Source organism: Streptomyces sp. KL109B, from assembly GCF_030766935.1.
GTDB lineage: Bacteria > Actinomycetota > Actinomycetes > Streptomycetales > Streptomycetaceae > Streptomyces.
Genome location: NZ_JASERL010000002.1, coordinates 517,599 through 631,977 on the forward strand (window position 1 = coordinate 517,599; position 114,379 = coordinate 631,977).

Here is a 114,379-nt window from a genome sequence, read left to right on the forward strand (position 1 = left end):
AGGACGGCGACAGTTACCGTCTGAACGGCCAAAAGATGTGGCTGACGAACGGCGGTTCGTCAACGCTTGTGGCGGTTCTCACGCGTAGTGATGAAGGTCACCCCGAGGGTTCCGCGCCACACAAATCGATGACGACGTTCCTCGTGGAGAAGGAACCGGGCTTCGGTGAAGTCCGTCCGGGCCTGACCATCCCCGGAAAGATCGACAAGATGGGGTACAAGGGCGTCGATACGACCGAACTCATCATGGATGACCTGCGGATTCCGGCCAATCGCGTACTGGGTGGAGAGACCGGCCGGGGCTTTTACCAAATGATGGACGGCGTAGAAGTCGGGCGGGTGAATGTCGCCGCGCGTGGCTGCGGCGTCGCACAGCGTGCATTTGAGCTGGGTGTCGATTACGCGCAGCAACGGCACACATTCGGAAAGCCCATCGCGCAGCACCAGGCGATCCAGTTCAAGTTGGCCGAGATGGCCACCAAGGTCGAGGCCGCCCATGCGATGATGGTCAATGCAGCACGCAAAAAGGACTCCGGGGAACGAAACGACCTCGAAGCAGGGATGGCCAAGTACCTGGCCTCCGAATACTGCAAGGAAGTCGTCGAGGACGCGTTCCGGATCCACGGCGGCTACGGCTTCTCCAAGGAGTACGAGATCGAGCGCCTCTACCGCGAGGCGCCGATGCTGCTGATCGGCGAAGGTACCGCCGAGATCCAGAAAATGATCATTGGTCGTCGGCTCCTCGAGGAGTACCGATCCCAAGGCTGAACCTGGGCAAGATGTCCGTTTACGGGGTGTTTCTTCGCGAAGAAGATCACACCCCGTAGGCGCGCTCCGGGGCCGGCCTACCGTCCGATGTGGCTTCCTGGCTTGCCCAGTTGTGGCTCGCAACCGATAGCATCCCCGGAAAAGCCGCCGTCCCCCGTAAACTGCGCGGCCTCATCCGCTACGAAGGTCATCCATGCCCCACAGCCAAATCTCTGCACCACGCGACGGCGTCCTCAAGGGACGTCTTGCGCGCGGAGCCTCGCCGTGGCTTCTCCCGACCGTCGCCACGGCTGCCCTCAGCCTGGCGCGCTCGCGCCGCTCCAAGAAGGCAGCAGCACTCGCCGTCCCGACCACCGCTCTGGCGGCCGGCATGCTGTGGTTCTTCCGCGACCCCGAGCGCGAGATCGCCCAGGGCCGGGTCATCTCCCCGGCCGACGGTGTGGTGCAGAGCATCATGCCGTGGAAGGACGGTCGCACCCGTGTCGCGATCTTCATGAGCCCGCTGAACGTCCACGTGAACCGCGCGCCCCTCGCGGGCACGGTCACGTCGGTCGAGCACATCCCCGGTGGCTTCGTTCCCGCCTTCAACAAGGAGAGCGAGAACAACGAGCGGGTGGTGTGGCACTTCGACACCGAGCTCGGTGACATCGAGATGGTCCAGATCGCCGGCGCCGTCGCCCGCCGCATCGTGCCGTACCTCCCCCAGGGCACGAAGGTCGAGCAGGGCGAGCGCATCGGCCTGATCCGGTTCGGCTCGCGTGTCGACATCTACCTGCCCGAGGGCGTCGAGGTCGACGTCGAGGTCGGGCAGCAGACGGTGGCTGGGGTGACTCGAATTGACCGTGACTGACCATCCCGAAACGTCCGCCTGGGCGGACGACTCCGACATGGCGGACGACGCGGAGGAGATGCCTCTTTCGCTGCGGCTGTCGATAGCGGACACCCTGACGCTCGGCAACGCCACGTGCGGCTTCATGGCCGTCTACTTCACGACGACCGGGATTCTGATCCCGCACATCCAGGGCAGCGCCGACTCCGGCATGGCGCGGCACTCCGCCGCGACCGCCGTGATCCTGATGCTGGCCGCGGCGATCTTCGACCTGTTCGACGGGCTCGTGGCGCGCAAGCTGCGCTCTTCGCCGATGGGGGCGGAGCTCGACAACCTGTCGGACCTGATCAGCTTCGGGCTCGCGCCGGCGTACTTCGTGCTCGTGTACGGCATGGTCGCCGACGACGCGCATCAGAGAGTCGCGGCGGTCGGTGCCATTGTCGTGCTGTTGGCGGTGGTGCTGCGGCTTGCGCGGTTCTCGTGCGTGACCGTGAAGGACGGCACGTTCCAGGGGATGCCGTCGCCGTTCGGGGCGCTGACCGTGGTGTCGATCGTGCTGCTCGAGCTGCCGTTCGTGGCGACGCTGCTGGCGATCATCGGGACGGCGTGGCTCATGGTGAGCCGGGTCGAGTACCCGAAGCCGCGGGGGCGACTGGCCGTCGCGATGCTGGCGTGGATCGTGGCGAGCATGGGGCTGCTGGCGGCGTGGGCGTTCGATGCGCCGGGTGGGCAGTTGCTGCTGGCGACCGGGTGCACGTTGCAGGTCGTGCTCGGTGCGGTCATTCCGTTGTTCGCGACGGCGCGGCGGGTGAACAACTTCCGGGACAATCGGCGTGAGGCGCGTGCGCAATTGCCGTAGCCCGGCTGAGCGTGTGGGCGGTGGGCCCGAGCCACTTCTGGCTCGGGCCCACCGCTTTTTCGTGTGTCACCGGTGGCGTGGTTGCGGTCGCGGGGCGCTGCCCCGGACCCCGCGCCTCAATCGCCGGCGGGGCTTGATTGGGCGGCACCGGGGCTCTATCTGGTCGGCTCAGGCGGCTTCTTGGAGGAAGCCGCCCGATTGGTGTTGCCAGAGTTTGGCGTAGGGGCCTTGGGCGGCCAGGAGTTCGGTGTGGGTGCCTTGTTCGACGATGTGGCCGTGGTCGAGGACGACGAGGTGGTCCATGCCTGCGACCGTGCTCAGGCGGTGGGCCACCACCAGGGCCGTGCGGCCCTCCATGAGGCGCCACAGCGCCTCCTGGACCAGGATCTCGCTCTCGGAGTCGAGCGCGCTCGTCGCCTCGTCGAGGAGGAGGATCGGGGCGTCGCGGAGGATCGCGCGGGCCAGGGCCACACGCTGGCGTTGGCCGCCGGAGAGCTTGATGCCTCGTTCGCCGACCATCGTGTCGAAGCCGTCGGGGAGCGCGTCGGCGAACTCCGTCACGTGTGCCGCCTCCGCCGCCCGCCGGATCTCCGCCTCGCTCGCGCCCGGCCGGGCGAACGCGATGTTCTCGCGCAGGCTGCGGTGGAACATGGCCGGGTCCTGGGGGACGTACGCGATCAGGGAGCGGAGGTCGGTCTGGCGCAGCTTCGAGATGTCCTGGCCGTCGATGAGGATGCGGCCGGCGTCGATGTCCATCATCCGCAGGAGGAGGCGGGTGAGGGTCGTCTTGCCGCCGCCGGAGCGGCCGACCAGGCCGAGGCGGGTGCCGCCGGGCACCGTCAGGTCGAGGTCGGTGAACAGGGGCTCAGCGCCCGCGTGCGTGTACGCGACCCGTTCGAAGCGGACGGCCGCCGATGACGTCTCCAGCGGTTCGGGGCGCGGCGGGTCCAGGACCTTGGGCTTGTCGCCCAGCAGCTCGGTGAACTGCGCCGCCTCCGTCATCGCCCGCTCCAGACGGCGGTAGATCTGGTTGAACTCGAACATGATGCGCGTCGCGTTGCTGAAGTAGGTGAAGGCGACCACGATCGCCTCCACCCCGTGTCCGCTTCCCACGAAAGCCACCGCGAGCAGCAGTCCGAGCGCGTTGGTCAGCACGGAGAGCGGGGCGACGAGGGTGTCCACGCGGAGGTTGCCGTAGTCCCAGGCGCGCAGGATGTGGCCGCGGGCCTCGGCGACGCGCTCCCGGTGTTCGGCGGCCTCGCGCTCCTCGGCGGCGAAGGCGCGGACCGTCTCCATGTTCATCAGGCTGTCGGCGACATGGCCCGACATGTGCGTGAACGCCGCCTCGCGCGCGTTGACCAGTTTCTGGCGGCGGCGGATCAGGGGGCGGACGCACAGGCCGGTGATGGCGATCATCGCGAGGAGCACGACGACGAGCCACGGCTCGTAGCGCCACAGCACCACCGATCCGAAGATGATCGGTACGAAGCTCGCCATCACGTTGAAGATGAGGACGTCGGCGAACTCCTCGAAGCGGGAGGCGAAGCTGAGGACGCGCTTGGTGAGCGCCCCCGCGAAGTTGTTGTGGAAGAACGTGGCGTCCTTCGCGTACAGCTCGTCCATGCCGATCACGTAGAGGCGCGAGATGGCACGCGCCTCAAGGCGGTTGATGCAGTGGAACCCGATGCGCCACAGGGCCTCGGCGGCGAGGAGCACACCGGCGAAGCCGAGGACGTACGGCAGCAGCGCGCGGACGCCGCGCTCGCCGCCGTCGGCGAGGTGGCCGACGAGCTTGGCGACGACGAGCGGAGCGAGGTAGAAGATGCCGATGTTGCCGAGCGCGGGCAGCAGCATCGCGGGGATCGCGAACCGGCGCGCCCTGGCCAGTTCCCGTCCGTAGTAGCGGAGTGCGAGCAGCACCGAACCGCGGCTCGGCGGCACTTCGCGCAATGAGGTCAATCCGATCCCGTCCCTTGGGTGTTGGAGGGTATGGACTTCCGGCCGTGTGGTGGGGCCGGGCATCGGAGTGTCCCGTAACGGAGGGTGGTCGGTCCACGTGTTTTCGTGATGACCGCGTCAGGCGGTGTGCAGGCCCGTGCCGGGGAGGTACGGGCGGACCAGGACCTTTACGTGGTCGTCGGGGGCGGAGAGGGTGGCGAGGGCGGTGGGGACGCCGGCCAGGCCGACCTCGCCGGTGATGAGCGCGGCGGCGTCCACCGAGCCGTCGGCGATCCGGTCCAGGGTGCGGGCGAACTCCTTCGGCGGGTACACCATGCACATCGTGACCGTGATGTCCTTGTAGATGCCGACCACCGGCCGGAAGGCGTCCTCCGTCATGCACGCGCCGATCAGGAGGACGTGTGTCTCGCGGGGTGCCCGGTGGAGGATCCCGTTGAGCATTCCGGGGCGGCCCGAGCACTCAAGGACCCTGAGGGGCTGCCCCTTCTCCGATGCCTCGCGCCATGCGTCGAAGGGGTCCGTGACCGTCGGGTCGACCACCACGTGTGCTCCGAAGCGGTGGGCCAACTCCCGTCTGCGAGGGGAGGGTTCGGAGACGACGACCGGAGACACTCCGCGTTCCACGAGGGCCGCGAGTGCGCCGAGGCCGATGGGGCCCGCGCCGATCACGACGGCGCCCGTGCCCGGCCGGGGGTCGGCGCGCGCGACGTTGCCGTAGCCGACGGCGAGGGGTTCGGTGAGCGCGGCGACGTGTGGTGGCACATGCTCCGGTACGGGGATCAGCGCGGCCTGCGACAGGACGACGCGTTCGCCGAAGCCGCCGGGGAAGTCGGTGGCGTAGCCGACCGTGCGCATCGTGCCGCCCGTGTCGACGGCCCACGGCAGGCCGACCACGGTCCGGCCCTGCCACTCCCCCGGGCTCAGTACCCGCGCGCACAGTTCGTGGCCGAGGACGAGGTCGGCGTCCGGGTCGAAGAGGAAGCTCTCCATGCCGGAGTCGCGGGAGGCCGTCAGGAAGTCGTCCGTGTGCCGGGCCGCCGACAGGTCGGAGCCGCAGATGCCGGTGGCGATCGGCTCGGCGAGGACCTGGCCGGGGCCCGGTACGGGTTCGGGTACGTCGTCCGCGACATGGAAGCTCCCGGCGCGCAGCACGGCGGCCCGCATCACGGTGTCCCCGGCGCCCCGCGTCACGACGCGCCCCTCTCCACCGCCGCCTGCACCGCCGCCCGCATCGCCCCCACGAACCGCTCGCTGTTGGCGTGCGCCCACTCCATCGACGCCGCGCGCCGCGCGTTCGCCCCGGTGCAGTGCGGCACCACGTGGTCCGCGAAGAGTTCGTACGAGCGGCGCTTGGCCTCGGGGGTGGCGAGCGGCAGGTCGAGGACGAGGAGTGTGCCGAAGCCGCCGGAGGCCTCCGCGAGCGCCTCGACGCGGGCGATCGCGTCGTCCGGTGTGCCGATCGTGGCGACGCCGAAGACCGGGAAGCCTTCGGTGGTGAACTGCTCGACGGCGTCGGCGGGTTGGCGCCCCCACGGCAGCGTCGCGCCGGACAGGCCCTCGATGTAACGGACGAGGTGCCGGACCCCGTGGGCGGCCTCCTCGCGGGCCTGCTCCCGGGACTCGGCCAGGTGCATCGGGACGACGAGGCGCCAGGCGGCCCGGTCCGCCGCGTGGCCGTGCCGCGCGCAGGACTTCTCGTACGCCTCCCAGTTGCCGCGCAGCGCCGCGAAGCCCGCGGGGTCGCCTGCCGCGAGGGAGAGCAGGCCGATGCCGTGCCGCCCGGCCTGGACCGAGCCGGAGGGCGAGACCGTCGACGCGACCGCCATCTCCAGGCCGGTGGACGGCCGGTACGGGCCCAACTGGCAGCGAGCCTCGGCCAGTTCGTACCAGTCGGTCTTCTCCGTCACCGTCTCGCCGCGCACCAGGCGGACGATCGCGTCGAGCGCCTCGGCCATCATGGCGCGCTGCTTCATCGGGTCGATACCCATCATGAACGCGTCGGAGGCGAGCTGGCCGGGGCCCGCGCCGAGCATCACGCGGCCCCGCGTCTGGTGGTCGAGCTGGAGCAGGCGGTCCGCGAGCATGAGCGGGTGGTGGTACGGGAGGGAGTTGACGCCCGTACCGAGGCGGATGTGGTGCGTGCGTTCCGCCGCCGCCGCGATGAAGACCTCCGGCGAGGCGATCGTCTCGTAGCCGGCGGAGTGGTGCTCGCCGATCCACGCCTCGTCGTAGCCGAACGTGTCGAGGGCGCCGACCAGGTCGAGGTCCCGGCGGATCCGGAGGGAGGGGCTGCCGTCGAGCCCGTGGTACGGCGCGAGGAACGCGCCGAACCTGGAGGGGAGTTGGGGTTCCCGCGACTGCTGCACTCGTACGCCTTTCGCCGTGCCGGACGTAGGACATAAAGTCGAGGCTTACACTTCTTACGTCCTATATCGGTGCGGCCGAGAGGTCAACACACGGGGAGGCGCGAGGGAGTTGGAGAGTCCGAGGACGCGGCGGCACGGTGACGGTTCGCCGAGCGCGCGCACCCTCGCGCTGACCGTGCTCGGCGAGTACGTGCGGTACGCGGGCGACGAGCGGGTGGCGGCGGGGGCCGTCGTGGGGGCGCTCGGCGCGTGCGGGATCGGGGACGCGGCGGCGCGGCGCGCGCTCGGGCGGCTCGGGCAGGAGGGGTGGCTGCGCTCGGAGCCGGTCGGGCGGCGTACGCGGCTCGTGCTCGAACCCCGGCTCGTACGGCTGCTCACCGCGTGGACGCACCGCCTGGAGCGGGCCGTGGACACGACGCCGTGGAGCGGCGAGTGGCAGCAGCTTGTGCTGCGGCCGCCGGGCGGGGTGTGGCGCGAACGGGCGCTACTGGAGCAGCAGTTGGCGTTCGAGGGGTTCGGCGCGCTGAGCCCCGGGCTGTGGTGTGCGGCCGACCCCGGCGGCGTACCCGCCCTGAAGGGGTTGTTCCGGGAGCAGGGGCTCGCGTCGCACGCGCTGTGGCTGACGTGCCGGGCCGAGGACGATGCCGAACTCGTCTCCCGGACGTGGGAGTTGGATGACGTACGGCGCGCGCATGAGGAGTTTCTGGCGCGGTTCGGCGGGCGGGGCGTCAGGGAGGCGCGGGATCCGGAGGGCGCCTTTGTCGCGCGGACGCGGCTCGTGCACGCCTGGCGGGGCACCTTCGAGCGGGATCCGCGGCTGCCCGACGCGCTGCTGCCACGCGACTGGCCGGGCCGCGAGGCGACCCGGCTGTTCGTCGACGCGTGGCGGGCGCTGCGGGCGCCCGCCGACACGTACTGGCGTCAACTCACTGTGGGGATGAAGCCCTTGGCCTCCTCGGACTCGGACGGCTGACGCACGACCGACATGCCGCCGACGGCCGACTTGTCGGGCCGCAGGATCGTCGAGGCGTGCGAGGACGGGGCCTTGGGGTCGGAGAAGTCCTGGGTCACGCCGAAGCCGTTCTCGAAGTCGCTGAGGGAGAGCAGCGCCTTGTCGACGCCCTCGCGCGTCAGGTCCTTGTCCTCCTTGCACGCCTTCTTCATGGCCTCGCCGAACACGGACGCGGCGGTCCAACCGGCGACGACGCCGTTGTCGAGGGCGTCCTTCGGGTACGCCTTCTTGTAGTCGGCGACGAGCTTCTTCGCGTCCGGGGAGTCGGCGCCGATGGGCAGCGAGGGCGAGGCGATCCAGTAGTTCTTGAGGAGGGCCGGGGCCGCCTGGGTGCCGAGCAGCTGGGGCGAGTACGCCGAGTTGTTGCCGATGATCGGGGCGTTCAGCTTGGCCGCGGCGGCGACGCCGACGAGGGAGGCCGCCTGACGCGGGCCCGCGCTGATGACGACGCCCTTGACGCCGGCCTTCTTCAGGGCGGAGACCTGCGCGGTCATGTCGTTGTCGGTCGGCTTGATCTTCTGCTCGACGATGGTCAACCCGGCTTCCTTCGCCATGTACTTGGAGCCCTGGAGGGCGTTCTCGCCGTAGTCGCCCTCGAAGTAGACGTGGCCGAGCTTGTCGCCCTTCTTGAGGCCCTTCTCCTTCATCAGGAAGTCGATCGCGTTGATCGTCTCGATGTCGTACGTGGAGCCGATGACGCGCACGTACTTGCTGCCGAGCAGATGCGCCGACCACGCCTGCGGAAGGACGAGCGCCTTGTCCTGGCCCTCGATGCGCTGCTTGACGGCGGCCACGAACGGCGAGCCGAGGAACTGCGGGAAGCCGAGCACCTCCGGCGCGAGTTCCGTGTAGGCGGCGACGGCCTTCTGCGGGTCGTAGCCGTGGTCGCGGACGGTCAGCTTGGCCTTGTAGCCGCAGGCGCCGCCCGCGTCGTTGAACTGCTTGACGTACAGCTGCTGGGACTGCGTGATGCTCTTGCCGAGCGTCGCGTACACGCCGGTCATGTCGGTGAGGGCGCCGAGGGTGATCGTCTTGCCGGTGACACCCTTGTCGGTCTTGATGCCGCCGGCGCTCTGCTTGTCGCCGTCACCGTCGTCCTTGGCCTTGGAGCTGCACGCGGCGGTGAGCGCGAGCAGGGTCGCCATGGCGGTCACCGTGAGCGCCCGGGTGCGGCGGCGGGTTATTGGGTTCATCGGGAGTCCTCCTGAGGGTTTTGCCGGGCGCGCGGGGCGGTCAGCCGCACCAGTCCGCCGGGGAGAAAGAGCACGACCGCCACGACCGCGGCGCCGTACAGATAGCGGGACGCCTCGCCGGGAGCGACGCCGCCGGTGCCGGGGGCGGAGACGAGGGGCAGGGCGTCGCTGTACCGGGTGAGCAGTTGCGGCAGCAGCGAGACGAAGGCCGCGCCGACGACGGCGCCCGACACGGAGCCGAGGCCGCCGATGACGATCATGGCGAGGTATTCGAGGGAGAGCGTGATGCCGAAGTAGTCGGGCACGGTGCGCTGGAAGACGAGCGCGAGCAGCACACCGGCGAGGCCCGCGTACATCGACGACAGGACGAAGACGAAGCCCCGGTAGCGGGCGACCGGCACGCCGAGGACCCCGGCCGCGATCCGGTGGTCGCGGATGGCGTTCAGGGCGCGCCCCGGCCGCCCGCGCAGCACGCCGCGCGCGAAGAGCCCGCAGCCGAGCGCGAGCAGCAGCCCCAGGTACCAGAGCTTCTCCGCCGCCCCGAACGGCACGCCCGCGATGGTGAGTTCGCTCTCGTCGAAGGTGAGGCCGAACAGGCTCATGGCGGGTACGTCGCGGCCGTTGGCGCCGCCGGTGAGGTCCTCGGCGTTGAACAGCACATGCTGCCCGATGAAGATCAACGCGATGGTGGCGATGCCGAGGTACGCGCCCTTGAGGCGGCCCGCGATGGGGCTGAACAGGCCGCCCGCGACACCCGCGAGCAGCACCGCGAGCACGGCGGCGAGCCAGGAGGGCAACCCGAGCCCGTTGAGCGTCTGCCCCCGCTCTCCCGCGAACACGCAGTACCCGTAGGCGCCGATGGCGAGGAAGAAGGCGTGGCCCATGGAGAGTTGGCCGGTGGCTCCGGTGAGGAGGTTGAGGCCGATGGCGCCGATGGCGGCGGCCATCGCGAAGAGGCCCGCCTGCAGCCAGAAGCGGTCCAGGTAGAAGGGGAGGGCGAGGAGGAGGGCGGCGCAGGCCGCGACGAGGTACGTACGGCGCCGGGTGAGGAGCCCTCGCCGACGCGAACTGCTGCTCTCTGTACGGGTCTTGGTGGCGTCGGCCTTGGACGCGAGGACGTCAGACACGGGCGAGCTCCTTCGTCCCGAAGAGGCCGGAGGGCCGCAGCAGCAGGATCAGGGTCATCACGAGATACGGCGCGAGGTCACCGAGTCCCCGTCCCATGAAGGCGAGTTCGCTCTGGTACCCGGCGGCGAGGGACTCGGTGACGCCGACGACGAGGCCGCCGACGAGCGCGCCGGTCGTGGAGTCGAGGCCGCCGAGGATGGCGGCGGGGAACGCCTTCAACGCGGCGAGCGACGTGGCCCGTTCGAGCCCAGGCGTCGGGAACACGCACAGGAACAGCGCGGCGACGGCGGCGAGCCCGCCCGCCACGGCCCACGCCCCGAGCGACACACGCCCAAGCCGTACGCCCATCAGCGCGGCGGTCTCCCCGCTCTCGGCGGCGGCGCGCATCGCGACGCCCCACGAGGTGTACCGGAACGTGAGCAGGAACGTGCCGATGAGCAGCGCGGCGGCGACGAACGCGGCGATCCGGGTGTGCGCGATCGACACACCCCCGATGGTGAGGACGGCGTCGCCCCACGGGTCGCCCATGGCGAGCACGTCCGTGCCGAGGCGGCGGGTGAGTTCGGTGGTGAGGAGGATGTCGACGCCGATGGTGACGATGGCGAGCACGCTGTGGTCGCGCCCCCGGTAGCGCCGCATCACGAAGAACTCGACGGCCGCGCCGACCACGGCCGCCGCCGCGATGCCGACGCCGAGCGCGGGCCAGAAGCCGATGTCGTCGTGGAGCGACGCGGTGACGTAGCCCCCGGCGAGCAGCAGCGACGCGTGGGCGAAGTTGACGACCTCGGTGGCCCGGAAGATGACGACGAAGCCGAGGGCGATGAGGGCGTACACGGAGCCCAACGAGACGCCGTTGAGGAGGAGTTCGAGGAAGGTGGTCATGACTATACGGAGGCCTCTCCGGCGTGTTCCTGGGGTTCGTCGGGGGCGCCCAAGTACGCCTGGATCACCGCCGGGTCGTTCTGTACGCGGTCCGGGGCGCCGCCCGCGATGCGGCGGCCGAAGTCGAGGACCGTGACCTCGTCCGCGAGCCGCATGACGACACCCATGTCGTGTTCGACGAGGACGATGGAGATGCCGAGGCTGTCGCGGACACCCGCGATGACGGCGGCGGTGCGGCGGCGCTCGTCGGCGGTCATCCCGGCGACGGGCTCGTCGAGGAGCAGGACGTCCGGCTCCATGCACAGGGCGCGGGCCAGCTCGGCGAGCTTCTGCGCGCCGTACGGCAACGATCCTGTGGGCGTGCCCAGTTGCTCGGCGATCCCAACGAACTCGGCGATCTCACGCACCCGTTCGCGGTGGGCGCGCTCCTCGCGTATCGCCGACGGCAGTCGCAGGCCCGCCGCGACGAAGCCCGCGCGGGTCAGCCGGTGCCGGCCGAGGAGGAGGCTGTCGGCGACGGTGGCGCGCGGTGGCAGGGCGAGGTTCTGGAAGGTGCGGGCGACGCCGAGTTCGGCGATGCGGTGCGGGGGCAGGCCGGTGAGTTCACGCTCGCCGAGGTGGACGGTGCCGGAAGTGGCCCGGTAGACGCCGGAGAGGACGTTGAAGGTGGTGGACTTGCCCGCGCCGTTGGGGCCGATGACGGCGTGCACGGTGCCGGGTTCGACGGTGAGGCCGATGCCGTCGAGGGCGGTGAGCCCGGCGAAGCGGACCGTCAAGTCCCGTACGTACAGCGGTGGTACGCCTTCGTTCCTGTGCGGTACGCCTTCGTTCCTGTGCGGTACGTCTTCGTTCCTGTGCGGTACGCCGGTCATCGCGCGCCTCCCCAACGGCTCAGCGTCGGCGCGTGCGCCGCCCCGCCGGAGGCGTCCGCCGCGGCCGTCTCGTCGACGACGCCCAGGTAGCGGCGGCGCACCTCGTCGGAGCCCGCGAGTTCGTCGGCGGGCCCGTGCAGGGTGATCTCGCCGACCTCCAGGACGTACGCGTACGAGGCGAGCCGCAGCGCGAGCGCCGCGTTCTGCTCGACGAGGAGCACGGAGACCGAGCGGTCGCCCCGCTCGTTGATCTCGCGGATGGTGTCGGCGATGCGGGCCGCCATCAACGGGGCGAGCCCGAGGGACGGTTCGTCGAGGAGGAGGAGCTTCGGCTCGGCCATCAGGGCGCGCCCCACGGCGAGCATCTGCTGCTCGCCGCCGGACAGCAGCCCGGCCCGCTGCTGCGCCCGGTCGGCGAGCACGGGGAACAGCTCGTGCACGCGCCGCAGCGCCGCGCCCTTCTGGGCGCGCGAACCGTGCGAGCCGAGGGCCCCGGCCCGCAGATTGTCCGCGACGGTCATCCGCGCGAACACCCGTCGCCCCTCCGGGACTTGGCACACCCCGGCGGCCACCACCCGGTCGGCGGAGAGCCCGTCGATCCGCCGCCCGCCGAAGCGCACCGTGCCGGACGTCACCGCCCCGCCGTGGAAGCCGAGGGTGCGCGACACGGCGCGCAGCAGCGTCGACTTGCCGGCGCCGTTGCCGCCGAGCACGGCGACGACGGAGCGCGGCGGCACCTCCAGGGTCACGCCGCGCAGCGCGCGTACGGGCCCGTACCCGACGGACACCTCATCGACGACGAGCCCGTCCCCGCCCGCGTCGTTCACTGGTTCTGTTCCTGCGATTGCTTTGCTCACTGCGTACGTCCCTCCCCTGGCCCGGTGGCCCTGGACCGGTGGCGCTCACCACAGCACCGCGCGGACGGCCCGTCCACGGGCGGCCCGCGAATCGCTGCGCGGGACCAGCGCCCGCCCGCCCCCGTTGTGCCCGCGCACAAGACCGCGTGTCAGGGGCCTGCCGGGAAGGCGTGGCGGGTGGCATCCTCCGCACAGCGGGTGAGTTCTTTGCCGTTGCTTTACGGCTGGCCCCGCCGCCGCTTGGGGACTCGTACGGCTCGTTCGGGAGGGGCGATGGGCGCACGCAAGCAGCGCACGGGGCAGGACTGGAAACTCCTGAAGGAGGCGTGCGCCGCGCTGTTGGAGCGGGTACCGGAACTCGTCGACGAGCACCTGCGGCGACTCTTCGCGCACTCGGACGTCTACGCGCGCGTGCTGCCGTACGACGCTCAGTGGCGGGACGCGGAGGAAGCGATACGGATCGGCATCGAGACGATCTCGGCGCCGCCCGAATCGCCGCGCAGGGACCTGGAGTACGCGGAGGACGCGGGCCGGCGCCAGGCGGCCCAGGGCCTGCCGCTGGAACTCCTCGTGCACGCCTACCGCAACGCGGGCTATCTCGTCTGGGACGCCCTGATGGAGCGCGCGGGCGGCGAACCGGCCCGCCTGAAGGCGCTGATGCGTTCGGCGACGATGGTGTGGGCTGCGGTGGACGCGCAGGCCGAGGCGGCCTCCGAGGCGTACCGGGCAACGGAGTTGGAGCTGCGGCGCCGCACCGACGAGCAGACCCAGGCACTGCTCGACGCGCTCCTCGACGGCCGCCCGACACCGGGCCTGGCCGCCCGCGCGGCGGCGGGCCTCGACCTCCCCGAGCACGGCCCGTACGCGGTGGTCGTCCTCCGCGTGGAACGGCGGGACGGCCGCGAGGCGTTCCACCGGCGTGTGCAGGATCCGACGTTCCGGTTCGTGTGGCGGATGCGGGCGGACTGCGAGGTGGGAGTCGCGGCGCTGGGCCCCGACCGCACGCTGGACGACCTCACGACGTTGCTGAACGGCCGCTGTCCGGGCCCGGGTGGCGTGAGCCCCATCGTCACGGGCCTCGCCGAACTGGGCCACGCCCGCCGCCTCGCCGAACTCGCCCTGCGCACCTGTCCTCCGGACACGACGGGCGTGGTCCGCCTCGACGAGCGCATGCCGACGGCCCTCGTCGTCAGCCAGCCCGACCTGGCGCGGCGCCTGGTGTCGGGCGTCTTCGGCGAACTCCTCGACCTCGAACCGGCCGACCGCGCGGTCCTGTTGGAGACCCTGGACGCGTGGCTCGCGTGCGAGGGCTCGGCGGGCCGTGCGGCGGGCCGCCTGTACTGCCACCGCAACACGGTGTTCAACCGGTTGAGACGGCTTGAGCAGTTGACGTCGCGGTCGTTGTCGCGGCCGCGGGATCTGATGGAGATGACGTTGGCGTTGGACGCGTATCGGTTGTCAGCGGGGTGAATCGGGGTGCGGGGTGGGCCTGGGGCGGCGGAAGAGGGCGGCGAGAAGGAAGGGGAGGCCGTAGGTGGCGGCGCCCTTCCCGTGGTCGGCCATGAGCCGAATCTCGACCTCCTCCAACTCGGCGAAGAGATGGCGGAGTTCGTCGGGCGCGAAGGCCAGCCCGCCGCCGAGGTCGCCGCTTCGGTACAGCTCATCGTCGGACACCTCCGACCCCATCGCACCGGCCGCGAAACAGGTGAGCCCGAAGCACCCACCGGGCGCGAGCACGCGGTCGAGGAGGGCGAGATAGCCGACGCGGCGGTGCGGTGGGAGGTGATGCAGGCAGCCCGAGTCGTACACCAGGTCGTAGGTGGCGTGCGGGAGTTGCACACCGAAGATGCTCCCCTCATGGAACCGGACGGCCACGCCCGCGGCTGCGGCCCGCTCCCTCCCCCACGCCACGGCCGTTCCCGACAGGTCGACCGCGTCGACGTCGAAGCCGCGGGCGGCGAGGTGGACGGCGTTGCGGCCGGGCCCGCAGCCGAGGTCGAGCGCGCGGCCCCTCGGGCGGATCAGACCGGTGTCGAGGTGGGCGGCCAGATTCTCGTCGGCCGCGTCGACGAAGAACGGCACGTCACGCCCCCGGTCGGCGTAGAACCGGTCCCACCAGTCGGCTCCGCCGGTACAGGAGAAGACACGGTCGAGCATCTCCATGACGTCGTCCGTGGTGCGCATGTACCGCTTCAACGCGTCGCCTCCGCCGTCGAGTTGGCCTGTGGGCAGGCTAGCGCCGCATCCGGCGAGGTTCCCGCTGGGCGGTCTGCCGCCATTGGTCGGTCTGCTGCCGTTGGCCAGCCTGCCACCATGGTTCCATGGACGAGGAAGTCATCCCCATTCTTCGCGTCGAGGACGCCGCGGCAGCAGTCGCTTGGTACGAGCGGCTGGGCTTCGCCAAGCAGTGGGAACACCGTTTCGAGCCGGGACTTCCCGCGTTCGTCGAGGTCGTCCGGGGCGCGGTGCGATTGTTCTTGTCGGAGCACACGGGCGATGCCCGCCCCGACACCTTGGTCTACCTCCGCGTCCGTGATGTCGAGGCCATCGCCTCCGAGTTCGGTGTGCGGGCGGAGGACGCTCCGTGGGCGCGTGAGATTGAGCTGCGCGACCCTGACGGCAACCGGCTGCGGATCGGCACGCCGACGGATTGACCATCGCGGGCGGCGCGCGGTGCAGGTGGCGGTGCCGGGCGGGTTCGCACGCAGGGACAGGCCGCACAAGGGGGCGAGGCTGGGGCGGGTCGGCGTTGACGGGTGCGCGCGGAGACGGTTCCCGCGCGGTACCGCGCTGAGCACGGTTTCCCCGCCGTCGTGACGCGGCGCGGCGGTCACGACGGGCGCCGCCCCAGCCCGCCCACGCGGGGCCGAAGCCCCCGGAGGGGGCGGGTGGGTGGGAGATGAGCGAGGGGCGGCGCAGCCGGAGGCGTCGGCCTCGGCGCCGGGGCACAAGGCCGGCGCGGACGGGGGCGTCGGCCCCCGGGCCGGGGCACAGGGCCGAAGGGGCCCAGCCACGTGCGGGGCCGGGCACGGCGCCGCGCAACGGGGCCCCGAAACCGCCGGAGGCGCACGCTCAGCGCAGGAAGTCCGACCCGATGCGTGCCGCGACGTCCTCCAGGATGGGCCCCGCCTCGGCGATGCAGCGGGACACGTCCGGCTCCACGTCCGTGAGGGCGTACGCGCGGCGGATACCGGCGCGGCCCAGGGACTCCGCCGGCAGCGCGAGCCGCCCGCACACGGCGACGACCTCGATGCCCGCCGCCCGCGCCGCCGCCGCGACGCCCGCCGGTGCCTTGCCGTGCAGCGTCTGCTCGTCCAGCGAACCCTCACCCGTGATCACGAGCTCGGCCCGCTCAAGCGCCGGCGCGAAGCCGAGGACGTCGAGCATGACCTCGATGCCGGGCCGGAAGCTCGCACCCAGGCCGACCAGCGCCCCGTACCCGATCCCACCCGCCGCACCGGCCCCCGGCGACTCCGCGTACTCCAGCGCCTTCGGCCCCACCGCCTGCGACAGCACCTTCGCGAAGTGGCCGAGCGCTGCGTCCAGTTCGGCGACGTCCTCCGGGGACGCGCCCTTCTGCGGACCGTAGATCGCGGGCGCGCCCTTCGGCCCGGTCAGCGGATTGTCGACGTCGCTGGCGAGCACGAACTCGATGTCGGCGAGGCGTGGATCGAGCCCGGAGAGGTCGGCCGAGGCAAGACCCGCGAGCGCGCCCCCACCGGGCCCGACGGGCGCGCCCTCCGCGTCGAGCAGCCGCGCGCCCAACGCGGCCAGCATGCCCGCGCCACCGTCCGTCGTGGCGCTGCCACCGACGCCGAACACGATCGTGCGCGCCCCGGCGTCCAGCGCCGCCGTGATCACCTCACCGGATCCGTACGTCGTCGACGTGAGCGGCGCGAACTCGCCCTCGGGCAGCAGCTGGAGGCCGGACGCCTCCGCCATCTCCACGACCGCCGTGCCGTCCCGCAGCGCGTACGCCGCCGTCACCGGCTCCCCGATCGGCCCCGTCACCCGGACCTCACGGCGCTCGAACCCGGCCGCGACCGCCGCCGCCACCGTGCCGTCCCCGCCGTCCGCGACCGGCACGGACTCCACCGTGACCTCCGGCGCGATCCGGTGCAGGCCCGCCGTCACACGCTGTGCGACCTGCACCGCGGTGAGCGAGCCCTTGAACTTGTCCGCCGCGATCAACACGTGCCGCGCGGCCTGTGCAGCGTCCGCCACCTTGCTCTCCCCTTGCTGTTCACGCCTTGATCGCGTCTCGATCGCGTCGATCGTCGATGCCGATCGCGTCGATCGCTGATCACCTCAAGGCAGTCGCGCCGCTGCGACCTTAACCGCAGGAGGGGGCCGCTGCCCATGGCCGTCCGGCCTGCGGACCGGCCACCGCCGCCGAAATATCCGCACAACGATGTGCAAACCAGGGCGACCGCCGATACACCGTTGATCTTCAAAAGCGGGTACACCGGTGTCATGACGCCATCGAGCCCCGGGCTCAGCGACCTCCCCGAACGCAACCTCCCCGAACGCGACCTCTCCGACCGCGTACTCGGCGGCTGGCTCGGCCGCGTCGCGGGCAACATGCTCGGCAAACCGGTCGAACAGGGCGAGGTGTGGACGCGCGAGCGCATCGACCGCTATCTGCGGCAGGCCGAGGCGCTGCCCCTGACCGACTACCTCCCCGAACCCCCTTCGCAGGACATCGCCCTCGCCCTGCGCCCCGAGTGGCGCCACTGCGTACGCGGCCGCATCCACGGCAGTTGCCGCGACGACGACGTGGACTACACGGTGCTCGGCCTGCACCTCCTGGAGACGCACGGCTTCGCGTTCACCACGGAGCAGGTCGGCGAGCTGTGGCTGCTCCGCCTCCCGTACCTCCAGACGTACACCGCGGAGCGCGCCGCGTACCGGAATCTCGCGAACGGCCTGAAGCCGCCGCTCACGGCGACGTACGACAACCCCCACCAGGAGTGGATCGGCGCCCTGATCCGCGCGGACATCTTCGCCCTGACCAACCCCGGCGCCCCGCGTCGCGCCGCCGCCCTGGCCCGCCGCGACGCCGTCCTCTCGCACACCGGCAACGGCGTCTACGGCGCGATGTGGGCCGCCGCCCTGATCTCCGCCGCCTTCACCGCGCCGACCCCGCGCGCCGCCCTCGACGCCGCGCTCGCCGTGATCCCCGCGAGCAGCCGCCTCGCCCGCGTCGTACGCCGCACCGCGTCCCTCCACGACTCGCGCCTCACCTGGGAGGAGACCCTCGCGACGGTCACCGCGGAGACGGCCGGCCTGGGCTGGATCCACACCGTCCCGAACGCCGCCGTACTCACCGCCGGCCTGCTCTACGGCGACGGGGACTTCACCCGCACCGTCGCCCTCACCGTCCGCGGCGGCCTCGACACCGACTCCAACGGCGCGACGGCCGGTTGCTTCGCGGGCGTCCTGTGCGGCGCCGCGGCCATCCCGCCGCAGTGGACCGACCCCCTGGAGGACCGGATCCGCAGCGCCGTCTTCGGCTTCGACGGTGTACGCCTCAGTGAACTGGCCGAGCGGACGGCGGCGTTGGCGCAACTCTGAGCCGCCCCGCGCCGCCGTCCGGGCCCCCGCACATCTACGCGCGTTGACATCTCCTGTGGCGACGCGGCATGTTTCCGTGGACAGTTTTTCTGTAAACGAGAGCAAAGGGGCTCGAACCGGTGGCCAGGAAGATCATCCTCGACTGCGACCCGGGTCATGACGACGCGGTCGCGATGTTGCTCGCGCACGGCAATCCCGACATCGAGCTGGTCGCCGTGACCACCGTCGTCGGCAACCAGACCCTTGAGAAGGTGACCCGCAACGCCCTCTCCGTGGCGGCGATCGCCGGGATCACCGGGGTGCCGTTCGCGGCGGGCTGCCCGCGGCCACTGATCCGTACGATCGAGACCGCGCCCGAGATCCACGGCGACACGGGCCTCGACGGCCCCGACCTCCCCGCCCCCGCCTTCGCGCTCGACGAGCGGCACGCGGTGGACCTGATCATCGACACGGTCATGGCGCACGAGCCCGGCGAGATCACCATCGTGCCGACCGCCGGTCTCACGAACATCGCGCTCGCCGCGCGCAAGGAGCCGCGCATCGTCGAGCGGGTGCGCGAGGTCGTCCTGATGGGCGGCGGCTACCACGAGGGCAACTGGAGCCCGGTCGCCGAGTTCAACATCGTGATCGACCCCGAGGCCGCGCACATCGTCTTCAACGAGGAGTGGCCGGTGACGATGGTCGGCCTCGACCTCACCCACCAGGCGCTCGCCACCCCCGAGGTCGAGAAGAAGATCGCCGCCGTCGGCACGAAGCCGGCCCGCTTCGTCCTCGAACTGCTCGACTTCTTCCGCGAGGCCTACCGCGAGAACCAGGGCTTCGAGCACCCGCCGGTGCACGACCCGTGCGCCGTCGCGTACGTCATCGACCCGAGTGTCATGACCGTCCGCAAGGCCCCCGTCGACATCGAGCTGCGCGGCTCGCTGACCCTCGGCATGACGGTCACCGACCTGCGCGCGCCCGCTCCCGACGACTGCCACACCCAGGTCGCCGTCGACCTCGACCACGAGCGGTTCTGGAACCTCGTCGTCGACGCCCTGGCCCGCATCGGCGAGCCCGGCGACGGGAACGGCGGCGAGAACGGGGCGCCCTCCGCATGAACGTCGCCGCCTCCTCCCCCCACTCCGCGCCCGGCGGCCCCGACGCACGCCGCCCGGTCCGGATCGGCGCGCTCATGGTCGCGCTGCTCGCGGCCAGCTTCGCCTTCCAGCTCAACGCCTCGATGCTCAGCCCCGCGCTCGCCACGATGGCCGACGAACTGGACACGACCGCGTCCGCGATCGGCGTCACGCAGACCGCGTTCTTCACGGCCGCGGCCCTCTTCTCGCTGTTCCTGCCGCGCCTCGGCGACCTGATCGGCCGCCGCAAGGTGCTGACCGGGATGATGGTCCTGATGGCCGTCGGGTGCGTGATCTCCGCGCTCGCGACCTCCGTCGGGATGCTCGCCGTCGGCCGCGTCATCCAGGGCGCGTCGGGCCCCACCATCCCCCTCGCGCTCATCATGCTGCGCGTCGAGGTCCCCGACCCCAAGCGGTACGGCACCCTCATGGGCGTCGTCACCGCCGTCAACGGCGGCATCGCGGGCGTCGACTCCTTCGCGGGCGGCTCGCTCGCCGAGCACTACGGCTACGCCTCGATCTTCTGGGTCATGACCGCCTTCGCGGTCCTCTCGGCCGTGCTCGTACGGCTCTTCGCCCCGGAGTCCCGCGCGGACGAGCGGCCCGCCATGGACTGGCCGGGCGTGCTGCTCCTGGTGATCTCCGTCGGCGCGCTGCTCATCGCCTTCAACGAGGCGGGCAAGCTGGCCGCCGCGAACTGGCCGCTGGCGATCGGCCTGCTGATCGTGGCCGCCGTCGCGTTCTGGGCGTTCTGGCGGATGGAGAACCGCTCCTCGCACCCGCTGGTCACCACACACCTCCTGAAGCGCCGCGCGACGTGGTCGCTTCTCCTCTCCACGATGCTCACCATGACCGGCGTCTTCGCCATCATGAATGGCCTGCTGCCCGGCTTCGCCCAGGACACCTCGGTAGGCCTCGGCCTCGGCGCCGAGGGCGCCACCTGGTGGACGCTCACCCCGTACGCGCTCGCGGGCCTCGCCATGGGCCCGATCTCGGGCCGCCTCGCGGCGACGTACGGCTACGGTCGCATCCTGCGCACGGGCCTGATCGCCACGGCGGTCTCCACGATCCTCGCGCTGCTGACCCTCCAGACGGACTCCTCGGGCCTGCTGCTCGCGGTCTCGATCCTCCTCGGCGTCACCTACGCGGGCATGGCCAACATCATGCTGAACGGCCTCGGCATCGTGCTCTCCCCGCGCGAGAACCCCGGCTTCCTGCCGGGCCTCAACGCGGGCTGCTTCAACCTCGGCGCGGGCCTCAGCTTCGTGGTCCTGTACGCGGCGATGGACGCGGTCGCCCCCGCCGACGGCACCTCGGTGGGCGGCTACAGCGCGGGGGTCGTGGCGGGCCTCGTCCTCATCGTGGCGGCCCTGTTCACTTCGCTGCTGATCCCGAAGCCGGTGCACGCGGAGGAGACGGACTGACCGAAGGTCAGGTGCTGTCCTACGCTCGGTGTCATGACCTTGGTTGCGATCCTCACCGGCGCCGGTATCAGCACGGACTCCGGGATCCCGGACTACCGCGGCCCGGACGGCGTCTGGACCAAGGACCCCGACGCCGAGAAGCTCGTCACGTACGAGTACTACATGAACGACCCGGAGATCCGGCGCCGCGCCTGGCAGGTGCGGCGCCGGGCGGTCACGCTCACCGCCGAACCGAACCCCGCGCACCGCGCCATCGCGGACCTCTCCGAACACTCCGGCGTCGCCACCCGCGTCATCACGCAGAACGTCGACGGCCTGCACCAGCTCGCGGGCACGCCGCCCGGCAAGGTCCTCGAACTGCACGGATCAGCCCGACAGTTCATGTGCACACAGTGCGACACCCGCGGCCCCATGGCGGAGGCGCTCGCCCGCCTGGACGCCGGTGAGGACGATCCGCTGTGCCTGCTGTGCGGCGGCATCCTGAAGTCGACGACGATCATGTTCGGCGAACAGCTCGACCCCCTCGTCCTCGGCAAGGCCGTCGAGATCACCAAGGCCTGCGAGCTCTTCTTCGCCATCGGCTCCTCCCTCCAGGTCCACCCGGCCGCCGGCCTCGCGTCCCTCGCCGCCGACCACGGCGCCCGTCTGACCATCGTCAACGCCGAACCGACCCCGTACGACGACATCGCCGACGAGGTCGTACGGGAGCCGATCGGGACGGCGGTGCCGAGGCTGTTGGCGGAGGTGGCTCCCTAGCCGGGGTGCCCCTAGAACAGCGCCGTGCCGCGCTCGAAGTCCAGGAGGCGGCGTTTGCGGTCGAGGCCGCCGCCGTAGCCGGTCAGGTCGCCGTTGGCGCCGATGACGCGGTGGCAGGGGACGATGACGCCGATGGGGTTCTTGCCGTTGGCGAGGCCGACGGCGCGGGAGGCGTTCGGGTTGCCGAGGGTTTCGGCGAGTTCTCCGTAGGTGCGCGTCTCGCCGTACGGGATCCGTTGGAGCTGCGCCCAGACGCGGCGTTGGAACTCGGTGCCGTGCAGGTGCAGGGGGAGGTCGAAGTTCGTCAACTCGCCCTGGAAGTAGGCGTTCAGCTGGTCGATGGCCGGGCCGAAGGGGCGGTCGTCGCGGGGGCCGAAGGTGTCCTCTGGTGGGCGGTGGCGCTGGTCGGTCATGTAGAGGCCGGAGAGGGTGCCGTCGGTGGAGACCAGGGTCAGGGGGCCGTAGGGGCTGTCGATCACTGTGTGGCGGGTGTGGCGGGAGTGGTGCGTGTCGTGCGTGTCGTGCGTGTCGTGCGGCATGGCTGGTGTTCCTTACGTAGGAAGGAAGTTGATCGGGTGGCTGTCGGTCGCCCACAGGTACTGGGTCGCGTACGCGCGCCAGGGGCGCCAGGCCGCCGCCCGTGCGGTGAGGGCCGCCGGAGTGTGGGGCAGGCCCAACTCCTGTGCGGCGCGGCGCATTCCGAGGTCGGTGGGGAGGAAGGCGTCCGGGTCGCCGAGGGCGCGCATGGCGATGGCCTCGATGGTCCAGGGGCCGAAGCCGGGCAGTTCGGCGAGCCGGGCGCGGGCCTCGTCCCAGTCGGACTCCGGGCCCAACGTCAGTTCTCCGTCGGCCAGTTGGCGTACGAGAGTGGTGAGGGTGGTGCGGCGGCTGCGGGGCAGCGCGAGGGATTCCGGGTCGAGAGAGGCGAGGGCCGTCGGGGACGGGAAGAGGTGGGTGAGGCCGCCCTCGGGGTCCTCGACCGGTTCGCCGTGGGCGAGGACGAGGCGGGCGGCGTGGGTGCGGGCGGCGGCCGTCGACACCTGCTGGCCGAGCACCGCGCGCACCGCGAACTCGGCCTCGTCGACGGTGCGCGGGACACGGCGTCCTGGGGCCTTGTCGACGAGCGGGGCGAGGAGGGGGTCGGTGCGGAGCTGGTCGTCCACCGCCACCGGGTCCGCGTCCAGGTCGAGCATGTGGCGGCAGCGGCTGATCGCGACGGTCAGGTCGCGGTGGTCGGAGAGGATCAGGCGGCAGCCGATGTACTCGGCGCCGGGTGTGAGGCTCACGATGCCGTGGCCGTACGGGAGGCGGAGGGTGCGCCGGTACGCGCCGTCGCGCCACTCCTCCACGCCGGGCACGGCGGTCGCGGCGAGGTGGCCGAAGAGGTTGTCGGGGTTGAGGGGTGTGCGGAACGGGAGGCGGAGCGTGAGGACTCCGGCAGTGCCCGTACGGCCTTGGGGCGCGCGGGTGCGCAGGTCCGTCGGCGACAGTGCGTAGACCTCGCGGACCGTCTCGTTGAAGGTGCGGACCGAGGCGAAGCCGGACGCGAACGCGACGTCCACGAGCGGGAGTTCGGTGGTCTCGATGAGGAGGCGGGCCGTCTGGGCGCGCTGTGCGCGGGCCAGGGCGAGGGGTCCCGCGCCGAGTTCCGCGAGGAGTTGCCGTTCGATCTGGCGGGCGCTGTAGCCGAGGCGGCGGGCGAGGCCCGGCACGCCTTCGCGGTCCACGACGCCGTCGCCGATGAGGCGCATCGCGCGGGCCGTGAGGTCGGCGCGCTGGTTCCACTCCGGGGAGCCGGGGCTCGCGTCGGGGCGGCACCGCTTGCACGCGCGGAATCCGGCCTGCTGGCAGGCGGCGGCGCTGGGGTAGAAGCGCATGTTGCGGGGCTTGGGCGGCACGACCGGGCAGCCGGGGCGGCAGTAGATCCTGGTGGTCACCACGGCGGTGTAGAAGACTCCGTCGAAACGGGTGTCCTTGGCCTGTACGGCGCGTACGCAGCGGTCTCGGTCGGTGTGCATGCGTTAAGCGTCCCGCATGGTGAGGGGCTTGGCTGGCGGAAATTCGACATGTACGTCGGCGCCGTCGTCGCGGACTCGGGGCGCTGCCCCGGACCCGGCTGCTCAATCGCCGCAGAGGCTTGATTTCGCCCGCTCGAACGCGGTCTTCGCGTGGTCGTCGAAGACCACGAAGCGGACCTCCTCCACGGAGGTCGCCGTGTCGCGGACCGTTTCCACCGCGATGCGGGCCCCGTCCTCCAAGGGCCACCCGTAGATTCCCGTGGAGATCGCCGGGAAGGCGACCACGCGCGCGTGGAGCTCGTCCGCCACCCGGAGGGACTCGCGGTAGCAGGAGGCGAGGAGGGCCGAGCGGTCCTCGGTCGTGGACCAGCGGGGGCCCACCGTGTGGATGACGTAACGGGCCGGGAGGCGGCCCGCCGTCGTCGCGACCGCCTGGCCGGTGGGCAGGCCCTTGCCGTAGTGCCCGGCCCGCAGTGCGCGGCAGGCGGCCAGGATCTCGGGGCCGCCGCGGCGGTGGATCGCGCCGTCCACTCCCCCGCCGCCCAGGAGCGAGGAGTTCGCCGCGTTCACCACGGCGTCCACCTCCTGCTCGGTGATGTCGCCCTGGACGACGACCGTGCGCACGCTCATGACGTCTACGCCTCCGTTCGCAGTCTGCGCCACACCGCTTTCGCGGCGTTGTGCCCGGACATGCCGTGGACGCCGGGGCCCGGCGGGGACGCCGATGAGCAGATGTACACGGCGGGGTGCGGGGTGGTGTACGGGGAGAGGGAGAGCTTGGGGCGCAGGAGGAGTTGGAGGCCGCTCGCGGCTCCCGAGGCGATGTCTCCGCCTACGTAGTTGGCGTTGCGGGCCGCCATCTGCGGCGGGCCCGCCGTCGCGCGCGCGAGGACCCGGTCCCTGAACCCCGGGGCGAAGCGCTCCAGTTGGCGTTCGATGGCGTCGGTGAGGTCGCCGTCCCAGCCGTTCGGGACGTGGCCGTACGCCCAGAAGGTGTGCTTGCCCTCGGGGGCGCGCGTGGGGTCGGCGACGGTCGGCTGCACGGTGATGAGGAACGGGGCGTCGGGGCCGCGGCCCTCGTGCGAGACGGCGTTGAGCGCCTTGCCGATGTCCTTGCGGTACGGGCCGACCTGCACCGTGCCCGCCGTCCTCGCCTCCTTCGCGGTCCACGGCACCGGCCCGTCCAGCGCGTAGTCGACCTTGAAGACGCCGGCCCCGTACCGGAACCGGTCGTAATAGCGGCCGAGGCCGGCGATCCTGGCGACGGCCTTGGGCGACGTGTCGAAGATGTAGGCGCGGGCGGGCGGCAGGTCGTCGAGCCGCTTCACCTCGTAGTCGGTGTGCACGGCGCCGCCGAGGTCCTTCAGGTACGCCGTGAGCGCGTCGCAGATCGCCTGGGAGCCGCCGCGCGCCACGGGCCACCCGCGCGCGTGCGCGGCCAGCGCGAAGACCAGGCCGATCGCCGACGTCGCGAAACCGCCGAGCGGCGCGATGACGTGGGCGACGAGGCCCGCGAACAGGGCGGGCGCCTTCTCGTCGCGGAAGCGGCGCATCAGCCACGTCGACGGCGGCAGGCCGACGAGGCCGAAGCGGGCGAGCGTCACCGGGTCGCGCGGCAGCGCGGTGAGCGGCAGCGACATGAAGTCCCGTACGAGGGTGTCCCAGTGCGGGAGCAGTGGCTCGACCAGGCGGCGGTACGTTCCCGCGTCGCGCGGGCCGAACGACGCGGCGGTCTCGGCGACGGAGCGGGACAGGATCGCCGCCGAGCCGTCGGGGAACGGGTGCGCCATCGGCAGCTCGTGCTGCACCCAGTCGAGGCCGTAGCGGTGCAGCGGGAGGTCCCTGAACGCCGGGGAGTTGATGCCGAGGGGGTGGGCCGCCGAGCACGGGTCGTGGCGGAAGCCGGGGAGGGTGAGCTCCTCGGTGCGGGCGCCGCCGCCCACGGTGTCCTTGGCCTCGAACACGGCGACGTTGAAGCCGCGCCTGGCCAGTTCAACGGCCGCGGTCAGGCCGTTCGGCCCCGCACCCACGACGACGGCATCGAGCATCGACGGCACCTTCGGACTCCTTCGTCAGCCGATGGCCACTGCGAGCCCAGGATATGCCGGGCCACCGACAACACCGGTTCCCGGGTGCGGGCCCCCGTCATCCCACGCCACGGGGCTCTGCCCCGGACCCCGCGCCTCAATCGCCGGCGGGGCTTGAATGGCCGAACCGGCGTTGCGGACTCGGGGCTCCGCCCCGGACCCCGCTGCTCAAGCGCCGCAGAGGCGGCGCTACGAGGCCGCCAGCAATCCCGCCACCCGCCGCGCGGTGGACACGTCCCGCGCCGCCGTGAACGGCAACGCGTTGCCGCCGCGGATCGAGAACGGGACACCCTCGCGCGTGAGGTGCGCGCCGCCCGCCTCTTCGACCAGGAGAACCCCGGCCGCGTGGTCCCAGGCCAGCTCCCAGCTGAAGGCGATCGCGTCGACGGCGCCGCGCGCGATGCCCAGATATTCAAGCCCCGCCGAACCGCACGGCCGCGGCGCCACACCATCCGTACGCAGCCCCAGCAGGGCCCGCTTCTGCTCGTCGGTCGTGAAGTCGGGGTGGGAGGTGGCGACCCGCAGGTCGGTGCCGGGCGCCGGGGGTCCGGCGTGCAGCACCTCGCCGTTGAGGCGGGCGCCGCGGCCGCGGACCGCCACGGCCATCTCGTCGAGCGCGGGCGCGTACGTCCAGGAGGCGAGCACGACGCCGTCGAGCGCGAGGGCGACGAGGGTGCAGAAGCCGGGGTCGCCGTGGACGAACTGGCGGGTGCCGTCGACCGGGTCGACGATCCAGACCGGAGCCGTGCCGGCTATCGCCTCGTACGTGGTGGGGTCGGCCGCGACGGCTTCCTCGCCGACCACGACGGAGCCGGGAAGGAGGGCGGGCAGCTCGCGCGTGAGGTACTCCTCGGCGCGCTTGTCGGCGACCGTCACGAGGTCGTGCGGCGCGCTCTTCTCCTCGATCTCGTGGGCGTCGAGCTGCCGGAAGCGGGGGCTGATCTCGGCCGCCGCGGCGGCGCGGACGACGCGCTCCACGTCGCGGACGAGGTCGCTGGTCACCTTGCTGGTCAGAAAGTCTTCGATGCTTTCCGTCTTCGTTTCGATCATGCCTCTATGAGAACACGGCCCACTGACAACGCCCGCACGGCAGGTGAACGGCAGGTGGCCCCCGGATGATTTCCAGGGGCCACACGCAGCGTGATCCGGGCCGGGCGGAGCGTGATCCGGGCCAGGCGGAGCGTGATCCGTCAGCGGCCGACCGCGTATCCCTGCATGCCGCGCGGGTTCGCCGCCGCCGACAGGACGCCGGTGCGCGGGTCGCGGGCGACGGCGCACAGGCGGCCCTCGGACCAGGGCTCGCCGACGGTCACGTCGTGGCCGCGGCGGCGCAGCTCGGCGACGACCTCCGCGTCCATGCGCGCCTCGACGGTGACCGAGCCAGGTCGCATACCGCGCGGGAAGAAGGAGCCAGGGAACGAGTCGTTGTGCCAGTTCGGGGCGTCGATCGCGCCCTGGAGGTCGAGGCCGCCGCGCACCGAGCCGCGCAGCGCCACCGCCAGGAGGAAGTGCACCTGCCACTGGTCCTGCTGGTCGCCGCCGGGGGTGCCGAAGGCCATGACCGGGACGCCGTCCTTCAGGGCGAGCGACGGCGTCAGCGTCGTACGGGGGCGCTTGCCGGGCGTGAGGGAGTTCGGCAGGTCCTCGTCGAGCCACGCCATCTGGAGGCGGGTGCCGAGCGGGAAGCCGAGTTCGGGCACGACCGGGTTGGACTGGAGCCAGCCGCCGGAGGGCGTCGCGGCGACCATGTTGCCCCAGCGGTCGACGATGTCGATGTGGCAGGTGTCGCCGCGGGTGGCGCCGTTCTCGGCGACCTCCTCGTCCGACGCGGCCGACGCGGCCGACGCGTCCGAGGTCGACTTCTGCACCGTCGGCTCGCCCGCGCCCGCGACGCCCATCGCGTCGAAGCCCTCCTCCCCGGAGGCGACCGCGTGCGCGTGCGCGCTCAGGCGCGGCTCGGCGCCCAGCGGGCTGCCGGGGCGCAGCTCCACCGAGGCCTTCTCCGGGTCGATGAGGGCCCGCCGCGCGGTGTTGTACTCGTCCGAGAGCAGCGCCTCGACCGGCACCTCCGATGCGTCGCCGTACCAGGCCTCGCGGTCCGCCATCGCGAGCTTGCAGCCCTCGATCAGCAGGTGCACGTAGTCGGCGGACCCGTAGGCGGGCAGTTCGGGCGGGAGCAGCGCGAGCTGCTGGAGGAAGGCGGGGCCCTGGCTCCAGCCGCCGGCCTTGCACAGCGTCCAGCCGTTCCAGTCGTACGTCGCCGGGGCCTCGTACGTCGCCGACCAGCCCTTGAGGTCGTCGAGGGTCAGCGTGCCGGTGTGCCGCTCGCCGCTGGTGTCCTTGGTGGGCCGCTGGGACTGGCGTACCAGGGCCTCGGCGATGAAGCCCTCGCGCCACACCTTCCGCGCGGCCTCGATCTGCGCGGCGCGGTCGGTGCCGCCCGCCTCCTCGGACTCGGCTATGAGGCGCTTCCAGGTGGCGGCGAGCTGCTTGTTGCGCAGCAGTTCGCCCGGCTTCGGGGACGCGCCGTCGGTCAGGTAGACCTCGGCGGAGGACGGCCACTCGGTCTCGAAGAGCTCGCGTACGGTCTCGACGGTCTCGCCGACGCGCTCCACGGGCGCGTGCCCGTCCTCGGCGTACCCGATGGCGTACTTGAGGACCTCGGCGAGGGTCTTGGTGCCGTGGTCCTTGAGCAGGAGCATCCAGGCGTCGAACGCGCCGGGCACGGCGGACGCGAGCGGCCCCGTACCGGGGACGAGGTCGAGGCCGAGGGACTTGTAGTGCGCGACGGTCGCGCCCGCCGGGGCCACGCCCTGCCCGCACAGCACCCGCACCTCTCCCCCGGTCGGCGCCAGGATGATCGGCACCTCGCCGGCCGGGCCGTTGAGGTGCGGCTCCACGACGTGCAGCACGAAGCCGGCGGCGACGGCGGCGTCGTAGGCGTTGCCGCCGTCCTCCAGGACCGCCATGGCGGACTGGGAGGCGAGGTAGTGCGTCGAGGACACCATGCCGAAGGTGCCCTGGAGGGTCGGGCGGGTGGTGAACAAGGAGGCTCCTAGCTGGTGGCGGTGCGGCTGTTCGGGATCGTACGAGACGCTGCTGACAGCGCCTCCGGGGGTGCGGCGGCGTCCGGCGCGGTGCCGTCGTCGGCGACGAGGTGGCAGGAGACCTCACGGCCGCCCTCCAGCACCCGCAGCTCCGGGACTTCGGTGCGGCAGCGGTCGACGGCGAGCGGGCAGCGGGTGTGGAAGCGGCAGCCGGGCGGCGGATCGAGCGGGCTGGGCAACTCGCCGCTGAGGACGATGCGTTCGCGGCCGCGCTGCGTCGCCGGGTCGGGGACGGGCGCGGCCGAGAGCAGCGCCTGCGTGTAGGGGTGCTTCGGGTCGGCGAACAGCTCGCGCGTGGGGGCCTGTTCGACGATCTGGCCGAGGTACATGACGGCGATCCGGTCGGCGAGGTACTCGACGGCCGCCAGGTCGTGCGTGATGAACAGGCAGCCGAAGCCCCGGTCGCGTTGCAGGTCGGCGAGGAGGTTGAGGACGGAGGCCTGTACGGAGACGTCGAGCGCGGAGGTCGGCTCGTCGGCGATCAGGAGGTCCGGGTCGACGCACAACGCGCGCGCGATGGAGATGCGTTGGCGCTGGCCGCCGGAGAGTTCGTGCGGGTGCCGGTCGGCGTGCTCGGGGCGCAGCCCTACGTGGCCGAGGAGTTCGGCCACACGCGCGCGCGCCTCCTCCTTGCCGCGCACGATGCGGTGCAGCCGCAGCGGCTCCGCGATGATCTCGCCGACCGTCATGCGCGGGTCGAGGGAGGACGAGGGGTCCTGGAAGACGAGGTGGAAGTCCTTGCGCAGCGGCCGCAGGGCGCGCCGCGACATGGACGTCACGTCGGTGCCGTTGATGCGGACGGTGCCGCCGGTGGGCTCGTCGAGGCGGACGGCGCAGCGCCCCACGGTCGACTTGCCGCTGCCGGACTCGCCGACGAGGCCGACGACCTCGCCGCGCCCGACGGTCAGGGTGACGCCGTCGGCGGCGCGCACGGTGCCGCCGGAGCCCGCGAAGTGGCGTTCCAGGTCGACGAGTTCAAGGACGTTGTCGGCTTCAAGTTCAAGGACGTTGTCGCCTTCAAGGACGTTATCGGCACTCATGACGCGGTCTCCTGGAGGGTGTGCGGGTGCCAGCAGGCGGCGCGGTGCGGGGCGTCGGCCCCGGCGTCCGCCGAGACGGCCTTGAGGCCGGGGCGGCTCGACGTACAGGTGTCGTCGGCGCGGGCGCAGCGCGGCGCGAAGGTGCAGGCGTCGGGCTGCGCGTCGAGGCTCGGCACGAGGCCGGGGATCTCGGGGAGCCGCCGCTTGCCCTCGCCGCCGGGGCGCAGCACGGCGGAGAGCAGTCCGCGCGTGTACGGGTGCTTGGGGTCGGCGAACAGCTCGTGCACCGGCGCCTGTTCGACGGGGCGGCCCGCGTACATGACGAGCACCCGGTCGGCGGTGTCGGCGACGACGCCGAGGTCGTGCGTGATGAGGACGATGGCGGTGCCGAGCCGTTCGCGCAGCGACTGGAGCACCTCAAGGATGCCCGCCTGCACGGTGACGTCGAGCGCCGTCGTCGGCTCGTCGGCGATGAGGACGGCGGGGTCGCAGGCGACCGCGATGGCGATCATGACGCGTTGCCGCATGCCGCCGGAGAGCTGGTGCGGGTATTCGTCGATGCGCTGGGCGGGCGCGGGGATGCCGACGAGGTCGAGGAGTTCGACGGCACGCGCGCGTGCCGCCTTCTTGCTCAACCCCTGGTGGCGGCGGAGCACTTCACCGATCTGCCGGCCGATGGTGAGCACCGGGTTCAGGGAGGTCATCGGCTCCTGGAAGATCATGGCGATGTCGTTGCCGCGGATCTTCCCGTACGCCTTGTCGTCGGCGCCCGCGAGTTCCCGCTCGCCGATCCGCACGGAGCCGGTGATGTGCGCGGTGGGCGGCAGCAGCCCCATGACGGCCATGGAGGTGACGGACTTGCCGCAGCCCGACTCCCCGACCACGGCGAGCACTTCACCGGCGCGCAGGTCGAAGGAGACCTGGTCGACGGCGTGCACGGTGCGGGTGTCGGAGCGGAACGAGACGGAGAGGTCGCGCACGCTGAGTACGGGTTCAGTGGCGGCCTCTGTAGAAAACTGGTCGCTCATCGGGTCGCTCCACGGGGGTCGAGGACGTCGCGCAGGCCGTCGCCGAGCAGGTTGAACGCCAGGGTCGCGGCGACCACGGCGAGGCCAGGGAAGACCGCCATCCAGGGCGCGGGCGCGAGGAAGGACTGGGCGGAGGAGAGCATCACGCCGAGGGACGGCTCGGGCGGCTGCACCCCGAGGCCGAGGAAGCTGAGCAGGGCCTCGCCGATGATGGCGGCGGGGATGCCGACGGTGGCCTGCACGGTCAGGGCGGAGGTGGCGTTGGGCAGGATGTGCCGGAACAGGATGGTGCCGTCCCCGCCTCCGTTGGCGACGGCGGCGGCCACGTAGTCGACGTGCTTGAGGCGGAGCGTCTCGGCTCGGGTTATACGTATGACGGCGGGGATCTGGGAGATGCCGATGGCGATCGTCGCGTTGCCGAGCGAGGGGCCGAGGACGGCGGCGAGGCCGACGGCAAGGACCAGGAACGGGAACGCGAGCATCGTGTCGGTGACGCGGGAGACGACGCTGTCGGCGACCTTGCCGTAGTACCCGGCGAGCAGCCCGAGCGGTACGCCGATCACGAAGGCGAGCACGACGGCCAGCACCCCGACCTGCATCGAGGCCCGCGCCCCGAACACGACCCGGGACAACTGGTCGCGCCCCAGGTCGTCGGTGCCCAGCCAGTGCGCCCAGCTCGGGGCGGCGAGCACGTGTCCGAAGTCCGCGCGCGCGGGGTCGTACGGGGCGACGAGCGGCGCGAACAGCGCGGCGAGCACGAAGATCGCGGCGATGACGGCGCCGGTCATGGCGAGCTTGTTCCTGCGCAGGGCGCGCAGTTTGCCGTTGCCCGCGACCCGGGCGCGGACCGTTGTGAGGGTGAGCGTGGTCACCGGGCACCTCCGAGCCGGATGCGCGGGTCGATGACCGAGTACGCCACGTCGACCAGCAGGTTGATGAAGATGTACGCGAACGACGTGCACAGCACCACGCCTTGCAGCGTCGCGTAGTCGCGGGTGAAGACGGCGTCGATGGTGAGCTTGCCGAAGCCGGGGAGCACGAAGATCTGCTCGGTGACGACGGCGCCGGAGATCAGGTGGCCGAGTTGCAGGCCGAGCACGGTGACGACGGTGACGAGCGAGTTGCGCAGCGCGTGCCCGCCGACCACCTCGCGGCGCGAGAGCCCCTTGGCGCGGGCCGTGCGCACGTAGTCCGCGGAGAGCGAGTCGAGCATCGCGGCGCGGGTCTGCCGCATGACGACGGCGGCGAGCCCGGAGCCGAGGACGATCGCGGGCAGCACCATGCGGCGCAGGTTGTCGATCGGGTCGGTGCCGAAGGGCACGAATCCGGAAGCCGCGAAGACCGGCACGGCGATCGCGAAGGCGAGCACGAGCACGATGCCGAGCCAGAAGGTCGGCACCGAAAGTCCGAGCAGGGCAAGGGCGTTGGCGATCCACTCGGCGGGCTTGCCGCGCCGCACGGCCGCGACCACACCGGCGCCGACACCGAGCACGATCGCCAACAGCAGGGAGAGCGCGGCGAGTTCGAGGGTGACGGGCAGCGCCTGCGCGATGGCGTCCGCGACCGGGAGGCCGGTGCGCGAGGAGTTGCCGAGGTCGCCCTGGAGGGCGTGCCCGATGAACCGCCCGTACTGGACCACGATGTTGTCGTCGAGCCCGTACGCGGCGCGGATCGCGGCCAGCGCCTTCGGGCTGCGCTCCTCGCCGGCGAGGGCGAGCGCCGGGTCGCCGGGCAGCGCGCGAATGCCGGCGAACACGACGACCGACACGAGGAACATCGTCACGATGGACTGCCGGATACGGGTCAGGACGTACGCGGCCATGGGGTGCCCGGCGAGCGGTCCGGCCCCGGGCTTCTTCTCGGCGCCCGGCTTCTTCGAGGAAGCCTTCTCCGCCGGTATCTGAGCGGTCGTCACTTCACGTACCCCGCATCCTTGACCCGGACGAGGCCGTCGCCGTAGACGCGCAGGCCCGAGACGTCCTTCCCGGCGACGACGTAGTTCTTCTGGCGGTAGAGGTAGATCAGGGTGTGCTCGGCGTTCACCTCGCGGATCAACTCCGCGTAGATCTTGTTGCGTTCGGCGGTGTCGGACTCGGCGCGGCCGCGCTTGATCAGCTCGTCGATCTTCGGGTTCGACAGGCCGTAGGCGTTCATGGCGCCCTTGGTCTGGAGGAAGCTGGCGATGTTGCCGTCTGGGTCGAGCCGTCCCGACCAGCCGCTCTGGAAGGCCTCGTAGTGGCCGTCGTCGGTCTCTTCGAGCATGGTGGCGTACTCGGTGGGTCGCAGGGACAGGGCGAAGCCCGCGTCCTTGACCATGGCCTGGATGACCTGGCCGATGCGGCTCCACTCGGGTGTCGTGGGGATCTTCAGCTCGACGCGCACGGGCGTCTTGACCCCGGCCTCCTTGAGCAGCCTCTTCGCCTTGGGGACGTCGCGTCCGGGGCACTCGGACGCCTTGACGCCGGGCGCGACCGCGGACTTCGGGGACATGGGGCCGCAGGCGGGCTCGTACATGCCCTGGAAGGCGACCTTGTTGATGAGCTTGCGATCAATGGCCAGCTCGAAGGCCTCGCGGACCCGGACGTCCTTCGCCATCGGGGTGTCGATCTTCCCGGGGGCCTGGCCGAGTCCCTTGACGTTGCCGACGTTGATGCCGATGCCCTGGTAGCCCTGCGAGGGCGAGTTGAGCAGTTGCAGCTTGTCGTCGGTGAGCGCGCTCTTCACATCGACGGGCACCATCTGGTCACCGACCTGGACATCGCCGGAGCGCACGTTGGCGAGGCGGACGCTGCCGTCGGGGATCGGCTTGTAGATCACCTTGTCGAGGTGGACGTCCTTGGCGTCGTAGTAGTTGGGGTCCTTGGCGACCACGATGCGGTCACCGCCGACCCGCTCCACGAACCGATACGGCCCCACGCAGGAAGGGTGGTTGGTGAAGTTCTTGCCGTACTTCTTGAGTGCCTTCGGCGACATCACCATGCCGGCCCGGTCGGCGAGCACGGCGGGCAGCGGCACGTACGGCTGCTTGAGGGTGAGCTTCACGCTGTACGGGCCGGTGGCCTTCGCCGACTTGAGCGGGGCGAGTTCGGTGGCGCGGGCGGAGCCGGAGAGGTCGCGGTGGCGCAGCAGGGAGGTGACGACGGCGTCGGCGGTCAGCTTGGTGCCGTCGCTGAACTTGGCGTCCTTGCGTACGTCGAAGGTGACGGTGCGGCCGTCCTTCGAGACGTCGGGCTCGTGGGTGGCGAGTTGGGGTATCACCTTGCCCTGCTGGTCGACGTCGTAGAGCTTCTCGCACATGCCCGCGAAGACGGTGCGGCCCACGAGGGTCTGGGCGAGGGTCGGGTCGAGCTTGTCGGGATCGGCGTTGAGGGCCACGGTCAGCGTTCCGCCGTCCCGGACCGGGCGGTCGTCGGTCATCCGCTCCCCGCCCACCTCCGTGGCCGTGGACTGCAGGGAGCCGCAGCCCGCCAGAGTGGACATCGCCAGGACAACTGCCGTCAGGGCAACCGCTGTTCGGCGCACGAGGGCTTACCTCCGCCAGGAATGAGGGGTGGGCGATCGGTGAGCGATCAAGGAATACGGAAGAACGTATTTCGCATACAGTCCGCACACAAGAGGGTTGTCCGGATCCCGGACAACCCTCGGTGAAGATTGGATAAACACGAGCGGCAAAACGGGGCGCCCACCCCAGATCGGTCAGCGCGCGAAGTCCCTCGCCTCCACCTCCCGCAGCTTCCCGAACCGCTCCCTGACCTCGGCCCGCCGCGCCCGGTCCATGGCGAGATTCACCAACTCGCCGGGATCCTCCTGGAGGTCGTACAGCTCGTGGTCGTTGTCGTCGAAGTCGGCGTCCGGCCCGTACAGCATCCGGGAGGGCTCCGGCTTCGCTCCCTGGTCGGCGGGGAGTCCGCCGCCGACGCCGAAGTAGCGGGCGTACTTGAACCGGCCGTCGAACATGCCGCGCACCGCGTACCGGGTCTGCTGGATACGGCGGGTGTGCGTGGCCTCGTGCGCGAACAGCACGTAGTCGCGCACCGACGCCCGCGGGTCCCGGAACACGGGCGTGAGGTCCACCCCTCGGAACGAGTCCGGCGCCGGCACCCCGGCGAGCGCGCAGATCGTCGAGGCGAGGTCGACGTGCGAGGCGAGGGAGTCGGTGACCGTGCCGGGGCGGGTCGTGCCGGGCACCTTCACGTAGCAGGGCACGCGCATGATCTCGTCGTAGACGAACGGCCCCTTGGAGCGCAGGCCGTGGCCGCCGCACATGTCGCCGTGGTCGGACGTGAAGATGACGACGGTGTCGTCCCAGCCGCCGGACTCCTCAAGCGCGCCGAGCACCTTGCCGAGCGATTCGTCGGCGAGCCGGTGCAGTTGGGCGTAGTAGTCGAGCTGGCGCAGCCACGCGCCCTTGTCGGCCGGGTCGATGCGGCCGTACAGGCTGTGCTGCTGGTCGTGCCGCCACTGCCGGTGGGTGTCGGGCTTGGTGTGCAGGTCGTCGTCGAAGTTGTCGGGCAGTTCGCTGAACACCTCGTCGTACGGCTGCTCGTAGGGCGGGATGGCCTGGCCGCCGCCCCAGTCGCCGTCGAGGAACTGGCGGATGAACTCCATCGCCTTGGGGTGCGAGCGCTGGTACTCGGGCTGGTCGATCGGGTACCACATCACGTCGTGCGGGTTGACGAGCGCGACGGTGAGGAACCAGGGGTCCCGCGCGTCGGCGTTGCGGCGCAGCCAGTGCGCGGCGTTGTTCGCGATGACCGGGTCGAAGTGCACTCCGGTGCCGGCGAGCCCCATGAAGTGGTGGTCGTTGCCGTCCCAGTCGCCGTAGCCGTACGCCTCCATGTCGGGCTGGGCCGAGCGGGACAGGTGCCACTTTCCGATGTACGAGGACCGGTACCCGGCCTGCCGCAGGGCGCCGCCGATGGTGGTGGTGGCCGGGTCGAGCTCGGGCTGCCACGGGAAGATGACGTTCTCGGCGACCTGGTGCTGGGTGACGTACTGGCCGGTCATCATCGTGGCGCGGGAGGGCGAGCAGGGCGAGGAGTGCGTCCAGTAGTTGGTGAACTCCAGGCCCTCGGCCAACAGCCGCTCACGCCACGGGAGTTCGACCGTGGGCGGCAGCCAGCCGCGCTGGCGTTCCTGGTCGGAGACGACGAGGAGGATATTGGGACGGTGCGGCTCTGCCATGTCAACCAGCCTTCTTTCCCAGGGAGTTCATGTCATGACGTGGCTTCTGCGCGGCCGTTCTCGCGCGGGACCGCCCCCACGCCGCCGGTCGCCGGGGTTCGCCCGTGCCGCATGAACGCGGCGACGAGCAGGGCCATGGCGGCGAAGCCCGCCGCCACCAGGAACGCGGACACATAGCCCGCCTCGCCGTACAGCACCTCGTCACCGGGGGTGTCGAGGACGTGCTGGGCGAGCACGGCGCCGAGGACGGTGACCCCCGTGGCGTTGCCGAGGTTGTTGGCGACGCCCATCATTCCGGCGCCGACGCCCGTATGGGTCGCGGGCACCGCCTCGACGACGAGGTTCGACACGGACACGAAGAAGAAGCCGAATCCGATGCCCATGAACAGGGCCGCGAGGAGGATGTGCCACACCCGCGTGTGCAGCACGGACAGCAGCGTCGCGGCGGTGGCGAGGCAGCCGAGGGCGATGAGCAGCCCCGTGCGCGGGGCGCGGCGCCGCGCGAGCAGCCCGCCGAGCGGACCGCCCGCCGCGCTCAACAGCCCTTGCGGCACCAGGAATACGGCCACGCCGATCGGCGCCATGCCGAGCCCGAACCCGGTGTTCTCCGGCGTCTGCACGAGCTGCGGCAGCGTCAGCGCGACCCCGCCGATCGCCACGGACCCGCCGAGCGCGGCGAGCAGCGTCCAGCGCAGCGCGGGCCCGGTGAGCAGCCGCAGGTCGATCAGCGGATCCGCGGCGCGCAGCTCGCACACCACGAACAGGGCGAGCAGTACGCACGCCCCGACGGCCACCGCGAGCAGCCGCCCCGAGCCCCACCCCCACTTGCTCCCCTGCCCCACGGCGAGCAGCACACCGGCCGCCCCGCACCCGAAGAGCAGTCCCCCGGCCACGTCCACGGGCCGCCGAAGGCGCACCCCCGACTCCGGGAACGTGGCGCTCACCAGCGGCGCGAGCACCACCGCGTACAGCAGGCAGAACCAGAAGATCGCCCGGAACCCGAAGGACTGCACGAGCGCCCCGCCGACGACCGGGCCCAGGATGACGCTGAAGCCGATGCCGGTCGTGATCGCGCCCATCGCCACCGGCACCACCCGCACCGGGAACACATCACGGATCAGCCCGTACGCGGCCGGGGCGATGACCATGGCGACACCCTGGGCCGCCCGGCCGACGAGGAACACGGGGAAGTTCGGCGCGAGGGCGCACACCAGCGAGCCGACCGCGAAGACACCGGCCGCGTACACGATCACCCGCTTCTTGCCGTGCCCGTCGGCGACCTTGCCGAGCAGCGGCTGCGCCACCACCCCGACGAGGCTGACGACGGTGAGCGTCCAGCCGATCGACTCGGTGCGGAACTCGGCCGCCATGTGCTGCAACGCCGGGTAGACGAGGGAGAGTTCGAGGGCGACGACCTCGGTGAGCAGGATCAGCGGGACGAGGCGCAGGACGTACGCGGCGGTGGAGCGCTCGGCGAGCCGGGGCGGGTTCCGGGGCGTGGTCTGGGTCATGGCGACCTCCCGCCGCCCTTGTTAACGCACTTGCGTTAAACAAACAAGGCATCGCACACTCCACGCCATGGGCACTTCGACCGACACCCGGCGCCGCCTCATCGACGTGGCCGAGCGGCTCTTCGCCGAACAGGGCATCCACGCCACGTCACTTCGGGAGATCGCCGCGGCGGCCGACCAGCGCAACACGTCCGCGGTGGCCTATCACTTCGGTACGAAGCGGGGCCTGGTCGACGCGATCTACGAGGAGCGGCTCACCGTCACCACGGCACGCCAGCTGGAACTCCTCGAAGAGCTGGACGCGCGGGGGCGCGGGACCGAACTGCGCGCGCTGACGCAGGTGTTGGTGCGCCCGATGGTGGAGCGCCTCGAACACCCGGAGCGGCCGAGCTGGTTCCTGCGGTTCGTCGTCAACGCGATGTACGTCGAGGGCATCGCCCCGACGGATCTGCGCGCGCACCCGTGGACGCGCGGCCTGCTGACGCTGCACACGCGGATCTCGCGGTGCATGCCAAAGCTCCCGGCGCGGGTCCGGGAGAACAGGTGGGACTTCTTCATCGGCCTGCTGCTGCACACGCTGGCGCAGCGCGAGCGGACGCTCCAGGCGTCGGGCGCGCCCGACGTCGCGGATCAGCGGCTGCTCGCCGCCGACCTCATCGACGCCGGGGTCGCGGTGCTCACCGCGCAGGTCACGCCCGTACGGTGGTGAACTCCGGCCGAAGTCCGTGGACCCCGGCCGGCGTCATGAACCTCAGCTGTCCACCCAGCCGTGCTTGCGGCCGCTCTGCACCAGCTCCCGGCGGATCGCCAGGATCTGCTCGCCGGTGAGCGAGGGCGCCGAGCGCAGCAGCATCTCGGTGACCTCGTTCGTGAACTCGTCGACGCGCAGCACGTCGCACAGCACGTCGTCCCCTTCGGCCGCCGCGTGCCGGCCGGGCGAGGGCGCGGAGGCGCCCTCGGCGAGCTGCACGGACGAGGCCTTCGGGCCGCGGTCGCCCTCCTCGATGTCGAACTCGACCTTGAGCCCGGTGCGCAGATACGACTCCGGGATCAGGAGGTCGTTCACATGCAGAAAGACGTCCTCCCCGCCGTCGTCCGGCGCGATGAATCCATAACCACGCGCCCCGTCGAAGCGCACCACACGACCAGCAGCCACGCCGACCCCCAACCACCTCAGCGAGCCCATTGCTCGCGGCCTCCAACAACTTTTCCGGATCCTACCGGTCCGCACCGAGGAACTCGCGGACCCTCCCCGGACGACGCCCCAGCGTGATGTCACGGTGACGGAAGTGGCGGTATCCGCGCACAGCAACTCATGTGACACTGGCGTACCCGACCGACCCACCCTGACGTAAGGGACGTACGCGGTGCGTTCTCTCCCGCTCCCGGTCACCCTGACCGCCCGCCTCCTGCCCGTCGCCGTGCTCGCCTGCGCGGGCTGGGCCTACTCGTCCGGGCCCATGGCGCCGTCCGCGGACGAGGACCGCCCCGAGGCGGCGCCGCGGTCGTCCTCGGCGCCGGACAGCTCCGAGGAGCCCGGCGAGGCCGTGGCCGCGAAGACGTACGCGAAGCCGCCGGCCCCCTGCACCTCGCTGCCGTCCTCGACGATCAAGGCCCTGGTGCCGGACGCCAAGACGGCCGGCAAGGAGCTGTCCGCCACGGACGAATCGGTCCGCCGCGGCTGCTCGTGGAGCGCCCTGAAGGGGTACGACTACCGCTGGCTCGATGTCTCCTTCGAGGTGAAGGACTCCGACGAGCTGGCGAAGAAGGCGTTCGCGTCCGGGGACGCCGCGAAGGGCGCCAAGCAGGACCTCGGCGACGAGGCCGCCCTGTCGAGCGACGTCACCACCAAGGACAAGCAGCAGACCCGCGAGGCCGTTCTGACGGTCCGCAAGGGCAACGCGCTCGTGACCGTCACCTACAACGGCAGCGACTTCGAGTCCAAGGGCGCGCCCTCGGCTGCCACCGTGAGCGAGGGCGCAGTGCGCGCCGCCAAGAGCGCGGTCGGCGCGCTCGACTCCACGGCCGGCGAGTAGGCGTACAAGGAATCAGGGGCGCCTCTAAGGCGAATGGATCTTGCATGCCCGGACACCTACCCGGGGCACGCCGCGCTCGCTCCGCGCCCTCACCTACTACACCCGTGCGGCCCAACCCGGCGTAACGCGCTCCCCTCGTTCAACTCGTTCAACATCCCTTGATCCACAACGCGTTGATCGGCTCCCCGCTCCTGACGTCTCATGGGAGGGAACCCTAAACAGGCCGTAAAGACCTGTTTTCGAGGCTTAAGGAGTGACATATGACCATGTCCCGGGTGCCCCTCGATCCGACGGGCCGCATCTGTGTCACCTCGCCCTACTACGCGCTCGACGACCTCACCGAGACGGCTCCGGGCAGCGTCACCGCCGGAGTCACCGTGCAGACCGACCCCGGGCTGCAGGCCGCGGTGATCGGCCTCGGGGAGATGGGCCGGCACCTGGCGATCCTCGGCCTGTGCGCGGCGGCCACCCTCAACCCCCGGACCGGACAGCACTATTACCTGGCCCGCAAGGCCAGTGCCCGGGTGGCCGCGGCCGGTGACCGCGACGGCGACCCGAAGCTGATCGGCACCGCGCACGCCAGGCTGCCGAGCCCGCGCCGGGCCGAGGCCGACACGGAGCTGCGCGACCGCGACGGCGGCCTGGTCTCGCGCCTCGCCGTCGAGTACGACGTCGTGTCGGCGCCGGTCTTCCGGCGCATGTTCGCCCAGCGGGCCGTGTCCACCCCGCCCACCCCGCACAACCCGTACGTCACACCGCCCCGGCTGTCCGGACCAACGATGCGCGGCGCCGAGGCCGAAGGCCGGATCACCGTCACCCCCGAGATGTGCCCTGGTCACTTCGACGGGTTCCCCGCGTTTCCCGTCGCGGTCGTCGCCACCGTGATGGCCTCGGTCGTCGACCACCTGGTCGCCGACGCGTACCCGGCGGGCACCCGCTGGCGGCCGGTCGGCACCGAACTGGAGGCACACGAACTCGTCTGGCCCGGCGAGACGTTGACGGTGTCGGGGCACCTGGCGGACTCCCCTTCGGCCGGGCGCAGGGCGCGCTGCGCAGCCCGCGTCGGCGACCGTGTCATAGCCACCACCGAGACCGATTTCGACCCGGTCCGATGACCCGGTCGACCAACCCCGACGCCCGGCACCGCTCCCCCGTCACCCAGGCCGTGCGCCCCGCGCTGTGGGCGTGGTGGCTCGGCCTGTGCCCCTCAGACAGTGACCCGCTTCCCGAGAAGGACGTCGCCGTGCCCGATACAGCCCACGACCTGGGTGCCCACCTGTCCACCGCGATAGCCCGCCGCTTCGACCTGGACCCGGCCCGTGTCACCCCCGCCACCCGGCTCGGCGACCTGGACTTCGACTCGCTGTCCTACATAGAGCTGTCGTTGGTGTGCGAGGAGGAGTTCCACGCGGAGGTCCACGACGACCTGCTGCACGCGCAATTGACCGTCACGGAGGTCGCCTCACTCATCAGGCAGGCCCTGACCGCATGAATTCGGCCGTATCACCGTCAACAGTGTGTATCGGTACGCACGGTGGAACGTATTCGGCATGTTTTCCAGAGGGGGAATCGTGGCGGCGCAGCGCATCCCGAACGAACGACTTCGCTCGCTCCTGCGGGAGTCCGGCTGGACCCAGGAGGCCTTCGCACGCGCCGTGAACGTGGCGGGCGCCGAGATAGGCGTACGGCTCGGGTACGACCGCACCACCGTGTCCCACTGGCTGGCGGGGTCGGAACCGCGGGATCCGGTGCCGCGCCTGATCGCGGAGGTGTTCTCGCGGCGCGTCGGCCGGCGGCTCACCCCCGCGGCGGCGGGATTCAGCCACGCGTCCCACGCGGCGCGCACCGAGGAACCGGTGGACGAACTCACGGAGTTGCCCCGCCAGGACGCCGACCCGCTGTGCCACGCACGGCTGGCCCGCACGCCCTACCAGGTGCTCGGCCGGGTGCCGGGCTGGTCGGAGCAGCCCCGCGTGGCCTCGGAGAAGCCCGGCCTCATGCGCGTCGGCGCGAGCGAGGTGGCCCTGCTGCACGGCGCGGTACGGCACTTCGCGGCGGCGATGGACGCGCACGGCGGCGCCCACGCGCGCAGCGCGCTCGCCGTCTACGTCGCCGACACCGCCGCGACCTGGCTGCGCGCGCCGGGCTCCGAGGAGGTGCACCGCCACTTATGCATGGCGGCCTCCCGGTTGACGTTCCTGCTGGCGCGGATGCACGCGGACATGGACGCGCACGGCCTCGCCCAGCGCTATCTCACCCTGTCGCTGTCGCTCGCCAACGAGGCGCGGCACAAGGGGATGTGGGCCACCACGCTGCGCGCCGTCTCCGCGCAGGCCCTCCAGCTCGGCCACACGCTTCCGGCCCTGCAGTGCGCGGAGGCGGCCGTATCGGTCGGCGGCGAGGGCGCCCCGGGTGCCGTACGCGCTTATTTGTACGCCCAGTTGGCGGTGGCGCGGGCCGCGGTGCGGGACGCGCGGGCCGCGGACGAGGCGCTGGCCCACGCCGAACTGGCCCTGGCCGAAGCGGCCTTGGGCGAGAGCGAGGGGCCGTTCGACGCGTACCCGGTGGGCGCGCTGGCGTTCCAGTCCGCCGAGGCGCACAGCCGCCTCGGCAGGCAGGTCGCGGCGGTGCGCGAGCTGCACCGCTCGGCGGACGCCCGCGATCCCCTGGACCGCCGGGGCCTTGCCCTGACCCTGTCGCGCCGCGCCGAACTCCTCATGACCTGCGGCCACTTGGAGGAGGCCTGCGCCACATGGGACCGGTTCCTGGGGGCCAGCGACGGACTGCACTCGCATTCGGTCACGGCGGCGCACACGCGGATGCGGTCGGCGCTGCGGCCTTACGGCAGGCATCCCGCGGCCCGGCAACTGTTGCGCGGGGCGGCGTGAGGCGGCGCGGCGTCAGCCGTCCAGGCGCGGCGGCCAGTTCTTGAACCGCTTCGGGCGCGGCGGCGCGTAGGTGCGCGTCTTCGACGTGGTCAGCCCCATGCGGACCAGCGACTCGGCGACGGTGACCGCCGCCGCCACCCCGTCCACGACGGGCACCCCCGTACGCGCCTTTACCTCGTCCGTGAGGCCCGCCATGCCGCCGCAGCCCAGGCAGATCACCTCGGCGCGGTCGTCCTCGACGGCCCGCGCCGACTGCTCGACGATGGCCTTCACGGCGGCGTCCGGGTCCCGTTCGAGGTCGAGGACGGCGAGGCCACTGGCGCGTACGGAGGCGAGCCGGTCGGTGAGCCCGGCGAGCTTGAGGCGGTCCTCGATGAGGGGCACGGCCCGGTCGAGCGTGGTGACCACGGAGTACTTGTGGCCGAGGTACATCGCCGTGCTGGCCGCGGCCTCCGTGATGTCGACGACGGGTACGTCGAGGAGTTCCTGGAGGCCCTCGCGGCCGTGCTCGCCGTAGCCGGCCTGGATCACGGCGTCGTACGGCTCCTCGTAGGCGCGCACGGTCTCCATGACGGCGATCGCGGCGAGGTAGCTCTCGTAGTTGCCCTCGCAGGAGTCGGGGCCGAATGCCGGGGTGAGCGGCACGATCTCGGTGCCGGGCGAGGCCACCGCCCGCGCCTGCGCGCCGATGCTCTCGGTCATGTCCTCGGTGGTGTTGACGTTGCAGACGAGAATGCGCATGGCGGGCGACAGCTTTCTTCTTGTTACGAGGTGGTGCGGGGTGAGCGGTACGGCTCAGGCGGCGGGGACGGCGATCTCCTCGCCGTCCACGTCGCGCGCGGTGCGGCTGCGGTCCGCGACGACAACGTAGAGCAGCGCGGCGAGCCCCGCACCGATGAACCAGGAGAACCCTGAGATCGACTTGAAGGCGGGCACGAGGGCGATCACGACGGCGACGGCGGCGGCCGGGGCGAAGGCGCCGACGGCGCGCAGGTGGAACCCGGAGCGGTAGTGGTAGTCGCCGTCGGCGGCGTCGGTGTAGAGGTCGGGGACGTTGACGCGGGTCTTGCGGACGAGCCAGTAGTCGGCCATGACGACGCCGAAGGCCGGGCCGAGGAGGGCGCCGAGTCCGCCGAGGAAGTAGTTGACGACGGTCGGGCTGTTGTAGAGGTTCCAGGGCAGGATGACGAGCCCGATGACGGCGCTGACGATGCCGGCCTTGCGGAAGTTCAGCTTGCGCGGGAACAGGTTGACCAGCGTGTAGACCGGGGCGACGAAGTTCGCGAGCAGGTTGACGGCGATGGTCAGGACGATGAAGGCAAGCGAGGCGAGGACCATCAGCGGGGTGCTCGGGATGGTCGCGACGATGTCCTCCGGGCCCGCGATGACCTTCCCGTTGATGGCGAACTGCCCGCCGGACAGGACGACGACGATGCCGGCGAAGAACAGCATGTTGATCGGGATGCCGACCAGGTTGCCCGCGACGATGGCGCGGCGGCTCTTCGCGGAGCGGGTGAAGTCGCAGAAGTTCAGGACGAACGTGCCGTAGATGACGACCCACAGCGCCGCCGACTCGAAGATCTGCCGCCACGCGTCGAACCCGGTGGGCGCCGAGCCGGTGGAGACCGCGATCGACAGGTCCGCCTTGACGAAGATCCAGACGGCGAGCGCGCACATCGTGATGAGGATGGTGGGCGCGGCGAACGCCATGTACTTGCGGATCAGCTCCATGCCGTAGCTGACGATCACGACCTGGACGACCCAGAGCGCCAGGAAGGTGATCCAGCCGAGCGTGGACAGGCCCAGGATCGAGTTGTGGTCGAGCGTGGCGGCGCCGGGCGCCAGCTTCTTGATCACGGCGCCGAGCACGACGGCGGCGAGATACGTCTGGATGCCGAACCAGGCGATGGCGACGGCGCCGCGCACCGCCGCCGGGATCTGCGCACCCCGGATGCCGAAGGCGATCCGGCTCATCACGGGGAACGGCACGCCCGTCTTCTGCCCCATGTAGCCGGAGAGCGTGAGGAGTCCGAAGAGCAGAGCGGAGGCGACGGCGAAGGCGATGAGGATCTGCCAGACGCTGAGTCCGAGCGCGAACAGGCCTACGGCGAAGGCGTAGTTGCCCAGGCTGTGCACGTCGTTGCCCCACAACGTGAAGACGTTGTACGCGCCCCAGCGGCGCCCTTCCTTCTTGGTGGGGGCCAGATCCGGACTGTAGAGACCGGGACTGGTGCGGGCGGGCCCGTCGACACCGGCGGCGGGGGTGTTCTCGTGCACGGCAGTCATGACGCGCTCCTGGTTGTCCGCAATTTTGGTATACCAAACACGACCAGGGGTGGGCCCGTCAATGGTTCGGGGGAGAGAAATCCGTGTACGTTCGCGCGCGATTCATTGACGCGCAAAGACTTCGACTCTACGTTGCCGTGCGACCACACGACCACTGTCCGGTATTTCGGACGAGGTTGAGGCATTCCCCTCTTGCGAAGGAGCACCCCCATGCCCCGCACCGCACGAAGAACCGCGTTACTCGCCCTCCCCGCCGCCACCCTCCTGGCGCTGATTCCCTCGACCGCGTCGGCGTACCCGAATCCGGGCACCGTCAGCGGCGCCACCGTCGTCCACGACCCCACCATGATCCGCACCTCGGCGGGCAAGTACCTGCTGTACGCGACCGGCGGCGGCCTCGCCGAACGCTCGTCGACCGACCGGATCGCCTTCGCCGCGGGCCGCGACGCCTTCACCACCAAGCCCTCCTGGTGGTCCTCGTACGCGTCGGAGGCCTGGGCCCCCGACATCTCGTACCACGGCGGCAAGTACCTGATGTACTACGCCGTTTCGACCTTCGGCTCCAACAAGTCCGCGATCGGCCTTGCCGGTTCGACGACCGGCGAGCCGGGTTCCTGGACGGACTACGGCACGGTCTACACGTCGACGACTTCGAGCGACTACAACGCGATCGACCCGAATCTGTTCGTCGACAGCGACGGCAAGTGGTGGTTGTCGTTCGGGAGTTGGTGGACCGGCATCAAGATGATCCGGATCGACCCGTCGTCGGGGAAGCAGTACGCGGGCGACACGAAGCGCTACTCGCTCGCCGCGCGCCCGAGCGGCACCAAGGCCGTCGAGGCCCCGTACATCGTCAAGCGGAACGGCTACTACTACCTGTTCGCCTCGTACGACACGTGCTGCGCCGGCACCAGCTCCACGTACAAGGTGAAGGTCGGCCGCGCCACCAGCGTCACCGGGCCGTACTACGACAAGAACGGCGTCGCCATGACGAACAACGGCGGCACCCCGGTCCTGGAGTCGCACGGCCGCTACATCGGGCCCGGCGGCCAGTCCATCATGAGCGACACCGACGGCGACCTGATCGTCTACCACTACTACGACGGCCAGGACAACGGCACCCCGAAGCTCGGCATCAACCTCCTGAACTGGAGCACCGGATGGCCCGTCGCCTACTGACCCTGCTGGCGGCGCTCGTCCTCGCGTTCTCGCTCGGCCAGTCCTCGGCGAGCGCCGCCTCCTTCGCGAACCCGGTCAAGGCGCAGAAGGGCGCCGACCCCTGGATCTCGTACCACAACGGCAACTACTACATGGTGACGACGAGTTGGACGGACCTCATCACGATGCGCAGGTCGCCCACGCTCGGCGGCCTTGCGACCGCGCCCAGCGTGCAGGTCTTCAAGGGCGACGCGGCCTCGCGCTGCTGCAACATCTGGGCGCCGGAGATCCACTACGACGACGCCTCCGGCCGCTGGTACCTGTACTACGTGGCCGGTCAGAACGTCGCCGACTACAACCCGACGCAGCGCACGCACGTCGCGGTGAGCGCGGGCGGCGACCCGATGGGCCCGTACACGTACAAGTCGACGCTCAACGGGTCCTGGATGCTGGACCCGACCGTGGGCACGATCAACGGGAAGCTGTATCTGTTCGGCAGCGCGAGCGGCGGTGGCACGCAGAACATCGTGGCGGCGCCGATGTCGAACCCGTACACGGTGAGCGGTTCGTTCTCGACGGTGTCCACGCCCACGTACAGCTGGGAGAAGTCGGGCGCGGCGGTGAACGAGGGGCCCGAGCTCCTCCAGCACGGCGGCGCCACGTACCTCGTGTACTCGGCGAGCGGCTGCTGGACGCCGGACTACTCCCTCGGCCAGCTCAAGCTCACCGGCTCGAACCCGCTCGCCGCCTCCTCCTGGACGAAGAAGTCGACGGCGATCTTCAAGACGAGCACGACGAACGGGGTGTACGGACCCGGCCACAACGGATTCTTCAACTCGCCCGACGGACAACAGAGTTGGATCGTCTACCACGCCAACGACGCGTCCACCGACGGCTGCGACAACGGCCGCACGACGCGCGCGCAGGGCTTCGGCTGGAACAGTGACGGCAGCCCGAACCTGGGCACCCCGAACAAGCTGGGCGCCTCCATCACGGGCCCGTCCGGCGAACCGTCCTCGACCACCACGACGTACACGCTCACCAACCGCAACAGCGGCAAGTGCCTTGAGGTGGCGGGTAGTTCGACGGCGGAGGGCGCGAACGTCCAGCAGTACACCTGCAACGGAAGCGCCGGCCAGAAGTGGCGGATCGAGGACCAGGGCGACGACACCAGCCGCCTGGTCAACGCCGCATCCGGCAAGGTCCTCGACACGGCCGACTGCTCCGCGGCCGACGGCGCCGACCTGCGCCAGTGGTCGTGGCTGAACAACACGTGCCAGCGCTACCGGTTCGTGGTGACCGACAGCGCGTACGTCCGCGTCGTGAACCAGGCGACGGGGAAGGTCGCCGACGTCGCGGACTGCTCCACCGCGAACGGCGCCGACGTACGGCAGTGGTCGTGGCTCGGCAACAACTGCCAGCAATGGCGGCTCGATCCGGCCTGATTCGGCACGACGGTGGCGATCCGCACCAACTGCCCGGAACCGGCCAGTCACGGTCGCTATGTGGCCAGTTGGAGGGGGAATTCTGTCTTCCTCCGCACTATGAAGCAAATGTGAGGGCGCCACGCGGGCCTCGTGCGCCGCCGTGGTCACTGCTCTCGCCGTGATGCTCAGGCGATTGAGGGCGGTGCCCTGAACGGCTTCCATGGAGGAACATCAGTGAAGCGTCGTATAGCCGCAGTCCTGCCCGCCATCGCCATGGTGGCGGTGTCCTTCCCGATCGCGATGTCCGGTTCGGCCGCCGCGGCCGCCGCATGCGGCAAGACCGCATCGGACAAGGACTCGAGCTCATGGGGGAAGACAGCGAACGGGGCGAACGAGCGCACCGGGTCGAGCACCAGCTGCACCAGCAAGGGGATCGCCTACTCCAGCCACACCCTGGACTACCACTGCTACACCCGGGCCGGGGACTACACCTGGACGTACCTCAGAAACGACACGACCGGAGTCACCGGCTGGGTCCGTGACGACCTTCTGAGTGACGGCGGAAGCCTGGACTACTGCGGCTTCTGATCCGTGCCGCCAGGTGATGTGATGTGACTGCCGCCCATGAGGGAGGCAGTGAGGAGGCGGTCCCTGCCAAGGGGCCGCCTCCTTTGGAGGAGAGGGGGCGTCGTGGGGGCGCGGATTCTGGTGGCCGAGGACGATGTGAAACAGGCCCGGCTCATCAAGCTGTATCTGGAGCGGGAGGGGAACGAGGTCCAGGTCGTCGGCGACGGGCGGGCGGCGATCGAACGGGCCGGCAGCGGACGGCCGGACCTCGTCGTGCTCGACGTGATGATGCCGGAGGTCGACGGGCTCGACGTCTGCCGGATTCTGCGGGCCACGTCCCAGGTGCCGATCCTGATGCTCACCGCGCGCAGCACCGAGGAGAACATGCTGCTCGGGCTCGACCTGGGCGCCGACGACTACCTGACGAAGCCGTACAGCCCGAGGGAGTTGACCGCCCGGGTGCGAGCGCTGCTGCGGCGGTCCGGAGCGGCCGGACGGGACGCGGTGACCGCGCTGCTCACCGTGGGGGACCTGGAGGTCGACACCGCGCGGTTCGAGGTGCGGGTGGCCGGGGAGCCGGTGGCGCTCACCGGCAAGGAGTTCGCCATCCTGGAGCTGCTCGCGGCGGAGCCGGGGCGGGTGTTCACCCGGGCGCAGATCATCGACCGGGTCTTCGGCTTCGACCGGGGCGTGCTGGAGCGGACCGTCGACGCGCATGTGATGAACCTGCGGCGGAAGCTGGAGCAGGGGCGCGGGCCCTGCGGTCCTTCCGGTCCTTCCCATCCTTCCGGTCCTTCCCATCCTTCCGGTCCTTCCGGGGCGCGGTACGTGGAGACCGTGTACGGCCGGGGGTACCGGCTCGCCGACCGGGGCGCCGACCGGGGCGCGCGACGGCACGGCGCGGCGGAATGACGTTCCGGCTGCGTGCGCTCGGCCTGTTGCTGCTCGTCGCCGTCGTGGCGACCGCCGCGACCGCGTGGCTGACGCTCAGCCTCGCGGCAGGACAGGTGCGGGAGTCCGTCACCGCCGGGCGGGCCGAAGTGTCGCGGATCACCGGGGAGTTGTACGCGTACGGGTTCGCGCACGGGACGTGGGACGAGGTTCCGGACACCGTGCGGTCGCTGGCCGAGGACACCGGTCAGCGGATCCGGGTCGTCACGGAGGACGACGTGCTGCTCGCGGACTCCGACGCGCTGGCGGGCCGGGAGCCGCGGCCGGTGAGCAGCCAGCCTCCCGTCCTCGTCGACCCCCGCCCCGAACTGCGGTTGCCCGCGGGGCAGTTGGACGAGCGTGCCGCGGTGAAGCGGACCGTCACCGCGATGGGCCGGTACCGGGTCGAGGCGACCCGCGCGGCCTGTCTGACGGGCGCGGGTGCGGTGGTGACCGCGCGCAAGGACGACTTGGGGCTGCCCCGGGTGAGCGCGGACCGCGCGGCGCCGCAGTGCGAGGAGACCGCGCGCACCGCGGACACCTCGGCCGTACGCGATCAGCGGGACGCGGCGGCCTGCCAGGAGCGGGAGGGCGGGGCGGGCCTGCGGTCCTGCCTGCGGAAGGTGTTCGCGGACCGTACGGCGGACGTCACGCCGCCGCGGCTTCAGGTCAGGCTCGGCACCCTGGACGAGGCGCCGCCCGCGCTGCGGGCCATGCCGGTGGCCGCGGTCGCGGGCGGTGTGGCGCTCGTGGTGACGCTCGGGGCGCTCCTCCTCAGCAGGACCGTGCTGCGTCCGATCCGGGCCCTGACCTCGGCCGCCCGTGGGCTCGGCGAAGGCGACATGGCGCGCCGGGTGCCGCTGTCCGGCCGGGACGAGATCGGTGAACTGGGCCGCGCCTTCAACCGGATGGCCGACTCGCTCCAGGCCGCCGAGGAACGCCAGCGGCGGCTGACCGGGGACATCGCCCACGAACTGCGCACCCCGCTCGCCAACCTGCGCGGCTACCTGGAAGCCCTCCAGGACGGCGTGGTCGAGCCGACCCCCGACCTCCTCGGCTCGCTGCACGAGGAGGCCCTGCTCCAGCAGCGCATCGTGGACGACCTCCAGGACCTGGCCCTCGCGGAGGCGGGCGCCCTCACCTACCACCGCTCGACCACCGGTCTCGGCGAACTGCTGCGCGGCTGCCGCACCACGCTGCGCGCGCAGGCGGAGACCGCGGGAGTCGCGCTGGTCGCGGTCACCGACACCGACACCGACACCGACACCGAGGTGTACGTGGACGCCGACCCGCACCGGCTCCGGCAAGTGGTGGGCAACCTGGTGTCCAACGCGCTGCGGGCCACGGCGGCCGGCGGCTCGGTCAACCTGGTGGCGCGGCGCCTCGGCCCGGACGCGGCCATCGAGGTCAGGGACACCGGGACCGGCATGCCCCCCGAAGACCTCGACCACGTCTTCGACCGCTTCTGGCGGGCGGACGCGGCGCGCGGCCGCGACACGGGCGGGAGCGGTCTCGGCCTGGCCATCGTCCACCAGATCGTGACCGATCACGGCGGCTCGGTGGAGGTGGCGAGCACGGTGGGGGCGGGCACGGTGTTCACCGTGCGGCTTCCGGCGGTCGGGGCTCCGCCCGGGGATGTCGGGCCGAGTCCGGGGTAACCCAACCCGCCCCTCCGGCCCCGCCGTTCACGTCCCCGCCAACGCCTCCGTCGGAGCCAGTCGACCCGCCCGGACCGCCGGGTAGAGGCCGGCCAGTGCGCCGATCAGGAGGGTGGTGGCGATGCCGGCGGCTGTGGCCCAGAACGGGACCGATGTCGGCCAGTCGCGGGCGTAGGCGTAGCCGCCGGTGATCAACGTGCCGAGGACCGTGCCGGCGAGGCCGCCGAGGGCCGAGAGGAGGAGTGACTCGGCGACGAACTGGCCGCGGATCTGGCCGCTGGTGGCGCCGAGCGCCCGTCGCAGGCCGATCTCCGGGCGGCGTTCGAGCACCGAGATCACCATGGTGTTGCCGACGCCGACGCCGCCCACCAGGAGCGCCACTCCGCCGAGGCCGAGGAGGAGCCCGGTCAGCGCGGACTCCGTGGCCTCGCGGGCGGCGAGGGCGTCGGAGGGGCGGGACACCAGGACGGCGCTCGGGCGCTGCGGGTTGGCGGTGGCCGCGAGGACGTCGCGTACGGCGGTGACCCGGTCCTCGCGGGCCCGGACGTAGACGGTGGTGGGGTGGCCGTCGTAGCCGAGGTAGGTGCGGGCGGTCGCGCGGCCGACCAGCGCCGAGCTGTCGATCTCCGGTGCCAGCGGCACCGGGTCGAGCACGCCGACCAGGGAGAACCAGGAGCCGCCGAGCCACAGCCGGGTGCCGGGCGCGCGCACGTCCAGGCGCTGGGCGGCCTTCGCGCCGAGGACCACCGCCGGGTACTCCTCGGTGGCGGCGGAGAGCCAGCGGCCGGACCGGATCCGGCCGCCGACCGCGGGCAGCAGGCCACTGTCGGCGGCGGCGACCTCGATGCTGCTGGTGCGGCCGACCGGGATGTGCTCGTTGCGGTAGACCGCGGCGTCCGGCAGCGTTCCGGTGGCGGCGGCCTCCGCCACCGGCCCGATCCGGCCGACCATCGGCACGACCTGTTCCGGCAGTCGTACGTTCTCCCCGGCGGCGTCCTTGCCGGGCGCGACCCGCAACAGGTTGGTGCCCAGGCTGTCGAGCCGGCGGTCGACCTCGGCCCGGCTGGAGCTGGAGATCCCGACGACGGCCACCATCGCGGCGACCCCGATGGCGATCCCCAGCGCCGACAGGAACACCCGCAGCGGACGGGTCCGCAGACCGGTGCCGCCGAGACGTACGAGGTCGGCCGGGCCCAGCCGGGCCGGACGCAGCGCCCCGGGGCCCGAGTGCCGTGCGCGCCCGGTCATCTCAGCGCCTCCGTCCGGACGGTGTCCGCGACGATCCGGCCGTCCCGCATCTCCACCTTGCGGTCGAAGACCTCGGCCATCTCCCGGTCATGGGTGATCACCACCACCGTCGTGCCCGCGTCGTGGAGTTCCCGAAGGAGCGCGAGGACGGCGGCGCCGGACGCCGAGTCGAGGTTGCCGGTCGGCTCGTCGGCGAGCAGCAGCGCCGGTTCGCCGATCACGGCGCGGGCCACGGCGGCGCGTTGGCGTTCGCCGCCGGAGAGCTGGTGCGGGAGGTGGCCGGTGCGGTGGCCGAGCCCGACCCGGTCGAGCGCGGCCGCGGCCCGGCGGCGGCGCTCCCGCAACGGGACCCCCGCGTAGAGCAGTCCGTCGGCGACGGTGTCGAGGACCGGTACGCCCACGGCGAGGTGGAACTGCTGGAAGACAAACCCGATGCGCTGGGCCCGCAGCGCGGACAGTTCGCGGTCGGACAGGGCGTCGACGGCGTATCCGTCCACGGATATCCGGCCGGTCGTCGGGCGGTCGAGGGTGCCCATGAGATGGAGCATGGTCGACTTGCCGGAGCCCGACTGGCCCACGACACAGGTGAGTTCGCGGTAGTCGATGGCCAGGTCGACCCCGCCGACGGCGGTGACGCCCCCCGGATACGTCTTGGTCACACCTTCGAACAGGACGACCGGGGCAAGGGAGCTCGCGGTCACTCGGGGCACTCGGGCCACTCGGGTCACTCGGGTCACTCGGGTCACTCGGGTCACTCGGGGATCCTCACCTTCATGCCCGCACGGACCCCGGATCCGCTCACCTCGACGAGGCCGTCCGCGAAGAGTCCGGTGCGGACGGGGACGAAGTCCGCCGCCCCGCCGCCGCTTTCGCCGCTGCGGCCCGCGGGTTCCAGCGCGTAGCCGCCTTCGGCCAGTGCCACGAGCGCCGCCACCGGCACGTTCAGCACCTCCTTGCGCTGCTTCACCACGTGGCGCACGGTGACCGGACCGCTCTCCAGCCGCCCCACCGCCTGCTGGTCGTCGAAGGCGACGACCACGGTCACGGTCGCCCCGCCGGTCGCGGCCCCGCCGCCGTCCTTGCCCTCCGTCGCCCCGTCCTCCCCCTCGCCGTCCGGCGCGGCGGCGTCCTTGCCGACCTGGGCGACCTGGGCCTCGACCGCCTTGCCGTCCGGGAGTTCCACGGTGACCCGCGTGCCGCGCCGGGCCCATTCCAGGTCGTCGGCGGGCGCCTGCACGGTCACCATGCGGGAGGTGCTGGTGTACGTCACCGGGTTCCCGGTGGCCTCGGCGCCGACCTGGACCCCGGTGGTCGCGATCCGTACGGCGCCGGGGGCGTAGACGACGTCCCCGACGGCGACCTTGCCGGTCTGCGGGAGCCCGAGGTCCCGCTGCCAGTGCTTGACTGCGGCGGCGGTCAGCTCCGTGAACTCCTCGTCCACGGTGAAGCCGGTGTAGCCGAGCGCGCTGAGATTGCTCTCGAACTGCTTGACGTCCATGCCGCGCAGGGGCGTGACGGTTCGCGCCGGCCCGGTCGCGGATTCCGCATCCGACCGGGAATCCGGCTCCGACTCCGACTCCGGCTCCCGCACCGCCAGTTGGCGGTACATCGGCAGACTCCCGTACAGCAGGGTGACCGGCCGGTCATCGACGCGCAGCACCGCGCCGCCGCGCCGGACCTGCGCGCCCGTCTTCGGCAGCCAGGTGACGGTGCCCTCGGCGCGGACCCGGAACGGCACCTCGGTGCCGTGGCCGAGGGCGCCGTCGATCTCCTTCTGCTCGGTCAGGGTGCCCCGTTCGACCCGGACGGTCTGGCCCTTTCGGGGCACGCCCTGCCCCGCCCCGTCCGCGTCGTCGCCCCCGAGTCCGAGCGCGCCGACCGTGCCGACCCCGGCGACCAGGACGATTCCGGCGCCTACGAGGAGGGGGACGGGCACCCGTCGACGCGAACGCCTCGGCGGCTCACCGGTGTTCGGTGCGTGTGCGTCGTCGTTCATCGCGTGCATCAGCCCTTGGCCGTGGACGTGTCGTCCGGGATGCCGACGATCTCACCGCAGGCGCGCTGGGCCTTCTTGGCGCCGGCGGAGGTGGAGTCCCAGGTGACTTCCTCGGAGAAGCCCTTGTCGTCGGTGTCGGGGAAGTCCGGCGCCCCGTTCTCCTGCATGCACTTCGCGTACCGCTTCTTCTTCGCGATCTCCTTCGCGGAGAGTTCGGGCTGCATCTCGCGCTCCAGGCCCTCCGGTACGGCGACCGAGAGGTCCTTGCACTTCTCCTGGGCGTCGAGGAACTTCGGGTCGCTCTTCGCCTTCCGGGCATCGCCCAGGTCGACGTTGCCCTTGGCGTCGGGGTCGGGGGCGTCGAGGCCGTTCTCCCGCAGGCAGCCGACCCACTTCCGCCTGGCCTCGACGTACTCGGTCAGCTCGCTCGACGCCCCCGCCGTGGCGGTGGCGCCGCCGTCCGGTCCGCCCTTGCCCACCGAGGCGACCTCGCCGCCGTCGTCCCCGCCGTCACCGCCGCAGCCGGTGAGGGCCAGGGCCAGCACCAGTGATGCCGTCGCGAACCCCGCGCGCGCTCTCGTCTTCATGGGACGGGAGTGTGTCCTTCACCTGTGAAGAACCGTTGAAGAAGACATCAAGAACTGTTCCGGCCGCTCCCGCTCCGGCTCCCGCCCCCCCCCACTCCGGCTCCCACTCCGGCTCCCGCTCCGGCGGCGTCAGGCGTTGACCGCGGGGATCACGTCCCTGCCGTACGCGTCGATGACCGCTTCCTTCGCGTCGTGCATGTCGTACACGGCGAACTGGTCGACGCCCAAGTCCCTCAGCGCACGCAGCTTTTCGAGGTGGGCGGCGGTCGGCCCGATCAGACAGAACCGGTCCACGATCTCGTCCGGCACGAAGGCCGTGTCCGGATTCCCCGAACGGCCGTGGTGCGCGTAGTCGTACCCCTCGCGCGCCTTGATGTACTCGGTCAGCTCGTCCGGGACCATGCCGGAGTGCGCGCCGTACTTGGCGACCAGGTCGGCGACGTGGTTGCCGACCATGCCGCCGAACCAGCGGCACTGCTCGCGGGCGTGGGCGAGTGCCTGCGGCGAATCGTCGGCGGTGACGTACGCGGGCGCGGCGACGCAGATCTTCACCTCGTCCGCCGAGCGGCCCGCGGCGACCGCCGCGTCCCGCACCGCCTTCACCATCCACTCCGTGAGGAACGGGTCGGCGAGCTGGAGGATAAACCCGTCGGCCTCCTCCCCCGCCATCTTCAGCGCCTTGGGCCCGTACGCCGCCATCCAGACGGGGAGTTGGGCGCCCTCGCGCACCCACGGGAACCGGACGACCGAGCCGCCGCCGAGGTCCGCCTCGTCGCCGCGCCCGAGCGCCCGGATCACCTTCATCGCGTCGCTGATCCGGGCGAGCGTGTTCGGCTTGCGCCCCGCCACCCGCATCGCGGAGTCGCCGCGCCCAATGCCGCACACGGTGCGGTTGCCGTACATGTCGTTGAGCGTCGCGAAGGTGGAGGCGGTGACCTCCCAGGTGCGGGTGCCGGGGTTGGTGACCATTGGGCCGACGGTGAGCGTGCTCGTCTCCGCGAGGATCCGGCTGTAGATGACGAACGGCTCCTGCCACAGCACGCACGAGTCGAAGGTCCAGCCGTACGTGAACCCGGCGTCCTCCGCGCGTTTCATGAGGTCCACGACCGTGGCGGCGGGCGGGTCGGTCTGGAGGACGAGTCCGAAATCCATGGGGAGCCCCTCACGTCGCTCGAAGAGGCACAATCGTGGACCGTCGGCGGGGCCTTGGCAAGAGGGCTCTACGCGCGTCCGGAGCGCGTGTCGGACGTCGGCCGGCGCTCGGGGAACGTACCGAGATCGGCGACCCGGTACCCGTTCGGATAGCCGCGGATGTTGCGGCTGTCCCGGCCGTACTGCGGGGTGCGCCGCGCCGGGAGCAGCCGGACGAACCGGCCGCGCATCCGCAGCCCGCCCCGCACCACGCGCTCAAGCGCCGGATTCGGGTCCCGGTACCCGAACGCGGCGCGCAACGGCTGGTCCATCAGGCACACCGACGCCCGCCGCGTGGCGGGCCCGAGCGGCCCCGGATACCAGGACGCCATGAGGTCGAGCGTCGCCTCCGACACCGCGTACCCGCCCGGGTCGTAGGCGAAGTGCCGCGCCTCGTAGTCGTCCATGAGGCGCTCGAACTCCTCGTACGTCTCGGGGATGTCCTTGATGTTCATGCGCCGGCCGAGCGCCCGGTAGTAGTTCGTCGAGGCGCGCACCTCGTGCGGCGAGTACGGCCGCCACGCGTACGCGTCCATCCAGCGCTTGGGCACGACGACGAACGTCGACAGGACGTACCGGAAGTCGTCGTTGGAGATGTCGTACGCGCCGTGCATCCGGTTCATCCGGCGGATCGCCTCGCGCCCTTCCCCCTCGTCCATGCCGTGCTCGCCGACGGCGTCGAGGATGAGCGCCGTGTCGTCGTACCGCTTCTGCGTCCGCTCGGTGAACTCGCCGGTGCGACCGAGGAGTTCACCGATGCTGGGGACGGCGTACGTCCGGTACAGGGCGAACCCGAGGGCCTGCATGGTGTCCCAGGGGAACTCGTACGACGAGCTGATGCTGTAGATCTCGTGGTAGTCCGTATCGGGGTCGAGCCGGCGGATCCGCCGGGTCCAGTGGTCGCGCCGCACGCTGGTCCTCCCTGGGAGCCGTGTCCCCGGATACACCCGGGCCCAGCCCCACCTTCGTACGACGGCCGTCAAGGATCAAGACGGACAACGGCCTTCGGCCACGTACAGCTTCACGTGGTCGGGGTCCCCGAAGGCGGCCCCGGCGCGCGGGGACTGCGTACAGACCTCGCCTCGTACGCGGTCGAGGTCGGCGTCGTCCAGCACGCCGCCGCTTCCGTAGAAGACCTGGATCCGGTACGCGGGGTACCCCATCCGCAGCACCTTCTGGTACGCGTCCGAGAAGTCGGCCCCCACCAGCCGCGGCGCCTTGGGGACGCGTACGTGCCCGCCCTCCTCGGCCGGACAGGACTCGCCCTTCAGTACGACGGCGAAGTCGACGGCGTCCAACTCCGCGTTCTTCTCCTGGAAACAGACCTTCCAATAACGGGGTTCGCTGTGGCCGGCGTCGCGGTTCAGGTCGGTGGCGTCCCTGATGCTGTACCCCTTGTCCGCCCGGATGGCCTTGCCGATGGCGTCGGCCAGGCCGTCGTGCGACGGGTCCTTCGCCTCCGACGCCGAGGACGACTTCGTGTGGGGCTGCGTCCCGTCTCCGCTGCTGCAACCCGCCGCGAGCAGCGCCCCGGCGGCCACGGCGAGGGACACGGACACGACCCGCACGACTGCCCGCACGGCTCCCCTCGTGGCTGCCCTCGTGGCTGCCCTCATGGCTCTCCTCCCGCCCCTTCCGACTCCCCTGTCTCCCCCAACTCCCGGAAAGGGTACGCCTGCCCGTCCGGCCGCAGCCGATTCCCCAACAGCCCAAGGACAGGGCCGCGGGCTACTTCGCCGGCTTCGACGACGCCCGACCCGTACGCCCCGTGGGCGCGGCCGTGCCCGCCTCGACGTCCCGGGCGCCCCGCCGTACCCGGGACGGGGACAACAGCAGCGCGGCGCACCCGCACAGCGTCAGGAACGCGAAGGCGAAGCACCCCCACAGGCTGTAGGACCCGCCCCACAGATCGCCCGTGACGCTGCTGTCGATCGCGGTCACCGCGGCGACGCCCAGCGCACCGCCCGCCTGCTGCCAGGTGACCAGCGTCCCCGACGCGGTGCCCTGTTCGCTCATGTCGGCGGCGGCACTGGCCAGCAGGGTGGCGGCCGGATAGGCGACGGCGATGCCGGCGCCCACCAGGATCGCCGCGGGCAGCAGATGAGTGACGTAGGCGTGCTGTTCGACGGTGGTGTAGAGGAGTTGCCCCACGGTGATGACGGCGAGCCCGGCGAGCAGCAGCCGCGTCACCGGCGCGCGGTTGGCCAGCCGGGACGCCGGGGTGGACAGCAGCCCGACGGCGAGCCCCTGGGGCAGGAACGCGAGCCCGGTCAGCAGCGCCGAGTACCCCTGTTTTTCCTGTAGTTCGGTCGCGACGAGGAACATCGCCCCCGTGATCCCGGCGAACGCCCCGCCCAGCGCGAGGCACGCGGCCAGCATCCGGCGGTCGGCCAGCAGCGCGGGCGGCAGCAGCGGCACGCGCGCCCTGGCCTGTGTCACCAGGAAGACCACGATCGCCGCGAGACCGACGGCCGCCACCACGGTCACCTCCGCGCCGGACCCGGTGCCGACCCGGCCGACCGCGTACACCACGGCGACGAGCCCTCCGGTGATCAGCAGCGGCGGCAGCCACGGCATCAGTCCCCCGCGGCCCGCCCCGCCCGCCGCCTCCGGCGTCCCGGCCGCCAGCACACGGGGGCCGAGGGCGAGGACCAGGGTGGCCAGGGGTACGTAGAGGAAGAACGCCCCGCGCCAGCCGAAGCCCTGGGTGAGCAGACCACCGATGACGACACCGAGGGAGAAGCCCGCCGCGCCCATGGCGCTGAAGACGCCGAGCGCCTTGTTGCGGGCCGCGCCCTCGGGGAACCCCGCGACGATCAGGGCGACGGCGGCGGGCGCCGTGACGGCCGCGCCGACGCCCTGGACGGCGCGCGCGCCGATGAGCAGCACCGGCTCCTGCGCCAGGGTCGCGGCGAGCGAGCCGATACCGAACACCGCGACGCCGCTCAGGAACATCCGCCGCCGCCCCCAGCGGTCCGCGCACGTGCCGCCGACCAGGAGGAGGCCCGCGTATGTGGTCAGGAACGCGCCGGCCACCAACTGCAGCTGGTCCGGGCGGAGTTCGAGGCCCTCCTGGATGCCGGCGAGTTGTACGTTGATGCTGGAGAGGCTCATGCCCTCGAAGAGCACGGCGGTGCACAGCACAAGGAGTCTGGTCCAGGCCCGACGGTCGAACCGGAAGACGTCGCCGTCCCTCGCTGAACTCATGGAGACCTCTGTTCCTACCGGAGCGGGGGTTGCGGCCCGTCGCCCACGAGGCGGTGGGCCTCGCGCAGATCGTCGCCGTCGTAGCGGCAGCGGGCGAGTGCGCGTACGGCGGGGCTCGCGTTGACCGCCACGGTGTGGCGCAGTTCCCGGAACAGCGGGATGTCCGAGCCCGAATCCCCGTACGCGACACAGGAGTCGCGGTCGAGTCCGAAGCGGGCGCGGACGCGGTCCACGACGGTGACCTTGTCCTGCGGGGTGAGGATCCCGGCGGGGCCGGGGGCGGCGGTCAGGGGCAGCGGCGGGAAGCGGGAGGCGACGACCTCGTCGACGCCGAACTCCGTGAGCCGGGCGGCGAAGAAGTCGGGCGACATCGTGATGACCATCGAGCGTTCACCGCGGGCACGGATGTCGGCGGCGACGTCCGCGAGCCCACCGATCCAGGGGGCCCCGGCAAACGCACGGGCGACCACGTCCTCTCGCAACCCCCGCCACAGTCGGCCGAGTTCGGCGGCGAAGGCGCGGGTGTCCGTGCGGCCCGCCGCGACGTCGGCCTCCAGGGCCATCAGTTCGGGTAAGCAGCGGGCCCGGCTCGCGATCTCCAGGCTCGCCGTCGTGTTCCGCAGCAGCGTGCCGTCCATGTCGAAGACGTGCAGCCGGGTCACCGCCGGACCTCCGCCACCGGGGCGGCGGCCGGGTACAACTCCCATCCGGGCGGGGCCGGTTGTCCGTGGTGGGCGGCGACCAGCGCGGAGCTCGCCGGGAACAGCGGGGTGGGCAGATCGCTCGGCGCCGCCCAGATCCACCGCTCGAAGACGTCCGGTTCCGTGACGGTGGCCACGGGGTCGTCCGCGACGGTACGAACCAGAACACCGGCGGTCAGATGGGTCCGCTCCCGGCCGCCCGTCTCCAACCCGAACGCGAACACGCGCGCGTTCGCCGCCGCCTCCCGGATCCCGCTCTCCTCGGCGATCTCCCGCACGGCGGCGGCCTCGAAGCTCTCCCCCGGTTCGACGTGCCCGCCCGGCAGACACCACGAGGCGTCCTCACCCCGCTTGACGCGCAGACCGATCAGAACGCACCCGTCCGGCCGCAACAACAACGCCCCGACACCCACCACAGGCGCCCCCGACGTCATCCCCGACGTCATCGCAGTGCCTCCATCCCCCGCAGCGCCGAGTCGGCGGCGTAGTGTCCGCTGATCATCGCGGCCACGATGCCACGGAACAGTCCGCACGCGTCACCCGCGACCCAGGCGGGAACATCGATCAGGCGCAGGTCGCCGTCCACGTCGGGGTACCAGCCGACCCCTTCGAGGGTGGGCCCCACCAGCCGGGTCTCACTGTCGTCGACCTCGGGGTAGGCGGCGGCGAGGCGGCCGAGACCGCGCAGCATGATCTCACGCAACTCACGCCCGTAGACCCGCTCGAAGATCCCGACGGCCGCCGCGTCCCCCGACATGAGCTCCCGCAGGGACACCGTGAAGCCGGACTCCTCGTACGTCATCGCGGCGAGCGCGGGCGCCATCGCCTCGCGGGCCACCGACTCGTCCAGGATCCGCGTGTTGAAACCGACGTTGGAGCGCCCCGTCGGCGGGCAGTCGGAGCGGCCGGAGACCGTCCACAGCCCTTGTGTCTCGGTGAGCGCCGCCTCCCCTTGCCGACAGGCGCAGAACGTCCTCCACTCCACGCCGCCGTCCCCCTCGCGGAACCGGAGCTTGGGGTCGAGCTGCTTCATGTCCCTGAAGAACGCCCTGTCGGCGGGCTGTTCGATCCGGAACCCGACCTCCAGGCGCCGGAAGGAGCGCCGCTCCGTGAGCGCCTGAAGCCCGAGCGGTCCGAACCGTCCGCTCGCCACGATCAGCCGCCTGGCCGCGAGTTCGGAGGTCTGCCCCTTCGCATCACACAGCGCCAGCCGGAAGGCGTCGCCTTCGCCGCACTGGCGGAGGGAAAGAACGAGAACTTGCCGTCCGAGAACAGTCCCGCCCCGCCGTGCCCACGCGTCATGTCGGCGGCCGCGTACCGGTCGCGCCGGTCGACCGGCTTGCCACCGTCGATGAGCGCGACCCTGTGCCGCACCCCCGCCAGCCGCTGCGCGGCGGCGAGCCCTGCGGGGCCGGCCCCGATGACGACGAGGTCGAAATGGTCCACGGTTCTCCCTACGGACATGTCAAGACCTGAAGGCGGTGCCTGCGGCGAGCGAATCTCAGACGGAGCCCGACAGACTCACCTCGTGGATCTCCTGCAGATTCCGGTGCCGCTCCCCGTAAGTGAAGCGGGCGACTGCTACGTGGACACGGCCGTCCAGTCCATGACCATCGGCAACTCGATGGCGCGGGACAGATCATGACCCGCGCAAGCTCGCCCTGCGTCCCCATCAGTCCCCCCCCAGCCGGACGATCGATCGCCCCGGGGCGGCAAGCTACACGACGCACCGAAACCCCAGGGCACATGACCGCTCAACTAAGGCCGTGTTCAGGCCAGTTGCCGCCGAACACTCGGCGGACACCTCGAAATGGGCCGAGCACAGCACGGGCCCGGGCCCCACTTCCAGCCAAAATGAGCACGGTGCCCCACGGGTCAGTGGGAGTCGGCGACTTCGACGGCCAGGGGTTGCAGCAGGGCCGAGGCGAGTTCCCTGCGGGCGCTGGGCTCGTCGCCTGTCGCCAGGTCGTCGAGCAGGGCGGGAACATCCAGCGGGTACGCGGTGATCCGTGCCGATCGGGTACCGGCGGCGGTGCGCACGACCACGCTCCGGGGGTCGGCCGGGGCCTCCGTCGGGTAGAGGAGGGTGCACGAGGCGGTCGGTGACGCGTCGGCGTGCGTACCCGCGAGCGTATGGGCGTAGACGAATGCCTGATACACGTCGTCCGAGGAGAGTTTTCGCCGGTCGTAGAGCTTGTACTTGACGTCGACGGGGTGGCGGCGGGCCGTCGGCCCGTGCCCCCGGGTGAGGAGCAGGTCGGGGCGGAGTTCGGTGTGCGTGGCGCCGGTGGCCTCGTGGACCACGATGCCCGGGTGCACGGACTGGGCGCGGACCGTGACCTGGTGCGGGGCCAGGGTGCGGGAGACCAGGCGGGTGACGAAGTCCTCGAAGAGGGTGTTCATGTCGAGGAGGAAGACCCGGGAGTCGGCGGGGCCGGTGGTGAAGAGGCCGTGGATGCCCGCACCGGCCAGGAGGAGCCGGGCCCACTGGTGGGCCGGCCGGTAGTGCTCGTTGTGGCGGCCGTAGCCGTGATCGTGGCCGTGCGGGTAGCGGGACGGCGTGCACAGCGCCGCGAAGTCCGTCGCCAAGCGCCGGGACCGGGCCCGGATCGACGCGTCGGCCGCGGTGCGGGCGGCGAGGGAGAGGGCCTCTGCGCACAGTTGGTTGTCCGGGATGTCGGTGGAGCGTTCGTCGTAGCGGCACTCCAAGCGGTCGAGACGTCCGTGCCGGCGCAGGAGCTGTCGGGTGGGGAGCAGACGGCCGCGGAGCACGGGCAGGGACTCCGTGCGGGTCAGGTAGTCCTGGCGGGGGCCGTGGTGGAGCAGGGCCGCGGTGGTGCGGTTGAGGAGGTCGCAGATCAGGTCCCGCAGGTGAGGATCGCCGGTGTCGAAGGTGCGGCGGACGTCGAGGTGGTGCACCGCGGTCGTGGCTGTCGTGTATTCCAGCATGCGGAGGACATTCAGGTTCCCGCCCACGAGTTTCGGCACGACACGGATGTCCATGGCGTCGAGTTCCAGAACTCCCACGTACCAGCCGGCTCGGATCTCCAGCCGGTCCCGGTCGAGGGAGCGGAGCGTGATCAGACGGTTGAGCGCGGGGTCTTCCGTCAGCTCCCGGTCCCGCGCGGTGAGCCGTGCGTCCTCGACGATGCGGGATTCGTACTCGCTGAGCACGATGACACGACGACGTCCCGTGGTCATACGGGCTCGCCCGTTCCCACCTGGAGTTCCGCGTAGAGCGCGGCGACCAGTTCGTCGTCGTCGAGGTCGTGCAGGGTGTGGTGGTCCACGTCGACGACGGCCGTTCCCAGGAATCCGGCCAGGACGCTGTAGTCGTCGTAGGCGAACTCCTGGAGCAGCGGCATGAGGTCGTTGCGCATCACGGTGGCCAGGTGTGACTCGGTGGCCAGTGGCGCTCCGCGATCGAGGAAGAAGGCGTGGCCTATCTGCTGTTCGCGTCCGACCTGGCCGCGGATACGGGAGTTGAGCTCGGTCAGCAGGTCGGCGAGGTGGAGTTCACCTACGTGGTAGCCCTCCAGGACCGTCGGGTCCGGCATGAGTTCGAGGAAGGCGAAGCGGCGGCGCAAGGCGGAGTCCAGGAGCCGGATGCTGCGGTCGGCGGTGTTCATGGTGCCGAGGACGGCCACGTTCGGAGGGACCGTGAAGGGTTCGCCGCTCTGCGGGAGCACCACCTCAAGGCCCCGCTTGTCCCGTTCGAGCAAGGTGATCAACTCGCCGAGGATCTTGGGGAGATCGCCGCGGTTGATCTCGTCGATGAGCAGCAGGTACGGGTTGTCGGGGTCGTCCGCTGCCGCGAGGCAGACCTTCTTGAACGCGCCGGCCGTCATGACCAGGTCGAGCCCGGAGCCGCCGTGCCGTGGCCTGAACCCCTCGATGAAGTCCTCGTAACCGTAGGACGGGTGGAAGGTGAGCTGCGTGAGGTGAGCGGCCGCGCGGTCTCCCGGGTCCGAGAGTGCGTTGATCGCGGCGCGGAATTCGTCACTGCCGTACTCGGCGTGCGGTGCCGGATGGGCCGGATGGGCCGGATGGAGGTGACCGAGTCGCTCGGTCAGCCACCAGTGCGCGAAGCGCAGGGCGGTGTAGGTCTTGCCGGTACCGGGCGGCCCGAAGAGGACGGCTTGCCCCTTGCGGGCCAGGGCATCGGCGACGTCGAGAAGGACCGGGTCGGTGGGGGTGTCGGTGGGAGTGGAGTCGATCTCGGCGGATGCGGCGGCTCCGGACCCCTGATGCCGCTCCTGCCCTGTGGCCCCGGCCCTGCCCTGGCGGATGGCCTTCCACAAGCGCTGGGGGACATCGGCGACGGTGACCACGGCCCAGCGCTTCTCCGGCTCCGCGAGTTCCTGGGCGTAGGACTGGTCCCAGTCCACGGAGACGGTGTGCCGGAACTCCGCGCGCTCCGGCCGCCACTGGTAACCGGCGCTGGTGACGGTCCCGACGCCGAGGATCTCCCGGGTTCCGCGGTTCGCCACCACCCGGTCGCCCGGCTGCAGGCGACTGAACTTCCAGACTTCGCCCGCCTTCCTGGTGACGGTGGTCTGGTGGCCGCGGTATTCGTCGGCATAGGCGGCCTGGAAGGCGCCGCGCAGTTCCTTCTCGTCGGCGAAACGCGTGGCGTCCCCAATGTCGTCCCAGCCGAGGCAGATGTAGCCGCCGTCCAGGCAGTCCGGCCAATGGCGCCCGGCCTCTCCCGTGGCGACCTTGACGATGGCCTGGGACGGACGCGGGTCGGCCCACCAGTACAGGAACGAGGCGATCTCCAGCGGCTGCCAGTTGTTGAAGAGCGGTTCGTCGTCCACCAGGTCCTTCAGCCGGGCATGGGCCGCGAACGGCTCAAGTCGGGGCGGCGCTTCGCCACTGAGCAGACGGATGAAGTGCCGTACGTGGTCGCGGCTGTAGATGGGCAGAGTGAGGTCCGGGTAGTAGACGTGGACGGCCTTCGCCACGAGCGCGGGACCGGAGCGCAGCGCTTCGATCTCGTCGATGTCGGCGACTCTTCCTTCACTCGCCGCCCTGAAAGCCTCCTGGAATCCGGCGCGGACGGCGGCCCATGCCTCGTCCACGTCGGCGTAGCGCGGGTCGAAGTGCCACTCGCCGGTGTTGCGCATATAGATGATGTGCTTGCCCGCGTTGCCTCCGGCGATACTGCCGAGGTCCGGGGTCTGGAACTCCGCGAGATGGCAGAACGAACCACGGGACTGCGCATGACCGAGGGCATAGCGCTCCAGCGGCAACTCGGGCCAGCCCGCCAGCGGAAACGCCTCCCGTACGGCAACCGCCTGCTCATGGGCAGCGGCGACGCTCGCTGCCCATAGCGCACCGTCCGCGGCGGCCACCGCTTCGTGGAGCGGCAGGGAACGACGAACCCGCGTATCGCCTACTGCCACGGGCGCCAGGGCGCAGGTGCCGCACGGCACGGTGACCGGTCGGCCGGCCGCGTTCAGCAGGCCGTTCGCCCGGGAGAACTCTTCCCGTGCCGGATCCCGCTCGTCCGTCCCCGCCTCCAACAGCCGCTGCCACAGGTCGCCTTCAGGATCTGAGCGTTTGGTCCAGCGCGGCTCGTCGGACGGGGTGAGGTGGGGGCAGTCCTTCCGGTGGTGCAGGGTGGAACCCGAGACCGGGCAGATCACCTCGCCCTCCGACGGAAAGAGCCGGTACCACTCCTCCCCGAACCGAACCAGCCGGGTACTTCCGGAATCGCCGAAACCCTGACTGTTCCACTCATCAGGCCATGCCGCTTCCATCACCGGACTCCCAACTCCTCCCGCACGAGCACGCGTTGCCGGACGCCGACCGCTCGACACCACGGGGTCGCGGCCACGCAAGAGAGGCGCCTCGGGCGTTCGAAGTCTAGTGAGAGTGGGACCTCGCCCGGATGCGGGAGCGGAGGGAGCGTGTCCGTGGCATGGATCCGGCCACTTCTCCCGTATCGCGTTGCGCCACCGCACTCCAACGGTCCGAACGAGTGGCATGACGGGGGTTGTGCATGAAGTTCGACATGGGCTCGACGACGCTGTCGACGCTGACGAAGAGCACGAGCGGGTCCAGTGACGATCTGGGCGCGCTGATCCAGCAACTGACCGCCGCCGCGCAGCCGTTGGAGGGGAGGCTGGTGCGTTGGTGGGGCGGGCCGGGCGCAAGGGGCTTGCCGCCGCGTTGATCGTTGCGGGTGCCGGGGTGGGGGTGCTGGGCGTGAGGTCGTGCGCCGGCGCCCAAGGCTGGTCGGGGGCCGCGCAGTTGGCGGCGGTGGCCGGTGTCGTGGTGGTGGCGTTGTTGCTGCTGGGCTGGTTCTCTCCGTTGGGCCGGGGAGCCGTGGTCGGCGCGGGAGCGCTGGCCGTGCTCGGTGTGTGCTGGGAGGTCGCGCTCGCTTTCCAGTCCTGGGGGACGGATGCCGTCGGCTCGGCGCGGGCCGCGGCCCTGCTCGTCGCGGTGTCTGTCGTCGCGCTGGGGGTGCTGCCGCGGCTCGCGCTCATGGGGTCGGGGCTCTCCGGTCTTGACGACCGGCGCTCGACGGGGACGTCGGTGAGCCGTTTCGAGGTGGCGACGGCGCTGGCCGCCACGCATCGGGGGCTGGTCCTCGCCGCGCTCGTCACGGCGGCGCCGGCCGCGGTCGCCGGTGTGCTCGCGATGCGTACGGTCACGATCTGGACGGTGTCGCTGGCCGTGGTGGCCTCCCTGGTGCTGGCGTTGCGGGCGCGCGCCTACCCGCTGGTGGCCCAGGTGATGGCGCTCCTCATGGCGGCTGGTGTGGTCGCGGTGCGGCTTGCCTGGTTGTGGCTGGAGCGGTCCGGGACGGCGGCGGGTCCGCTCGCGGCGCCGGTGGTGCTGGCCCTGGTGCCGTTGGGAGTGCTCGCCGTGGAGCCCGCCGAACATGTGCGGGTGCGGCTGCGGAAGTTCGGGGACGTGGTGGAGTCGGTCGGGGTGATGGCTCTGTTCCCCGTTGGTGCTCGGGGTGTTCGGGGTGTACGGGCGGCTGCTCGGCACCTTCGCGTGAGGTGGAGGTGACGGTGATGGCGGGTTCTGGGCGGTGACAGGACGACGTACTGCGGGAGTTGAACGGTGACGGGTCCACGCCCGAGCCCGAGGCCACCCCAACACCGGCACCGGCACCGGCACCGGCACCGGCACCGGCACCGGCGACCCAGGCTCCCGACTCTGACGTCTTCGCCCAGATCACCAGGCTGTCGGAGCTCCACACCGCCGGGATCCTTGACGGCACCGAGTTCCAGACCAAGAAGGACGAACTCCTTGGCCGGGTCTGATAGTTGAGGGTCACCCGTACAGTCACCCGTACACACGGCTTGTGCCACTTGCGAGCGTTCCGTGTCGACTGGTCGAGTTTCGCCGCCTGACGTCCGAAGAGCTCCAGGCGCGACTACGTTGATCGCCCATGATGACAAAGGATCGCCTCGGCGCCGTTTGCTCAGCTTCTCGATCGAACGTGAAAGTCGCCCTGGACCTGATATCCATCCACGCCGAGCGTGAAGTACGCGGACGCGTACCGCGGGCGAGCCTCAACCCGTTCATAGCCATCGCAGCGGTCGCGGCATGGGAGCGCTTCTTGGCGGACCTGGTCGGGGCCGCTACGTTCACGGACGCAGAGTGGCACGACAAGGGCTACCCCGACGGAGACGACGCGGGACAGGACGACGAGCCGGCCGAGACCAAAAGGGGACCGGGACACTTCTCCCTCCCTCGCGGCGCCGCATACGAACCGGAGCAACTGAACGGGTACCTCCGCAACCAGGGCATCCTCAAGGGCAACCTCACCGACGGCTGGGCAGCGCAGCTGGCCGGTTCGTGGACCGGCGCGACACCGAAGGCGTGGCGCTTCGCCGAGTACGTCCAGGACCCCGACGCCTTTCGCGCGGCCCTCAAGAGCGCACAGAACGTACGCAACGGGGCGGCGCACATGGCACTCCCCGCAACCGTGGTCGTGCCGGAGGCGCACCGCCCGGCAGGGGTGCCCGACGGGTCCGCCACGGCCGTGGAAACGGCGCAGGCACAGTACTACTGGACGAACGACGCGATCGCGCCGACGATTCAGAATGGGCACGCCCGGGGAGTCACCGCCCTGTGCGTGCAGTTGATCGACTCCAGCATTGTCAGGGTCGCCAAGGAAGTGGACTGCGACCCCACGGGGATCCGCCTGCCCGCGGGATGGCTCGATTCGACGGTTTCCGGTCCCCGGAGAGACCGGTACTTCGGGCTCACGTTCTGGGGTGGGAAGGCTCTGCACCGAGTCGAGTGACGCTGCCGGGCGCATGTAGCCGCCGGGCGCGACATCCCCCGCAGCCCGTACGGCAACGCTCTCCTCGACAGGCTTCACCGCTGCCCATTGATCGATCTTGACCGTTGCCGAACCCCAAGAGCACAATGATCGGCTCAAGTTGGATCATCATCCGCCCGGTACGCCTCAACTGGCGCCCGAAAAGGCGGACATGAAGAGCGATGCGGGTACTCGGGGGCGAGATGTCAGATCTGGCGAAGGATTCGGAGAGCATCCGAAGCGCGGCGAGCGCGTTGCGCCGGGTTGGACAGCACACCGAACGACCGCTGCAGGCGTTCGTGGAGCAGTCCCACGACCTGTCCGCGCTCGGCGCCCTGGGCTCGCTGATGAGTGCCACCGACGACATCGCCGACGCCATGGACACCCTGGGCAAGATGGCCCGACAGCTGAACGAGGAGTGGGACGAGCAGGCGACGGCGATGACGGAGGTCTCCGACGCCTTCGACCACTTGGACGCACTGCTGAGCGGCGACGACAAGCGCTGAACCCGCGCGGACCGGCCGAGTACGAGCACCACAAGACGGGGGAGCGTCAACAGCGCTGTGACGGACCTGAATCCGATCCACCTGATCAACAACGTCAATCACGCCATGGGCGAATCCATGGCGGACGTCCTGGAGTTCGTCGGCGTCACCGACCCGGCCGTCGACCCGGACGGCGTACGGGAGATCGCCAAGAAGTGGCGGGCGCTGGCTGACGCACTGGACCGGGCCCATCAGGACGCCGGCACCGCGCTGAAGGACGTGGACTGGGAAGGACAGGCCGCCAAGTCCTTCCACAAGCGGGCGACCAAGGCGCGCGGTCAGGCCGAGGACATGGCCGAGGCGCTGCGCGACGGCGCCCGGGCGCTGGATCAGTTCGCGGACCAGGCCCACGAGATGATCACCGAGATCGGGGTGATCTGCGTGGAGATCGTCGAGATGGAAGCGGCCGGCCTGGCGCTGTCCGTGCTCACCGCCGGAGTGTCGGCCGCGGCCACGACCATCGCCTCCGGGGCGCGGGTGGCCCGGATCGTCGAACTGGTCGCGAAGATCGAGGAATCCGGCAGCGCGCTGGCCCGGGTGATCCGCGGCGTGGCGGAGATCATCAAGACCCTGCAGCGGACCCTGCGAACGCTGAAGGAGGTCAAGGGAGTTGCCTCGGCCTCCCGGGTGGCAGGCGTCGGCATGCGGGATGCCGCCTTCGACACCCTCCTGCACGATCCGGGGGCGTTCAAGGATCCGGAGAAGCTGGCGGGGGTGCTGGGGGCCGGCGCCGTACTCGGGGTGGGCTTCGGTGCCCTGGGCAAGGGCCTGGGCAAGGGGCTGAAGGCGATGAGGCCGAGCGAGCTGAGTCGGCTCGGCAAGGCGATGAAGCTGGGCGGCGGCCCGGCACGGCCGGCGCTCCGCCCCTCCGCGGCGGAGCGGCAGGCGACCTCGGTCACCAGCCTGGAGAAGAAGTGCGAGTTCGACCCGATCGATGTCGCCACCGGCGACATGCTGCTGCACGAGGTCGATGTCTCGCTGCCGGGCACCCTGTCGCTCATCGTGGAGCGCACCCACCTGTCCTCGTGCCGGTGGGGCGGCTGGTTCGGCACCACGTGGGCCTCGACCCTCGACCAGCGCCTCCAGGTCGACGACGAGGCCATCACCTTCGCCGCCGCCGACGGCGCCCGCCTGGTCTACCCCGCCCCGGAAGCGCAGACCGCCGAAGCCCTGTACCCGCTCACCGGCCGTGGCCCCGCCCTGACGTGGGACGACGAGGTCGACGGCGGCCTGCGCCTGACCGAGCCGGACGGAGGCCTGGCCTACGTCTTCCACTCCCCGTGCCCGCTCGACGACGACAGCGGCGTCGACCTGCCCCTCCAGACGGTCATCGACCCCAACGGCAACCGCATCACCATCGACTACACCGTCGACGGCAGCCCGTCCGGGATATCCCACTCCGGCGGCTACCGCCTGGCCCTGGACCACCATCCCACCCAGCCACGCATCACCGCCGTCCGCCTCCTCGACCCGCGCGACCCGGACGCCGCCGCGTCCACCACGATCGCGTCCTACGACTACGACTCCTCCGGCCACCTCACCGCAGTGACCAACTCCTCCGGCCTGCCGCTGCGTTTCACCTACGACGAGGCAGGCCGCGTCACCTCCTGGACCGACCGCAACGACTCCTCGTACTCCTACACCTACGACGAGCGCGGCCGCGTCACCCGTACCGAGGGCAGCGCCGGATACCTGACCGGCACCCTCACCTACGACGACGCCACCCGCACCACCGAGGCCACCAACTCCCTCGGCCACGTACGCCGGTACGAGCACAACGACGCCTACCGCCTGATCCGCGAAACGGACCCCCTGGGCAACGTCACCGTCCAGGAGTGGGACGACGCAAACCGCCTGGTCTCGGTCACCGACCCCATCGGACACACCACCCGGTACAGCTACGACGATCAAGGTCGGCCGACGGAAGTCACCCGCCCCGACGGTCTCTCCCTCACCGTCGCCCACAATCACCTTGGGCTCCCCGTCGAGACGGTCGACGCGGACGGCACGACATGGCGCCGCTCCTACGACGACCGCGGCAACCTCACCGCCCTGACCGACCCCCTGGGCGCCACCACTCGCCACACCTACACCGCGCAGGGGCACCTCAGCGCCGTCACCGACGCGCTGGGCAACACCACCATCGTGCAGTGCGATCCGGCCGGCCTCCCGCTGACCGTCACCGACCCGTTGGGCGCCACCACCCGCTACCGGCGAGACGCCTCCGGCCGCCCCACCAAGATCACCGACCCGCTGGGGGCGGTCACCCGGCTGACATGGACGCCCGAGGGCAAGCCGGCTCGTCGGCAGAACCCCGACGGGTCGGCGGAGTCGTGGACCTACGACGGCGAGGGCAACTGCCTCACCCACACCGACGCCCTCGGTCAGGTCACCACCTACGAGTACACCCACTTCGGCCTCGTAGCCGCCCGCACCGACCCCGACGGCACCCGCCACGCCTTCACCCACGGCCACGATCTGCGCCTGCGGGAAGTCACCAACCCCCAGGGCCTGACCTGGAGTTACACCTACGATCCGGTGGGCCGCCTGACAGCGGAGACCGACTTCGACGACCGAACCATCACCTACGAACACGACGCCGCGGGCCGCACCACCACGCGCACCACTCCCCTCGGCGACGTCATCCGCTACACCCACGATCGCCTGGGCAACGTCGCCACCAAGGACGCGGCAGGCACACTCACGCGGTACGCCTACGATCCCGCCGGCCGCCTCCAACGGGCCGTCAGCGCCGACCACGAACTGTCCCGCCGCTACGACCCCGCCGGCCGTACGACCCACGAAACGATCGACGGACGCACGGTCACCCACACCTACGACATCCTCGGCCGCCCGCTCCAGCGCACCACCCCCACCGGCGCCACCACCCGGTACTCCTACGATGTCGCGGGCAACCGCACCGAGCTGATCACCGCGACCGGCCACACCCTCGCCTCCAGCCACGACCCCCTCGGTCGCGAGCTGCTGCGCACCCTCGCCTCCGGCGCCTTCTCGATCGCGTACACCTGGGCCCCGAACGGACGCCTGGCCCGCCAGCACCTGGCCTCCGGCACCGACGCCGTGCGCACCCGCGACTACCGCTACCGACCCGACGGCCACCTCACATCCGTCGGCGACAGCCGCACCGGGGAAAGCCGCTACACCCTCGACGCCGCCGGTCGCGTCACCGGCGTCAGCGCCCGCGACTGGACCGAGACGTACGCCTACGACGACGCCGGCAACCAGACCTCGGCCACCTGGCCCGACCGCTACATCGCCCCCGAGGCCCGGGGCGAGCGGACCTACACCGGTACCCGCATCCACACCGCAGGCAGCATCCGCTTCGAACATGACGCCGCCGGACGCCCCACCCTGCGGCAACAGACACGTCTGTCCCGCAAACCCGCCAGCTGGCACTACACCTGGAACGCCGAAGACCAGCTCACCGAGGTCACCACCCCTGACGGCACCCGCTGGCGCTACACCTACGACCCCCTCGGCCGCCGCAGCGCCAAGCTCCGCCTGGCCTCCGACGGCACCGTCGCGGAACGAGTGGAGTTCACCTGGGACGGCCCCACCCTCGTCGAACAGACCACCACCGCTCCCAGGCAACTCCCCCACCCCGTCACCCTCACCTGGGACCACGACGGCCTCCACCCGGTAGGCCAGACCGAACGCCGCCTGGACACGGCGACCCAACACGAGATCGACGCCCGCTTCTTCGCCATCGCCACCGACCTCGTCGGCACACCGACCGAACTCATCGACTCCGGCGGCAACCTGGCCTGGCACACCCGCACCACCGTGTGGGGCACCACGACCTGGTCCGCGAAGAGCACCGCCTACACGCCCCTCGGCTTCCCCGGCCAATACCTGGACCCGGAGACAGGCCTCCACTACAACCACCACCGCTACTACGACCCCGCCACCGCCCGCTATCTCACCCCCGACCCCCTGGGCCTGGCGCCTGCCCCGAACCCCGTCACCTACGTCCACAATCCCCACACGTGGACCGACATCCTCGGACTCGCACCCGGCGAGTGCCCGAAAACCGGCATGCGGATCAATCCGCGCGGCTACACCTCGATATTCGAAATGAAGCTCGACCCGTCCGACTTCGGCCGCAGTAGAGCCGTGCATTTCAACCGCGCCAATGCCTCGCTTGATTCGGCTATATCGAATGATCCGGCCCTGGGCAGGTTCCTGGATCAATTCTCCCCCGGGATCGCCGACAGGGTCAGCTCCAGCGGCGGACGACGTACCCCGCTGGGCTTCACCTGGCAGCACGAACCATCGGCCAACGCGGGTGGCGAACAGGGCGTCATGAGGCTCGTCCCCACGTACCAGCACACGCCAGGCAGCCCCTGGTGGGACGTCCTCCACCCAGGAAACTCCGGAGGATACGCTCAGTGGGGCATACCCAACGGCGCGCCGCCGAACAGCAGGAGGTAACACGTGTCTTTCTACATGAACGACGTCATGGGGGCGTCAGTTGACGAACCGACAGAATCACAGATCCGAGGGATCCTGTCCGGCCTTGAAAAGGCGGACGAGGAACACCCGGACGTTTCACTTGGCCATGAATCCGGATGGACACTGAGCGTCTACGGCGACAAGACAGTGCTGTGGGAGAACGTCGAAGACCCCGACATCGAACCTCAGCAAGTCACGCTGCCGGCCTGGGACGCCGTGGTGGATGTCCTCATGCAGGTGTCGCGCGGTGAATTCGACACGGTAAGTAGCCTGTTGGGCAGGGAGCAGTGAGGGTTTTCATCCTGCCGCGGCAAGAGCGGAAGCCCTGGTCAGAGAGTTGATCGCGATTGTCGGAGTGATGCGTGATGCTCTCCGAAGTTCCTCCCTGTTCGACGCCGTACGCGGCTCGGATTCGCCCATTGGTCGGCCCGACTACGGGTTCCTCCTCACGTCGTGGTCAATGGCCCGCAGCGGAGGGCCTGCCCCCTGTGCGATGAGGAAGCGTCCGCACTGCTCGCTCCACTGGCCTCACCCCGGCCCGGCGAAGATCGCACCCGATCAGACGCCTCGCCTGGCGGACCGGAATGGTGTTGCTGACGGTGATACAAACCGCCTTCGACCCCTTGGAGGGGCCATGCGCATGCGCACCACCGTCACCACCCTTGGCCTGGCCACTGCCGGCATTCTGGCCACCGCGGCCGCACCATCCACCGCTACCGAGCGGGTCCCGGACGCCGAAGTGGCGGTGATCGCCCAAACCACCGGCGCGTGTCTGGGCCTGCCCGAGCGCCAGCCGATGAAGAACCTGCCCGAGCTGACCACCCTCACCGTCCAGGACCTGCCCAAGCTGCGTACCGAAGCGGGCCGTCAGTGCTTCGCCAACGCCGCCACCGCCCCGGACAACCCCATCAAGGCCATGCTCGACAAGCTGTCTCCCGCGGGCGTCGACCTCCCGCTCGGCCTGGACAAACACGCCACCCGCTCCGCTCAGGCCGCTCGCGTGGATGGCGAGGACGCCCCGGTGGGCCTGGTCAGCGAGTCGCTGAACAAGTTGTGCCTGGGCATCCCGATCAAGGCCAACATCCAGCAGCTCATCGGCCTGGTCAACATCGTCGCCATCCAGGACATCCCCATCCTGTCCGCACCGCAGAATCAGCAGTGCGCGGACAACTCCACACAGGCCAAGGGCGACGAACCGATCTCCCACATCCTCGACGACATCCCGGTTCTCTCCTCGAACGGCGTCAGCAACGAGTAGCGCGCTGGCCCCGCCGGGATGGCCTCGGTGTGCGGGGTGTTCGCGGTGAACAGGGCCCACTCCGATGGTCGGGTGGTGCTCCGTTCGCACATCAGGAGCCTCGTCGCAGGGCAGAGTACGACTCCGGCCGAATCGCCCAGCTCCCCCTCCGCCTCCTTGCTACGGTCCGGGCATGCTGCTGTCAGCGCGCCCTTCGCGTGCGGTTGATCTGCGAATTGAGCCGGTGGATGCCGTGCTCGACCGGGTAGAGCGGTCGCTGCGGGTTCGTTTCGAGCGGGAGTCCGTGATCCGGAAGCGGCGGTCGGTCGGGGGCCGTACGGACCGGGGTACTTGGGTGCGAGTGGAGCGGCGCTCGCTTCAGCGGGTGGCCGCACAGGGAGGCAACGGGCCGGAGGCCGCAGCTGCCCTCCAGGGCGTTGCGATGCCGCGCTGGTGCACGGGGTTGACCTGGCGCGACGAGGACGAGCCGGTGATGTGGCGGGCCGACGAGACGGAGCTGGTCACCGCGCCGCCGGTCGGGCAGGCGGCCCTGGTCGTGGAGGATCCACAGCTGCCCGAGGCGTGGTGGTCCGGACTGAATACGTCGTTGGACGCGCTCGCCGCGCAGGACACCCCTCGCATCGCGACACCGGACACCGAATCGATCACACAGGGCCTCGTGGACGCGACGATCCGGTCGGCCTTCCCGGAGGCGACCGACCTCACCATCCATGAATGGGCCCCGGCTCACGCCGACTTGACCTGGGCCAACGTCACCGGGCCCGACTTCTGCATCATCGACTGGGAGGACTGGGGGACGGCGCCGCGCGGACTCGACGCGGCGACCTTGTGGGGCAACGCGCTCGCGGTGCCCGCCCTCGCGGAGCGCGTATGGCGCGAGCGGCGGCCGGACCTGGAGAGTAAGTCCGGCCGCCTGATGGCACTGTTCTTCTGCGCGAAGGTCGCAGGCCCCTACGCCCACGAGGCGGACCCGCGCCTCGAACCGGCCCGCAAGGAAGCCGCTCAGCTCCTCAGCGAGCTCCGGTCCGACTGACGCCAGCCGCCTCAGCCAGCAGGCGCCGGTATCGGGCCATCGCCGACGCGTCCACTTCGTACTCCAGAGAGTCGGTCAACTCCCGTAGGGGAACTGTGCTGTTGGTGCTCACCGCGATCGCGTTCACGTTCAGGAGGTGACAGGCGGCCAGGAAGGCGGCCTGCGGCGGATTGCACGCGTGAGAGGTTCGCAGGAAGAGCCGCGGATCGAAGCGGGAGCACACCGGCTCCGCCGTGCTGCCGCCGAAGGGGCTCATGCCCCCACACCTGTGCCGGACGCCAACGTGCGGTGATCGTCTCTCCTGCGTGCAGGATGTCGGCGCCGACGAGCAGCCCGGCACGGACCAACAGTACGTCGGGGCGGGGGGCCGTCCACCACGGGCCCGGAGCCGTTCAAGGCAATGCCCCGCCAGTTGCGCTCTCCTCTGCCGAACGGGCCTCGAACAGCGCACGGTTGCACGAACTGGCCGAGCGCTACTCCGACGACTTCGACCAACTGAAGCAGGACCCTGACCACAAGGGCAAGGTCAAGCCCTCGGAGATGGAAGAAGCCCGAGTCGCACTCGATCTGCGCGAGAACGGCACGCTCCCTTCTGACATCCAGCGCCCCCAGCCGCGAACAGGGGCGACCTCTACTCACCGAGCACGCAGCAGTACTACGACATCAAGGGCGTGCACTCCGACTGGCCTCCGTACAACAACGTGCGCGACAAGTCACTTCTGTATAAGCAGGCCTACGATCCGGCGCACAACGAGGGCTGGGTAAGGAAGATTCAGGAGCAGATCGCCAGTCAGCACAAGGTTATCCTCGACGTGCGCAATGCGAACCAGGCCGCGATCGACGACCTGACAGAAATCATCGATCAGAACGGATGGAGTGAGCACGTTGTCTGGTACCCGTGACGTGAGCAGGACTGTACGCGTGATGCCTGCGAGCCCAGACGCTGTATCGACCCTGCAGGCCTGGTGCGACGCGGCAGACGACCAGACAACCCTGGATGCTTCACGACTCGACCTTTCCAACGCCGACTTGTCCGGCAGCGATCTCGCACTGGCAACATTCTTCGACGCGAACCTCACGGGTGCGAAACTCGTTGGAGCAGACCTGTATCGAGCACAGAGCGCGGATGCCGTTCTCGACCACGCGGATCTCACCGAAGCATCCTTGGTGAAGACCGACCTGCGCGATACGTCGATGCGTTCCGCTGACCTCACACGCGCCAATTTGGGTAGTGCAGAATTTTGGCAGGTAGACGCACGGATGGCATCTTTCCGCTACTCAACCCTGGATGGATCCTCGCTCCTGAACGTTGCCTTGGAAGGAGCCGACCTCACGGGAGCATCAGTACAGAACACGACACTTGACGTCACACTCGACGATGGAACCGTCGTCGTCGGTCTTTCAGGAACGGTCCGTGGACCGGCGCACCTCTCTGAGAACGGTTCTACGCGTGAACTTGCGGGGCTTGAACTCGAATTGTGGCTGAACGATCGCGGCGCCAACGTGCAAGTCCTGAACTCACCTCCCACTGCCACCACTTATTACGCCCGCATCAACGACGAGTTCCCCCGTGCTCATCCGATGGGGGTCGTACGGCGCCGCCGGGCAGGGACCGTCACACGAGACGAGGCATTCACCCGCAACCTTCGCTGGGAATCCACTGAATACCTCCGCCGCTATGAGATGGGAAGTACCGACGGCGAACACGTGGAAATCTCCGAGGAAGAGGCCAATCGTTTCATTTCCGACGTCACCGGAGAGCTCCAAGCCGGATCACCCAACTAGCCTCAGAGCCCGCGAGTAGATCACCCTCATCTCAGCCCAGGATTACGACAGTCAGCTCCTCGAACCGGTCGCCGTACGTCGTCGGCGGCTCCGCGATGCCGTGCTGTTCGGTACGGAGCGACAACGGCGCACCATGGACGAGCGATTGGGGAAGGTGTTCGCGGGAGTCGTGATTGCCGCGGTGTTGTGTGCCGGATGCGTGGGCTGGTCGTTCATCTCCCATCGAGTGATCGGGAAGAGCGGATACGGGACGACGTCCGTGCCGGCATCGACATCGCCACCAGTTCCAACAACCCAATCGTCGGGGAGTGTCATCTTTAGGACAGTCCCGGTCAGGGCCGCAACAGCAGATGAGTCGGGCTGTACGCCGAGTACAGCCCGACTCATTTGTGCATGAGGCTCAGTTCAGGTACTGCGTTGCAGACCGCGCCAGATACGCGCCGTGCCCTGCACGCCCCATGAACTCCCGCTCGCTGACGACGAGTTCACCACGTGACAGCACCGTCTCCACCCGCCCCACGATCCGCTTCCCCTCGTACGCCGAGTAGTCCACGTTCATGTGATGCGTCTCCGCGGAGATCGTCTGTTCGGCGTGCGGGTCGTAGATCACGATGTCGGCGTCCGTGCCCGGCGCGATGGTCCCCTTCTTCGGGTAAAGGCCGAACATCCGCGCAGGCGAGGCGCACGCGATCTCGATCCAGCGCCGCCGCGAGATGTGCCCGTCGACGACAGCCTGGTGCAGCAGGTCCATGCGGTTCTCCACCCCCGGCATCCCGTTCGGAATCTTCGAGAAGTCGCCGCGGCCCAGCTCCTTCTGCCCGCTGAAGCAGAACGGACAATGATCGGTGGACACCACCTGCAACTCATTCGTCCGCAACCCCCGCCACAGCGCCGCCTGATGCTCCTTCGGCCGCAGCGGCGTCGAGCACACATACTTTGCGCCCTCGAACTCCGGCTCCGCCAGGTTGTCCGTCGACAGGAACAGATACTGCGGACACGTCTCCCCGAACACCGGCAATCCCTCATGCCGCGCCCGCGCCAGCTCCTCCACCGCCTCCTGCGCCGACACATGCACCACATACACCGGCGCCCCCGCCACCTGCGCCAGCTTGATCACCCGGTGCGTCGCCTCCGCCTCCAGCAGCGCCTTGCGCACCTCGCCGTGGTAGCGGGGATCGGTCTCGCCGCGCGCCAGCGCCTGCTCCACCAGGACGTCGATCGCCAGACCGTTCTCCGCGTGCATCATCACCAAGCCACCGTTGTGCTCGGCCTGTTGCATCGCTCGCAGGATCTGACCGTCGTCGGACAGGAACACCCCCGGATAGGCAGTGAACAGTTTGAACGAGGAGACGCCTTCCGCCAGGAGGCCGTCCATCTCCTTCAGCGACGACTCGTTCACGTCCGACATGATCATGTGGAAGCCGTAGTCGATCGCGCACTGGCCGTCCGCCTTCGCGTGCCACGCGTCCAGGCCCTCGCGCAGCGCGCCGCCGCGCGGCTGGATGGCGAAGTCCACGATCGTCGTCGTGCCGCCCCACGCCGCCGCCCGCGTCCCCGTCTCGAACGTGTCCGAGGCGTACGTGCCACCGAACGGCATCTCCATGTGGGTGTGGCCGTCGACGCCGCCCGGGATGACGTACTTCTGCGAGGCGTCGATGGTGCGCGCGTCCGTCCAGGACGCGGCGGCGCTGCTGCCGGTGGCCGCGAGGGCGACGACGCGGCCGTCCTCGATGAGGACGTCGGCGTGCGTCTCGTCGGCGGCGGTGACGACGAGTCCGCCGCGGATCACTGTACGGACGGCGCTCATGTTCTCCTCCAGGGGTGACGGTGCGTCAGGGGCGGGTCAGCGGCTCGTACGCCTGCGGGGCCCGGTCGCGGTAGAACTGCCAGCGGTCGCGGACCTCGCGCAGCTTCGCCATGTCGAGCTCGCGGACGACGAGTTCGGGCGCCTTGTCGTCGGCGACCTCGCCCACGAACTGGCCCTCGGGGTCGACGAAGTAGGACGTGCCGTAGAAGTCGTTGTCGCCGTACTCCTCGACTCCTACGCGGTTGATGGCGCCGACGAAGTACTCGTTCGCCACCGCGGCCGCCGGCTGTTCCAGTTGCCAGAGGTAGCGGGAGAGGCCGCGGGACGTGGCCGAGGGGTTGAAGACGATCTGGGCGCCTTCGAGGCCGAGGGCGCGCCAGCCCTCCGGGAAGTGGCGGTCGTAGCAGATGTAGACGCCGATCTTGCCGACGGCGGTGTCGAAGACGGGCCAGCCGCTGTTGCCGCCGCGGAAGTAGAACTTCTCCCAGAAGCCCTTGACCTGCGGGATGTGGGTCTTGCGGTACTTGCCGATGTAGCTGCCGTCGGCGTCGATCACGGCGGCCGTGTTGTAGAGGACGCCCGGCTGCTCCTCCTCGTAGACGGGCAGGACGAGGACGATGCCGTGTTCGCGGGCGAGGGCCTGGAAGCGCTGGACGACCGGGCCTTCCGGGACGGACTCGGCGTACTCGTAGAACTTGGCGTCCTGCACCTGGCAGAAGTACGGGCCGTAGAACAGCTCCTGGAAGCAGAGGACTTGGGCGCCCTGGGCGGCGGCGTCGCGGACCGCCTGCTCGTGCACCTTGATCATGGATTCCTTGTCGCCGGTCCATGCGGTCTGGAAGATGGCGGCGCGGATCACGGGGCTCATCGGGACCTCCCGGGGTTCGGTGGTGGGTCAGACGGTAGAGGGTCGGGGCCCGGTGGCCGAGGCGCAGCGTGTCACGTGTGGGCGCGCGTCGCGTTGCACGGTGTCACGCAGGCATGGGGGGCGTGGGGTCATGGGTCCGCCTGCGCGTCGTGGGCGAGCAGGGCCAGGTGGACGGACGCGGCCTGTTCGAAGTCGTCGAGGTCGATGCCGAGCAGGGTCTCTATGGACTCAAGGCGGCGGTAGAGGGCGGGGCGGCTCATGTGGGTGAGGTGGGCGGGCGGTGCGGGACTTGTTGCGGCCGGTGGAGAAGTAGGCGCGCAGGACGGGGAGGAGGCATTCGGCCTCGCCGTTGCTGTCGGGTGCCAGGATGGGGGCCAACTCCCGTTCTGAGAAGGCCTGTACGCGGGGGTCGTCACGCAACTGCCGGACCAGGCCCCGGAGTCGTACGTCGCCGTTCCTGACCACCGGCGGGAGGCCGGGCGGCGTCCCGGCGACGGCGTCGGCGACGTGCAGCGCCTCGCGCAGCGCCTCCGGCACGTCTTCCCAGGTGGTGCGGGCGGGGCCGGCCGCGACCACGGCGCGCGCGTCGCCGGTCTCGGCGCGCAGTCGGTCCGCGAAGTGGGCGGCGAGGGCGTCGGGGTCCTGGTCGCGGGCGAGGCCGAGGAGGACGGCGGTGGCGGTGGCGGTGGCGGTGGCGGTGGCGCCGTCGGCCAGTTCGGCTACGAGGCCAGGTAGGCCCAACAGACGTAGGAGGCGGGTGAGTTGGGGTGGTGAGGAGTCGCGTACGGCGAGGGGGAGGAAAGTGCGGCGGTTCACCGGGAGGCCCGCCGCGCGGGCGCGGGGCAGCAGGCTGCGGGGTGGCACGGCACCGGAGAGCAGGTCGGTGAGCAGGCTGCGCGCCGACTGCTCCTCCCAGCTCGGGCCGCAGGTCCCGGTCAGCATGTGGTGCAGCACCAGCGCCTCCGCCGCCCGGTCCGCGAGCAGCCGCCCCGACGCGCCATCGCCGCGGTGTCCGCACAGGACGACGGAGCCCCAGCGTTCGCCGCGGCCGCCGAGTTCGGCGCGGATCCAGCCCTCGCCGTCGACGCCGCCGGGCTGGCGCGCGATGCGGTTCCAGTCGCGCAACACGTCGTCGACGGCGGGGCGTTCACCGGCCGTGGCGAGGACGCGGTGGGCGAGGTTGGTGAGGACGACCGGGCAGCCGCCGTGGGCGGCGATCTCGTCGAGGAGGGCCTGTAGCGGGGCGCCGGACGTGATGAGCGCGGTGAGCGCGGTGCGGACGCCTTCGGAGAGGCTGACGGCTGCGAACTTCCTTCGTACGAGCCGGGATTGGACCTCTTCCGTCAGCTCGGCGAAGGGGAACGGGCGGTGCAGCACCACCATGGGCAGACCGTGCCGTTCCGCGGCGCGGCGCATGCACTCCGGGGAGGACGGGAAGGCGCGGCCGAGGCCAAGGACGAGGGCGGCGGCCTCGGCGCGGTGCAGGGAGTCGATGTACTCGGCCTGCCGCCGCTCGTCGCCCGCGAGCAGCACGCCCGTGGTGAGGACGAGTTCGCCGCCGCTGAGCATGACGCCGACGTCGGCGGCCTCGGCGACGTGCACCCAGCGCACGGGGCGGTCGAGGTGGTGTGCCGCGGCCACCACCTCGGGGTCGCCCGCGGCGATGCGGTCGAGGGCGAGTATCTGGCGGACGGAGAGGGTGTGCGTGGACATGTGCGGGGCTCCCTCGTGTGGAGCGGCTACCCGGTGAGCGGTCTCGGGGCTCTGCCCCGGCTCCCGCTCCTCAATCGCCGGAGGGGCTGATACCGCGCAACGCCCGCTCCAACACCCCCGCCCCCTCCTCCGCCTCCGCCACCGTCAACGACATCGGCGGTGCGATCCGCAGCACACTCGAATCGTGCCCGCCACCCTTCCCGATCAACAGCCCCTGCGCGCGGCAGGATTCGAGAACGTCGGCCGCGCCGGGCCCCGCCCCCGACTCCTCCAGCTCCACGCCGATCATCAGGCCACGGCCTCGTACCTCCCGCACACCGGGCGCGTTCGCGGCGATCGCCCGCAGCCGCTCGATGAGCAGCCCGCCCACCCGTCGGGCATTGCCCTGGAGGTCGTGCTCCAGCAGGTACGAGAGGTTGGCGAGGCCCGCGGCCATGGTGATCGGGGAGCCGCCGAACGTCGAAATGGAGTTGGCGTCAAGGCAGTTCATGACGTCGGCGCGGGCGACGACGCCGCCGATGGACATGCCGTTGCCGATGCCCTTGGCGAAGGTGAGGATGTCCGGCGGCCCGGACTGGCCGTGCGCCTGCCAGCCCCAGAAGTGCTCGCCGGTGCGGCCCCAGCCCGTCTGCACCTCGTCCGTGATCCACAGGATGCCGTGCTCGTTCAGGACGTCGCGGAACGCCGCGTACAGCCCGTCGGGCGGGGAAGTGAAGCCGCCGACGCCCTGGATGGGTTCGGCGATGAGGGCGGCCACATCGCCGCGGGTCTGGCCGAGCATGTCGCGCAGGTCGGCGACGCAGGCGTCGATGAACTCGGCGTCGGAGAGACGGGCGTAGGGCCCGCGGCCGCGCACGCCCCCGTGCACGTACAGCGTCTGGAGCGGGGAGAGGCTGGTGGGCGACCAGCCCGTGTTGCCCGTGATGCCGACCGCGGAGAAGGAACGCCCGTGATAGCTGTTGCGCATCGCCAGGATCTGGTTGGAGCGGCGGTACGCGGTGGCGAGCAGCAGGGCCGTGTCGTTGGCCTCGGTGCCGGACGTCGTGAAGAAGACGCGGGCGTCCGGGATTCCGGACAACTGGGCGACGCGCTCGGCGAGTTCGACCATCGGCCGGTTCAGGTAGAGCGTCGAGGAGTGGATGATGCGGCCGGCCTGCTCGCTCACCGCCTTGGCGACCTCGGGCAGCGCGTGCGCCGTCATGGTGGTGAGGATGCCGCCGAAGAAGTCGAGGTACTTGTTCCCCTCGGCGTCCCAGACGTGCCGGCCCTCGCCGTGCGTCAGCTCGATCGGGGCGTCGTAGTACAGGGCGAGCCAGTCCGGCAGGACGTCGCGGTGGCGGTCGTGCAGAGAGGCTCGGGAGGGGGCGGCGGTCATCGACAACACTCCTTTTCCTTACATCTCTACGCACGTAGAAGGTCGATCGAACGTAAGCCTCCTGGAAGGGCTTGCCAAGGGCATCGTCGGCAACCCGCTGGATCGACGGGCGCCCGGCACCCGTGCGGGTGACGGTTCAGTGCGGTTCGGTTCGGCTCAGTGCGGCTCAGTGCGGCTCAGTGCTCTTCAGTGCGGTCCAGTGCAGTCCAGCGCGGTTCAGTGCGCGAGTCCCGCGACGCGCAGGGCGTGCACCACGTCCCAGTAGCGCTCGTCGGAGATCCGGCGGGCCGCGTCGAGGAGCAGTGGGACCAGGCGGTCCGGGGCGCCGCGCGCGCTGTCGGCGGCCTCTTCGGGGGTACGGCCGCGGACGTACGCGTCGAGGAGTGTGCGGACCTCGCGGTGCCGGCCCTCCGCGTCGAGCCGGCCCACGGCGTCACCGAACTCGCCCGGGGGCCTGCCCATGCCCTGGCGCAGCAGCTGCCGTCCGTCGGTGGCGCGGCCCGCGGCGGCCAGCGCGTCGGCGGCCTCGACCAGGCGGTCGGGCGGCAGCGACGCGGCCTCCCACAACAGGGTGGCCCAGTCGGTACCGAGCCCGGCATGCTGCAACTCATCGGCCAGCAACGGAAGTTGCGCACTCGGCCCGGAGGCCGCCCCTACGAGCACCACGTGCGCCTCACCACTGCGGCCCGCGGCGCGGTGCCGCGCGAGGAGGGCGACCGTCGCCGCGACGTGAATGCGGGCGGTGGCGTCGATCCGGGGTGGCTCCGCGGCGGGCTCCGCCCCTTCGCCCGACCCCGGCGCGGCGCCGGCGAATCGTGCGCCGGTGGGGGGTGGTGGGGTGGTGGGGGCTGATGCCGGCGGGGCGGTGGGCTCCGGTGGGGCTACGGCTACCGGATTCGGGTTCGGGTTCGGGTTCGGGTTTGGTACCGATCCCGGATACGGCTCCGGGGCCGGGGCCGGGGCCTGCGACGGCATTCCGGCGAAACGGGCGCTGACCCGGGGGCGGCGTTTGCGTCCCTTGGAGGACGGGGCGGGCGCGACAGCCGGAGCGGGATCGGGGGTAGGGGTAGGGGTAGGGGTAGGGGTAGGGGTAGGGGTAGGGGTAGGGGCGGGGGTCGGTGTCAACTCGGCCAGCCGTGCCCCGAGTTCAGCGATTCGTGCCGTCGCGCGCTCGTGGTCGTCGTGGGCCCATGCGAGACCGAGGCGGACCTCGTCGGCCTCCGTCTCGCCGGTGGCGGCGTCCAGGCGCGCGCCGAGTTCATGGAGGCGGCGCGCCGCGTACCGCCGTTCGCGCGCCATTACGTCGAGCCGGTCGGCGAGCCGTTCGCGCCCGCCGGGGCCTGCGTCGTGGGCGTGCGCGGACGCGCGGTGCAGGGCACGGGCGCGGGCCGCCTCACGTTCGGCGTGTCCGGCGCCCACGGCGGCCGCGAGGTCCTTCAGCAGCGACTCCACCACGTCCCAGGGCGGCACCTCGACGCCGTCGAGGCAGGCCCGCATGCCGTCGGAGTCCCGCTGCCAGAAGACGCCGCACCAGCCCGCGCGTTGATCGAGGCGGGCGTTGAGCCCTTGCAGATAGGTCGCGAAGTCCCGTACCCGGTCCGGGAGTTGTCCCACGTCCGCCACACGTCCGCCGATCGTCGCGTCCTGGAGCCTTACGCTCCGGAAGCAAACACCTCGCGTGTTACGGGCGCGCTACGCACGCTTTTCAGGGCGAACACCGAGGCAGGCGCCATACGGGCGCCATACGGGCGTCATGCGGGCGTCATGCGGGCGTCACGCGGGCGTCAGCGCGCAGTGCGCCACCAGCTCGTCCATGGAGAGGCCCAGCTCGCGGGCGAGCGCGGCGACGGTGAAGAAGGCCGGGGTGGGCGCCCGCCCCGTCTCGATCTTGCGCAGCGTCTCGACGGAGACGCCCGCGCCCGCGGCCACCTCCGTCATGCTGCGCCCGAGCCGCGCCTCGCGCAGCAGGCGGCCGAGGCGTTCGCCGCGTTCGCGCTCTTCGGGGGTCAAGGGGGTTCGGACCATGCCGCCATGCTACCCGAGCCCGTATTCTCGTACCGGATTTAAATACCGGTATAGTTATTGGCATGGTGGAACTGAAGACGGATACATCGATCGACGCGATGCGGGAGGCGGGGCGGGTCGTGGCCGACGCGCTGGCCGCCGTCCGGGAGCGGGCGGACGTGGGCGTGAGCCTGCTGGAGCTGGACGAGGTGGCACGTGAGGTGCTGCGCGGGGCGGGCGCGACGTCACCCTTCCTCGGCTATCGGCCGAGCTTCGCGCCGACCCCCTTCCCGGCGGTGATCTGCGCGTCCGTGAACGACGCGATCGTGCACGGGATTCCGACCGGGTACCGGTTGCGGGACGGCGACCTCGTGTCGATCGACTGCGGGGCGGAACTGGGTGGTTGGGCGGGTGACTCCGCGATCAGCTTTACGGTGGGTACGCCGCGCCCCGAGGACGTACGGCTCGTCGAGACGGCGGAGCGGGCGCTGGCGGCGGGGATCGCGGCGGCGGTCGTCGGGAACCGGATCGGGGACATCGCGCACGCGATCGGGAGCGTGTGCCGGGAGGCCGGGTACGGGATCCCGGAGGGGTTCGGCGGTCATGGCATCGGGCGCCGGATGCACGAGGATCCGGCGGTGCCGAACGAGGGCCGGCCGGGTCGTGGCATGCGTCTGCGTCCCGGCATGGCCCTGGCCATCGAGCCGATGCTGATCGGGGGCGGCCGGGACGGCTACCACGAGGCGGCGGACGGCTGGACGCTCCGCACCAACGACGCCTCCCGCGCCGCCCACGCGGAGCACTCCGTGGCGGTCACGGAGGCCGGCCCACGGATCCTGACTGCACGCTAGCCCCGCGTCGCGCGACACCGGGGACCCGGTCGCCGCACCGTGCCCGGGCGGTGGCCTCCGTCGCGCGGCACCGGGGCCCGCCTTGCCCACCCTGCCGCCCCAGGCGGCAGATTGCCCAAGGCGCTTACGGCCCCACGTCGGACCGACGCCCCCGGAGGGGGCGGGTGGGTGGGAGATGGGCGGCGATCCACGGGTGGGCCAAATAGAGCCCCTGCGGCGATTGAGCAGCGGGGTCCGGGGCGGAGCCCCGCGGCGTAGGACGGTCAACCGCCACCCACCACCCGGTGCCCCCCGTGGCGTGGGTTACTTCGCCGGTGACACCACCATCGCCGAACCACCACCCCTACGTACCTTCTCCGCCGCCGCCAACCACTCCCCACCAGACAACCTCTGCACCCCCGTCGCCGCCCCAATCTCCGGATTCTCCTTGAAGACGTGCCCGATCCCCTCCAGCTCCGAGCGGAGCGGACTCCCGTAAAGACCCGGCTCGAGCTCCGTCTGCGCCGCGTTCCGCTGACTCGCCCGCGGCGCCGCGATCGCGTCGACCAACGGCAGCCCCCGGTCGAGGAACCCGGTCAACGTCTGCAGCACCGTCGTAATGATCGTCGCGCCACCCGGCGACCCGACCGCCACCACCGGCTTGCCCGACTTGTCGAGCACGATCGTCGGCGCGATCGACGACCTCGGCCGCTTCCCGGGCCCGGGAAGGTTCGGATCGTGCACGTCCGCGCTCGCCGGCGCGAAGGAGAAGTCCGTGAGCTCGTTGTTGAGGAGGAAGCCGCGCCCCGGCACGGTGATGCCACTGCCACCGGTCGACTCGATCGTCAAGGTGTAGGCGACGACGTTGCCCCACTTGTCCGCGGCCGTGAGGTGCGTCGTGTTCTCACCCTCGTACGTCGTCGGCGCCGCCTTGTCCCCGGCCTTCCCGCACGTGCCCGGATGCCTCGGATCCCCCGGCGCGAGCGGGCTCTTCAGCACCGCGTCGTCCTTGATGAGGCACTCACGCGAATCGGCGAACCGCTGCGACAGCAACCCCTTCGTCGGCACGTCCTCGAAGGCGGGGTCGCCGACCCACCGGCCCCGGTCGGCGAACGCCACCCGGCTCGCCTCGATGAACCGGTGCAGATACCGGGCCTCGGACGCCTTCGAGAGATCGGTCCTCTCCAGGACATTCAGCGCCTCACCCACACTCGTCCCGCCCGAGGACGACGGCGCCATCGAATAGACACCCAGCCCCCGGTACGAAGTCCGGCTCGGCGCCCGGAACTTGGTGCCGTACGCCGCCAGATCCTTCGCCGAGAGCTCCCCCGGCCGCGCGCGGTACCCGGAACCAGGGTCCACCGGAGGCTCATTGACGGTCTTCACCACATCGCGTCCAATGCCCCCGCGATACACCGCCCCCACCCCCTCCCGCCCCAACTCCTCATACGTACGCGCCAGATCGGCGTTCTTGAACGTCGACCCGACCTCCGGCAGCTTCCCGCCCGGCAGGAACAGCTTCGCCGTGTCGGGGAAGTTGCGGAACCTGGCCTCGTTCGACGCGGTCTGCGAGCGGAACGTGTCGTCGACGGTGAACCCGTCGCGCGCCAGCTTCGTCGCGGGCCCCAGCACCGAGCCAAGCCCCCGGCTCCCCCACGCGTCCAGCGCCGACTGCCACGTCGCGGGCGTCCCCGGCGTACCGACGCTCAGCCCGCTGGTGACCGCGTCGTTGAAGGGGAGCGGCTTGCCGTTCTCCAGGAACAGGTCCTTGTCGGCCGTCAGCGGCGCCGTCTCGCGGCCGTCGATGGTGTGCACCTTGCGCGTCTTGGCGTCGTAGTAGACGAAGTAGCCGCCGCCACCGACCCCGGACGAGTACGGCTCGGTCACCCCGAGCGCAGCGGCGGTGGCGACGGCGGCGTCCACCGCGTTGCCCCCGTGCTTCAGCACCTCGATGCCGGCCGCCGAGGCATCCGCGTCGACACTCGCCACGGCACCTCCGGAACCGACGGCGACCGGCGTCTTCGCCGGCGTACTCGACGTACCAGGCGTACTCGACGTACCAGGCGCACTCGACGTACTCGAACCGGACGAAGGTGGGGCCGCCGCCCCAACGGCCACCATGCTGCCCAGAGCAGCGAAGACCGACAGTTTCCGGACAACCGAACGTCTCATCCGTACCTCCAGTCAACAACCGTCAGCGCAGCGTAACTTGACGAGCCCGCCCCGTCAGGACCCCGACCGGGCCCCTCGAACCCCGGTCGAACAGACCGCTAGAGTGCGCCCCCATGACTGACGACGTGCGCAATATCGTCCTCGGCCTGATCGCGGCGGGCATCAGCGCCTCGCTGGGCTGGCTCGCCCGCACCTATCTGTGGCGGCGCAAGCTCCGCCGCAAGCAGGCCTTCTTCGGGCTGCCCGACAACTCCGAGTCGCTGCTCGTCGTGAACCGCGACGCGGGCGGCCCCGAGCTGACGGTGAAGCGGCACGACGTCTTCGCCCTCCTCGAACTCTCCGCGATCGTCAAGGACTGCAACGCGCACTCCCAGGTCGTCGCCCACGACACGGCGCAGCAGGGCTTTGGGGAACGTACGGAATTCTGCGTCGGCGGACCCGCCTCCAACAGACGCATGGCGGCCCACATGGTGTCCCTCCTCCCCGGCATCCGCGTGAACACCGACCCCGAGCCCGGCCCGGACCGCGGCGCCTTCCAGATCGGCTCCGAGCGCTACCGCGTGGAGCCCGGCAGATCCGAGTACGTGCTCCTGGCCCGCCTGACCGCCGGTCCCGCCAATCCCGAGGCGAGGCCGGTGTTCCTGTTCTGCGGGCAGTTGCCCATCACCAATCAGGCCGCCACCCGCTATCTCGCCCGGCACCACGAGCGGCTCGCCCGCAAGCACGGCAATACGTCGTTCGTGCTGCTGCTGAAGGTCGTGAACTCGGGGGCGTACGGGCCCGATGTCGTCGAGGTGGTGGCCGATGTCACGAAGACGGCGCAGGCCCCGCTGCCCGCCGCGCCGACCAACGGCGGCCGGGCCGCGCACCGCGCCAAGAAGGACTGAAAGCGCAAACCGGCGGAGCAAGGACCGAAAACCAAGGAGAGCGGCACCCCCGTCGCGTACGAATGCGACAAGGGCCCGCTCATCCTCGGCAAGCAGGCACGTCCCGACCGGCACGCTGCAGCTGACCTTCTCCCACACGAACACACGAACTTCGTGAAGCAGTGATCTCCGGCTGCCGCTGGGCGGTGACGGGCCGATGCTTTCGTGTCGGCTACTGCGTACCGGGCAGCAGCGTTCCTGGCTCGGCCGGGGCGACATCAGCCGCCTCCGTCTTGGGGTTGCGCCGCTGGCGCTTGGCCACCCACTGGGCGAACCAGGAAAGCACCATGCACATCCCGATGTAGATCGGCGAGATCACCATCACCACAGGGATGAAGGGCAAATCGTAGTCGAGGTTGGAAGCGATCAGTTTTCCGGCGTGGAGGAACTCCTCGTAGGTGATGAGATACCCGAGCGATGTGTCCTTCAGGGCCACCACCAACTGGCTGATGATGGCGGGCAGCATGGCCCGCACCGCCTGAGGGACCAGCACATGCGTCATGACTTGTGTCTTGCGCATGCCCAGCGCGTAGGCCGCCTCGCGCTGCCCGCGCTCCACCGCGTTGATGCCCGATCTGAACACCTCGGCGAGCACGGAGCCGTTGTAGAGCGTCAGGCCGGCGACGAGCGCGGCCAGCGGCTCCATCTTCAGTGCCACGTAGATGAAGAAGATCATCACAAGCACCGGCATGGCGCGGAAGAACTCGACGAACAGCGTCGCGAGCCAGCGCACCGGCTTGTGGTCGGAGAGCCGTCCCACGGCGAGGATCGCACCGAGCGCGAGGGACAGGACGGCCGCCATGGCGAAGGCCTTGAGCGTGTTGCCGAGCCCGCGAAGCAGCAGTTCCTGGATGCCCGTGTACTCGAAGGGCATCCACTTCGTGTACGTGAACTGGTCGGTGTCGAAGAGCAGGTAGAGGATCCAGGAGACCAGGGCGAGCACGATGAGCGTCGACAGGACGCCGTAGAGCTTGTGCCGGCGCTCGGTCTTCGGTCCCGGGATGTCGTAGAGGGCGGTGGCGTCGTGCCGCAGGGCTTTGATCCGGCTCATCGGGCGAACCCCCAGCGCTTTTCGAGGAGGTTGAACAGGGCGCTGATGGCGAGCGTGATGATCAGGTAGCCGACCGCGATCCAGACGAAGGTCCAGATGATGTTGTAGCCGAGCTCGCTGAGTGTCTTGTACGTGCCGAGCAGTTCGACGACGCTGAACGCGCCCGCGATCGCGGAGTTCTTGGCGAGCGCGATGAGCGTGGAGCCGATCGGCGGGATCACCGATCTGAAGGCCTGCGGCAGGATGACGTGGGTCAGCGTCTGACCGAACGTCATACCGAGGCTGCGGGCCGCCTCGCCCTGCCCCTTGGGCACCGTGTTGATGCCGGAGCGCAGGGCCTCACAGATGAACGCCGAGGTGTAGCAGCCGAGCGCGAGCACCGCGAAGACGGTGAAGGGGAGCACGAGTCCGAAGCGCGGCAGGCCGAGCAGCACCGCGAAGAACAGCAGCGTCAGCGGGGTGTTGCGCAGGACCGTGACCCAGGCGGTGCCGAAGACCCGGAAGGAGCCGACGGGCGCGACCCGGAACGAGGCCATGACGAAGCCGAGCACCAGGGCGAGGACCGAGGCGAAGACGGTCAGCTCGACGGTGCCGAGGAAGCCCTTCCAGTAGAGCTCGATGTTGTCGGTCAGGACATTCATGGGGCGCCTCCTCAGTTCGCCGGGTAGCGGTCGATGGCGGGCGGCTTCGGGGCGGGCTCGCCGGAGAGGCCGAGCGTCGCGTCGTAGGCCTTCTCCCAGTCGCCGTTCTTCTCCGCCTTCTCCAGGGCGTCGTCGACGGCGAAGCGCAGCGCGTTGTCCTTCTTGGGTACGCCGATGCCGTACGGCTCCTCGGAGAACGGCTTGCCGACGAGCTTCATCTCCTCCGGGACCTTCGCCGCGTAGCCGAGCAGGATCGCGTCGTCGGTGGTGACCGCGTCGACCTGGTACGTCAGCAGGTTGTCGACGCAGATCGAGTACGTGTCGTAGGCGACGAGGTCGGCCTTCGGGTAGTCGGCCTTGATCCGCTGGTACGGAGTGGAACCCGCGGCCGAGCAGACGCGTTTGCCGTCGAGGTCCTTCGGGCCCTTGATGTCGTCCTCGTCGGAGCGGACGAGGAGGGACTGGCCCGCCATGTAGTACGGGCCACCGAAGCCGACCGTCTTCTTGCGGAGGTCGTTGATGGTGTACGTGCCGACGTAGTAGTCGATCTGGCCGTTCTGCACGGCCGTCTCGCGGTTGGCCGAGGCGATGGTCTTGAAGCGGATCTTCTTCGGGTCGAGGCCGAGGGAGGCGGAGACCATCTTGGCGATCTCGATGTCGAAGCCCGAGTACGTGCCGTTCGCGGGGTTCTTCTCGCCGAGATAGGGCTGGTCCTCCTTGGCTCCTACGACGAAGTGGCCGCGCTTCTGCGCCCGCTTCCACGTCGAGGAGTCGGGCAGCGAGAAGCCCTGCGCGATCTGGTACTTGGGCAGCTCGGCGGCCGATGGGCCCTTGACCGGCGGCGCGCCCTCCTTGCCGCAGCCGGTGGCGGTGGCGGCGAGGGCCACTGCCGCCAGCGCGGCGAGCGCCCGTAGCGACTTGGCGATCATGTGGTGCTGCGCTCCCCCGGTCAGTGCTTCAGGATCTTGGAGAGGAAGTCGCGGGCGCGCTCGCTCTCCGGGTGGGTGAAGAACTCCTCGGGGTTGCGGTCCTCGACGATCCTGCCGTCCGCCATGAAGACGACGCGGTCGGCGGCGGTGCGGGCGAAGCCCATCTCGTGGGTGACCACGACCATCGTCATGCCCTCGCGGGCGAGTTGCTGCATGACTTCAAGGACCTCGTTGATCATCTCCGGGTCGAGGGCCGAGGTCGGCTCGTCGAAGAGGAGTGCCTTGGGGTCCATGGCGAGGGCGCGGGCGATGGCCACGCGCTGCTGCTGTCCGCCGGAGAGCTGTGCGGGGAACTTCTCGGCGTGCGCGGCGAGTCCGACCCGCTCCAGGAGTTCGCGGGAGCGCTTGTCCGCCTCGTCCTTCTTGCGCTTTCTGACCTTGAGCTGGGCCAGCGAGACGTTCTGCAGGACCGTCTTGTGCGCGAAGAGGTTGAACGACTGGAAGACCATGCCGACTTCGGCCCGCAGTTGCGCGAGTGCCTTGCCCTCCGAGGGGAGCGGCTGCCCGTCGAGCCGGATCGTGCCCGACTCGATGGTCTCCAGACGGTTGATCGTCCGGCAGAGCGTCGACTTTCCCGACCCCGAAGGGCCGATGACCACCACCACCTCCCCCTTGCCGACGGTGAGATCGATGTCCTGGAGGACATGCAACTCCCCGTAGTACTTGTTCACGTCACGCAGCTCGATCAACGGATCGACGGCCATCGGCGGTCCTTGCCCACTTAAAGCTGTGTCGGTTAACGCTGTGTCGGTTCTCAGCAGTGCATCGGTCCGCGCAAACTATCCACGCTTACATGGGACTTAACAGACGACACGCACTTATGGACATTAACCGTATTTGAGGCTCAGCTACGTGGCACCGCCTCGCCGGCCCGCGAGGCTCCTACGACTCGGCGGCCTCCGCATAGAACTGGGAGAGCTCGGGGGCCCCGGTCGCCGCCCAGTCGTGGCCCGTCTCCACGACGTCGATCTCGCGGCCGGAGGTCAGGCGCACCACGGGCTGGCCGTTGTCCCAGATCACCCAGGAGGCGCCCGGCACGTGCCGCACCATGACCGAACCGAGGTAGAGGCCCGCGTCGTTGCCCAGCCAGTGCAGTTCGTCCTCGTCGCCCCGCCAGTCCGGCTCGATCTGGTCCAGGGCCGCCAACGAGCCCACCGATTCGTCGAGTTCGACCCCCGCGTCGTCGGCCCGGGAGCGCAACAGCTCGCATTCGGAGAGGAGTTCGACGAGGCCGGTCTCGGCCTCGTCGCCGTCACCGTCACCGTCGGTCGGGAACACGGCGACACCATGGGCGGGACCGGGCTTCTTGCGCCAATTTGCCGCGAAAGGGATCTTCATATCGCCCAGATTGGCACTACCGCAGCGGCCCGCACCACAGGCGCGCGGATGCGGGCGCGCGCGGAGTTCGGGAACCGGACACCGGGCCTTGCTCCTTGTTGTTCCCCTGTTTACCCGCGTTTACCGCGCGACACATTGACGGGCCATCACCCCATCCTTAGCTTCATGGCGCAACCAGCACGGCAGACGCACAGTAGACGCACAAACGGAGGGAGCCGGTCTTGCGCAGACGTATTTGGGGTGCCGCCTTCATACTGGCCGCCTGCGCGGGGATCACCCCCGTCACCACGGCCCACGCCGCCCCCGCCAGACCCGGGCCGCTCCCCTTGGAGCGGCTCTTCGACAACCGGGCGGTCAGCGACGACCGGGCGCCCGGCGCAGCGGACTTCGACGGCGCGGGCGGCTCACTGTCCGCGCAGGACCTCAGCGCGGCGGGCTGGACTCCGGGCCGCACGATGGAGGTCGACAGGACCCGGCTCACCTGGCCGAAATCGGCCGGATCCGGGCCCGACAACGTGACGGCGAACGGGCAGTCGGTGCGGGTGACCGGGCGCGGGGACGCGCTCGCCTTCCTCGTCGCCGGGACCGGCGGCGACGCGAGCGGCTCAGGCACCGTCCGGTACGCGGACGGCTCCCGCTCCTCGTACGCGCTCACCGCCCCGGACTGGCGCACCGGGCCGCTCGCCACGAAGTCGGTGGCGCTGCCGCACCGGAACACGCCGGACGGCCAAGTCGCCGAGAAGACACGGCTCTACGCGGTGACGGTGCCGGTCCGCAAGGGCCGCCAGATCTCCTCCGTCGACCTTCCGAAGGCGAGCGGCGGCGCGCTGCACGTCTTCGGCATGTCCGTGCGCGCGGCGACGAACGGCTGGACCGGCACCTGGTCCGCTTCCCCGGCCGGTTATACGGCGGTGGGGCCGTGGGTCGACCGCACGGTGCGGCTCGTCGTGCACACGAGTACCGGCGGGCCGAAGGTCCGTATCCGTATGGAGAACACCTTCGCCGCGACCCCGGTGCGGATCGGGAGCGCGTCGGTGGCGGTGCAGCGGGAGGGGGCGACGGCGCGCGGGAATCCGGTGCCGCTGACGTTCCGCGGCTCGTCCGGCACCCGGCTCCCGGCGGGCGGGCAGGCGTTCAGTGACCCGGTGGACTTCGACGTGCCGGAGAACTCCAACCTGCTCGTGAGCTTCCACCTGCCCGAGCCGGTCACTGCCGCACCCGTGCACAGCCAGGCCATTCAGCGCTCGTACGTGAGCACGACGGGCGACCACGCCACGGAGGCGGACGGCTCCGCGTACTCCTCCACCATCTCGTACTGGCCGCTGCTCACGGGCGTCGACGTCGGGGGCGGTCCTGGTTCCGTGGTGCTGCTCGGCGACTCCATCACGGACGGCGTGAAGTCGACGCTCGACGCGAACCACCGCTGGCCGAACGTGCTCGCCACGCGGCTCCTCGCGCAGTCCGACGTGCCGCACTACGGCGTCCTCAACGAAGGCATCTCCGCGAACCGGGTCACCGGCGACCGCTACACCGGCGACGGCGTCTCCACCGACACGGGCGGCGTGAGCGCGCTGCACCGGCTCGACCGCGACGTCTTCGCGCAGACCTCGGCGAAGACCGTCGTCGTCTTCCAGGGCGTGAACGATGTGCGCTGGGGTGCGAGCGCCGCGCAGGTCGAGGCGGGGCTGCGGGAGATCGTGTCGCGGGCGCACGCGCGCGGCCTGAAGGTGATCGGGGCGACGATCACGCCGTGCGAGGGCGAGGCGCTGTGCACGGCGGCCGCGAACGAGCAGCGTGAGGCCATCAACTCCTTTGTCCGTGACCCCGGTTCGGGCTTCGACGGCTTCCTGGACTTCGACGCCGTCGTACGCGATCCGGCGCACCCGGCGCGGATGCTCCCCGCGTACGACAGCGGGGACCATCTGCATCCGGGCGACCCGGGTCTCGCGGCGCTGGCCGACTCCATCGACCTGAGGATCCTGGAGCCGTAACCGGCACCCCGTAACCGACAACTGCCCTACGCGGTCGGCATGTTCGGCTTCTGGGCCACCAGGAATCCCTGTTGACCCTGGCCGTTGGCCCGCCAGAAGGCGTCGGGCTCGTGGACGAGGCGCGCCTCGATCGCGAGCCCGGCGCCTTCGAGGTGTCCGGCTACCTCGTCCGCCGAGCGCCAGTACACGTCCAGGTCGAGGTCGTGGCCGTACGCGTGGTCGAGGTGCCGGAGCAGGTCCCCCACCTTGAACGCGACGAGCGCGCGGCCGCCGAGGGCCAGGACGCGGCGGAACTCGGCGAACATCACCGGCAGCACCTCGGGCGGCGTGTGCACCGTCGAGTACCAGGCGACGATCCCGGCGAGGGAGCCGTCGGCCAGGTCGAGGCCCGTCATCGAGCCCTCCTCGAACCTGAGGTCCGGGTGGGCGCGGCGAGCCTCAGCGACCATCTTCGGCGACAGGTCGACACCGAAGGCGTCCAGGCCCAACTCCCGCAGCTGCGCGGTGACATGGCCGGGTCCGCAGCCGAGGTCAGCCACGGGCCCGGCGGCCTCCTCGGCCCGCACCGTGTCGGCGAAGGCGCGCAGTATCGCGATGCCGTACGGGTCGCGGCCGTGCAGCGGGGGCACGATCTCGGCGTAGGAGCCGGCCGCGGTGTCGTAGGCCAGTCGGGTCGAGGTCAGGTACGTCGTCATCGTCATAGTCGTCTTCGTCAGCGTCTTCGTCGTCTTCGTCGTCAGATCTGTCACGAGGACGGACGCTAGCGCCCGCCACTGACAACGGACCCGGTCGAGCGGATCATCAGACGTCGAGATCGACCACGACCGGCGCGTGGTCCGACGCCCCCTTGCCCTTGCGCTCCTCGCGGTCCACGTAGGAGTCCTTCACGGCGCCGGCGAACGCCGCGTTCCCGTAGACCAGGTCGATGCGCATGCCCTTGTTCTTCGGGAAGCCGAGGGCGCGGTAGTCCCAGTACGTGAAGGGGTGGTCGTACTTGAGGGGGCGCGGCATCACATCCGACAGGCCCGTCTCGCGCAGCGACGCGAGGGCCGCCCGCTCGGCCGGGGTCACATGCGTGGCGCCCTCGAAGAGGGAGATGTCCCAGACGTCGTCGTCCGTCGGCGCCACGTTGTAGTCGCCCATCACCGCGAACGGCCGGGAGCCCGCCGCGTCGCCCGCGACCGCCGCCTTCAGGGCCTCGAACCACTGGAGCTTGTACGCGTAGTGCGCGTGGTCGACCTCCCGGCCGTTCGGCACGTACACCGACCAGACGCGGACGCCGCCGCAGGTCGCGGAGACGGCGCGGGGCTCCTCGGCACCGTCGTAACCGGGGTCGCCGGGCAGGCCCTTGACGACGTCCTCCAGGCCGACGCGGGACAGCAGCGCCACGCCGTTCCACCTGCCCGTCGCGTTCACCGCCGACTCGTACCCCAGCTCCCGCAGCTCGGCCGCGGGGAACTGCTCCTCGGAGCACTTGGTCTCCTGGATGCACAGCACGTCCGTGCCGCTGCTCTCCAGCCAGGCGAGGAGGCGCGGCAGCCGCGCGGTGATCGAGTTCACGTTCCAGGTAGCAATGCGCATGTCCCACAACCTACCGGTCACCACTGACAGCGGCGCCGCTCCCGGCGCCCCACCGGATAGACAGGCAAACTTGCAAGTTTTTCTGTCAGAAAGTTAGCCTGCCGAACATGACGATCAACTCCCCCCTCGACGAGCGCCCCGCCCTCGTCCTCATCGACCTCCAGAACGGCATCCTCGGCCTCCCGACGGTGCACCCCTCCGCCGACGTCCTCAAGAACGGGGCGAAGCTCGCCGAGGCCTTCCGCGCCAAGGGCCTGCCGGTCGTACGCGTGAAGGTCGCCTGGTCGCAGGACGGCGGCGACCTCCCGACGGGGCGCGCCGAGGCCGGCGCCATGACGCAGGCGCCGCCACCCGCGTTCTCCGAGTTCCCCGCCGAGCTCGGCCCGCTGGGCGACGACATCGTGATCACCAAGCGGCACTGGGGCGCCTTCACCGGCACCGAGCTCGACCTCCAGCTGCGCCGCCGCGGCGTCACGCAGATCGTGCTGTGCGGCATCTCGACGTCCATCGGCGTCGAGTCGACCGCCCGCTCCGCGTGGGAGCAGAGCTACCACCTCGTACTGGTCGACGACGCGACGACCGACACGGACGCCGCGTCCCACGAGCACAGCTTCGGCAAGATCTTCCCGCGCATCGCGGAGATCGGCTCCACGGACGAGGTCGTCGAACTCCTCGCGAAGTAGCCGTCTACGTAAGACGGTTCAAGGCAGCTCCAGGCAGCTCAAGGCAGCTCACAGATCGGCGTGTCCACCCGGCACCAGGCGCAGATGCTCCGTGCCGCCGAGCGCGCCGATCTGGTTGTCGTAGATCGGCCGCGCCAGGTCCGTGAGCAGCGCGTCGTGGATGTCGTACGCGCGGCGCGGCTTGACCTCTCGTACGTAGTCGATGACTTCGGCGATCTTGTTCCAGGGCGCCATGACGGGCAGCATCAGCGTCTCGACCGGGTGGTCGGGGACGGTGAGGGCGTCGCCGGGGTGGAAGACCGTGCCGCCGTCGCCTCCCTCGACGAGATAGCCGACGTTCGTGATGCGCGGGATGTCGGGGTGGATCACGGCGTGCAGCTCGCCGTGCACCTGGACGTCGAACCCGGCGGCCGTGAACGTGTCGCCGTGGCCGACCGTGTGGACGCGGCCGGGGAACGCCGCCGCGACCTGCTCCGCGACCGACTTGAGGGTCCAGATGTGCGCGCCGGGATTGGCTTCCATCCCGGCGCGCAGCCGTTCCTCGTTGAAGTGGTCGGGGTGCTCGTGCGTCACGAGGATCGCGTCGGCGCCGACGGCCGCGTCCTCCTCCGAGAAGCCGCCCGGGTCGATGACGAGCGTCTGCCCGTCCTTCTGGAGGCGGACGCAGGAATGGCTCTTCTTCGTCAGCTTCATACGTCCCATCCTGCGCCCGTCGGGCTCCCGCTTCACTCCTGGGGCGTGGTTTCTTCCCGTATCACCTGCTGCGCCACCTTGAAGGCGGCGTTCGCGGCCGGGACGCCGCAGTAGACGGCGGTCTGCAGCAGGACTTCCTTGATCTCGGCGGCCGTGAGGCCGTTGCGCAGGGCGGCGCGGGTGTGGAAGGCCAGCTCGTCGAGGTGGCCGCCCGCGACCAGGGTCGCGAGCGTCACCGAGGAGCGGGTACGGCGGTCGAGCCCGGGACGCGACCAGATCTCGCCCCACGCGTACCGGGTCAGGAACTCCTGGAAGTCGCCGGAGAAGTCGTCCGCGGTGGCGAGGGCCCGGTCGACGTGGGCGTCGCCGAGGACCTCGCGGCGCGTCTTCAGACCCGCGTCGTGCGGGTCGGGCCGGGTCGCGGCCTCCGGTTGCTGGGCGGCCGCTATCTCCGCGCGCGGCGGGACGGACGGGGGCGGCGGCGCGAGGACCGGCTTGACCGGGGCGGCCTGGATGGCGGTCTGCCCGGTCTCGTGCGCGGCGGGCCAGGCCGAGGTGAAGTGCCGTACGAGGAGGTCGGTGACGGCGGCCGGCTGCTCGACCGGGGCCAGGTGGGAGGCGCCGGGCACCACCGCGAGCCGGGCGTCCGGTATCCCGGCGACCAGCGTGCGGGCCTCGGCGGGTCCTGTGACCTGGTCCTCCGAGCCGACGAGGACGAGCGTCGGCACGCCGATCTCGCCCAGTTCCTCGCGAACGTCGAAGGACGCGAGCGCCTCGCACGCGGCGATGTAGCAGCCGGGGTCCGTCGTACGGACCATCTGCACCGCCCAGTCCGTGATCGCGGGCTGCGCCGAGGCGAAGCCGGGCGTGAACCAGCGCTCGGGCGAGTGGCGGGCGATGGGGTCGAGGCCGTTGCTGCGCACGATGACGCCGCGCTGCCGGAACTCGTCGGCCGTGCCGAAGCGCGGCGATGAGGCGATCAGCGCGAGCGAGGCGACCCGCTCCGGGTGCCGCAGCGCCAGCTCCGTACCGATGGCGCCGCCGAGCGCGCAGCCCGCGTAGCCGAATCGCTGGATGCCCAGCTCGTCGAGGGTGGCGAGCAGCCGGTCCGCGAGCTCCGTGACGGACCCGACGGGATGCGCGGGCGCGCCGCCGTGCCCCGGCAGGTCGAAGCGGAACACCCGCCAGTGCTTGGCCAGTTCGGGGACCTGGCGATCCCACATGTGCCATGTGGTACCCAGTGAGGGACCCAAGATCAGGACGGGAGCGTCTTCTTGCCCGTCAAAGCGGTACTGCAGGGTGTTCTTCGGTGTCTCACTCACCCGCCCGACCCTCTCATCAGTCACAAAAAATCACATCGCCGGGGTCGTCCTAGCGGGCCTCGGCCGACTCCGGCGCTCCGACAGTCCAGGTATAGACCGCTCAGGGCAAGTCGGTGCCCATGTCGACAGTGGCTCCACGAGTCCGCCTCCAGCTGCCCATACAACCGGGCAGGTCCGCTAGGACCCACACCTACTCCTCAGCCGCCTCCCCACGCAGACCATCTCAAGCAACGGCAGCGCCGCGGAGATCCTCTACGTCCGGCTTGACGTACCACCGCTTCGTAGTCTTGACGTTGGTGTGCCCAGCCCATCGCGCGAGGATGTGGTCGGGAACACCCCTGTTTGCCAGGTAGGTGAAGCACGACGCGCGGGCATTGTAAAGCCTGACGCGGCGGAGACCAAGCAGTTCCATCAGCCGGTACGCAAGCCGACGAAGCTGCTTGACCGTGAAGGCTTCCCCCGACTCATGCACGACGACGTAGCCGGACACCGTGTACGCCTCGCCCAGAGAGCGCCGCTCCTGTACCTGAAGGCTCCGGAGCGCTCGGAGTGCGCCCAGCACCAAATTTGGCAGCGGTAGCTCCCGCTCCCCCGCCAGCGACTTGGTGTCTTTCTCTACCACGTACCGATTACCCATCATCGTGCGGGTGTTGGCAATGATGATCGTGGCGTTCTCCAAGTCAACGTCCTCCCAGCGGAGGCCGCAGACTTCTGCTGGGCGCAGCCCCATCAACGAAAGGAGGAGTGCGGCATACAGACGCTCACCTTCAATACCTCGGAGGAACGCCTGGACCTCCTGAACGTTCCAGGGCCGCACCTCGTCTTTCGTTCTCCTCTCTTACTTTCGCGCCCTGCGCGGCACATGCACGTTCGCAGCGACATTCAGATACACCAATCGCCGAGTGACAGCCCGCCCTAGCGCTTCCTTCAGCCGCCCCAGACTCATTTCCACACTCGTAACAGTCAGCGGCGTTCCAGCTCTTTTGCCACGTACACGCCCGCGTGTGAGCGCCCAGTCCCTCCACTCTTCCACATGCTCTTCGGTAAGGTCCTGAAGGCGGATATTCCCTAGTACTCCAGCCGTAGATCGTGACCTTGCGGGTGGGGCACCGCTGATATGGGCGTGGCCACCGTTGGCCATCTGGACGAGATCGGCCGCGCCATCGGTGGCGTCCGTCGTTCTTCGCCTACTCAAGTCCACCGAGGCGAAGGGCGTCCTCGATCTCGCCGAGCTTCGCGGACGGCAGGACGCCCACCTGCCCGATCAGGTCTTCCCTGGTCAGGGTGACCAGCCAAGTGCAAGGGATGAGGCCGGGACGTGGAAGTGCGACTCTGAGGACGCCTTCGAGGGGCAGTCCTTCGGGGGCGCCTACTGTCACCTCAACGGCCACGCCGCTGAGATCGGTGCCCGCGGGAGCGACGACCTGCATCGCCAGGAAACCGGACGCCTCTTCTCCGGACAGCAGTACAACTGCCCTGCGCTCGTCGAAATCTGCCCACCAGACTTCGCCACGTCGCATATGTCCTCCTGGCACGGGACGGCGCGCCTGCGTCGCCCCTTCGGTTGCCGCCTACTCCAGCCACAGATCGTGAGGTTGGCTGGTCAGCGCCTGGTGAGGAGACGGCTGCGGCCACTGCTGATCATCGGTGTGTGAAGACAGAAGATCATGTGGTGGCCGCAGGTAACAGCGTAGTCCCTGCTGGCTGGCGGGATGTGTTCGAGGGCCTGATGGGTCGGATCGCGGGCCGGTTCACCCGGGTCGAACCCCGTTTTAAGGCACGGCAGTGACTCTGCTGGTGATGTTGGGTAGGTCATGCGGTGGCTGAGCACAGAGTGCGGAAGTGGGTGCCCCGGCGTCGTGTTCTGGGTGCTGTGTCGATCCAGTCGGCGAGGCTGGCGACGTTGCAGGCCATCGCGGTGAGGACGTGCTGGACGTGGGTGCGGGCCAGGCCGCGGTAGCGGGAACGTCGAAGCCCGTGGGCCCGGACGTTCTGCGAGAGGGTGGCCTCGATGCCGGCGCGGATCGCGTATCGGTCCTGCCATTGCTCGGTGTGCTGGTCGAGCCGGTTTCGTGTCTGGATCTCGTGCAGCGGCTGGGGCAGCACGGCGATGGAGCGGGGCCGGATCGCGGAGGACGTGCACCGTGTGCGGTCCGGGCATACCCGGCAGTCCGCCTCGGCGAACCGGGCCTGCAGATAGGTGTTCGCCTTCATCCTCAGCTCGGTCCAGGACACACTCGTGTTCCCGCGTGGGCAGATCGCCTGCTCGTTGTCCCAGTCGATGGTGAAGGCCGCCTTGCCGAAGCCCGAAGCGGCCTTGGCCTGGGCACTGTGGTCGGCGACGACCGGGCCGAGCAGCGTGATGCCGTGCACCCGCTGCGCCCGCTCGATCCGTGCCGGGGAGATGTAGCCGGAATCGACGACGTGCTCAGCGGGCAGCAACTGCCGCTCGGCGAGCTCGTCGTGGATGGTGTCGGTCAGGTCGATGTCCTGCACGGTGGAGATGGTCGTGGCGACATGCACCACCAGCTCAGGGCGTTCTTCGTCGCAGCTTTCCGTGAAATGTGTCCGGTAGCCGCTCCAGGCGGTGTCCCGTTTGACGCAGTAGTGCGCGTCGGTGTCGTAGGGGGAGTCGAACCGCAGCGAGGCAGGCGGCAGGGTGTGGCCATCCCGCCAGCGCAGACATCCGTCCGCGTCCCAGAAGTAGTGGTGGACCCAGACCTGGCGCAGGATCTCCACTTGCGGCAGTAACCGCAGACGGGGCGGGGTGCCGGCGGCCCAGGCGGCGGCGAGGACCTTCTGCCCGTCCCGGCCGAACTCCTCGGCCCGTGCGGTCACGGCCGCCTTACCGCCCGGCAGCTTGCCGATCTCCACCCGGCGTCCGTCCGTACCGCTTGGCCCACTCCGGTTCGATCAGCGGTGCCAGCCAGGCGGGAGCGGCCTCGGCCAACTCCTCCAGCGCCGCCCGCAACGTCTCCCCGACCAGTTCCAGGCGGCTGAGAGTCCGGACCGCGGCCAGTACATGGGTGGCGTCGGTACGTTGTCGGCCCCCGGCTTTGAGGAGGCCGGCCGCCACCAGGCGGTCCAGCATCAGCTGCAGCAACCGGTCGGCGGCACCGTCCTGTTCGGCCAGCCGGGCCCGGAACTCGCACAGCACGGAGTGGTCGAAGCCGGGATCCTCCAGCTCAAGGCCGATGGCGTACTTCCAGTCGATCCGGGTGCGGACCGCGTCCGCCGCCGCCCGGTCGGACAGGTTCTCCGCGAACTGCAGCACCGACACCAGTGCGAGCCGTCCCGGCGACAGCCCCGGCCTGCCGTCGTCCGGATACAGATCGGCGAACTCCTCGTCCTCGAACAGGACATCCAACCGGTCCCGGATGAGCATGGCCGGGGTCCCCTTCGGACACGCCGCCCGCGCCGTTCGCACCGTCCGTACCGGGATTCGCTGATGACTCTCGTCTGGCAGGTGACCGTCAGGCGTCGCCGAGGGTCTGCAGGAGGCGGCGGAGGTCCTTGCCGAGGCGTTCGCGCTGGGCCGGCGTGAGGCCGGCGAGGATGCGTTCCTGGGTGGCGAAGTTGTCTTTCAGGGCGCCCTCGATGAGTTCGCGCCCTTCGGGGGTGAGGGATACGCGGATGCTGCGTCCGTCGCCGTGGCGTCTGTCCCGGGAGATCAGGCCTCGCCCCTCCAGGCGGTCGAGGCGCTGGGTGATGGCCCCGGAGGTCACCATGGCGGCGCGCATCAGCTCCGCAGGGGTCAGCTGGTGGGGCGGTGGGCTGCGGCGCAGGGTGGCCAGGACGTCGAATGCGGCGGCGTCGATGGCGTGTTGGTTGTACGTCACGCGCAGCTCGGACTCGATGATCTGGGCCAGGCGTTTGATGCGCCCGACCACGGCCATAGGTGAAACGTCTAGGCCAACACCTTGCAGCGCCCACTGCTCCATGACGTGATCCACGTGATCGCTCATGGTCTGCACTCTAGCAGTTTTTACTTAGCCATAAGCACACGTTCTTACTTAGCCCTAAGGTACCTACTTGCCTTAGCGCTAAGCACGTTCTAGTGTCCTCGCCATGACCACACAGATCCAGCCACTTTCCGTTCCTTCGGCCATCCGGGCCCGGCGGAGCATCCGTCACTACGACTCCACGCCGCTGCCCGAGGACGTGCTCGAGGAGCTGCTCAGCCTCACGGTGGAGGCTCCCTCCAGCTGGAACGTGCAGGCCCGTTCGGTGGTCGCGGTCACCGACGAAGCCGGCCGCCAGGGCCTGTCCCGTGCCACCGGCGGTCAGCCGCACCCGACGGAGGCGCCGGTCACCCTGGTGTTCGTCGCGGACAGCCGGGCATGGAGCGGGGACCTCGACGACATCTGGAACCGCGGCCAGGAATCGGGGGCGTGGAACGAGCAGTTCGTGGCCGGTTTCTCCCAGGCCAGCCTGGAGTTCCACAAGGACCTGGAGCAGCGCGGCCTGCTGCGCGAGTACGCGGTCAAGGACGCCATGATCGCGGCCACCTACGCGATGCTCAGCGCCGCCTCACTGGGCCTGGCCAGCTCTCCGATGAACGGCTGGGACGAGGCCGAGGTCAAGAAGGTTCTCGGTATCGCCGACCGGGATGAGTTGCACATCGCGCTGCTGCTGCCGGTCGGCTACCCGGCCGAGACCCGGATCCACCCCGGGCGCCGCCCGCTGCCCCGCCACGCCTTCCGTGACCGCCACGGGTACGGCTACACCCGCCCCGCCTCCGCGTAGGCACCGCCGTCCGGGCACTTCTCGCTGCCCCACTCCGGCCCAGCAATATCCGGGCCCACCGGGGTCCGGGCTGCTTCCACCCGCACCACAACCCTAGGAATTCTCATGTCTGCATTTGCCAACCTCGTCCAGGTCGCCGGGATCATCGACGCGAAGGAGGCGTCCCTGCTCGTCGAGGAGGGTGTCGACTGGCTCGGTTTCCCGCTGCGTCTGCCCTCCGGCAAGGACGACATCTCCGAGCAGGACGCTACGGACATCATCGGCGGTCTTTCCGCTCCCCACGCCGGGGTTCTGATCAGCTACCTCACCGACGCGGACGAGGTGAGCGCCTTCACCCGGCAGCTGGGCGTGACGGCGGTCCAGCTGCACGGCGACGTGCGAGCGGAGCAGCTGCGCAAGCTCAAGGAGATCCGTCCTGACCTGTACGTCCTCAAGAGCCTGGTGGTCCGTGAGGACAACGCCGAGGAACTGCTGACGCTCGTCGACGAGGTCGCCGAGTCGGTCGACATGTTCATCACCGACACGTTCAACCCCGCGACCGGGGCCAAGGGCGCCACCGGGCTCACCCACGACTGGAACGTCAGTGCCGAGCTGGTCAGGCGCTCGCCCAAGCCGCTGATGATGGCGGGCGGGCTCACTGCGGACAACGTTGCCGATGCCATCCGCGCGGTCCGGCCCGCGGCGGTGGACGCGCACTCCCAGCTGGAGGGGGCGGACGGCCGCAAGGACCGTGCCAAGGTCGCCCGTTTCGTCGCCGAGTCCCGCCGGGCCTTCTCCGAGATCTCCTGACCGGCCGCGCCACCTCTTACAAAACGGGGCCCTGGAAGCACCCCGGCCCAGCCTCCAAGCATCGGCCGACCGCCTCCAGGGCCCGCAATCAAACGACAGAAGGATCTCATGTCCACTGGCGACCAGGTTCACGTTCTGCCCCAGACGCAGCAGCTGCGGGCCCTGCACACCCTCATCCGGAACCGGGTGGCGAGCCGGGAGGACTTCGTCCACGGCGCCCGCCGCGTCATCCGGCTGCTGCTCGAATCCTCCCTTGACCGGCTCCCCTTCGAAGAGCGGCAGGTCACGACCCCGGTCGGTGCCTCGTATCAGGGGCTGGCCTTCACCGGAAAGCTCTGCGCGGTCCCGGTGATCCGCGCCGGCGAGTCCATGGAGGCGGAGCTGCGCGACCTGCTGCCGGGGATCCGGATCGGGAAGATCCTCATCCAGCGGGACAAGCAGACCAAGCTGCCGCACCTGTACTACTCGCACCTGCCCGAGGACATCGCCGAGCGGCACGTGCTGCTGCTGGAGCCCATGCTGGCCACCGGAGGCAGCGCCAAGGCCGCGATCGATGTGCTGCTCAAGGCCGGGGTGCGCGAGGAACACATCGTCTTCGTGAACTTCATCGCCTCTCCCGAGGGGATCGAGGCTCTGACCGCCGCCTACCCGCACGTCCAGATCGTGACCTCGGCGGTGGAGGAGCGGCTGAACCCGGATGCGTTCATGATCCCGGGTATCGGGGACTTCGGGGACCGCTTCTTCGGCACCGCGGACGCGGCGGTCTCGTTGTGAACCGCGATTCCCCGGCCCCGGCAGGCGGGCAGGTGGGGACCACCCTGCTGACCGCCTGTGTGCCGGCGGTGTGGGGCACCACCTACCTGGTGACCACCGAACTGCTGCCGCCGGACCGTCCGCTGCTCGCTTCCCTGGTCCGGGCGCTGCCGGCCGGTCTGATCCTGTTGCTCGTCGGCCGCGAGCTGCCGCGGGGCATCTGGTGGTGGCGCGCCCTGGCCCTCGGTGTGCTGAACATCGGGGCCTTCTTCTACCTGCTGTTCGTTGCCGCCTATCACCTGCCGGGCGGGGTGGCGGCGCTGGTGGGGGCGGTGCAGCCGGTGTTCGTGCTGCTGCTGTCCGCCGCCGTGCTGGGAAGCCGCATCCGGCTGCTGCAGGTCCTGGCCTGTCTGCTCGGGCTCGGCGGCGTGGCCCTGCTCGTGCTCCGCTCCGATGCCGCTCTGGATGCCGTGGGGGTCAGTGCCGGGCTGTTGGGCGCCGCCTGCATGGGGGCGGGCGTGGTGTTCACCAAGCGCTGGGGCAGGCCCGACGGGGTGGGTCTGCTGACCTTTACCGGCTGGCAGCTGACCGCGGGCGGTCTGGTCCTGCTGCCGGTCGCTCTGCTGGACGAGGGCCTGCCGGACACCGTCAGCGCCGGCAACCTGCTGGGCTTCGGCTATCTGAGCATCGTCGGTGCCCTGATCGCCTATGCGGTCTGGTTCCGCGGGATCTCCCGGCTGCCGGCCCTGACCGTCTCCTTCCTGTCCCTGGCCTCGCCGCTGGCTGCCACCGTGCTCGGCTGGCTCGTCGTCGGCGAGGACCTCTCCCTGCCGCAGCTGGCCGGGGCGGCCGTCATCGTCGCCGCCGTCGCCCTGGCGCAGCCACGCCCATCCCGGCCCGCCACCACCGGGGCACCGCGCCGTACCGAAGAGACCACCACTGCCGATTCCGTCGCGTCCCTTGGGGGGGATATTCGATGACCACGGCCATATCGCCGTCCTACAGACACTCCGCCGCCAGCCACAGTGCGCTGACCGATCTGCTGGCCCAGCAGGTCGGCCGCCAGCCGCGGGCGGTGGCCGTCCACAGCGGGGACCAGGTCCTCACCTACGCCGAGTTGTACACCGCTGCGGAGCTCCTCGGCCGCCGGCTGCGTGCGTACGGGGCGCGCAGCGACGAGCCCATCGGGCTGTTCGTCGAACCTTCTGTGCAGCTGATGACCGGGGCCTGGGGCATCCTGGCCTCCGGCGGCGCCTACCTGCCGCTGTCCCCGGACTATCCCGAGGACCGTCTGCGCTACATGCTGGAGGACTCCGGGGTCCGCCTCGTCGTCACCCAGGGCCACCTGCGCGAGCGTGCCGAGCGCCTGGCCCCGCCGGGCACCAGGATCGTGGTGCCCGAGCAGTCCGGCGCCGCCGGCCCGCTCCCCCAGACCGAGGACATCGCGGAGGAGGCCGACGGCGATCCGTCCCATCTCGCCTACGTGATCTATACGTCGGGGTCCACCGGGCGGCCCAAGGGCGTCATGGTGGAGCAGCACAGCGTGATGTCCCAGCTGCGCTGGATGCAGAGCCGGGGATACCTGGGCCCGGAGACCGCGGTGCTGCAGAAGACACCGATGAGCTTCGATGCGGCCCAGTGGGAGATCCTCGCTCCGGCGGCCGGGGGCCGGGTCGTCATGGGGACTCCGGGGATCTACCGGGATCCTGAGGCGATCATCGATGCCTCGGTCCGTTACCGGGTGACCACGCTGCAGTGCGTGCCCACCCTGCTGCAGGCTCTGCTGGACACCGAGAAGCTGTCGTCGTGTGCCTGGCTGAGCCGGGTGTTCTCCGGCGGCGAGGCGCTCACGGTGAAGCTCGCACGGCAGTTCCACGAGGTGATGCCGGACAGCTGGCTGATCAACTTGTACGGGCCGACGGAGTGCACCATCAATGCCACCGCGCACGTGGTCCACCCCGCCGGCGTCCCCTGGCCGGCCGGGGCGACGACTGTCCCCATCGGCACTCCGGTGGACAACACCACCTGCTTCATCCTCGACGAGAACCTGCAGCCGGTGGAGATCGGCGAGCAGGGCGAGCTGTACATCGGGGGCGCTCAACTGGCCCGCGGTTACCTGAACCTTCCGGAGCAGACCGCCGAGCGGTTCGTCGCGCATCCCTTCATTCCGTGCGAGCGCCTGTACCGGACGGGGGATCTCGCCTCCTGGAACCCGGACGGCACGATCCAGTTCTCCGGGCGCACCGACTCCCAGATCAAGCTGCGCGGATACCGGGTCGAGCTGGAGGAGATCGCCTCCGCCGTCGAGGAGCACACCTGGGTCAGGCGCGCCGCGGCCGTCGTCGTCGACGATGCGCGCACCGGGATGCAGAACCTGGTGGCCTGCGTCGAGCTGAACCCCAAGGAAGCCGCGCTGATGGACCAGGGGAACCACGGTTCCCACCACCAGTCGAAGCAGAGCAAACTGCAGGTCAAGGCCCAACTGGCCAACCCCGGAGTGCGCACGGCCGAGCAGTTGCAGGGGCGGCAGTCCCTCAGGCTTCCCGGCGCCCGCGGAACGGAGAAGCAGCGGCGGGAGGTCTTCGCCCGTAAGACCTACCGGCTGCACGAGGGCGGCACCGTCACCCCCGACGATCTGCTCGGGCTGCTGGCCGGTTCTCACCGGCGCGGCGGTCTTGCCGCAACGCCCCGGGACGTCTCCGGCCTCGGGGCCGAGGAACTCGGCGAACTCCTGCGCTGGTTCGGCCCGTTCGCCAGTGAGCAGCGGTTGCTGCCCAAGTACGCCTACGCCTCCCCCGGGGCGCTGTACGCGACCCAGCTCTACCTGGAGACCGGCGGAATCGCCGGGCTAGATGCCGGCCTGTACTACTTCCACCCCGTCGACCATGCACTGGTCCGGATCGGCCCCGCCTGCCTGCGCCGGCCCGGCACCCTGCAGGTGCACTTTTTGGGGAACACCGGCGCGATCGAGCCGGTGTACCGCAACAACATCCGCGAGGTCCTGGAGTTCGAGGCCGGGCACATGATCGGGGTCTTCGAAGAAGTCCTGCCCGGGTACGGGCTCACGATCCGGGAGGCCGGGTACCGCGCCGCGGTGAAGAGCGCGCTGGACGCCAGGGCGGAGGACCACTACCTGGGAACGTTCGAGATCGTCCCCGACGACGGCTCCACCTTCTCGGCGGACGCCGAACTGTTCGTCCAGGTCCACCCCGAGAAGGTGCCCGGCCTGGCGGCCGGCACCTACCGCTGGACCGGCGAGAGCCTGGAGCTCATCTCCGGCGAGCTGGTGGAGAAGCGGCACGTCATCGCCATCAATCAGAGTGTCTACACCAGCGCGAGTTTCGGGATCACCGCGGTCAGCCGGGCCGAGCAGGGGTGGCTGGAGTACCTGGTGCTCGGCACGGCTTTGCACCGGCTGCAGCGCAACACCCTGCGCCTGGGTCTGATGTCTTCCGGGTACTCCTCCAAGTCCGGCCATCCGCTGCCGGCCGCACGGCAGATGGATGATCTCCTCGCCCAGGCCCGCATCACCTCGGGCGCCTCGTACTTCTTCCTCGGCGGCAAGGTGAGCGACGAGCAGATCCAGGCCGATGACATGCGCGAGGACGCCGTCCACATGCGCGGCCCGACCGAGATCATCCGGGATGACCTGGTCCGGGCTCTGCCGGACTACATGGTCCCCAACCGCGTCGTCGTCCTGGACGCGCTGCCCCTGACCGCCAACGGAAAGATCGACTGCCGGGCGCTGGCCGCCTCCGACACTGTTCAGGAGCATGCTGCCGCGGATGCCGTCCCCTTCGTCGCGCCCGCCACCGCGACGGAACGCCTGTTGGCCCAGTTGTGGGGCGAGGCCCTGAAGTACTCCGACGTGTCGATGGCCGACACCTTCTTCCACGCCGGAGGGAACTCTCTGATCGCGGTGACGCTGACCCACCGCATCAACCGCGAGCTGGGGCTCTCCCTGCCCCTGCAGACCCTCTTCGAGCACCCCCGGCTCGGCGATCTCGCCGACCACATCCAGGCCGACGCACCCGCCCCGTCGGCACGTGCCGTTCTCCTGCACGAGCAGCACGGTGCCAACCCCGTCTTCTGCTGGCCCGGGCTCGGCGGCTATCCGATGAACCTGCGCCTGCTGGCGCAGCACGCGGATGCCGGGGGCGCCTTCTACGGGATCCAGTCCTGCGGCATCAACCCGGAGGAAGAGCCGCACTCCGACATCGCGGCCATGGCGGCCGCCGACATTGCCGAGATCCGCCGCATCCAGCCGGCCGGCCCCTACCGGCTGTGGGGCTACTCCTTCGGCTCCCGCGTCGCCTTCGAGACCGCCTGGCAGCTTGAGCAGGCCGGGGAGAAGGTTGAGGAGATCCTGTTGATCTGCCCCGGCAACCCTACGGTGCGAAGCCAGGACGCCGACCGTCACGGCCGCGAGGCTTCCTGGGACAACCCCGCCTATCTCACCATCCTCTTCTCCGTGTTCGCTGGCACCGTCACCGGGCCCGAGCTCGACGCCTGCCTGCACGAGGCCCGCGACGAGGACACCTTCACCGCCTTCATCACCCGCACCTTCCCCGGCCTTGAGGAGGATCTGGTCCGCCGGATCACACAGATCGTCGCCACGACCTACGCCTTCGAGTACACCTTCGACGAGCTCCTCGACCGACAGATCGAGGCTCCGGTGCACATCATCAAGGCGGCCGGGGACGACTACTCCTTCATCGAAGGAGCCTCGGGCTTCTCCGCGACGCCGCCCACGGTCACCGCCCTCGCAGCCGACCACTACCAGGTGCTGCGCCGGCCCGGTGTGCAGGAACTGGCCGCCACGATCCGCGCCCTGACCACCGGCCCGTGACCCGACTTCTGCAAAGAGAGAACACCGTCATGCCCCACCTGCATGTCCAGCATTTCCCCCGGGACCTGACCGCGGCGGAGACCGAGCGGCTGAGCAGCGCGCTCACCGCGGCCATCCTCGACACCTTCGACACCACCCACGGCGCGGTGTCCATCTCCCTCGAACCCGTCGCCAAACCGGAGTGGAACGACACCGTGCTGCCCTCGATCGTGGCGCGCCACAAACAGCAGCAGCTCATCAAGGAACCGACCTACTGGCGGAAGGGATGACCACCATGACCATCTCGCATCAGGGCGTCCCCCTGCGCTACACCGACGAGGTGCGCCAGGCCCTCCACGACGGCACCCCCGTCGTCGCGCTGGAGAGCAACGTCATCACCCACGGACTCCCCTACCCCGACAACGCCGCGACCGCCCGCAAGGTCGAGGCCGCCGTGCGGGCGGGCGGTGCCGTCCCTGCCACCATCGGCATCGACCACGGCGCGCTGCGCATCGGCATGACCGACGAGGACATCGAGCGTTTTGCCTCCACCCCCGGCATTCCCAAGGTCTCCAGCCGGGATCTGCCCGTCGTCCTCGCCCAGGGCGGCATGGGGGCCACCACCGTCGCCTCCTCCTTGATCGCCGCGGAACTCGCCGGGATTGCCTTCTTCTCCTCGGCGGGCATCGGCGGGGTCCACCGTGGAGCCCAGGAGACCTTCGACATCTCCTCCGACCTCATTCAGTTCACCCGCTCCAAGGTGGCTGTCGTGTGTGCCGGCGCGAAGATGATCCTCGATCTGGGACTCACCCTGGAGTACCTGGAGACGCACTGCGTGCCGGTCGTCTCCTACGGCAGCGATGACTTTCCCGCCTTCTACTGCCGCAGCAGCGGCCACCGTTCCCCCCAACGCCTCGACGAGGCGGAGCACATCGCTGCCGCGGCCGAGACGCACTGGGCGCTCGGTAACCGCAGCTCCTTCCTGATCACCGCCCCCGTCCGTGAAGAGGACGCCATCGATTTCGATGAGGTCGATGGCGCCATCCGCGACGCCGTTGCCGCCGCCCAGCGCGAGGGCGTCAGCGGTCAGGGGCTCACCAAGTACCTGATGCACGCCGTCGACGCCGCCACTGGCGGGCGCTCGGCGAGGGCGAACATGGCCGTCCTGGAGTCCTGCGCCCAGGCAGCCGGCACCCTGGCGGCGGCCCACGCCCGCTACCGCTCGCGCACGGCACGGCAGGGTCAGGGGGCTGTCCGGTGACCGTGCAACACACCGGCCGCAGCGCACTGTTGCTCTTTTCCGGACGTTCCCATCCCGCCCTGGCACGCGAGGTCGCCGCGCAGCTCGGCACGTCCCTGGTCGAGACCCGGGCCATCGATTTCGCCAACGGTGAGATCTACGTCCGCTACCAGCAGTCCGTGCGCGGCGCAGACTGCTTCGTGCTGCAGAGCCACACCGCCCCCATCAACAACGCGATCATGGAACAGCTCATCATGATCGACGCGTTGAAGCGGGCCTCGGCACGGTCCATCACCGTCGTGGCCCCCTTCTACGGGTACGCCCGGCAGGACCGCAAGCACAGCGGCCGCGAGCCGGTCTCGGCGCGCCTGATGGCGGACCTGTTCAAAGCGGCCGGGGCCGACCGCATCCTCACGCTCGACCTGCACGCCGACCAGATCCAGGGCTTCTTCGACGGCCCGGTGGATCATCTGTCGGCCATGCCGGTCCTCGCCGACCACATCAGCGGGCAGTATGCGCGCGAGAAGCTCACCGTCGTCTCCCCCGACGCCGGCCGGGTCCGTGTCGCGGACGCCTGGGGCGAGCGGCTCGGGGCACCTTTGGCCATCGTGCACAAGCGCCGCGACAAGGACGTCGCCCACAGGGTGTCCGCGCACGAGGTCGTCGGCGAGGTCCGCGGCCGGGTCTGCGTCCTCGTCGACGACATGATCGACACGGGCGGCACCATCTGCGCCGCAGCGGATGCGCTCTTCGAACAGGGCGCGGAGGAAGTGATCGTGGCCGCCACCCATGGTGTCCTGTCCGGACCCGCCGCCGAACGGCTGGCCGCGTCCAAGGTCACCGAGTTCGTGTTCACCGACACCCTCCCGGTGCCCGGCGCCCTCGGCCAAGAACGGGTCGCCGTGCGCTCCGTGGCACCACTGATCGCCGGAGCCATCCGGGCAATCCACCGCCAGGACTCCGTCACGCACTTCCTCACCCATCAGTAACCCATGCGCCCGGTGGGGAGGGCCATGGTCCTCCCCACCGGGCGCGGGCACACTGCGCGCAAGGGCCGGGCGGCCGATGCGCCGACGTGGGCAAACCGTTCCGGTTGAGCCGGGATGGCCGAGACCCGCGTTGCTTGCGCGGCACTCTCCATGAACACGTCTGTGACGTTCCATCACAAACCAGTCGCAGCAACGGAGATAACGTGCACCTCAGACCCATCGCGCAAGCAGTCTCGACTGCGGCCATAGCCCTGGCACTGCTCTCCCGGCGCCCGGTACGGGCCCGGCTGCTCGACGCAGCGATGCAGTCTCAGGACCACCGCGCGCAGCGCGCCCGGGCCGCGCGCTGGGCATTCCACCCGCTCCCCCTCCACCCCGTTCCCCACGCGCTGCCCTGCGCCGCCCGGTTCGCCGCTCTCGTCCTGACCTCGCACACCCGCTCCGACGGCACCGGCGCAGTCGAGATGGACCTGCTCACGCACCTGTGCGGGCAGACACCCCAACAACTGGGCGGCCTGCTCGGCCAGCTGGTCCGATCACGCTTCTTGTCCTCCTGGCGCGACGTCCGGGCAGAGGACGAGGTCTCCTGGCAACTGGGCGCCCACCGTCGACACCCCTCGACGGCCGGTCGAGGGATCACTCCTGTCGCGCATGAGACTTCACTCCGCAAGGGGCGACCAGCCACTCAAGCAGGCTCCACGACTTGCAATGCCCGGCTGCAGGGCCGGCAGGGACGCACCCGGACTCGACTGAGCCCGTACCAACCTGGCGGCGGAGCCCGCCAGTTGGACGTGCCTGCAACATGACGAAGCTCCTGGTAGACGAGTTGTCGACCAAGATCAACCGTCGTGCCAGGAGCTCCGCGTGCTTGTCTACCCGTCCGCGATCGATCTGTCCACCGCGCACCTGCGTCACCTGGGCCGGCACCTGGCGGCTCGACGCCGCGAGATCGGCACCCGGTGGAGGCGACTGATCCCCGGCCGGCAGGCCCTGCTCGCCCTGACCCATCTGCGGTGTGGCGACACATACGCCCAGCTCGCCGCCGGATTCGGCATCGGCATCGCAACCGCCTACCGCTACATCCGCGAGGCCATCGACGTCCTGGCCGCGCTCGCACCGACACTGGACGTGGCGATGCAGACCGCCCGCACGAAGGCCTTCGTGATCCTGGACGGCACGGTGCGCCACGAGGCGCTTGATGATCGGGCGGGGGTGAAAGGACCCCGCCGCTGGGCTGTCGCAGCAGTCCGGCTGAAGCTGAGGGCAGCCTGATCCGGGGGACGTCGGTGAGGGTGGGAAGCGGCCCTGACAACGCCGGGACGCATCGGCACTGCCAGACGGTGCGGGTCCGGCAAGCGAGACGAGAAGGTGTACGAGAGGAACCAGTGGTAAAGCCCCGTAAGCGAGCGAACCGGCTCCAACCTGGTGGATATGGGCCGGGATGCAGCGCGTGGCCACTTCGGTGGCCAACTCCGAAGCCGCGTAGTGCCGTCGGTGAGGAGGCCATGGTGAAGAACTGCGGCGTAGCCGTGGCGATGTTGCCGGGGCAAGAGCTGGGCACCTCCCTCGTCGACCGGTCATCGAGTGAACGTGGGAACCATCCCCGGTTGCCCTCTGGGGCAGGCCGCCAGCCTGTTCCAGGGCAAGCCCGTCGCCGGCTGAAGGCCGTGGGGTGGGGCGGAGGTCCCGTAGTAGTTCGAGCACGCGAGAGGCGTGCACATGGCGAAGGGGACCAGCAAGTCAGCAGGGAGGGGACTGGAATGCCAGGAGGATGTCGCTGGTGAATACCAACGAGCTGGAGTGGGCCTTGTTGAGGGCCGAGCGCCGGGTACTGGGGATTCAGACCAAACTGCACCAGTGGGCCAGCGGTGACTCTCATCGCAGGTTCGACGATCTGTTCAACCTCGTTACCGATCCCGCTTTCCTGTTGGTCGCGTGGGCTCGGGTGCGGGGCAACAAGGGTGCTCGCACTGCCGGAGTGGACGGCAACACCGCCCACTATGTGGAGGCCGTGCGAGGAGTTGAGGTTTTCCTCGGCGAGTTGCGGTCTGCGTTAAAGGACCGCAGTTTCCTTCCGCTGCCGGTGCGTGAGCGGCTCATCCCCAAGGCGAACGGAAAATTGCGTCGTCTCGGGATCGCGACCGTTACCGATCGGGTGGTCCAAGCATCCTTGAAGCTGGTACTGGAGCCGATCTTCGAGGCGGATTTCCACCCGCAG

At 70.4% G+C, this 114,379-nt stretch carries 105 protein-coding genes and 2 pseudogenes (2 of these 107 only partly in view); 45 read left to right on the forward strand and 62 right to left on the reverse strand.

Translation table 11 applies throughout. The annotated features are described in order from the left end of the window. The 3 genes from RBJ65_RS08110 to pssA form a co-directional block, all read left to right on the forward strand. Nucleotides 1–767 carry the 3' portion of an acyl-CoA dehydrogenase family protein gene (locus RBJ65_RS08110; protein ID WP_306316330.1) on the forward strand. It extends 439 nt beyond the left edge of the window, so only the last 767 of its 1,206 coding nucleotides appear in the window; its start codon lies beyond the left edge, outside the window; the stop codon is at nt 765–767. Nucleotides 768–960: 193 nt separating this feature from the next. Further along, nucleotides 961–1,617 carry a phosphatidylserine decarboxylase gene (locus RBJ65_RS08115; RefSeq protein ID WP_306316329.1) on the forward strand — a complete coding sequence of 219 codons (657 nt, stop codon included), beginning with the start codon at nt 961–963 and terminating at the stop codon, nt 1,615–1,617. Nucleotides 1,618–1,654: 37 nt separating this feature from the next. Further along, nucleotides 1,655–2,455: a CDP-diacylglycerol--serine O-phosphatidyltransferase gene (gene pssA / locus RBJ65_RS08120; protein WP_306316328.1), complete on the forward strand. Its 801-nt coding sequence runs from the start codon at nt 1,655–1,657 to the stop codon at nt 2,453–2,455. A 168-nt stretch (nt 2,456–2,623) separates the two neighbouring features. Here the strand turns inward: pssA and RBJ65_RS08125 are convergent, their stop codons facing one another. The 3 genes from RBJ65_RS08125 to RBJ65_RS08135 form a co-directional block, all read right to left on the reverse strand. Beyond that, entirely contained in the window at nt 2,624–4,375 is a 1,752-nt protein-coding gene (locus tag RBJ65_RS08125) for an ABC transporter ATP-binding protein (protein ID WP_306316703.1), read from the reverse strand. 156 nt (nt 4,376–4,531) lie between these two features. Then, on the reverse strand, nt 4,532–5,605 hold the full coding sequence (locus tag RBJ65_RS08130; protein ID WP_306316327.1) for a zinc-binding dehydrogenase: 1,074 nt from the start codon (nt 5,603–5,605) through the stop codon (nt 4,532–4,534). Continuing rightward, on the reverse strand, nt 5,602–6,780 hold the full coding sequence (locus tag RBJ65_RS08135; RefSeq protein WP_306316326.1) for an LLM class flavin-dependent oxidoreductase: 1,179 nt from the start codon (nt 6,778–6,780) through the stop codon (nt 5,602–5,604). The genes RBJ65_RS08130 and RBJ65_RS08135 overlap by 4 nt, the downstream gene beginning before the upstream one ends. 109 nt (nt 6,781–6,889) lie before the next feature. Here RBJ65_RS08135 and RBJ65_RS08140 point away from each other — a divergent pair, with 109 nt between their 5' ends. Continuing rightward, nucleotides 6,890–7,753, forward strand: a complete 864-nt coding sequence (locus RBJ65_RS08140) for a PaaX family transcriptional regulator C-terminal domain-containing protein (protein WP_306316325.1) — start codon at nt 6,890–6,892, stop codon at nt 7,751–7,753. On the opposite strand, the gene RBJ65_RS08145 is transcribed toward RBJ65_RS08140, so the two are convergent. Genes RBJ65_RS08145 through RBJ65_RS08165 form a run of 5 tightly spaced genes read right to left on the reverse strand, consistent with a single transcriptional unit; the run spans nt 7,702 to nt 12,694 of the window. Then, nucleotides 7,702–8,985: an ABC transporter substrate-binding protein gene (locus tag RBJ65_RS08145; RefSeq protein WP_306316324.1), complete on the reverse strand. Its 1,284-nt coding sequence runs from the start codon at nt 8,983–8,985 to the stop codon at nt 7,702–7,704. The two genes, RBJ65_RS08140 and RBJ65_RS08145, sit on opposite strands and share 52 nt — an antisense overlap. Beyond that, the gene (locus tag RBJ65_RS08150; protein WP_306316323.1) at nt 8,982–10,112 is read right to left on the reverse strand and encodes a branched-chain amino acid ABC transporter permease; all 1,131 of its coding nucleotides are present in this window, start codon (nt 10,110–10,112) and stop codon (nt 8,982–8,984) included. Before RBJ65_RS08150 ends, RBJ65_RS08145 begins: the two co-directional genes overlap by 4 nt. Then, on the reverse strand, nt 10,105–10,995 hold the full coding sequence (locus tag RBJ65_RS08155; RefSeq protein ID WP_306316322.1) for a branched-chain amino acid ABC transporter permease: 891 nt from the start codon (nt 10,993–10,995) through the stop codon (nt 10,105–10,107). Before RBJ65_RS08155 ends, RBJ65_RS08150 begins: the two co-directional genes overlap by 8 nt. Before the next feature lie 2 nt (nt 10,996–10,997). Beyond that, nucleotides 10,998–11,867, reverse strand: coding sequence for an ABC transporter ATP-binding protein (locus RBJ65_RS08160; protein ID WP_306316321.1), 870 nt, complete (start codon nt 11,865–11,867; stop codon nt 10,998–11,000). Continuing rightward, nucleotides 11,864–12,694 (reverse strand): ABC transporter ATP-binding protein, encoded by an 831-nt coding sequence (locus RBJ65_RS08165; protein WP_306316319.1) that lies wholly within the window; start codon nt 12,692–12,694, stop codon nt 11,864–11,866. Before RBJ65_RS08165 ends, RBJ65_RS08160 begins: the two co-directional genes overlap by 4 nt. 303 nt (nt 12,695–12,997) lie before the next feature. Here RBJ65_RS08165 and RBJ65_RS08170 point away from each other — a divergent pair, with 303 nt between their 5' ends. Beyond that, nucleotides 12,998–14,194 carry a CdaR family transcriptional regulator gene (locus RBJ65_RS08170; protein WP_306316318.1) on the forward strand — a complete coding sequence of 399 codons (1,197 nt, stop codon included), beginning with the start codon at nt 12,998–13,000 and terminating at the stop codon, nt 14,192–14,194. On the opposite strand, the gene RBJ65_RS08175 is transcribed toward RBJ65_RS08170, so the two are convergent. Further along, entirely contained in the window at nt 14,183–14,920 is a 738-nt protein-coding gene (locus RBJ65_RS08175) for a class I SAM-dependent methyltransferase (RefSeq protein WP_306316317.1), read from the reverse strand. The genes RBJ65_RS08170 and RBJ65_RS08175 overlap by 12 nt on opposite strands. A 125-nt stretch (nt 14,921–15,045) precedes the next feature. On the opposite strand from RBJ65_RS08175, the gene RBJ65_RS08180 reads away from it, so the two are divergent. Next, nucleotides 15,046–15,378 carry a glyoxalase superfamily protein gene (locus RBJ65_RS08180; protein ID WP_306316316.1) on the forward strand — a complete coding sequence of 111 codons (333 nt, stop codon included), beginning with the start codon at nt 15,046–15,048 and terminating at the stop codon, nt 15,376–15,378. A 418-nt stretch (nt 15,379–15,796) separates the two neighbouring features. Here the strand turns inward: RBJ65_RS08180 and RBJ65_RS08185 are convergent, their stop codons facing one another. Next, nucleotides 15,797–16,948, reverse strand: coding sequence for a glycerate kinase (locus RBJ65_RS08185; protein ID WP_306316315.1), 1,152 nt, complete (start codon nt 16,946–16,948; stop codon nt 15,797–15,799). Nucleotides 16,949–17,197: 249 nt separating this feature from the next. Between RBJ65_RS08185 and RBJ65_RS08190 the strand changes: the two genes are divergently transcribed. The 4 genes from RBJ65_RS08190 to RBJ65_RS08205 all read left to right on the forward strand — a co-directional run bounded on the left by RBJ65_RS08190 (nt 17,198) and on the right by RBJ65_RS08205 (nt 21,596). After that, complete coding sequence (locus RBJ65_RS08190) at nt 17,198–18,298, forward strand: ADP-ribosylglycohydrolase family protein (protein WP_306316314.1); 1,101 nt, start codon at nt 17,198–17,200, stop codon at nt 18,296–18,298. 119 nt (nt 18,299–18,417) lie between these two features. After that, the gene (locus RBJ65_RS08195; protein ID WP_306316313.1) at nt 18,418–19,398 is read left to right on the forward strand and encodes a nucleoside hydrolase; all 981 of its coding nucleotides are present in this window, start codon (nt 18,418–18,420) and stop codon (nt 19,396–19,398) included. Beyond that, nucleotides 19,395–20,840, forward strand: coding sequence for an MFS transporter (locus RBJ65_RS08200; protein ID WP_306316312.1), 1,446 nt, complete (start codon nt 19,395–19,397; stop codon nt 20,838–20,840). Before RBJ65_RS08195 ends, RBJ65_RS08200 begins: the two co-directional genes overlap by 4 nt. A gap of 33 nt (nt 20,841–20,873) precedes the next feature. Continuing rightward, nucleotides 20,874–21,596, forward strand: a complete 723-nt coding sequence (locus RBJ65_RS08205) for a Sir2 family NAD-dependent protein deacetylase (RefSeq protein WP_306316311.1) — start codon at nt 20,874–20,876, stop codon at nt 21,594–21,596. 11 nt (nt 21,597–21,607) lie between these two features. Here the strand turns inward: RBJ65_RS08205 and RBJ65_RS08210 are convergent, their stop codons facing one another. The 13 genes from RBJ65_RS08210 to RBJ65_RS08270 form a co-directional block, all read right to left on the reverse strand. Further along, nucleotides 21,608–22,135, reverse strand: coding sequence for a methylated-DNA--[protein]-cysteine S-methyltransferase (locus RBJ65_RS08210; protein ID WP_306316310.1), 528 nt, complete (start codon nt 22,133–22,135; stop codon nt 21,608–21,610). A 12-nt stretch (nt 22,136–22,147) separates the two neighbouring features. After that, nucleotides 22,148–23,614: an AlkA N-terminal domain-containing protein gene (locus RBJ65_RS08215; RefSeq protein WP_306316309.1), complete on the reverse strand. Its 1,467-nt coding sequence runs from the start codon at nt 23,612–23,614 to the stop codon at nt 22,148–22,150. A gap of 102 nt (nt 23,615–23,716) precedes the next feature. After that, nucleotides 23,717–24,244, reverse strand: a complete 528-nt coding sequence (locus tag RBJ65_RS08220) for an O-acetyl-ADP-ribose deacetylase (protein ID WP_306316308.1) — start codon at nt 24,242–24,244, stop codon at nt 23,717–23,719. Nucleotides 24,245–24,249: 5 nt separating this feature from the next. Then, a complete protein-coding gene (locus tag RBJ65_RS08225) occupies nt 24,250–25,662 on the reverse strand; it encodes an NAD(P)/FAD-dependent oxidoreductase (RefSeq protein ID WP_306316702.1) in 1,413 nt (470 codons plus the stop codon). A gap of 228 nt (nt 25,663–25,890) precedes the next feature. Beyond that, complete coding sequence (locus RBJ65_RS08230) at nt 25,891–26,751, reverse strand: inositol monophosphatase family protein (RefSeq protein WP_306316307.1); 861 nt, start codon at nt 26,749–26,751, stop codon at nt 25,891–25,893. A gap of 140 nt (nt 26,752–26,891) precedes the next feature. Beyond that, nucleotides 26,892–28,748: a gamma-glutamyltransferase family protein gene (locus RBJ65_RS08235; protein WP_306316306.1), complete on the reverse strand. Its 1,857-nt coding sequence runs from the start codon at nt 28,746–28,748 to the stop codon at nt 26,892–26,894. An 8-nt stretch (nt 28,749–28,756) separates the two neighbouring features. Beyond that, nucleotides 28,757–29,848 carry an ABC transporter ATP-binding protein gene (locus RBJ65_RS08240; protein WP_306316305.1) on the reverse strand — a complete coding sequence of 364 codons (1,092 nt, stop codon included), beginning with the start codon at nt 29,846–29,848 and terminating at the stop codon, nt 28,757–28,759. Further along, a complete protein-coding gene (locus RBJ65_RS08245) occupies nt 29,845–30,876 on the reverse strand; it encodes an ABC transporter ATP-binding protein (RefSeq protein ID WP_306316304.1) in 1,032 nt (343 codons plus the stop codon). The genes RBJ65_RS08240 and RBJ65_RS08245 overlap by 4 nt, the downstream gene beginning before the upstream one ends. Beyond that, nucleotides 30,873–31,748, reverse strand: a complete 876-nt coding sequence (locus RBJ65_RS08250) for an ABC transporter permease (RefSeq protein WP_306316303.1) — start codon at nt 31,746–31,748, stop codon at nt 30,873–30,875. The genes RBJ65_RS08245 and RBJ65_RS08250 overlap by 4 nt, the downstream gene beginning before the upstream one ends. Next, nucleotides 31,745–32,698, reverse strand: a complete 954-nt coding sequence (locus RBJ65_RS08255) for an ABC transporter permease (RefSeq protein ID WP_306316701.1) — start codon at nt 32,696–32,698, stop codon at nt 31,745–31,747. Before RBJ65_RS08255 ends, RBJ65_RS08250 begins: the two co-directional genes overlap by 4 nt. Before the next feature lie 89 nt (nt 32,699–32,787). Further along, complete coding sequence (locus RBJ65_RS08260; RefSeq protein ID WP_306316302.1) at nt 32,788–34,356, reverse strand: ABC transporter substrate-binding protein; 1,569 nt, start codon at nt 34,354–34,356, stop codon at nt 32,788–32,790. Between the two features lie 216 nt (nt 34,357–34,572). After that, nucleotides 34,573–36,060 carry a sulfatase-like hydrolase/transferase gene (locus RBJ65_RS08265; protein WP_306316301.1) on the reverse strand — a complete coding sequence of 496 codons (1,488 nt, stop codon included), beginning with the start codon at nt 36,058–36,060 and terminating at the stop codon, nt 34,573–34,575. Nucleotides 36,061–36,092: 32 nt separating this feature from the next. Beyond that, entirely contained in the window at nt 36,093–37,571 is a 1,479-nt protein-coding gene (locus tag RBJ65_RS08270; protein WP_306316300.1) for an MFS transporter, read from the reverse strand. Between the two features lie 67 nt (nt 37,572–37,638). On the opposite strand from RBJ65_RS08270, the gene RBJ65_RS08275 reads away from it, so the two are divergent. Beyond that, the gene (locus RBJ65_RS08275) at nt 37,639–38,280 is read left to right on the forward strand and encodes a TetR/AcrR family transcriptional regulator (protein WP_306316299.1); all 642 of its coding nucleotides are present in this window, start codon (nt 37,639–37,641) and stop codon (nt 38,278–38,280) included. Nucleotides 38,281–38,322: 42 nt separating this feature from the next. On the opposite strand, the gene RBJ65_RS08280 is transcribed toward RBJ65_RS08275, so the two are convergent. Then, a complete protein-coding gene (locus RBJ65_RS08280; RefSeq protein ID WP_306316298.1) occupies nt 38,323–38,727 on the reverse strand; it encodes a cold-shock protein in 405 nt (134 codons plus the stop codon). Nucleotides 38,728–38,938: 211 nt separating this feature from the next. Here RBJ65_RS08280 and RBJ65_RS08285 point away from each other — a divergent pair, with 211 nt between their 5' ends. The 4 genes from RBJ65_RS08285 (at nt 38,939) to RBJ65_RS08300 (ending at nt 42,495) form a co-directional block, all read left to right on the forward strand. Beyond that, nucleotides 38,939–39,607: a hypothetical protein gene (locus tag RBJ65_RS08285; protein ID WP_306316297.1), complete on the forward strand. Its 669-nt coding sequence runs from the start codon at nt 38,939–38,941 to the stop codon at nt 39,605–39,607. 260 nt (nt 39,608–39,867) lie between these two features. Then, nucleotides 39,868–40,722: a hypothetical protein gene (locus tag RBJ65_RS08290; RefSeq protein WP_306316296.1), complete on the forward strand. Its 855-nt coding sequence runs from the start codon at nt 39,868–39,870 to the stop codon at nt 40,720–40,722. Beyond that, complete coding sequence (locus RBJ65_RS08295) at nt 40,719–41,099, forward strand: acyl carrier protein (RefSeq protein WP_306316295.1); 381 nt, start codon at nt 40,719–40,721, stop codon at nt 41,097–41,099. Before RBJ65_RS08290 ends, RBJ65_RS08295 begins: the two co-directional genes overlap by 4 nt. Before the next feature lie 58 nt (nt 41,100–41,157). Next, the gene (locus RBJ65_RS08300; RefSeq protein WP_306316294.1) at nt 41,158–42,495 is read left to right on the forward strand and encodes a helix-turn-helix transcriptional regulator; all 1,338 of its coding nucleotides are present in this window, start codon (nt 41,158–41,160) and stop codon (nt 42,493–42,495) included. A gap of 12 nt (nt 42,496–42,507) precedes the next feature. On the opposite strand, the gene RBJ65_RS08305 is transcribed toward RBJ65_RS08300, so the two are convergent. Beyond that, complete coding sequence (locus tag RBJ65_RS08305; protein WP_306316293.1) at nt 42,508–43,236, reverse strand: aspartate/glutamate racemase family protein; 729 nt, start codon at nt 43,234–43,236, stop codon at nt 42,508–42,510. A gap of 54 nt (nt 43,237–43,290) precedes the next feature. Further along, a complete protein-coding gene (locus RBJ65_RS08310; RefSeq protein WP_306316292.1) occupies nt 43,291–44,781 on the reverse strand; it encodes an NCS1 family nucleobase:cation symporter-1 in 1,491 nt (496 codons plus the stop codon). 210 nt (nt 44,782–44,991) lie between these two features. Between RBJ65_RS08310 and RBJ65_RS08315 the strand changes: the two genes are divergently transcribed. From RBJ65_RS08315 to RBJ65_RS08335, 5 genes are all read left to right on the forward strand, one after another. Next, nucleotides 44,992–45,960 (forward strand): arabinan endo-1,5-alpha-L-arabinosidase, encoded by a 969-nt coding sequence (locus RBJ65_RS08315; RefSeq protein WP_306316291.1) that lies wholly within the window; start codon nt 44,992–44,994, stop codon nt 45,958–45,960. Further along, on the forward strand, nt 45,942–47,384 hold the full coding sequence (locus RBJ65_RS08320) for a family 43 glycosylhydrolase (RefSeq protein WP_306316290.1): 1,443 nt from the start codon (nt 45,942–45,944) through the stop codon (nt 47,382–47,384). Before RBJ65_RS08315 ends, RBJ65_RS08320 begins: the two co-directional genes overlap by 19 nt. A gap of 216 nt (nt 47,385–47,600) precedes the next feature. Beyond that, nucleotides 47,601–47,954 carry an SH3 domain-containing protein gene (locus RBJ65_RS08325; RefSeq protein ID WP_306316289.1) on the forward strand — a complete coding sequence of 118 codons (354 nt, stop codon included), beginning with the start codon at nt 47,601–47,603 and terminating at the stop codon, nt 47,952–47,954. Between the two features lie 102 nt (nt 47,955–48,056). Next, complete coding sequence (locus RBJ65_RS08330; RefSeq protein ID WP_306316288.1) at nt 48,057–48,845, forward strand: response regulator transcription factor; 789 nt, start codon at nt 48,057–48,059, stop codon at nt 48,843–48,845. Then, nucleotides 48,842–50,521, forward strand: coding sequence for a cell wall metabolism sensor histidine kinase WalK (locus RBJ65_RS08335; protein WP_306316287.1), 1,680 nt, complete (start codon nt 48,842–48,844; stop codon nt 50,519–50,521). Before RBJ65_RS08330 ends, RBJ65_RS08335 begins: the two co-directional genes overlap by 4 nt. A 27-nt stretch (nt 50,522–50,548) precedes the next feature. Here RBJ65_RS08335 and RBJ65_RS08340 read toward each other — a convergent pair whose 3' ends face one another. The 14 genes from RBJ65_RS08340 to RBJ65_RS08405 form a co-directional block, all read right to left on the reverse strand. Beyond that, nucleotides 50,549–51,769, reverse strand: coding sequence for an ABC transporter permease (locus RBJ65_RS08340; protein WP_306316286.1), 1,221 nt, complete (start codon nt 51,767–51,769; stop codon nt 50,549–50,551). Next, nucleotides 51,766–52,470 (reverse strand): ABC transporter ATP-binding protein, encoded by a 705-nt coding sequence (locus RBJ65_RS08345; protein ID WP_306316285.1) that lies wholly within the window; start codon nt 52,468–52,470, stop codon nt 51,766–51,768. The genes RBJ65_RS08340 and RBJ65_RS08345 overlap by 4 nt, the downstream gene beginning before the upstream one ends. A 50-nt stretch (nt 52,471–52,520) precedes the next feature. After that, nucleotides 52,521–53,705: a peptidoglycan-binding domain-containing protein gene (locus tag RBJ65_RS08350; protein ID WP_306316284.1), complete on the reverse strand. Its 1,185-nt coding sequence runs from the start codon at nt 53,703–53,705 to the stop codon at nt 52,521–52,523. Between the two features lie 68 nt (nt 53,706–53,773). Then, a complete protein-coding gene (locus RBJ65_RS08355) occupies nt 53,774–54,352 on the reverse strand; it encodes a hypothetical protein (protein ID WP_306316283.1) in 579 nt (192 codons plus the stop codon). Between the two features lie 129 nt (nt 54,353–54,481). After that, the gene (locus RBJ65_RS08360; RefSeq protein WP_306316282.1) at nt 54,482–55,504 is read right to left on the reverse strand and encodes a TIGR03842 family LLM class F420-dependent oxidoreductase; all 1,023 of its coding nucleotides are present in this window, start codon (nt 55,502–55,504) and stop codon (nt 54,482–54,484) included. Between the two features lie 68 nt (nt 55,505–55,572). Beyond that, nucleotides 55,573–56,454, reverse strand: a complete 882-nt coding sequence (locus RBJ65_RS08365) for an oxygenase MpaB family protein (protein ID WP_306316281.1) — start codon at nt 56,452–56,454, stop codon at nt 55,573–55,575. 75 nt (nt 56,455–56,529) lie between these two features. Next, nucleotides 56,530–57,159, reverse strand: a complete 630-nt coding sequence (locus RBJ65_RS08370; protein ID WP_306316280.1) for a hypothetical protein — start codon at nt 57,157–57,159, stop codon at nt 56,530–56,532. A gap of 112 nt (nt 57,160–57,271) precedes the next feature. Beyond that, nucleotides 57,272–58,750, reverse strand: a complete 1,479-nt coding sequence (locus tag RBJ65_RS08375) for an MFS transporter (protein ID WP_306316279.1) — start codon at nt 58,748–58,750, stop codon at nt 57,272–57,274. Nucleotides 58,751–58,764: 14 nt separating this feature from the next. Beyond that, complete coding sequence (locus RBJ65_RS08380) at nt 58,765–59,412, reverse strand: HAD family phosphatase (protein WP_306316278.1); 648 nt, start codon at nt 59,410–59,412, stop codon at nt 58,765–58,767. Beyond that, a complete protein-coding gene (locus tag RBJ65_RS08385) occupies nt 59,409–59,897 on the reverse strand; it encodes an NUDIX hydrolase (protein WP_306316277.1) in 489 nt (162 codons plus the stop codon). Before RBJ65_RS08385 ends, RBJ65_RS08380 begins: the two co-directional genes overlap by 4 nt. After that, nucleotides 59,894–60,604, reverse strand: a complete 711-nt coding sequence (locus RBJ65_RS08390) for a hypothetical protein (protein ID WP_306316276.1) — start codon at nt 60,602–60,604, stop codon at nt 59,894–59,896. The genes RBJ65_RS08385 and RBJ65_RS08390 overlap by 4 nt, the downstream gene beginning before the upstream one ends. A 2-nt stretch (nt 60,605–60,606) precedes the next feature. After that, nucleotides 60,607–60,897, reverse strand: a complete 291-nt coding sequence (locus RBJ65_RS08395) for an FAD-dependent oxidoreductase (protein ID WP_306316275.1) — start codon at nt 60,895–60,897, stop codon at nt 60,607–60,609. Nucleotides 60,898–61,326: 429 nt separating this feature from the next. After that, nucleotides 61,327–62,652, reverse strand: a complete 1,326-nt coding sequence (locus RBJ65_RS08400) for an McrC family protein (RefSeq protein ID WP_306316274.1) — start codon at nt 62,650–62,652, stop codon at nt 61,327–61,329. Further along, nucleotides 62,649–65,099, reverse strand: coding sequence for an McrB family protein (locus RBJ65_RS08405; RefSeq protein WP_306316273.1), 2,451 nt, complete (start codon nt 65,097–65,099; stop codon nt 62,649–62,651). Before RBJ65_RS08405 ends, RBJ65_RS08400 begins: the two co-directional genes overlap by 4 nt. Before the next feature lie 356 nt (nt 65,100–65,455). On the opposite strand from RBJ65_RS08405, the gene RBJ65_RS08410 reads away from it, so the two are divergent. The 8 genes from RBJ65_RS08410 (at nt 65,456) to RBJ65_RS08445 (ending at nt 75,047) form a co-directional block, all read left to right on the forward strand. Then, a complete protein-coding gene (locus tag RBJ65_RS08410) occupies nt 65,456–65,629 on the forward strand; it encodes a hypothetical protein (RefSeq protein ID WP_306316737.1) in 174 nt (57 codons plus the stop codon). Nucleotides 65,630–65,661: 32 nt separating this feature from the next. After that, nucleotides 65,662–66,474 carry a hypothetical protein gene (locus RBJ65_RS08415; RefSeq protein ID WP_306316272.1) on the forward strand — a complete coding sequence of 271 codons (813 nt, stop codon included), beginning with the start codon at nt 65,662–65,664 and terminating at the stop codon, nt 66,472–66,474. A gap of 436 nt (nt 66,475–66,910) precedes the next feature. Beyond that, nucleotides 66,911–67,720 carry a hypothetical protein gene (locus tag RBJ65_RS08420; protein WP_306316271.1) on the forward strand — a complete coding sequence of 270 codons (810 nt, stop codon included), beginning with the start codon at nt 66,911–66,913 and terminating at the stop codon, nt 67,718–67,720. A 221-nt stretch (nt 67,721–67,941) separates the two neighbouring features. After that, on the forward strand, nt 67,942–68,244 hold the full coding sequence (locus RBJ65_RS08425) for a hypothetical protein (RefSeq protein ID WP_306316270.1): 303 nt from the start codon (nt 67,942–67,944) through the stop codon (nt 68,242–68,244). A 57-nt stretch (nt 68,245–68,301) separates the two neighbouring features. Then, nucleotides 68,302–72,735, forward strand: coding sequence for an RHS repeat-associated core domain-containing protein (locus RBJ65_RS08430; protein ID WP_306316269.1), 4,434 nt, complete (start codon nt 68,302–68,304; stop codon nt 72,733–72,735). Between the two features lie 3 nt (nt 72,736–72,738). Further along, nucleotides 72,739–73,047, forward strand: coding sequence for a hypothetical protein (locus RBJ65_RS08435; protein ID WP_306316268.1), 309 nt, complete (start codon nt 72,739–72,741; stop codon nt 73,045–73,047). A gap of 625 nt (nt 73,048–73,672) precedes the next feature. Continuing rightward, nucleotides 73,673–74,014: a rodlin gene (locus RBJ65_RS08440; RefSeq protein WP_306316700.1), complete on the forward strand. Its 342-nt coding sequence runs from the start codon at nt 73,673–73,675 to the stop codon at nt 74,012–74,014. 172 nt (nt 74,015–74,186) lie between these two features. Beyond that, complete coding sequence (locus RBJ65_RS08445; RefSeq protein ID WP_306316267.1) at nt 74,187–75,047, forward strand: hypothetical protein; 861 nt, start codon at nt 74,187–74,189, stop codon at nt 75,045–75,047. Here RBJ65_RS08445 and RBJ65_RS08450 read toward each other — a convergent pair. Beyond that, entirely contained in the window at nt 75,025–75,303 is a 279-nt protein-coding gene (locus tag RBJ65_RS08450; RefSeq protein ID WP_306316266.1) for a hypothetical protein, read from the reverse strand. The two genes, RBJ65_RS08445 and RBJ65_RS08450, sit on opposite strands and share 23 nt — an antisense overlap. Before the next feature lie 415 nt (nt 75,304–75,718). Between RBJ65_RS08450 and RBJ65_RS08455 the strand changes: the two genes are divergently transcribed. The 3 genes from RBJ65_RS08455 (at nt 75,719) to RBJ65_RS08465 (ending at nt 77,229) form a co-directional block, all read left to right on the forward strand. Continuing rightward, nucleotides 75,719–75,949, forward strand: coding sequence for a hypothetical protein (locus RBJ65_RS08455; RefSeq protein WP_306316265.1), 231 nt, complete (start codon nt 75,719–75,721; stop codon nt 75,947–75,949). A 22-nt stretch (nt 75,950–75,971) separates the two neighbouring features. Further along, nucleotides 75,972–76,832 carry a pentapeptide repeat-containing protein gene (locus RBJ65_RS08460; RefSeq protein WP_306316264.1) on the forward strand — a complete coding sequence of 287 codons (861 nt, stop codon included), beginning with the start codon at nt 75,972–75,974 and terminating at the stop codon, nt 76,830–76,832. Nucleotides 76,833–76,932: 100 nt separating this feature from the next. Further along, entirely contained in the window at nt 76,933–77,229 is a 297-nt protein-coding gene (locus RBJ65_RS08465) for a hypothetical protein (protein ID WP_306316263.1), read from the forward strand. A 3-nt stretch (nt 77,230–77,232) separates the two neighbouring features. Here the strand turns inward: RBJ65_RS08465 and hydA are convergent, their stop codons facing one another. From hydA to RBJ65_RS08495, 6 genes and pseudogenes are all read right to left on the reverse strand, one after another. Beyond that, nucleotides 77,233–78,639, reverse strand: a complete 1,407-nt coding sequence (hydA, locus tag RBJ65_RS08470) for a dihydropyrimidinase (RefSeq protein ID WP_306316262.1) — start codon at nt 78,637–78,639, stop codon at nt 77,233–77,235. Between the two features lie 25 nt (nt 78,640–78,664). Further along, nucleotides 78,665–79,507 (reverse strand): nitrilase-related carbon-nitrogen hydrolase, encoded by an 843-nt coding sequence (locus RBJ65_RS08475; RefSeq protein WP_306316261.1) that lies wholly within the window; start codon nt 79,505–79,507, stop codon nt 78,665–78,667. 128 nt (nt 79,508–79,635) lie between these two features. Further along, a pseudogene (locus RBJ65_RS08480) lies at nt 79,636–81,220 on the reverse strand (PucR family transcriptional regulator). Nucleotides 81,221–81,290: 70 nt separating this feature from the next. Then, nucleotides 81,291–82,595, reverse strand: a complete 1,305-nt coding sequence (locus RBJ65_RS08485) for an aspartate aminotransferase family protein (protein WP_306316260.1) — start codon at nt 82,593–82,595, stop codon at nt 81,291–81,293. Between the two features lie 216 nt (nt 82,596–82,811). After that, entirely contained in the window at nt 82,812–84,218 is a 1,407-nt protein-coding gene (locus RBJ65_RS08490; protein ID WP_372341163.1) for a hypothetical protein, read from the reverse strand. Between the two features lie 150 nt (nt 84,219–84,368). After that, on the reverse strand, nt 84,369–84,620 hold the full coding sequence (locus RBJ65_RS08495; RefSeq protein WP_306316259.1) for a helix-turn-helix domain-containing protein: 252 nt from the start codon (nt 84,618–84,620) through the stop codon (nt 84,369–84,371). Between the two features lie 62 nt (nt 84,621–84,682). Here RBJ65_RS08495 and map point away from each other — a divergent pair, with 62 nt between their 5' ends. Next, nucleotides 84,683–85,450, forward strand: a complete 768-nt coding sequence (map, locus tag RBJ65_RS08500) for a type I methionyl aminopeptidase (protein ID WP_306316258.1) — start codon at nt 84,683–84,685, stop codon at nt 85,448–85,450. Nucleotides 85,451–85,753: 303 nt separating this feature from the next. Here map and ggt read toward each other — a convergent pair whose 3' ends face one another. Beyond that, nucleotides 85,754–87,601, reverse strand: coding sequence for a gamma-glutamyltransferase (gene ggt / locus RBJ65_RS08505; RefSeq protein WP_306316257.1), 1,848 nt, complete (start codon nt 87,599–87,601; stop codon nt 85,754–85,756). A gap of 113 nt (nt 87,602–87,714) precedes the next feature. On the opposite strand from ggt, the gene RBJ65_RS08510 reads away from it, so the two are divergent. Further along, nucleotides 87,715–88,488, forward strand: coding sequence for a hypothetical protein (locus tag RBJ65_RS08510; RefSeq protein WP_306316256.1), 774 nt, complete (start codon nt 87,715–87,717; stop codon nt 88,486–88,488). A 211-nt stretch (nt 88,489–88,699) separates the two neighbouring features. Here the strand turns inward: RBJ65_RS08510 and RBJ65_RS08515 are convergent, their stop codons facing one another. From RBJ65_RS08515 to RBJ65_RS08535, 5 genes are all read right to left on the reverse strand, one after another. Next, complete coding sequence (locus RBJ65_RS08515; RefSeq protein WP_306316255.1) at nt 88,700–89,578, reverse strand: amino acid ABC transporter permease; 879 nt, start codon at nt 89,576–89,578, stop codon at nt 88,700–88,702. Then, nucleotides 89,575–90,219, reverse strand: a complete 645-nt coding sequence (locus RBJ65_RS08520) for an amino acid ABC transporter permease (RefSeq protein ID WP_306316254.1) — start codon at nt 90,217–90,219, stop codon at nt 89,575–89,577. The genes RBJ65_RS08515 and RBJ65_RS08520 overlap by 4 nt, the downstream gene beginning before the upstream one ends. An 11-nt stretch (nt 90,220–90,230) precedes the next feature. Then, on the reverse strand, nt 90,231–91,148 hold the full coding sequence (locus tag RBJ65_RS08525) for a glutamate ABC transporter substrate-binding protein (protein ID WP_306316253.1): 918 nt from the start codon (nt 91,146–91,148) through the stop codon (nt 90,231–90,233). Between the two features lie 20 nt (nt 91,149–91,168). Beyond that, nucleotides 91,169–91,912, reverse strand: coding sequence for an amino acid ABC transporter ATP-binding protein (locus tag RBJ65_RS08530; RefSeq protein WP_306316252.1), 744 nt, complete (start codon nt 91,910–91,912; stop codon nt 91,169–91,171). Between the two features lie 178 nt (nt 91,913–92,090). After that, on the reverse strand, nt 92,091–92,546 hold the full coding sequence (locus tag RBJ65_RS08535; RefSeq protein WP_306316251.1) for a DUF6278 family protein: 456 nt from the start codon (nt 92,544–92,546) through the stop codon (nt 92,091–92,093). Between the two features lie 221 nt (nt 92,547–92,767). Between RBJ65_RS08535 and RBJ65_RS08540 the strand changes: the two genes are divergently transcribed. Beyond that, entirely contained in the window at nt 92,768–94,537 is a 1,770-nt protein-coding gene (locus tag RBJ65_RS08540) for an SGNH/GDSL hydrolase family protein (protein ID WP_306316250.1), read from the forward strand. Nucleotides 94,538–94,563: 26 nt separating this feature from the next. On the opposite strand, the gene RBJ65_RS08545 is transcribed toward RBJ65_RS08540, so the two are convergent. Together RBJ65_RS08545 and RBJ65_RS08550 are read right to left on the reverse strand one after the other, a co-directional pair. After that, nucleotides 94,564–95,238: a class I SAM-dependent methyltransferase gene (locus tag RBJ65_RS08545; protein ID WP_306316698.1), complete on the reverse strand. Its 675-nt coding sequence runs from the start codon at nt 95,236–95,238 to the stop codon at nt 94,564–94,566. A gap of 100 nt (nt 95,239–95,338) precedes the next feature. Next, entirely contained in the window at nt 95,339–96,118 is a 780-nt protein-coding gene (locus RBJ65_RS08550) for an exodeoxyribonuclease III (RefSeq protein ID WP_306316249.1), read from the reverse strand. A gap of 107 nt (nt 96,119–96,225) precedes the next feature. Between RBJ65_RS08550 and RBJ65_RS08555 the strand changes: the two genes are divergently transcribed. After that, complete coding sequence (locus tag RBJ65_RS08555; RefSeq protein WP_306316248.1) at nt 96,226–96,801, forward strand: hydrolase; 576 nt, start codon at nt 96,226–96,228, stop codon at nt 96,799–96,801. A gap of 48 nt (nt 96,802–96,849) precedes the next feature. Here RBJ65_RS08555 and RBJ65_RS08560 read toward each other — a convergent pair whose 3' ends face one another. The 7 genes from RBJ65_RS08560 to RBJ65_RS08590 all read right to left on the reverse strand — a co-directional run bounded on the left by RBJ65_RS08560 (nt 96,850) and on the right by RBJ65_RS08590 (nt 102,781). Beyond that, nucleotides 96,850–97,494: an MBL fold metallo-hydrolase gene (locus tag RBJ65_RS08560; RefSeq protein WP_306316247.1), complete on the reverse strand. Its 645-nt coding sequence runs from the start codon at nt 97,492–97,494 to the stop codon at nt 96,850–96,852. A 32-nt stretch (nt 97,495–97,526) separates the two neighbouring features. After that, nucleotides 97,527–98,816: a 4-carboxymuconolactone decarboxylase gene (gene pcaC / locus RBJ65_RS08565; protein WP_306316246.1), complete on the reverse strand. Its 1,290-nt coding sequence runs from the start codon at nt 98,814–98,816 to the stop codon at nt 97,527–97,529. A 223-nt stretch (nt 98,817–99,039) separates the two neighbouring features. Beyond that, on the reverse strand, nt 99,040–99,633 hold the full coding sequence (locus RBJ65_RS08570; protein WP_306316245.1) for a site-specific integrase: 594 nt from the start codon (nt 99,631–99,633) through the stop codon (nt 99,040–99,042). A gap of 370 nt (nt 99,634–100,003) precedes the next feature. Beyond that, nucleotides 100,004–100,336 carry a type II toxin-antitoxin system PemK/MazF family toxin gene (locus RBJ65_RS08575; protein WP_281618065.1) on the reverse strand — a complete coding sequence of 111 codons (333 nt, stop codon included), beginning with the start codon at nt 100,334–100,336 and terminating at the stop codon, nt 100,004–100,006. Between the two features lie 292 nt (nt 100,337–100,628). Further along, a complete protein-coding gene (locus RBJ65_RS08580) occupies nt 100,629–101,690 on the reverse strand; it encodes a transposase (RefSeq protein WP_306316244.1) in 1,062 nt (353 codons plus the stop codon). Further along, nucleotides 101,662–102,201 carry a transposase gene (locus RBJ65_RS08585; RefSeq protein ID WP_306316243.1) on the reverse strand — a complete coding sequence of 180 codons (540 nt, stop codon included), beginning with the start codon at nt 102,199–102,201 and terminating at the stop codon, nt 101,662–101,664. Before RBJ65_RS08585 ends, RBJ65_RS08580 begins: the two co-directional genes overlap by 29 nt. Nucleotides 102,202–102,289: 88 nt before the next feature. Next, the gene (locus RBJ65_RS08590; protein WP_306316242.1) at nt 102,290–102,781 is read right to left on the reverse strand and encodes a MarR family winged helix-turn-helix transcriptional regulator; all 492 of its coding nucleotides are present in this window, start codon (nt 102,779–102,781) and stop codon (nt 102,290–102,292) included. A gap of 103 nt (nt 102,782–102,884) precedes the next feature. Here RBJ65_RS08590 and RBJ65_RS08595 point away from each other — a divergent pair, with 103 nt between their 5' ends. From RBJ65_RS08595 to ltrA, 10 genes and pseudogenes are all read left to right on the forward strand, one after another. Next, on the forward strand, nt 102,885–103,562 hold the full coding sequence (locus RBJ65_RS08595) for a nitroreductase family protein (RefSeq protein ID WP_306316241.1): 678 nt from the start codon (nt 102,885–102,887) through the stop codon (nt 103,560–103,562). 105 nt (nt 103,563–103,667) lie between these two features. Further along, nucleotides 103,668–104,351, forward strand: coding sequence for a phosphoribosylanthranilate isomerase (locus RBJ65_RS08600; protein WP_306316240.1), 684 nt, complete (start codon nt 103,668–103,670; stop codon nt 104,349–104,351). Between the two features lie 108 nt (nt 104,352–104,459). Further along, nucleotides 104,460–105,125, forward strand: coding sequence for a uracil phosphoribosyltransferase (gene upp, locus RBJ65_RS08605; RefSeq protein WP_306316239.1), 666 nt, complete (start codon nt 104,460–104,462; stop codon nt 105,123–105,125). Between the two features lie 32 nt (nt 105,126–105,157). After that, a complete protein-coding gene (locus tag RBJ65_RS08610) occupies nt 105,158–106,084 on the forward strand; it encodes an EamA family transporter (protein WP_306316238.1) in 927 nt (308 codons plus the stop codon). Then, nucleotides 106,081–109,953: an amino acid adenylation domain-containing protein gene (locus RBJ65_RS08615; RefSeq protein ID WP_306316237.1), complete on the forward strand. Its 3,873-nt coding sequence runs from the start codon at nt 106,081–106,083 to the stop codon at nt 109,951–109,953. Before RBJ65_RS08610 ends, RBJ65_RS08615 begins: the two co-directional genes overlap by 4 nt. A gap of 29 nt (nt 109,954–109,982) precedes the next feature. Further along, nucleotides 109,983–110,222 carry a tautomerase pptA gene (locus RBJ65_RS08620; protein ID WP_306316236.1) on the forward strand — a complete coding sequence of 80 codons (240 nt, stop codon included), beginning with the start codon at nt 109,983–109,985 and terminating at the stop codon, nt 110,220–110,222. A gap of 5 nt (nt 110,223–110,227) precedes the next feature. Further along, a complete protein-coding gene (locus tag RBJ65_RS08625; RefSeq protein ID WP_372341162.1) occupies nt 110,228–111,193 on the forward strand; it encodes a pseudouridine-5'-phosphate glycosidase in 966 nt (321 codons plus the stop codon). After that, nucleotides 111,190–112,161 (forward strand): ribose-phosphate diphosphokinase, encoded by a 972-nt coding sequence (locus tag RBJ65_RS08630; RefSeq protein WP_306316234.1) that lies wholly within the window; start codon nt 111,190–111,192, stop codon nt 112,159–112,161. The genes RBJ65_RS08625 and RBJ65_RS08630 overlap by 4 nt, the downstream gene beginning before the upstream one ends. 864 nt (nt 112,162–113,025) lie before the next feature. Next, nucleotides 113,026–113,343, forward strand: a pseudogene (locus tag RBJ65_RS08635) (transposase family protein); the annotation flags it as partial. 589 nt (nt 113,344–113,932) lie between these two features. Next, nucleotides 113,933–114,379, forward strand: the 5' portion of a protein-coding gene (gene ltrA / locus RBJ65_RS08640; RefSeq protein WP_306332118.1) for a group II intron reverse transcriptase/maturase. Its footprint extends 990 nt past the window's final position; the window shows 447 of its 1,437 coding nt (coding positions 1–447); its start codon is at nt 113,933–113,935; its stop codon lies off the right edge, out of view.

Excerpts from the sequence above, each read along its gene's own strand:
- RBJ65_RS08115 (WP_306316329.1), top strand. The coding sequence starts at position 961 with ATGCCCCACAGCCAAATCTCTGCACCACGCGACGGCGTCCTCAAGGGA.
- pssA (WP_306316328.1), top strand. The coding sequence starts at position 1,655 with ATGGCGGACGACGCGGAGGAGATGCCTCTTTCGCTGCGGCTGTCGATA.
- RBJ65_RS08145 (WP_306316324.1), bottom strand. The coding sequence starts at position 8,985 with ATGAACCCAATAACCCGCCGCCGCACCCGGGCGCTCACGGTGACCGCC.
- RBJ65_RS08155 (WP_306316322.1), bottom strand. The coding sequence starts at position 10,995 with ATGACCACCTTCCTCGAACTCCTCCTCAACGGCGTCTCGTTGGGCTCC.
- RBJ65_RS08160 (WP_306316321.1), bottom strand. The coding sequence starts at position 11,867 with ATGACCGGCGTACCGCACAGGAACGAAGACGTACCGCACAGGAACGAA.
- RBJ65_RS08170 (WP_306316318.1), top strand. The coding sequence starts at position 12,998 with ATGGGCGCACGCAAGCAGCGCACGGGGCAGGACTGGAAACTCCTGAAG.
- RBJ65_RS08180 (WP_306316316.1), top strand. The coding sequence starts at position 15,046 with ATGGACGAGGAAGTCATCCCCATTCTTCGCGTCGAGGACGCCGCGGCA.
- RBJ65_RS08190 (WP_306316314.1), top strand. The coding sequence starts at position 17,198 with ATGACGCCATCGAGCCCCGGGCTCAGCGACCTCCCCGAACGCAACCTC.
- RBJ65_RS08200 (WP_306316312.1), top strand. The coding sequence starts at position 19,395 with ATGAACGTCGCCGCCTCCTCCCCCCACTCCGCGCCCGGCGGCCCCGAC.
- RBJ65_RS08205 (WP_306316311.1), top strand. The coding sequence starts at position 20,874 with ATGACCTTGGTTGCGATCCTCACCGGCGCCGGTATCAGCACGGACTCC.
- RBJ65_RS08210 (WP_306316310.1), bottom strand. The coding sequence starts at position 22,135 with ATGCCGCACGACACGCACGACACGCACGACACGCACCACTCCCGCCAC.
- RBJ65_RS08215 (WP_306316309.1), bottom strand. The coding sequence starts at position 23,614 with ATGCACACCGACCGAGACCGCTGCGTACGCGCCGTACAGGCCAAGGAC.
- RBJ65_RS08220 (WP_306316308.1), bottom strand. The coding sequence starts at position 24,244 with ATGAGCGTGCGCACGGTCGTCGTCCAGGGCGACATCACCGAGCAGGAG.
- RBJ65_RS08225 (WP_306316702.1), bottom strand. The coding sequence starts at position 25,662 with ATGCTCGATGCCGTCGTCGTGGGTGCGGGGCCGAACGGCCTGACCGCG.
- RBJ65_RS08230 (WP_306316307.1), bottom strand. The coding sequence starts at position 26,751 with ATGATCGAAACGAAGACGGAAAGCATCGAAGACTTTCTGACCAGCAAG.
- RBJ65_RS08240 (WP_306316305.1), bottom strand. The coding sequence starts at position 29,848 with ATGAGTGCCGATAACGTCCTTGAAGGCGACAACGTCCTTGAACTTGAA.
- RBJ65_RS08245 (WP_306316304.1), bottom strand. The coding sequence starts at position 30,876 with ATGAGCGACCAGTTTTCTACAGAGGCCGCCACTGAACCCGTACTCAGC.
- RBJ65_RS08255 (WP_306316701.1), bottom strand. The coding sequence starts at position 32,698 with ATGGCCGCGTACGTCCTGACCCGTATCCGGCAGTCCATCGTGACGATG.
- RBJ65_RS08260 (WP_306316302.1), bottom strand. The coding sequence starts at position 34,356 with ATGTCCACTCTGGCGGGCTGCGGCTCCCTGCAGTCCACGGCCACGGAG.
- RBJ65_RS08265 (WP_306316301.1), bottom strand. The coding sequence starts at position 36,060 with ATGGCAGAGCCGCACCGTCCCAATATCCTCCTCGTCGTCTCCGACCAG.
- RBJ65_RS08270 (WP_306316300.1), bottom strand. The coding sequence starts at position 37,571 with ATGACCCAGACCACGCCCCGGAACCCGCCCCGGCTCGCCGAGCGCTCC.
- RBJ65_RS08275 (WP_306316299.1), top strand. The coding sequence starts at position 37,639 with ATGGGCACTTCGACCGACACCCGGCGCCGCCTCATCGACGTGGCCGAG.
- RBJ65_RS08290 (WP_306316296.1), top strand. The coding sequence starts at position 39,868 with ATGACCATGTCCCGGGTGCCCCTCGATCCGACGGGCCGCATCTGTGTC.
- RBJ65_RS08295 (WP_306316295.1), top strand. The coding sequence starts at position 40,719 with ATGACCCGGTCGACCAACCCCGACGCCCGGCACCGCTCCCCCGTCACC.
- RBJ65_RS08300 (WP_306316294.1), top strand. The coding sequence starts at position 41,158 with ATGTTTTCCAGAGGGGGAATCGTGGCGGCGCAGCGCATCCCGAACGAA.
- RBJ65_RS08305 (WP_306316293.1), bottom strand. The coding sequence starts at position 43,236 with ATGCGCATTCTCGTCTGCAACGTCAACACCACCGAGGACATGACCGAG.
- RBJ65_RS08310 (WP_306316292.1), bottom strand. The coding sequence starts at position 44,781 with ATGACTGCCGTGCACGAGAACACCCCCGCCGCCGGTGTCGACGGGCCC.
- RBJ65_RS08315 (WP_306316291.1), top strand. The coding sequence starts at position 44,992 with ATGCCCCGCACCGCACGAAGAACCGCGTTACTCGCCCTCCCCGCCGCC.
- RBJ65_RS08320 (WP_306316290.1), top strand. The coding sequence starts at position 45,942 with ATGGCCCGTCGCCTACTGACCCTGCTGGCGGCGCTCGTCCTCGCGTTC.
- RBJ65_RS08335 (WP_306316287.1), top strand. The coding sequence starts at position 48,842 with ATGACGTTCCGGCTGCGTGCGCTCGGCCTGTTGCTGCTCGTCGCCGTC.
- RBJ65_RS08340 (WP_306316286.1), bottom strand. The coding sequence starts at position 51,769 with ATGACCGGGCGCGCACGGCACTCGGGCCCCGGGGCGCTGCGTCCGGCC.
- RBJ65_RS08355 (WP_306316283.1), bottom strand. The coding sequence starts at position 54,352 with ATGAAGACGAGAGCGCGCGCGGGGTTCGCGACGGCATCACTGGTGCTG.
- RBJ65_RS08360 (WP_306316282.1), bottom strand. The coding sequence starts at position 55,504 with ATGGATTTCGGACTCGTCCTCCAGACCGACCCGCCCGCCGCCACGGTC.
- RBJ65_RS08370 (WP_306316280.1), bottom strand. The coding sequence starts at position 57,159 with ATGAGGGCAGCCACGAGGGCAGCCACGAGGGGAGCCGTGCGGGCAGTC.
- RBJ65_RS08375 (WP_306316279.1), bottom strand. The coding sequence starts at position 58,750 with ATGAGTTCAGCGAGGGACGGCGACGTCTTCCGGTTCGACCGTCGGGCC.
- RBJ65_RS08385 (WP_306316277.1), bottom strand. The coding sequence starts at position 59,897 with ATGACGTCGGGGATGACGTCGGGGGCGCCTGTGGTGGGTGTCGGGGCG.
- RBJ65_RS08400 (WP_306316274.1), bottom strand. The coding sequence starts at position 62,652 with ATGACCACGGGACGTCGTCGTGTCATCGTGCTCAGCGAGTACGAATCC.
- RBJ65_RS08410 (WP_306316737.1), top strand. The coding sequence starts at position 65,456 with ATGAAGTTCGACATGGGCTCGACGACGCTGTCGACGCTGACGAAGAGC.
- RBJ65_RS08425 (WP_306316270.1), top strand. The coding sequence starts at position 67,942 with ATGTCAGATCTGGCGAAGGATTCGGAGAGCATCCGAAGCGCGGCGAGC.
- RBJ65_RS08440 (WP_306316700.1), top strand. The coding sequence starts at position 73,673 with ATGCTCGACAAGCTGTCTCCCGCGGGCGTCGACCTCCCGCTCGGCCTG.
- RBJ65_RS08445 (WP_306316267.1), top strand. The coding sequence starts at position 74,187 with ATGCTGCTGTCAGCGCGCCCTTCGCGTGCGGTTGATCTGCGAATTGAG.
- RBJ65_RS08450 (WP_306316266.1), bottom strand. The coding sequence starts at position 75,303 with ATGAGCCCCTTCGGCGGCAGCACGGCGGAGCCGGTGTGCTCCCGCTTC.
- RBJ65_RS08460 (WP_306316264.1), top strand. The coding sequence starts at position 75,972 with ATGCCTGCGAGCCCAGACGCTGTATCGACCCTGCAGGCCTGGTGCGAC.
- hydA (WP_306316262.1), bottom strand. The coding sequence starts at position 78,639 with ATGAGCGCCGTCCGTACAGTGATCCGCGGCGGACTCGTCGTCACCGCC.
- RBJ65_RS08475 (WP_306316261.1), bottom strand. The coding sequence starts at position 79,507 with ATGAGCCCCGTGATCCGCGCCGCCATCTTCCAGACCGCATGGACCGGC.
- RBJ65_RS08485 (WP_306316260.1), bottom strand. The coding sequence starts at position 82,595 with ATGACCGCCGCCCCCTCCCGAGCCTCTCTGCACGACCGCCACCGCGAC.
- RBJ65_RS08495 (WP_306316259.1), bottom strand. The coding sequence starts at position 84,620 with ATGGTCCGAACCCCCTTGACCCCCGAAGAGCGCGAACGCGGCGAACGC.
- map (WP_306316258.1), top strand. The coding sequence starts at position 84,683 with ATGGTGGAACTGAAGACGGATACATCGATCGACGCGATGCGGGAGGCG.
- ggt (WP_306316257.1), bottom strand. The coding sequence starts at position 87,601 with ATGAGACGTTCGGTTGTCCGGAAACTGTCGGTCTTCGCTGCTCTGGGC.
- RBJ65_RS08510 (WP_306316256.1), top strand. The coding sequence starts at position 87,715 with ATGACTGACGACGTGCGCAATATCGTCCTCGGCCTGATCGCGGCGGGC.
- RBJ65_RS08515 (WP_306316255.1), bottom strand. The coding sequence starts at position 89,578 with ATGAGCCGGATCAAAGCCCTGCGGCACGACGCCACCGCCCTCTACGAC.
- RBJ65_RS08520 (WP_306316254.1), bottom strand. The coding sequence starts at position 90,219 with ATGAATGTCCTGACCGACAACATCGAGCTCTACTGGAAGGGCTTCCTC.
- RBJ65_RS08525 (WP_306316253.1), bottom strand. The coding sequence starts at position 91,148 with ATGATCGCCAAGTCGCTACGGGCGCTCGCCGCGCTGGCGGCAGTGGCC.
- RBJ65_RS08530 (WP_306316252.1), bottom strand. The coding sequence starts at position 91,912 with ATGGCCGTCGATCCGTTGATCGAGCTGCGTGACGTGAACAAGTACTAC.
- RBJ65_RS08535 (WP_306316251.1), bottom strand. The coding sequence starts at position 92,546 with ATGAAGATCCCTTTCGCGGCAAATTGGCGCAAGAAGCCCGGTCCCGCC.
- RBJ65_RS08545 (WP_306316698.1), bottom strand. The coding sequence starts at position 95,238 with ATGACGATGACGACGTACCTGACCTCGACCCGACTGGCCTACGACACC.
- RBJ65_RS08550 (WP_306316249.1), bottom strand. The coding sequence starts at position 96,118 with ATGCGCATTGCTACCTGGAACGTGAACTCGATCACCGCGCGGCTGCCG.
- RBJ65_RS08555 (WP_306316248.1), top strand. The coding sequence starts at position 96,226 with ATGACGATCAACTCCCCCCTCGACGAGCGCCCCGCCCTCGTCCTCATC.
- RBJ65_RS08560 (WP_306316247.1), bottom strand. The coding sequence starts at position 97,494 with ATGAAGCTGACGAAGAAGAGCCATTCCTGCGTCCGCCTCCAGAAGGAC.
- RBJ65_RS08575 (WP_281618065.1), bottom strand. The coding sequence starts at position 100,336 with ATGCGACGTGGCGAAGTCTGGTGGGCAGATTTCGACGAGCGCAGGGCA.
- RBJ65_RS08585 (WP_306316243.1), bottom strand. The coding sequence starts at position 102,201 with ATGCTCATCCGGGACCGGTTGGATGTCCTGTTCGAGGACGAGGAGTTC.
- RBJ65_RS08590 (WP_306316242.1), bottom strand. The coding sequence starts at position 102,781 with ATGAGCGATCACGTGGATCACGTCATGGAGCAGTGGGCGCTGCAAGGT.
- RBJ65_RS08595 (WP_306316241.1), top strand. The coding sequence starts at position 102,885 with ATGACCACACAGATCCAGCCACTTTCCGTTCCTTCGGCCATCCGGGCC.
- RBJ65_RS08600 (WP_306316240.1), top strand. The coding sequence starts at position 103,668 with ATGTCTGCATTTGCCAACCTCGTCCAGGTCGCCGGGATCATCGACGCG.
- upp (WP_306316239.1), top strand. The coding sequence starts at position 104,460 with ATGTCCACTGGCGACCAGGTTCACGTTCTGCCCCAGACGCAGCAGCTG.
- RBJ65_RS08615 (WP_306316237.1), top strand. The coding sequence starts at position 106,081 with ATGACCACGGCCATATCGCCGTCCTACAGACACTCCGCCGCCAGCCAC.
- RBJ65_RS08620 (WP_306316236.1), top strand. The coding sequence starts at position 109,983 with ATGCCCCACCTGCATGTCCAGCATTTCCCCCGGGACCTGACCGCGGCG.
- RBJ65_RS08625 (WP_372341162.1), top strand. The coding sequence starts at position 110,228 with ATGACCATCTCGCATCAGGGCGTCCCCCTGCGCTACACCGACGAGGTG.